The organism is Mycobacterium tuberculosis complex sp. N0072, assembly GCF_030323725.1.
In the GTDB taxonomy this organism is placed as follows: domain Bacteria; phylum Actinomycetota; class Actinomycetes; order Mycobacteriales; family Mycobacteriaceae; genus Mycobacterium; species Mycobacterium tuberculosis.
The window spans coordinates 862177-977165 of sequence record NZ_CP040689.1 but is presented as its reverse complement, the minus strand read 5'-3'; the positions used below and the strand labels follow the sequence as shown (position 1 = coordinate 977165).

Sequence of the window (114989 nt, the reverse complement as noted above, 5' to 3'; positions counted from 1 at the left end):
CGCCGTTGCAGCGACTGCGTGAGATCGTCGAGGGGCTGTCGCCCGACGAAAGGGCACTCGTCAGCCACGGCCTACAGATCGGGATCGTCGTCGACGAGCACCTGGCGGCTCCGGGTCAGGGCGATTTCGTGATCCGCGGGCTGCTCGGCGCCGACCCGTCGACCGGGTCGATCGAGATCGACGAGGTTGTCCAGGTCGGCGCCACCATGCAGTTCCAGGTCCGTGACGCGGCCGGGGCCGACAAGGACCTACGCCTGACCGTGGAGCGGGCCGCGGCGCGGCTGCCCGGACGCGCGGCTGGAGCGCTGTTGTTCACCTGCAACGGGCGGGGGCGGCGGATGTTCGGGGTCGCCGACCACGACGCGTCGACGATCGAGGAACTCCTAGGCGGAATTCCGCTTGCCGGCTTCTTCGCCGCCGGAGAGATCGGCCCGATCGCGGGCCGCAATGCCCTGCACGGATTCACCGCATCGATGGCGCTGTTTGTCGACGACATGGAATAGAACCTGCACCCAGACGCGATACGCGCCAGCGTGGTACCCGACGAGACTCGGGCGGTCCCCCGCGGACGTGACCGGCCACGCGGGCGCCCTAAAGTTTCGCTTCGCTCGATGGCGACACCGTCAAGAACCGCCGAGCCAGATTGGCCTCGGTGGATGGACCCGGTTCCCAGGACGCGATCCACGGTCCGGTGCCTTCGGACTGATCGAGTATCCCTTGCTCCAGCCAGGTGTAGCGGCCCTCCAGCACATCGTTTGCCAGCCGAACGTCGATGCTGTCGGTGTTGGACCACAACGCGTCGAACAGCGCCTCCACCCGCAACGTGGCCTGCTGGCAGAACGCCTCGGCCAGTTCGTATGCCTGCTCACCCTCGACCGGATCGGCCGTTCGCTGCGCCTCGGCGCGCACACACGCCGCGGAGATGGCGAATAGCTCGGCGCCGATATCCACGATGCGGCCGAGGAACCCTTGCTTTTTCTCCAGGCTGGCCTGCCAGCGCGCCATCCCGTAGAAGGTGTTGCGGGCCAATTTGCGTGACGAGCGTTCGACAAAACGCAGATGTGTCGCCAGGGCGCCGAACTCGCGGTACGTCGTGGGTAGTTGGCCTTCGCCGAAAACCAGCTTCGGCAACCACTTCGCGTAGAACCCGCTGGCGCCGGCCGCCGCCGCGGCCTTCTGCCGCAGATCGGCCTTAGGGTTCGCCAGATCACCCGCGGCAGTGAGGTGCGCGTCGACCGCTTCACGCGCGATGAGCAGCCGCATGATCTCACTGGACCCTTCGAAGATCCGGTTGATCCGCAGGTCCCGCACCATCTGCTCCACTGGTACCGCCCGCTCACCGCGCGCGGCGAGGGATTCGGCGGTCTCGTATCCGCGGCCACCGCGGATCTGTAGCAACTCATCGCCAACCAGGCAGGCCATCTCACTGGACCACAATTTAGCCAGCGCAGCCTCGATCCGGATGTCGTTGCGGCCTTCGTCGGCCATCTGACTGGACAGCTCGACCACCGCATCGAGCGCGTAATTGGTGGCGGCAATGAACGAGATCTTGCTGGCTACCGCTTCATGTTGGCCAACCGGCTTGCCCCATTGCACTCGCTCGACGGACCATTCCCGCGCTATCTTCAGCGCCTGTTTCGCAACTCCGGTTGCGATCGCCGGTAGGGACAGCCGTCCGGCGTTGAGTGTGGTCAGCGCGATCTTCAGACCGTCGCCTTCCCTGCCGATCAAGTTGTCTTTGGGCACCCTGACGCGATGAAGCCGGGTCACGCCGTTTTCGATGCCACGCAGTCCCATGAACTTGTTGCGCCGCTCCACGGTGATCCCGGGCGAATCAGCCTCGACGACAAAGGCGCTGATTCCCCCTCGGTGCCCTTCACTGCGCGGTACCCGCGCCATAACCACTAGCAGGTCCGCTACCACACCGTTGGTGGTCCACAACTTCACACCCTCAAGCTCGTAAGCCTGGCCGTCATCGATCGGCGTCGCCGTCGATGCCATGCGCGCCGGATCGGAGCCCACATCGGGTTCGGTTAGTAAAAAGGCCGATATCGCGCCGGCCGCACACCGCGGTAGGAACCGCCGCTTCTGTTCCGCAGTCCCGGCAAGCTTGAGCGGTTCAGGTACCCCGATCGACTGATGCGCCGACAACAACGCGCCAAGACTGGAATGAACCGTCGTGACCATCATCAGCACGCGGTTGTAGGCGACTTGCGACATGTTCAACCCGCCGTACTCGGACGGAATCTTCAAGCCGAAACAGCCCAGCTCGGCCAGGCCTTTCACGTACTCGTCGGGGATCTGGGCAGCACGCTCGATGACGCTGCCGTCCACGGTGTCGAGGAATTCCCGCAGTTTGACCAGAAACGCCTCGGTTCGGGCCTCCTCGGCGTCCGACGGCTTGGGAAATGGGTGTATGAGCCCTAAGGGAAAGCGGCCCAGAAAGAGTTCTTTGGCGAAGGACGGTTTATCCCAACCACTTTCGCGAGATTCCTCGGCAAGGGCCCGCGCTTGCTCCTCGGTGACCTGAGTTTGCTGTGCCATCGCCGCCTCCTCGCTGACGAATCACGAAGGTTGCCTACCACTACCTATCTGTCCGAATACTACGTGGCACCCACTGCGGACGGGCCGCTACCAAAGTCACGGTCACCGGTGCTCGCCGCCAACGACGGCTGCGACGCTGAGGCAGGGTCGGGGCCGCCGTTTTTCCATGTCAAGAAATAGAAACTGGAGACGCCGACCCGCGTTCGCGCTAACGTTAGTAACAGCCGATCGGTCAACGAAGACCCTGCGGGAGGACAGCGATGTCGTATGTATTGGCGACGCCGGAGATGGTGGCAGCGGCAGCAAACAATTTGGCGCAGATCGGCTCGACGTTGAGCGCGGCCAATGCCGCGGCGCTGGCCCCGACCACCGGAGTGCTGGCCGCGGGCGCCGACGAGGTGTCGGCAGCGGTGGCGTCGCTGTTTTCCGGGCACGCCCAGGCCTATCAGACACTCGGCACGCAGGCGGCCGCGTTTCATGAACGGTTTATCCAGGCCTTGAGCACGGCTGCGGGCGCATATGGTAGCGCCGAGGCCGCAAATGCCTCCCCGCTGCAGCAAGCGTTGAATGTGATCAACGCGCCCACGCAGACGCTGCTCGGGCGCCCCCTGATCGGCAACGGCACCAATGGTGCGCCGGGTACCGGGCAGGCCGGCGGGCCGGGTGGCTTGTTGTATGGCAACGGCGGCAATGGCGGGTCCGGCGGGGTCGGCCAAGCCGGCGGAGCCGGCGGCAGCGCCGGGTTGATCGGCATCGGCGGGACCGGGGGGGCCGGAGGGGCCGGCGCGGTCGGCGGCGTCGGCGGCAACGGGGGGTGGTTATACGGCAATGGCGGGGCCGGCGGGCTCGGGGGGACCGGGGTGGCCGGCGTCAATGGCGGTATGGGCGCAGCAGGAGGTGCCGGCGGCAACGCCTACCTGTTCGGTTCTGGCGGCGCGGGCGGGCAGGGCGGTATGGGGGCAGCCGGGGCAGACGGCGTCAACCCCACACCCACCGGCACCGCTGATGCCGGCAGTACCGGCACCGACCAGACGCTGGGCGGCAACGCCATAGGCGGTAACGGTGGCCCCGGCGATGCCGGCGACGCGATGACGTCCGGCGGCGCTGGCGGGTCTGGCGGGAACGCCGTCTCAACCGTCAACGGCGACGCCGTGGGCGGTGAGGGAGGCAAAGGGGGTGAGGGCGCCTATGGCGGCGCTGGCGGCGCCGGCGGCAGCGCCGCTTCCATCGGCAATGCAGCCATAGGAGGTAACGGCGGTGCCGGCGGGAACGCCCAGGCCCCCGGCGGTGTGGGGGGCGCCGGCGGCGAAGGCGGGGATGCCCAGGTGGGCACCAATTCTCCCAGCAACGCGGAAGCCGGTAACGGCGGCAGCGGCGGCAACGGCTTCGACAGCTTCGCTTCCGGCGGTACCGGCGGAGCGGGCGGAACCGGGGGCGCCGGTGGCCGCGGCGGGCTGCTGATCGGCGACGGCGGCGCCGGCGGCGCGGGCGGAGTCGGTGGTACCGGTGGTAGCGGTGCCCCCGGCGGCGGCGGCGGCGCCGGGGGCGACGGCGGTGCCGCCAACACCGACAGCGCCGGCAGTTCACGCAAGGCGTTCGGGGGCGATGGCGGTGTGGGCGGTGACGGCGCGAGCGCCCTCGGCACCGGTGGCGAAGGCGGTATCGGCGGCCAGGGCGGTAACGGGGGTGCTGGCGGGCTGCTCATCGGCAACGGCGGCGCCGGTGGTGTCGGCGGCACGGCCGGTGCCGGTGGTACTGGTGGTTCCGGTGGTGCTGGAGGTGCCGGAGGCGCCGGTGGTGGCGGCACCAACAGTGGTCCGGGCGCAGCGTTTGGCGGTAACGGCAACACCGGCGGCAACGGCGGCAACGGCGGCGCCCCCGGCGCCCTCGGCGGCAAGGGCGGGTCCGGCGGGCTGATTGGCCGCGCGGGCAGCGACGGTGGCGTTGGTGCCGGAGGAGCGGGCGGCGCGGGTGGCGCCGGCGGCACAGGCGGTGAGGGCGGCACGGGCGGCGACGGGAAAACCACCGACGGCAATCCCGGCATGGGCGGCAGCCCGGGCAGCGCCGGCCAACCCGGCCAACCCGGCTAACTGCTAGCCGGTCGTCGTCTCGTCAAACCGAGTGCGGCGGAATCGATCCGACCGTGACCCTGGAACGGCGCGGCGTTGCCAGCTCGGCGCAATTGGGCCAGCGCACCACCCGACCCCGTTAGGACTCGAACTCCCGCGCCACCGCCCGGACAACCTCGGCGACCCGGCGAGCAGTCTTGCGATCCGGGTAGCGCCCCTTACGCAGCTCCGGCTGCACGGTGCTTTCCAGCAACGTGATCATGTCCTCGACCATGCCGTGCAGCTCATCGGGGCTGTGCTTGTGCTCGGCCGCCGGCTCACGGCGCGGCCGGGAGAGGCTGGGCGGCGGTTCGATCAATCTGAGACTCAATGCCTGCGGTCCGCGCCGCCCGGAGGCGATGCCAAATTCCACCCGCTGCCCGGCTTTGAGTGCCTCGACACCCGTGGGCAACGCCGAGGAGCGGACGTAGACATCCTCGCCACCCTCCTGTGACAGGAAGCCGAACCCCTTGTCGGGGTCGTACCACTTCACCTTGCCGGTCGGCACTGGTCTCACCTGCTTGTCTGACGGATCGCTCGGATTGGCAACAGAAGACGCGTCCCGCCTGCGCGGGACGCGATGACGATCTGAAGATCCTACTCGGATCGTCGGCCGCCGAGCACCCCTGCTTACCCCTCACGCGGTAGGCTTGCGCTACCGCTGGAGGCGATATGCGACTAATCCTGAACGTTATCTGGTTGGTGTTCGGTGGCCTCTGGCTGGCCCTCGGGTACCTGCTGGCGTCGCTTGTCTGCTTCCTGCTCATCATCACCATTCCGTTTGGCTTCGCGGCGCTGCGCATCGCGTCGTACGCGTTGTGGCCGTTCGGCCGGACGATCGTCGAAAAGCCAACCGCCGGGACCGGGGCCTTGATCGGCAACGTCATCTGGGTGCTGCTGTTCGGGATCTGGCTGGCCCTCGGGCATTTGGTGAGTGCCGCGGCAATGGCAGTCACGATCATCGGCATTCCGCTAGCACTGGCCAACTTGAAACTGATCCCGGTGTCGCTGGTGCCGCTGGGCAAGGACATCGTCGGGGTCAACTCACAGGTGCCCACATGACACTGACCGCGCTGGGCATGCCGGCGCTGCGCAGCCGCACCAACGGCATTGCCGACCCGCGGGTCGTACCCACCACTGGCCCTTTGGTGGACACGTTCGGCCGGGTCGCCAACGATCTGCGGGTGTCGCTAACCGACCGCTGCAACCTGCGGTGCAGCTACTGCATGCCTGAGCGAGGGCTGAGGTGGCTGCCCGGCGAGCAACTGCTGCGGCCCGACGAACTGGCCAGGCTGATACACATCGCGGTAACTCGGCTCGGCGTCACCAGCGTGCGGTTCACCGGCGGCGAGCCGCTATTGGCCCACCACCTCGACGAGGTGGTCGCAGCGACAGCTAGGCTGCGGCCGCGCCCGGAGATCTCGCTGACCACCAACGGGGTGGGACTGGCGCGGCGGGCGGGCGCCCTGGCCGAAGCGGGCCTGGACCGGGTCAACGTCTCGCTGGATAGCATCGACCGCGCCCACTTCGCTGCTATCACCCGTCGGGACCGGCTTGCGCATGTGCTGGCCGGCTTGGCCGCCGCCAAGGCAGCCGGGTTGACACCCGTCAAGGTGAACGCCGTCCTCGACCCCACGACCGGCCGCGAGGATGTCGTCGACCTGCTGAGGTTCTGCCTAGAGCGCGGTTATCAATTGCGAGTCATCGAGCAGATGCCGCTGGACGCGGGGCATAGCTGGCGGCGGAACATCGCACTGAGCGCCGACGACGTGCTGGCGGCGCTGCGGCCCCACTTCCGGCTACGGCCCGACCCGGCACCGCGCGGTTCGGCCCCGGCCGAACTCTGGCTGGTCGACGCCGGACCGAACACGCCACGCGGACGGTTCGGTGTCATCGCCTCGGTGTCGCACGCCTTCTGTTCGACGTGCGACCGCACCCGGCTGACCGCCGATGGCCAGATCCGCAGCTGTCTGTTCTCCACCGAGGAGACCGACCTGCGCCGCCTACTGCGCGGCGGTGCTGACGACGACGCGATCGAGGCGGCATGGCGTGCCGCGATGTGGAGCAAACCCGCCGGCCACGGCATCAACGCCCCCGATTTCATTCAGCCCGACCGCCCGATGAGCGCGATCGGTGGCTAACCGGTGACGCAGGTGTCCGACGAATCCGCCGGAATTCAGGTGACTGTCCGCTACTTCGCGGCCGCCCGAGCGGCCGCTGGTGCCGGGTCGGAGAAAGTCACCCTGCGATCTGGCGCCACAGTCGCCGAGCTGATAGACGGCCTATCGGTCCGCGATGTTCGCCTCGCGACGGTGTTGAGTCGATGCTCCTACCTGCGCGACGGGATTGTCGTCCGAGATGACGCCGTCGCGTTATCCGCCGGCGACACGATTGACGTACTACCCCCTTTCGCCGGCGGCTAAGGCCATGTGACATTACCCACATAACGGAACGATAACGGGGCGGACACGCTCCGATTGCGAGGGCTTACTACCTGCGCAAATGCCTATATTTCTTGGCGTTCTTGCCGGCGATTGTGACGGAAACGCCGACTTTTCTTAAACGTGACGGAATCGCCTGAAACCGCTACCGTCTCGGGAGGCTCGTCAACCTAACCCAAAATGACGTGCCCTCCCTCGCCGATAGCACGCCGAACTCCATCCAGTGGGCGAGGGATTCCGACCGCGGATGGAGGCGGGGGACCCACCAGGTCCGCCGAGATCGGACCGGAGCCGCATACGGCTCCTTGGGGTGAAGCCAACGTCGTTCGCCGATGTACGACCGCGGCCGGGTGATCCTCTCCACGGCGAATCCAACCCGAACCCGACAGCTGACCTCGTAGGCGTGTACCGAGAGGAATTACCTAACGTATGAGTGGACGCCACCGTAAGCCCACCACATCCAACGTCAGCGTCGCCAAGATCGCCTTTACCGGCGCAGTACTCGGTGGCGGCGGCATCGCCATGGCCGCTCAGGCGACCGCGGCCACCGACGGGGAATGGGATCAGGTGGCCCGCTGCGAGTCGGGCGGCAACTGGTCGATCAACACCGGCAACGGTTACCTCGGTGGCTTGCAGTTCACTCAAAGCACCTGGGCCGCACATGGTGGCGGCGAGTTCGCCCCGTCGGCTCAGCTGGCCAGCCGGGAGCAGCAGATTGCCGTCGGTGAGCGGGTGCTGGCCACCCAGGGTCGCGGCGCCTGGCCGGTGTGCGGCCGCGGGTTATCGAACGCAACACCCCGCGAAGTGCTTCCCGCTTCGGCAGCGATGGACGCTCCGTTGGACGCGGCCGCGGTCAACGGCGAACCAGCACCGCTGGCCCCGCCGCCCGCCGACCCGGCGCCACCCGTGGAACTTGCCGCTAACGACCTGCCCGCACCGCTGGGTGAACCCCTCCCGGCAGCTCCCGCCGACCCGGCACCACCCGCCGACCTGGCACCACCCGCGCCCGCCGACGTCGCGCCACCCGTGGAACTTGCCGTAAACGACCTGCCCGCACCGCTGGGTGAACCCCTCCCGGCAGCTCCCGCCGACCCGGCACCACCCGCCGACCTGGCACCACCCGCGCCCGCCGACCTGGCGCCACCCGCGCCCGCCGACCTGGCGCCACCCGCGCCCGCCGACCTGGCACCACCCGTGGAACTTGCCGTAAACGACCTGCCCGCGCCGCTGGGTGAACCCCTCCCGGCAGCTCCCGCCGAACTGGCGCCACCCGCCGATCTGGCACCCGCGTCCGCCGACCTGGCGCCACCCGCGCCCGCCGACCTGGCGCCACCCGCGCCCGCCGAACTGGCGCCACCCGCGCCCGCCGACCTGGCACCACCCGCTGCGGTGAACGAGCAAACCGCGCCGGGCGATCAGCCCGCCACAGCTCCAGGCGGCCCGGTTGGCCTTGCCACCGATTTGGAACTCCCCGAGCCCGACCCCCAACCAGCTGACGCACCGCCGCCCGGCGACGTCACCGAGGCGCCCGCCGAAACGCCCCAAGTCTCGAACATCGCCTATACGAAGAAGCTGTGGCAGGCGATTCGGGCCCAGGACGTCTGCGGCAACGATGCGCTGGACTCGCTCGCACAGCCGTACGTCATCGGCTGACGGGCTGAGGCCGGACTTTAAACCGAACCCACCCATTCGTCGGTACCGTCCTCGAAGAACTGGTGCTTCCACACGGGAAGCCGCGCCTTGATGGTCTCCACCAGGTGCGCACAGGTGCCAAACGCCGCCCGCCGGTGATCGGCGGCAACCGCCGCCACCAGGGCGGCCTCCCCGACCTGCAAGACGCCGATCCGGTGGCTGGCCGCCACCGCACGCACGCCACTGGACTCTTCAGCTACCTCCGCCACCAAATCCGCAAGGACCTGTGCGGCCGACGGGTGCGCGGAGTACTCCAGCCGCAACACCCCCCGTCCACCGTCACGGTCGCGGATCATTCCGACGAACCCGACAATGGCGCCAGCCGACCGATGGCTCACCAGCTCCTCGTGCTCGGCCAGAAAGATCGGTTGATCTGTCAGCGCGGCGCGCAGGACCTGCGTCATCGCGGGTGATCTCCACCGGCGATCTGCTCGAGAGCATGGTCCAGCACATCGGCGAGCACCCCGAGGCCGTCACGTACACCTCCAGGCGATCCCGGCAGATTGATGATCAGGGTCCGCCCAGCCACGCCGCACACCCCGCGCGACAGCACCGATGTCGGCACCTTGGGCAGGCCGGAGCGGCGGATCGCGTCGGCCAGCCCGGGAATGACGTAGTCCAGCACGGCGACCGTGTGTTCGGGCGTGGTATCGGTGGGCGAGATACCGGTGCCGCCGGAAGTGATGATCACGTCGACTCCGGCGTTGACCGCGTCGTGTAGCGCCTCGCCGACTGGGTTCCCGTCGGCAACCACCTGCGGCTGGACGGACGAAAACCCATGCTGTTCAAGCCATCCAGCGATAATCGGCCCGCAATCATCGGTATACACACCGGCCGCCGCGCGGCTCGACACAACGACAATTCGAGCGGACCGGGTGCTCATCGCCTCGTCCAGGTCCCGCGACGACCGCCTTCTTTGTGGAGCACCCGGATGTCATCGATAAGCGCGCCCGGATCGACCGCCTTGATCATGTCGTAGAGCGTGAGGGCGGCCACGCTGACAGCGGTCAGCGCTTCCATCTCGACGCCCGTTCGGTCGGTACTGCGTACCGTCGCTGTGATCTCGATATCCAACTGGCCGACGGTGAAATCGACGTCGACTCCGGTAAGCGCGAGTTGATGGCACAGCGGGATCAGGTCGCTGGTGCGCTTGGCCGCCATAATGCCCGCCACCCGCGCGGTGGCCAGCGCATCCCCTTTGGGCAGCCCGCCAGTCGAGATCAGCGCCACCACCTGCGCCGAGGTACGTAAGATGCCCGCGGCAACGGCTGTTCGCTTCGTGGTTGCCTTCTCGGTGATATCGACCATGTGCGCTGCCCCCCGCTCATCCTGGTGCGACAGCTCGCCCGAGCGGTAGTCGGATGCCCCAGAAGCCCTGGCCATCCTGGCGGCTTACCGATTGATGACGGTCACCGGGTGGATGTAGGGCAGGTCGTCGGACGGTACCGGGAACGTCAATTCACCGAAGGGTGATAGCGCACCCGTGCGGTCGGTCACGAGTTCGCTCACCGCATGGTCGTCTGGATCGGTGGTCGGCCAACCATGGTCCACGTACCTGGTCTTGCGTGCCTTACCTTCAGCAATGTCAGCCACGAAACCATTCTGACAGGTCTTGCACCCGCCCACGCCACAAGGCTGGTCCGGCCTACGCTGATCAGCAATGACCGAACACACCCCGGATATCCCGCTGGGGTCCTGGCTGGCCGCCTTGCCCGATGAACGGCTGACCCAGCTGTTGGAGCTGCGGCCCGACCTTGCCCAGCCACCACCCGGCAGCATCGCCGCGCTGGCCGCCCGTGCCCAGGCCCGCCAGTCGGTCAAGGCGGCCACCGACGAGCTCGACTTCCTGCGGCTGGCGGTGTTCGACGCACTGCTGGTGCTGCAGGCAGATACCGCACCGGTGCCGATCGTCCGGCTGCTGGCAGTGATCGGCGACCGCGCCGCCCAAGCCGACGTGCTTGGCGCGCTGGCTGACCTTAAACAACGTGCCCTGGCCTGGGGCGAGACCGCAGTCCGGGTGGCGACAGACGCAGGTACGGCGTTGCCGTGGCATCCCGGCCAGGTCACCCTCGAGGGAAGTTCGCGTTCCGGGGATCAGCTCGCCGACCTGATCGCCGGCCTCGACCCCGCGCAGCGTGACGTTCTGGACAAATTGCTCCAAGGGTCACCCGTGGGGCGCACTCGCGACGCCGCACCCGGCGCGCCATCTGATCGACCCGTGCCGCGGTTGCTGGCGATGGGCTTGCTGCGACGAATCGATGCCGAAACGGTGATCTTGCCCCGCCACGTCGGGCAGGTGCTGCGCGGCGAACAACCCGGTCCGATGGAGTTGACCGCGCCGGACCCGGTAGTTTCCACCACCACACCCGACGACGCCGACGCTGCGGCGGCCGGAGCCGTCATCGACCTACTGCGTGAAGTCGACGTACTGCTCGAAAACCTCGGCGCCACACCGGTTGCCGAACTACGCAGCGGCGGACTGGGGGTTCGTGAATTCAAGCGGCTGGCCAAGGCAACGGGAATCGACGAGCCGCGGCTGGGCCTAATCCTCGAGATTGCGGCCGCGGCTGGACTGATCGCCAGCGGCATGCCCGATCCCGAACCGCCCCACAGTGACGGACCTTTTTGGGCGCCAACGGTGGCCGCCGATCGATTCGCCACGATGTCACCCGCCGAGCGTTGGCACTTGCTGGCCAGCGCCTGGCTTGACCTTCCGGGCCGGCCGGCGTTAATCGGTACCCGCGGACCCGACGCCAAACCCTATGGCGCCCTGTCGGATTCGCTGTTCTCCACGGCGGCCCCACTGGATCGCCGGCTATTGCTAGGCATGCTCGCCGAGCTGCCCGCCGGCGCCGGCGTCGATGCGTCCCGGGCGTCGGCGACACTGATCTGGCGCCGCCCACGTTGGGCCAGGCGATTGCAACCTGCGCCTATCGCGGATCTGCTGACAGAGGGCCATGCGCTGGGTCTGGTGGGGCGCGGGGCGATCAGCACGCCTGCTCGCGCACTGTTGGACGAGGCCTTAGAGCCAGCTACTGCCCCTGCCGCCGCGGTCGGCGTGATGGCTCGGGCGCTGCCCAAGCCCATCGATCACTTCCTGGTGCAGGCCGACCTGACCGTCGTGGTGCCAGGGCCGCTGCAGCGCGAACTGGCCGACGACCTGACCACCGTCGCCACCGTGGAATCGGCCGGCACGGCGATGGTGTACCGCGTCAGCGAGCAGTCGATCCGGCATGCCCTCGATGTCGGCAAGTCCCGCGACTGGTTGCAGGAATTCTTCGCAAATCGTTCTAAAACTCCTGTACCACAAGGGCTTACATATCTCATCGACGATGTCGCGCGCCGGCACGGCCAGCTTCGGATCGGCATGGCCGCATCGTTCGTGCGGTGCGAGGACCCAACGCTACTGGCCCAGGTCGTGGCGGCGCCCGAAGCCGACGGGCTGGCACTGCGGGCCCTGGCCCCAACGGTGGCGGTGTCCCCCGCTCCGATATCCGAAGTCCTCGTCACGTTGCGCGGCGCGGGCTTTGCCCCGGCCGCCGAAGATTCCACCGGAGCCGTTGTCGACGTGCGAACCCGCGGCGCCCGGGTGCCCACACCGCAACGGCGCCGGCCATACCGACCGCCGCCGAGACCCAATAGCGAGGCGTTGAAAGCCGTGGTTGCCGTGCTGCGTGAGGTGACCGCAGCGCCGTTCGCTAATGTCCGCGTCGACCCGGCGGTCACCATGTCGCTGTTGCAGCGCGCGGCCAAGGACCAGGCCACCTTGGTGATCAGCTACCTCGATGCCGCCGGCGTTGCCACTCAGCGGGTGGTCGCACCGATCACGCTACGGGGCGGCCAGCTGGTGGCGTTCGACTCGTCATCCGGGCGACTGCGTGACTTCGCCATCCACCGCATCACGTCGGTGGTGTCGGCCCACGACCGATAATGGAGCCCATGACCCCCGCGCCGGCGACGATGCAGAGCGCAGCGATGAGGAGGAGCGGCGCCATTGACTACCGCCGGCGACGATGCAGAGCGCAGCGATGAGGAGGAGCGGCGCCATTGACTACCGCCGGCGACGATGCAGAGCGCAGCGATGAGGAGGAGCGGCGCCATTGACTACTGCCGGCGACGATGCAGAGCGCAGCGATGAGGAGGAGCGGCGCCATTGACTGACGGACCATTGATAGTGCAGTCCGATAAGACGGTGCTGTTGGAAGTCGACCATGAACTGGCCGGCGCTGCACGCGCCGCCATCGCGCCGTTCGCCGAGCTGGAACGTGCACCCGAACATGTCCACACCTACCGCATCACACCGCTGGCACTGTGGAATGCTCGCGCCGCCGGCCATGATGCCGAGCAAGTCGTCGACGCGCTGGTCAGTTACTCCCGCTACGCGGTGCCGCAACCCTTGCTCGTCGACATCGTCGACACCATGGCCCGCTACGGACGACTGCAGTTGGTCAAGAACCCGGCCCATGGCCTGACGCTGGTGAGCCTGGACCGCGCGGTGCTTGAGGAAGTGCTGCGCAACAAGAAGATCGCGCCGATGCTTGGCGCCCGCATCGATGACGACACCGTCGTCGTCCACCCCAGCGAACGCGGCCGGGTCAAGCAGCTGCTGCTCAAGATCGGTTGGCCCGCAGAGGATCTCGCCGGCTACGTCGATGGTGAAGCGCACCCGATCAGCCTGCACCAGGAGGGCTGGCAGCTGCGCGATTACCAGCGGCTGGCCGCGGACTCGTTCTGGGCGGGCGGCTCCGGGGTGGTGGTGCTGCCATGTGGGGCCGGCAAGACGCTGGTCGGTGCGGCCGCAATGGCCAAAGCCGGCGCGACGACGTTGATCCTGGTCACCAATATCGTCGCGGCCCGGCAATGGAAACGAGAGCTGGTCGCGCGCACCTCGCTCACCGAGAATGAGATCGGCGAATTCTCGGGAGAACGCAAGGAAATCCGACCTGTCACCATCTCGACATACCAGATGATCACCCGCCGCACTAAGGGCGAGTACCGCCATCTGGAACTGTTCGACAGCCGCGACTGGGGGCTCATCATCTATGACGAGGTGCACCTGTTGCCGGCACCGGTCTTCCGGATGACCGCTGACCTGCAGTCCAAACGGCGGCTGGGGCTGACCGCCACGTTGATCCGTGAAGACGGACGCGAGGGCGACGTGTTTTCCCTTATCGGACCAAAGCGCTATGACGCGCCGTGGAAGGACATTGAGGCGCAGGGCTGGATCGCGCCAGCTGAGTGCGTGGAAGTCCGGGTCACGATGACCGACAGCGAGCGGATGATGTACGCCACCGCCGAACCCGAAGAACGCTACCGGATCTGCTCGACGGTGCACACCAAAATTGCTGTGGTCAAGTCGATTCTGGCGAAGCACCCGGATGAGCAGACCCTGGTCATCGGAGCGTACTTGGATCAGCTCGACGAGCTGGGCGCCGAGCTCGGCGCTCCGGTGATTCAGGGGTCGACAAGGACCAGCGAACGCGAGGCACTGTTCGACGCCTTCCGCCGCGGCGAGGTCGCTACGCTCGTGGTGTCCAAGGTGGCTAACTTCTCCATCGACTTGCCGGAAGCCGCCGTGGCGGTACAGGTTTCGGGAACATTCGGCTCACGCCAGGAAGAGGCGCAACGGCTCGGCCGGATATTGCGACCCAAGGCCGACGGGGGCGGTGCCATCTTCTACTCGGTGGTGGCCCGCGACAGCCTGGATGCCGAGTACGCCGCACACCGGCAGCGGTTTTTAGCTGAGCAGGGCTACGGTTACATCATCCGCGACGCCGACGACCTGCTGGGCCCGGCAATTTAGGTTGCGCGAGCAGACGTAAAAGCCCCCGACACGCCGAGCGTGCGGGGGCTTTTACGTCTGCTCGCGCTCAGCTTAGCAGCGACTCCGGCGGCAGGAAGCGGTCGCCGTAGGCGGCCGCCAGCTCGCGGGCCCGGGCCACGAAAGCCGCCTTACCGGTACCGGCCGGGCCGGAGTAGCCGACGATGAACTGGGCACTGCCACCTGTCCACGGCGGGAAGCCGATGCCCATGATCGAGCCGATGTTGGCGTCGGCCGTCGACGTCAGCACCCCCTCGTCGAGGCACTTCTGGGTTTCCAGCGCCTCGGCGAACAGCATGCGGTCGATCATGTCCTGCAGCGGCGGCTGCGACGAGCCCGACTTGAACGTCTCGCGCAAGCCGGGCCACAACCCGGATCGCTTGCCGTCGGCGTACTCGTAGAAGCCCGCGCCCTTCAGCCGGCCGGACCGGCCGAGCTCGATCATCTTCTCCACCACGGCCTCCGCCGGATGCGGCTGGTACGTGCCGCCGGCGTCCTCAACACCCTTACGGGTGGCGACGGCGATCTTGTGCATCAGCTCCAAGTTGAGCTCGTCGGACAGCTGCAGCGGCGGCGCCGGATACCCGGCCTGCGACCCCGCCTGCTCGATAGAAGCCGGCTCGACACCCTCACCGAGCATCGCCAGCGCCTCGTTGACGAACGTGCCGATGACCCGCGAGGTGAAAAAGCCGCGGCTGTCGTTGACCACGATCGGGGTCTTGCCGATGGCCAAGGTGTAGTCGAACACCCGGGCCAGGGCCTCGTCAGAAGTCTTCTCGCCCTTGATGATCTCCACCAGCGGCATCTTGTCGACCGGCGAGAAGAAGTGGATCCCGATAAAGTCTTCCTGCCGCTTGACGCCGGTCGCCAGACCGGTGATCGGCAGCGTCGAGGTGTTGGATCCCAGGATCGCGTTGGGCTCGACGATGTCTTCGATCTCGCCGAACACCTTGTGCTTGAGCTCCTGGTTTTCAAAAACCGCCTCGATCACGAAATCAACGCCCTTGAAATCGGCGGCGTCGGCGGTCGGGGTGATGCGCGCCAGCAGGGCGTCGCTGCGCTCCTGTGTGGTGCGGCCCCGCTCCAGCGCCTTGGCCTCCAGCTTTTCGGAGTAGCCCTTGCCTTTAGCGGCGGCCTCAAGGCTGACATCTTTGAGTACCACCTCATAGCCGGCCTTGGCAGAGACGTAGGCGATGCCGGCGCCCATCATGCCCGCACCCAGCACACCGATCCTCTTGATCGGGGTCTTGCCGATGCCTTCGGGCCGAGACCCGCCGGCATTGATGGCCTGCAGGTCGAAGAAGAACGCCTGCATCATGTTCTTGGCGACCTGGCCGGTGACCAACGACGCGAAGTAGCGGCTCTCGATGCGGCTGGCGGTGTCGAAGTCGACCTGTGCCCCCTCGACCGCGGCGGCCAGGATGGCCCGCGGCGCCGGCATCGGGGCACCCTTGAGCTGCTTGCGCAGGTTCGACGGGAACGACGGCAAAATCGCCGCCAGACCCGGCGACGACGGGGTGCCGCCGGGCATCTTGTAGCCCTTCTTGTCCCACGGCTGCACCCCGGCACCGTCGGGGTTGGCCTTGAGCTCCTCCTTTATCCAAGCCTTGGCGGCGGGCACCAGCTCCTCGACCGTTGCCACCAGCTCGTCGACCAGACCGATCTCCTTGGCCTTGGCCGGCTTGAACCGGGTACCTTGCGCCAGCACGCTCACGAACGCGTTCTGGATGCCGAACATCCGTACCGTGCGGGTCACCCCACCGCCACCCGGCAGCAGACCCAGCGTCACCTCCGGCAGACCGAGCTGGCTGCCCTTGACGTCGGCGGCGATCCGGTGATGACACGCCAGCGCGATCTCCAGGCCGCCGCCCAACGCCGCCCCGTTGATGGCCGCGACGACCGGCTTACCCAATGTCTCCAAGGTGCGCAGCTGCCGCTTGATGGTCTCGACGGTGTTGAATACATCGCCGGCGTCCTCGGGCCTGGCCTGGATCATCGTCTTGACGTCGCCGCCGGCGAAGAAGGTTTTCTTCGCGCTGGCGACTACCACTCCGGTGATCGAATCCTTTTCGGCGACAAGGCGATCGACGGCCTTGCCCATCGACTCGATGTAGGCCTCGTTCATCACGTTGGTTGACCCGGAGGGATCGTCCATGGTCAGCGTGACGATGCCGTCGGCATCCTTGTCCCACTGGATTGTGTTGTCTGGCATGCTGTTAAACCCTCTCGATGATCGTCGCGACACCCATGCCGCCCCCGATGCACAGCGTGATGAGTGCACGTCGGGCGTTGCGGCGCTCCAGTTCGTCGACCATGGTGCCCAGGATCATCGCGCCGGTGGCACCCAGCGGGTGGCCCATCGCGATGGCGCCACCGTTGACGTTGAGCTTCTCGTCGGGAATGTTGAGGTCCTTCTGGAACTTCAGCACCACCGACGCGAACGCCTCGTTGAGCTCGAACAGGTCGATGTCGTCGACGGTCAGCCCGGCGCGGTCGAGCACCTTGCGGGTGGCCGGGGTGGGGCCGGTGAGCATGATCACCGGGTCGGCGCCGCTGGTGGCGGTGGCGACGATGCGCGCCCGCGGAGTCAGGCCCTGCAACTTGCCGGCGGCCGCGGAACCGATCATCACCAGCGCGGCACCGTCGACGATCCCCGAGCTGTTGCCGCCGGTGTGTACGTGGTTGATCTTTTCCACCCAGTGGTACTTCTGCAGCGCCACGTCGTCGAAACCGCCCAGCGCGGCCAGGCCTTCGAAGGCCGGCTTCAGCTTGGCCAGACCCTCCTTGGTGGTGTCCGGCCGCATGTGTTCGTCATGATCGAGGATCAGCAGGCCGTTCTGGTCGCGCACCGGCACCACCGACTTGGCGAAGTAGCCGCCCGACCACGCCTCGGCGGCCTTTTGCTGGCTGCGTAGCGCGTAGGCGTCGACGTCTTCGCGGGAGAAGCCCTCGATGGTGGCGATCAGGTCGGCGCCGATGCCCTGCGGGACGAACATGACGTCGTAGTTGGTCGCCGGGTCCAGGCCCATAGCGCCGCCGTCGGAGCCCATCGGCACCCGGCTCATCGACTCCACGCCGCCGGCCAGCACCAGGTCATCCCAGCCCGAACGCACCTTCTGCGCGGCGGTGTTGACGGCCTCCAGGCCGGACGCGCAGAACCGGTTGAGCTGCACACCGCCGGAGGTGACCGGCATGCCCGATGCCAGCACTGCGGCGCGGGCGATGTCGCCGCCCTGGTCGCCCACCGGTGAGACGCAGCCCAAGATGACGTCGCTGATCAGGTTCTCGTCGAGGTCGGGATGGCGCTTGCGCAGCTCGTCGATCAGGCCGACGACCAGGCTCAATGGCTTGACTTCGTGCAACGATCCGTTCTTTTGTTTGCCGCGCGGGGTGCGGATGGCCTCGTAGATGAAGGCTTCTTCGGACATGTCGATTTCCTGTTCCACAAATTCCACAAAAGGGGGTTTGGATCCTTCTTCAAGACTAGGTCCCGTACCGGCACCCTAACAGGGCCCCCGGCCAACCTGTTGGTTGGGCAAGGTATCGCTGCGGCGCGCATCGTCGCCCGGATAGGCTCGACCGCCATGACGGTGTCGCGGCTGCGGCCGTATGCGACCACGGTGTTCGCCGAAATGTCCGCGCTGGCCACCCGTATCGGCGCGGTCAACCTGGGACAGGGCTTTCCCGACGAGGACGGCCCGCCGAAGATGCTGCAGGCCGCCCAAGACGCCATCGCCGGCGGCGTCAACCAGTACCCGCCCGGCCCTGGAAGCGCTCCGCTACGGCGGGCCATCGCCGCCCAGCGGCGGCGCCATTTCGGCGTCGACTACGACCCCGAGACCGAGGTGCTGGTCACGGTCGGAGCCACCGAGGCCATCGCCGCAGCGGTGCTCGGACTGGTCGAACCGGGCTCGGAGGTGTTGCTGATCGAGCCGTTCTACGACTCCTACTCGCCGGTGGTGGCGATGGCCGGCGCCCACCGCGTGACCGTACCGCTGGTGCCCGATGGCCGCGGCTTCGCCCTAGACGCCGACGCGCTGCGACGCGCGGTGACCCCGCGAACTCGGGCGCTGATCATTAACTCGCCGCACAATCCGACCGGTGCGGTGCTGAGCGCGACGGAACTCGCAGCCATCGCCGAGATCGCGGTGGCGGCGAACCTTGTGGTGATCACCGACGAGGTGTACGAGCACCTAGTGTTTGACCACGCCAGACACCTGCCGCTGGCGGGTTTCGACGGCATGGCCGAGCGCACGATCACCATTTCCAGTGCGGCCAAGATGTTCAACTGCACCGGCTGGAAAATCGGATGGGCTTGCGGCCCAGCCGAACTCATCGCCGGGGTGCGCGCCGCAAAACAGTACCTGAGCTATGTGGGCGGCGCACCGTTTCAGCCTGCGGTCGCCCTCGCGCTAGACACCGAAGACGCCTGGGTGGCGGCCCTTCGGAACTCGTTGCGGGCCCGGCGCGACCGGCTGGCAGCGGGCCTGACGGAGATCGGCTTCGCAGTGCACGACAGCTACGGCACGTACTTCCTATGCGCCGACCCGCGCCCGTTGGGTTATGACGACAGCACCGAATTCTGTGCGGCGCTACCGGAGAAAGTCGGGGTGGCCGCCATCCCGATGTCGGCGTTCTGCGACCCCGCCGCAGGACAGGCCTCACAACAAGCCGATGTGTGGAACCACCTGGTGCGCTTCACCTTCTGCAAACGAGACGACACCCTCGACGAGGCAATCAGGCGACTGAGCGTGCTCGCCGAGCGACCCGCTACCTAGCCCGACGTGAACCGTCGGCGCCCCACCACCTGCTTTCGCAGTCCTTCCGTCGCCGCATGGAGGATCTTCTTGCGGGCAATGTTGACCCAAAACGCCGGCAGGGGCGCCGAGGGTTCGACCGTGAGGGTGAATCGCACTCGGGTCTTGTCGTTATCCTCACGGCGCAGGTTGTACTCGCCGTGCTGGCCGTGTTGCTGCGCGGTCTTGGCGGCATCCCACACCACCCAGTCGGGTCCCCAGTGATACTCCAGTAACTCCGTGTCGACGATGCCCGCCACCTTGATGGTGACCTTCACGTGATGTGGTCGACCGTCGGAGTAAGTGTCGACGACTTCGACCCGTTTGTGCACTGAAGACCAAGACGGCACAGCGTCCATGTCGGCGAGCGCCTCCACGATCACTTCCGGAGGCGCTTCGATGACGACTTCGCGCGATGCTCGGATAGCCACTGCTACCAAATTAGCAATCACGATCCGCTACGCGGACCCGTCACATCGTCACGATTTCGCGTTTCCTTGATCGCCGGCACCCGCGATCAACTTCTGCAGCCCTTTCGCCGCGGCATCCAACACATGCTCACTTGCCCGCTTGACGATGAAGCCGGGGATCGGTCCCGCCGGCTCGACGGTGATGTCGAAGCGCACCCGGGCCCTATCGACACCCTCAGGTTTCACGGTGTACTCGATGTGCTGTCCATGTTGCTGGAAGGTCTGATCGGCATCCCAGCACACCCAGTCCGGGCCCCAGTGATATTCGAGGACCTCTTTGTCGACGAGCCCCAGAATCTTGACGGTTGCCCTCACATGGTGCGGCCGGCCATCCGGGTAGTAGTCGATCACTTCCACCTGTTTGTGCAGCGGTGACCACGAAGCCAGGACGCCGACATCTGCCAGCGCCTCCATCACCACTTCTGGAGGCGCGTCGATGACAAATTCCCGCGATGCTTTTACGGCCACTGACGTTCACGCTAGCAACGCCGCGCCGTTGGTGGGCGGTGTTCGGCAGCCACCGTGGTTACCAGTTGATTTCGTCGATCGGTGTGGCTGCGGCCGGCGGCGGCCTGACCGGCCCGGCCGGTGTCCGGGAAAATCGGGGAGCGGGCGCGGCCTGCTGGACACCATGGGCGGTAATCACCGTCGATCGTGCCTTCAAATGATCGTTGTTGGCGGCTTCGCTCCACGCCAGCACCGGCGTAACACATGCGTCAGTGCCGGCGAAAACCCGCGTCCACTCGTCGCGGGTTCGGCTGGCAAATCGCTCGGCGAAGATGTCATACATCTGCGGGTAGCCGGCCACATCGAGCTGAGTCGGCACGTCAGCGGCCGACAAGCCGAGCCCGCTCAGCAACGCCGCGAAGAACTGCGGCTCGATTGCCCCAACGGCCATGTACTTGCCGTCGGACGTTTCGTAGCAGCGGTAGAACGGGGCGCCGCCGTCGAGCAGGAAAGATTCGCGCTGGTCGCGCAGGCTGCCAATCCCCTTCATGGTCCACATCATCTGCGCCAACACGCTAACCCCGTCGACCATCGCAGCATCGACGACCTGACCCACACCCGAACGTTCCCGTTCGTAGAGGGCCACCACAATGCCCAGCAGCACCAGCATCGAGCCGCCGCCGAAGTCGGCAACCAGGTTTAGCGGCGGCATCGGAGGCCGGTCGGCGTAGCCAAACGCCGCCAGCGCACCGGTCTGCGACAGGTAGTTGATGTCGTGACCCGCCGTCGAGGCCAACGGGCCATCCTGTCCCCAACCGGTAATGCGGGCGAAGATCAGTCGCGGATTGACCGACGCACAGTCGTCGGGTCCGATGCCGAGGCGCTCGCAAGTGCCGGGCCGGAAACAGTCCAGCAGCACATCGGCCTTGGCGGCCAGCTCCAGCATCGCCTGCGGTTGCGTTTTGACGTCCAGGTCGACGATCCGCTTCCCACGGTGCAGCAGGTCGCGGTCTTCGGACGGCATCGTCAGGCCACCCGGGCGGCGCACCCGCACCACGTCAGCACCCAGGTCGGCGAGCACCATCCCGGCGTGCGGCCCCGGTCCGATACCACCGAGTTCGATGACCTTCACCCCGGCCAGGGGCCCCCCGGTCGTCACCGCGACTATTGACCCTTCTTCACTTTCAACACCTGGCTGCGCAACGCCTCGGTGGCCGTGTCGATCGTCCCTTTGATCGCACGTTTCAGCACGAAGCCGGGCAGTGGCACCTGCGGGTCGACGGTGATCTCAAACTGGACCAGGGTGTTGTCGCCCTTGGGTGTCAACTCGTACTTTCCATCCTGCGAGCGCTGCTGGGTGGAGCTGACCAGCGTCCACCGCACTGATCTGTCGGTCCAGCTATAGGCCACCACCTGCTCGTCGGTGATGCCGGCGGTCTTGACTTTCATCTTCACCTTGCTGGGCCGCCCGTCGTCTCCGGTCTCGAGTATTTCGACGCTCTGATGGGCTGGCGACCATTCGGTCATCGCTTCGAAGTCGGCAATGACATCCAGGATCTCCTCGGGACTTGCTTCGATAACTATGTCGCGCGACTCCTTGATGGCCATGGCCGCACGATAGCGAATCGGCGTCCAGTCGGGAATAGCCTCAATCCGGCGTACGGTCGTCTTCGTGACACCCCAGAAGAGCGATGCCTGCAGCGATCCCGTCTACACCGTCGGCGACTACCTACTCGACCGGCTCGCCGAACTCGGCGTCTCTGAGATCTTCGGCGTTCCCGGCGACTACAACCTGCAATTCCTCGACCACATCGTGGCCCACCCGACCATCCGGTGGGTGGGCAGCGCCAACGAACTGAATGCCGGGTATGCCGCCGACGGGTACGGGCGGCTGCGTGGGATGTCAGCGGTGGTAACGACATTCGGGGTCGGCGAGCTCTCGGTGACCAATGCGATCGCGGGCAGTTACGCCGAGCATGTGCCAGTGGTGCACATTGTTGGCGGCCCGACCAAAGACGCCCAGGGCACTCGCCGGGCATTGCATCATTCCCTCGGCGACGGCGACTTCGAGCACTTTCTCCGGATCAGCCGTGAAATCACCTGTGCCCAAGCCAATCTCATGCCGGCAACGGCCGGTAGAGAAATAGATCGGGTGCTGTCCGAGGTACGGGAGCAGAAGCGTCCAGGATATATATTGCTGTCCAGCGACGTAGCACGCTTCCCCACTGAACCGCCCGCTGCGCCGTTGCCCCGCTACCCCGGCGGCACCAGCCCGCGCGCGCTGTCGCTGTTCACCAAGGCCGCCATCGAACTCATTGCCGACCACCAGTTGACGGTGCTCGCCGATCTGTTGGTTCATCGCCTGCAGGCCGTCAAAGAACTCGAGGCGCTGTTGGCCGCCGACGTGGTGCCGCACGCCACGTTGATGTGGGGGAAGAGCCTGCTCGACGAGAGCTCGCCGAACTTCCTGGGAATCTACGCCGGCGCGGCCAGCGCCGAACGGGTGCGCGCCGCGATCGAAGGGGCGCCGGTGCTGGTGACCGCCGGAGTGGTGTTCACCGACATGGTCAGCGGCTTCTTCAGCCAGCGGATCGACCCGGCCCGGACCATCGACATCGGGCAATACCAGAGCAGCGTGGCCGACCAGGTGTTCGCACCACTGGAAATGAGTGCCGCGCTGCAGGCGCTGGCCACCATCCTGACCGGGCGCGGAATCAGTTCGCCGCCGGTGGTACCGCCGCCCGCCGAACCGCCGCCGGCGATGCCGGCGCGCGATGAGCCGCTCACCCAGCAGATGGTGTGGGACCGGGTTTGCTCAGCGCTCACACCCGGAAACGTGGTGCTCGCCGACCAGGGGACGTCGTTCTACGGCATGGCGGACCACCGGTTGCCGCAAGGAGTGACCTTTATCGGCCAACCCTTGTGGGGCTCAATCGGTTACACGCTGCCCGCGGCAGTCGGGGCCGCGGTTGCGCATCCGGACCGCCGTACGGTGCTGTTGATCGGCGACGGGGCCGCACAATTGACCGTGCAGGAACTCGGCACGTTCTCCCGCGAAGGGCTGTCCCCGGTCATCGTGGTGGTCAACAACGATGGTTACACGGTCGAACGGGCCATCCACGGCGAGACGGCCCCGTACAACGACATCGTGAGCTGGAATTGGACCGAGCTTCCCAGCGCGCTGGGTGTGACCAATCACCTCGCGTTCCGTGCCCAAACCTATGGCCAACTCGACGACGCCCTCACCGTCGCCGCGGCACGGCGGGACCGGATGGTGCTCGTCGAGGTGGTGTTGCCGCGGCTCGAGATCCCCCGCCTGCTTGGCCAACTCGTGGGATCCATGGCGCCGCAGTGAGGTCGCTGACCCGGGCCGGGCCGAGTGCCCAGCGATGCGCTCACTGCAGCGCCTCGATCCGCATCATGTCGAAGAACCGGCCGACGAACAGCGGTGGGTAGGCTCCCACTCCCGCCCCGCTCATCCATTCGGCGGCGGCGTCGGGATGCTCGATCCACTGCCGCGCGCCCGCCTCATCGGCAAACTCCTGCAGGATCAAAACCTCGTGCGCATCGTCGAAAGCCTGGAAAACCCAGGTCTTTCGAATCCCCGCGGCGGTAAACCTGGCTATCGCAGAACGGACCTCGGCGGTCAGGTTGGACACGTTGTTCACCGACGCGAACGCGGCCACCACAACGCCAGGAACCCATGGAGTGGACTGAGTCGTAGTAGGCGCCGCGACAAATCGGTCGACGATCTCGCCGGCGAAGACCGCCGGGATATCGTCGACGCCCATGGCGTCGAACCAGTCGAAGAAGACCCGTGAGCGGAGCAATTCCACGATCGGCTCACGACTGCGTACTCCGATCATTACCAGCACACGGCCAGAGTCGTGCGTTGACGCGTAGATCAGAACGTGGTGTGCGCCGATGTCGGCCAGAGCCGATTTGTTGCGCTGCAGCAGCGGCCACACTCTACCGGGATCAGGGACCCGATAGTCCGAAGCGATCACCAACGAATGAATGTCGCCGGTACTCACCGAAGCTGGTCTTTCACCATATTTGCCGGAGGCCGCCGAATTCGGGCTGCAAGGATCGCCGGTGTGCGGCCATCCGTCGTCATCGATTGCCTCCACAGTGGCACCTGGATCGTCGAGACAACCTTGCACGACACTGCACCTGCGGATCAACCATGAATCTGCGCCGCGACTAGCGCAGCTGTAACCGATTGTGAACACCGCGACGCAACATGCCGCTGTGGCGTCGCCAGAATCACGCTCGCCCGGCGCAGTCGACGCGGGTGACTGCCTGAAATAGGGTTGCGTGCTGTGGACGGGTTTCCCGGGCGCGGTGCGGTCATCACTGGCGGTGCCAGTGGCATCGGGTTGGCTACCGGCACCGAGTTCGCCCGCCGCGGAGCCAGAGTCGTGCTAGGGGACGTTGACAAGCCGGGACTTCGGCAGGCGGTGAACCACCTGCGTGCCGAGGGGTTCGATGTGCACGGCGTGATGTGCGACGTCCGGCATCGAGAAGAGGTCACTCACCTCGCGGACGAGGCTTTCCGCCTGCTCGGCCACGTCGATGTCGTATTCAGCAACGCCGGCATCGTTGTCGGCGGTCCGATCGTGGAGATGACGCACGACGACTGGCGTTGGGTGATCGACGTCGACCTGTGGGGCTCGATCCATACGGTCGAAGCGTTCCTGCCGAGGTTGCTTGAGCAGGGCACGGGCGGGCATGTGGTGTTCACCGCGTCCTTTGCCGGGCTGGTGCCCAATGCCGGACTCGGCGCATACGGCGTTGCCAAGTACGGGGTTGTCGGTCTGGCGGAGACGCTGGCCCGCGAGGTCACCGCCGACGGCATTGGGGTGTCGGTGCTCTGCCCGATGGTCGTCGAAACCAATCTGGTTGCCAACTCTGAACGAATCCGAGGCGCGGCTTGCGCGCAGTCCTCAACGACGGGATCGCCCGGTCCACTCCCCCTGCAGGACGACAACCTGGGCGTCGACGATATCGCCCAGCTAACAGCCGATGCGATTCTGGCCAACCGCCTCTACGTCCTTCCGCATGCGGCCTCGCGCGCTTCGATCCGCCGCAGGTTCGAGCGCATTGACCGCACCTTCGACGAACAGGCCGCCGAGGGGTGGCGGCATTAGCTTTGATTTTCCTTAAGGCTCGATGTCAGATGGTGCGTCATGTCGGCATGTCGTCGCGCATCCCATCTCTTGTCAGCATCGGGTATGAGGGAAGAACCGTCGATGAGTTGGTGCGCCAGTTGATTGACAACGAGGTACTGGTCGACGTTAGCGAGATCCTGATTGAATACCGCACGCCCGCACTGCGGCGTTGTGCACCGGTAGCGGGGCGACGCGACCCGCGGCACCAACGGATAGCCGGCCACCGGTAGGTCGGTCAACGGGCGGGTGATGGTGTCGCGGTAGCTGCCCTCGCGCCCGCAGTCCGGGCTGTGTGGATCGCGGGTCACCGGGGTGCAGCCCACCGACCGGTCATGTTCTGGGAACCCGAGGTGAATGTGTCCAACCGACGGAGCCCGGCCACCGCAACGATGCCCACCAGAATCAATCCGCCCCAAACAATTTCATCGGTATTTAAGCGGCGCGCGGCGCTCATGAGCGATCCGATCGCCAGATTTCCGACGAGGACTCCGACGCCCACGATGGTGCTGTAGAACCCGTAGTGGGTCGCCACCAGCCGGTCGCCCGACAGTGCGACCACGGCACGCATTTCGAAAGGAAACAACGCTGCCGAGGCAACCGCCAGCAGACTCGCCGACAGCACCAATGCCATGACCGCAACGGCGACGCCGAACCGCTGGCCGTTTGGGATGACTGCAACCGGGATGAACGAGGCCGCCAAAATCGTCGCGCCGACTACCAGGCTGCGCTCGGCCCCCCATCTGACGGCGAACCAGCGGGTGATGCGCAGCTGCCCGCCGACGGCGACCAGACCCGATACCGCGAACATCGCCGCAATCAAGAGATATTGGTTGCGTGGCATGAGGATCGACGCCTGCATGGGCAGAGCCAGATAGATCTGGAACGACAGCGCATAGCATCCGGTCATGGCGGCGGCTAACGTCAGAAACGGACGGTTGCGAACGACGACCCGCCAGTCCTGCAGGATCGATGTTTTTTCGCGCTCCGAGTCGGCCCGGTGTTGGGGCAGTGCGACCAGCTGCGCGACGGTGAGTAGGCCGAACACACCGGCGGCGGCCAGCACCGTGATCCGGAAATCCAGCGCCAGCAATACTAATCCAACCAGCGGGCCGAGCAGGATCCCCGACTGGTAGAAGACGTTGAACATCGCGAACGCTTCGATCTTGCGTTCCCCGGCTTCGGCCGCGAGATAGCCGCGCACCGCGGGATTGAACAGCGCGCCGGCAAAGCCCGTGGCAGCCGCGGCGATCAGCACACTGGGCAGCGACTGGGCGACCACCAGCAAGGCAAACCCGCCGGTGCGGATCAGACATCCGGCGATGATCAGTGGCTTGTAGCCGAACCGATCGGCCAGCGTGCCACCCACGAAGAACATGCCCTGCTGGGAGAAATTGCGCACGCCCATCACCAGACCCACCGCCCACGCGGCTAGCCCCAGTGGCCCGGCTAGGTAGTCGGCCAGGTACGGCATCAGCATGTAGAAGCCGATGTTGATGCCGAACTGGTTGATCATCAACACCCGGCTCGGGCGGTTGAACCCGCGGAATATAGCGCGCGCTCCCATTACGACACCACCTGGGTTGGATCGATCACCGTGGTGCTGCGTGTCCATCGGGTGACGACGGCGTCTAGCGGCGAGGCAATCTCGTCGGGCTCGGTGGGAGGTTGTCCGCCTAGCAGTTCGTGTTCGTTGCAGTACGCGTCGTTGTAGATGGTGTCGAAGTAGCGTTGTGGGCCGTCGGGAAAGACCGCGGCAATCGTGGTGTCCGCCGGCAAGTTGCGTGCTGCCCAGCCGGCTACCAGGGCGACCGCCCCGACGCTCCAGCCGCCGCTGGCGTAGTGGGTTGCGGCCAGGGAGCGGCACGCCCAGACGGCTTCGGGGGGAGCAACCCAGTGCACTTCGTCGAATGCACGGTAATCGACATTGCGCGGATAAATACTCGAGCCCAGCCCGCGCATCAGCCTGTTCGACGCGGGCTGCCCAAAGATCGTGGACCCGATGGTGTCCACGCCGATCAACCGCATGTCCGGGTTGAACTCCCGTAGCACTCGGGCGACACCTGCTGAATGTCCACCCGTCCCCACCGAGCACACCAGGACATCGATCCGGCCAAGCTGAGCGACCAGCTCCAGCGCCAACGACCGGTAGGCGCCGACGTTGTCGGGGTTGCCGTACTGGTTCGGATTCCACGCGCCGGGGTATTCGGCCATCAGCTGCGCAACCCGGTCCTTGCGCGCCTGTTGCCATCCGCCGACCGGGTGCGGCTGCGTCACCATATCGACGCCGGCGCCGTAGGCGGTCAGCATGCGCGCGATGATGGGTTCCAGCCCCGGGTCGGTGACCAGGGTGACCGGGTGCCGGTACACCTTACCAGCGAGGGCTAGGCCCAATCCCAGAGTGCCACTGGTTGATTCGACTATCGCGGCACCGGGCGCGATATCGCCCCGGGCGCGCGCGCATTCGACCATGTACAGCGCGGGGCGGTCTTTCATACCCCCGGGATTGAATCCTTCTAGCTTGGCCCAAAATCCACGGTCAGGGTCTGAGGTCCCCGACAGCTCAGGTATCCAAAGCACCGGGGTATTGCCAACCATGGTGCCCGGGTGGCGATTCCGGCCAGGAGTGACTTGATATCCCTCCGGGAGGAGGCGGTACCGGTCGCGGGTCTGCCGCGACCTCACCAAGGTGCGGTGCGCCCGGTTGGCCAGGAGTATCTGCGGGTTGGAGGTGATGCTTGTTGGGTTTACCGGATTTGCCAGCGGCAGGTTGTTGTTCATAGTGATCGTCGCTTCTGCATCGGGGCCGGAAGTCACACGCGGCACTGGATGGGGGTCAGCGGTCACCGGCGATGGCGAATGGCCACCACCGCCTGGCGCTGACCCCTCAGCGACGAGCCAGGCAGAACCGGGTCAACAGGTCTTGACCGGTGCGAACGGATCCCTGCGCCGCCGGCGGACCGCGCGCGGCCGGCGCGACGGGGTCGGTAAGCGCGGCTGTCATGCCGGGCGCAGCCGCCACGACGTCTGGTAGTAACACCGGAGTGGCGGAGCGCGGCAGCACCGCCGTCGCGAGCCGTTCCGGGCACGGTGGCATCGAGTTGTCCACCAGGTGCCCGTGGTCGGTGTTGATGACGAATTCGCTACCTACGGACGTCGTCAACGGGTGGTTTGGGTGAGCCACATGACGGTGGAGCTGGGGGAGCCAGCATGCAGCGGCGACGGCGGCTACCGTCACCCCCAGCGCGACCGCGACAATCGCCGATCGCATCCACACCACGTGCCCGCTTTCCACGTGGCCCACTATATACCCTATAGGGGTAGGGTGTAAGGGCGGATGATGGCGTGGTGATCATCAACCGTTGCGTACTGCCCGATGTCTGGGCAGGGTACGAAGAGCGAGACCAAATCCAGACGAGGAGCGATCGATGCCCGAGCTGGCCACGAGCGGTAACGCCTTCGACAAGAGGCGGTTCAGCCGGCGCGGCTTCCTCGGCGCCGGCATCGCCAGCGGCTTTGCGCTAGCCGCTTGCGCCTCGAAGCCCACGGCATCCGGCGCCGCCGGGATGACCGCTGCAATCGACGCGGCCGAGGCGGCCCGGCCGCACAGTGGGCGAACGGTTACCGCCACGCTGACCCCCCAGCCGGCGAGGATCGACCTGGGTGGGCCGATCGTCAGCACGCTGACCTACGGCAACACCATCCCCGGACCACTGATCCGGGCCACCGTCGGGGATGAGATTGTCGTCTCGGTGACCAACCGTCTGGGTGATCCGACGTCGGTGCATTGGCACGGCATCGCGCTGCGCAACGATATGGATGGCACCGAGCCCGCGACTGCGAACATCGGCCCCGGCGGTGACTTTACGTACCGGTTCTCCGTGCCGGATCCGGGCACCTACTGGGCCCATCCGCACGTCGGTCTTCAAGGCGACCACGGCCTATATCTGCCTGTCGTCGTCGACGATCCGACTGAGCCAGGCCACTACGACGCCGAATGGATCATCATCCTCGACGATTGGACGGACGGCATCGGGAAGTCCCCGCAACAGCTCTACGGCGAGCTGACCGACCCGAACAAACCCACCATGCAAAACACAACAGGTATGCCCGAAGGCGAAGGCGTTGACAGCAACCTGCTCGGCGGCGACGGAGGGGACATCGCCTACCCGTACTATCTGATCAACGGGCGAATCCCCGTGGCGGCCACGTCTTTTAAGGCCAAGCCTGGCCAGCGAATCCGGATCCGCATCATCAACAGCGCCGCCGACACCGCGTTCCGCATCGCGCTGGCCGGGCATTCGATGACGGTCACCCACACCGACGGTTACCCAGTGATTCCCACCGAAGTCGACGCTCTGCTGATCGGCATGGCCGAACGCTACGACGTCATGGTGACCGCCGCTGGCGGCGTCTTTCCCCTGGTCGCACTCGCGGAAGGCAAGAACGCGCTGGCGCGTGCGCTGCTGTCTACCGGCGCCGGCAGCCCACCCGACCCGCAGTTTCGGCCGGATGAACTCAACTGGCGAGTGGGTACCGTGGAAATGTTCACCGCCGCAACGACTGCCAACCTGGGCCGGCCCGAACCCACCCACGACCTCCCGGTCACCTTGGGCGGCACCATGGCCAAGTACGACTGGACAATCAACGGGGAACCCTACAGCACGACCAATCCACTGCACGTGCGGCTAGGCCAACGGCCAACCCTGATGTTCGATAACACCACCATGATGTATCACCCAATCCACCTACACGGCCATACCTTTCAGATGATCAAGGCCGACGGCAGCCCCGGCGCCCGCAAGGACACCGTGATAGTGCTGCCCAAGCAGAAGATGCGCGCCGTCCTGGTCGCCGACAATCCTGGCGTGTGGGTGATGCACTGCCACAACAACTATCACCAGGTCGCCGGAATGGCGACCCGCCTGGACTACATTCTGTGACAGGCGGCTTGTGGGCTGAACCGGGCCGCTGCCAGCGCCTCCCAGGACGTTGCCCGTGAGATGGCCCTGGACAGCCGGTTGCGGACTGGCCGGCGTGACCGGCCGGGCCCATGGCGGGCACCGGCGGAACCATCGATCCAGCAAGGCTTTCGACCTGCGCGGGGGTCACGTCGCTGCCACCGGCACATCGGTTGACCGGCAACAACGGCCATTCACCGTTTCAGTGGTAGTTCCACGCAGACATGGGTCCCCCTGGGGGTGGCCAGGAAAACCAAAACTCCGCCGGCGGCATCCACCCGAGCCCGATGCGAAGCCAGACCGATGTGTCCCTCACCCAGGCGGCGCGCCATAGTGTCACCGGTGACCCCCACGCCATCGTCGGCCACATCCAAAACGCATTTTTCGTCGGTGATTCCGAGCCTGACCGAGGCGGTGGTAGCTCCGGAATGCCGCACGACGTTGGACAGCAGTTCGCGAACCACACCGAAAACGATGGGGTCGATCCCACTACGTATTGGGTAATCAATATCGGTGGAGATCTTGATACCCGAACGCTGAGCGGTAGAGGCCGCCAACTGTTTTACCGCCGGCCCCAACCCAACTTGCTCAAGCACTGCCGGATGCAGCTCGAAGGTGGCCTGCCGCAGCCGCTCCGACGCGCTCTGCAGTCCGGCCAACGCGCGTCCGACGCGCTCGTCGCCGGGGGTTACGGCATCCAACTCGATGAGCTCCTGACGCGCGGCCAGCACGTCTTGCAGCGGTCCATCGTGAATGGCTTCCGCAATCCGCCGCTGCAGCACCTCCGAGGCCGTCATCGTCTGGGCAAGCAGTTCCTCCCGCAACGCACTCAGGCCGGCAACCGAACGGGTATGCCGCTCCTCGATGCGAACCACCATCAAGGCCGTGGCGCACAGGAACGCATAGAGCGCGAACCGAAATATTGTCTCGGGCCATCCAATCGCGCGCAGCATCACGGGGTCTCCCAGCACCGCGACTGCGAATCCGACTAGCGTACAGGCCAGCACCACCGCCGCCCGTCGCGTCGACACGTCAAGGCCCACCAGGACCGGCAGCAGGATCATGATCAGCAGCGGATAGATCCCGTCGGTGGACAGCAGCTGAAAGCCCGTCAATATCAAAACGTCGACGGCGGTGAAAGCAAATGGCTCCAACCGGCCCATACTGCGAAAGCGTCGCAAAGCGAAGAATCGCCGGGACGCCGAATACGCTAACAGCAGAGCCCACAATGCAGCGACCGCGTAGACGCCGATCAACACGATTTGCTGTGGCCATTCGGACCGGCTGGTTCCAACGACCATCGCGGCGACCATGAGCCCCACGACACCGATCCGCAATACCGAAGCAATTCGGTAGGAGCGCAACTGGTGCGCCCAACGAACCCGGTCCAGTTCCGCCGAGCTGGTCATTGCCACTAGGACACCGTACTCATGGCGACCGCCCAAACGTCCGAGGTTGCCGTAGCTGGGCACGTCGGAGTGCAAATCAATGTCCAGCGACTGCCAGCGGCTGGTTGCCGACGAGCAGCTAAACTCATCGCCATGGTCGGCGCGCCATGAGCAATCCGCAGCCGGAGAAAGTGCGCGTGGTGGTCGGCGACGACCACCCGTTATTTCGCGAGGGCGTTGTGCGAGCGCTTTCGTTGAGTGGCTCGGTGAACGTGGTCGGCGAGGCCGACGACGGCGCCGCGGCCCTGGAGTTGATCAAGGCCCATTTGCCCGACGTCGCATTGCTGGACTACCGCATGCCCGGCATGGACGGCGCGCAGGTTGCGGCGGCGGTGCGCAGCTACGAGTTGCCAACCCGGGTGCTGCTTATTTCCGCGCACGACGAGCCGGCGATCGTCTACCAGGCACTCCAACAGGGCGCCGCCGGATTCCTGCTCAAGGATTCGACTCGCACCGAGATCGTCAAGGCGGTGCTCGATTGCGCGAAGGGCCGCGACGTGGTGGCGCCCTCGCTGGTCGGGGGCCTCGCCGGGGAGATTCGCCAGCGCGCGGCACCCGTGGCCCCGGTGCTCAGCGCGCGCGAGCGCGAGGTGCTCAATCGCATTGCGTGCGGTCAAAGCATCCCCGCGATCGCAGCCGAGCTATATGTGGCGCCGTCGACGGTAAAGACCCACGTGCAACGGTTGTACGAGAAGCTCGGCGTCAGCGACCGAGCTGCCGCGGTCGCCGAGGCGATGCGGCAGAGGCTGCTCGACTAGCTGGGGCCGCGGCGCGACGGCATGTACCGACCGCGTTGTCCGCGGCCAACGTACATCTAGGCCTCAGAACCGGGTCTTTGGTTGTTGGTGCCAGCCGGATGTTGGTCGGCTGATTGGCCCACCGCCGTTGGGCCGCGCCCTGGCCTTGGCGAACGCCACGGCATCGGCCACCTGTTGGCATGCCGCCCGCTCCTGCTCGTCGAGCCGACCGCGGGTCGTGCCAGCAGCAATCAGCCGCCTTCTCGCGAAGATCAGCGGATCCAGAAACTGCTCGGATCCGGCCAGGTCGCGATAGCCGCCGCGGTCAGATCCAGAGAAATCGGTGGTGCGGTAGGTGATGGCTTGGACCAGCGTGGGGCCGCCACCAGCGCGAGCCCGAACCACCGCGTTGGCCACACAGTCACGGACCGCTTCGACGTCGTTGCCGTCCACCGATACCCCCGGCATTCCGTAGGCCACAGCCCGGCGATAAACCCGAGGCTCGTGCGTGTACCTGTCCAGGTGCACACTTAGGGCACCACGAATGTTTTCGACGAGAATCACCACCGGAAGTTGCCATACGGCCGCTAGGTCCGCGGCCTCGTTGAAGGCATCGGCATCAACATCACAGTCTTGGGTCACGCAGAGTGTGACCCGTCCGGTGTCGCGCAACCACAGGGCGTAGGCGTGTCCGATAGCCAACAGCGGCGATTGCTTGACCACGCGTATTGCAGCCGGTAGCCCGGCCCGAGGATCGGCAATGTGCGCATCCTCGTCAGCGCCTTCTAGATCGCCTGCGGTCGCACCCAGCATGTCGGCGATCACCGGGCCCAGCGGAGCGTCAGTACCAACGTGTTGGGCATGCGGACGATGGGTGGTGATGATGACATCGCCTTCGCCCAGCGCCGCCGCGGCACCGACACTTACTGCTTCCTGGCCGAAGCCACCCTGCAGCGGCCCGTTGATCAGGCCTTCGATGCGCAACTGCTCCAACGCCATATCGAGCAGTCGCAACACCCACATCCGGCGATACAGCTCCTCCAGCTGATCGACCACGAACGCAGCCAACCCTTCACTGGTACGAGTCACGCGACGGCTCCTTGCTGCTCAACGGACCGCAACTGGCAGCTGCCAGAACACGAGCCAGCGGCAAGCACAAAGCGGCCCCGAAGAAACCAACCGTCACCGTGGTGGCCGCCAGCACTAGGCGCCCACCATTAGCCAGGTTGAAAGCAGCCAGGATAGGCGCGGCCACCGACGACGCCGCGACGGCCATCGACCAGATCCCGTGGTAGCGCCCACCGTGCGCGGGAGGGGCGATCCGGTGCACGATGCCGGCGGCAACCACGAACCAGGCAATCTCGCCCGGCGAGCAGGCAGCCGCGGCCACACTGAAACCGACCGTGGTGCGGGCGAGCCCGGCAGCCGCCATACAAAGAGTCACCCACACTCCCGCGCCGGCCAGAATGTCTGGCCGTGGACCAAGTGCGAGCTGCTTGCTCAGCCACGGCGTCAACAGCGGGGTCACCGCGACAACCGCTAGGGCGTTGATCAACTGCACCCAGCCGTACGCCCCGACACCCAGTCCACTCGCGCTCATCAGCATCGGTACCGCCGCGAAGAAACCCATCAGCGTCGTGAGCGTTGCCAGACCCGAGACGGCCAACAGGACCAGGCGCTTGTCCGAGAGTGCCTGCCGATAGCCAACTTTCGACATGGCGGTGCAAGCTCGAAGGCCGGACTCGGTCCTACGGCACACATCGGCAGGTATACAGCGGCCTGCCAACCCCGCGAAGATCGCACACCCGATGCCATTGATCCAGTACAACACCGGGGTGTCCAACCAGCCCGCGACCACACCGCCGACCCCGCCGGTGATCGCAGCACCGATATTGAGCACCCAACCGTATCGCCAGCCGTCGAGTTGTGCCCGCCGCTGTGGGTCGGCAACCAACTCCGCGATCACCGCACCCAACACCGGACGCGGGGCATCGCAAACCAGGCCGGCGATCATGGCCCCAACCAGCAATCCCGGCACGGTGTGTAGCCCGGCCATCAGCACCAGCACGGCGGCGGCCACCAGCATGGTGGATACCAGCGTCACCCGCGCCCCGACACGGTCCACCAACCACCCACACAGCAGCTGCCCCACCGCCCAACCCAGGCCGTAGGCCGCCACGACCGCGCCGACCGCTCCCGCACCATGTCCTCGTCCAGCCACGTGGTAGGCCAGGAACGGATAGCCGAATCCGGCCGAGCGCACCAGCAAGTTGCCGCCCAGCAGCCAGATCACCGTCGAATAGCGATCCCCGGCCGCTCGAACTTGTCCGTCCCCCGAGCAGCGCTCCGGACCGGTGTAACGCAACCGGTCCTCGCGGGCGATGGCCGCCGCTGTGGTCACTAACTCAAGTTAGGATCGTTGACCTGTGCCGGCGTCCTCCGATCGGCCTGAAACGATGACGAAAGCCCCTTCCCCCGATCGGAGGACACCCGGGGGTGTGGTTGCTGCAGTAACCCCTCCAGCACATTACTTCTGCGGCTCGGGTTCTGCGCCCAGTGCCCATTCTGGGCTCCGATTGTGCTGCTTGCGTGCAACTTTCACCACATTGGTGCCCTCAGCACATCCCCGGGCTCCGCACCGTCAATCCGTCGTCATTGCACTGGGGGTCGGTCGGCGCAGGGCCCGCGCCAACGGCAGGCACAGCGCGGCACCGGCCGACCCCACGACCACCGCGGCCAAGAGATGAGCACCATGAATCGGGCCGTAGGAAGCCATGATTGGCACAACCACCGAAGCAACTACAGGGGTCATCGACCAGATTCCGTGGTAGCGACCGCGGTTGGCCGGCGCAGCGCTGTGGTGCACGATGCTGGCCGCAACCACGAACCGGGCGTCTCACCCGGTGTGCACACGGCCACAGCCACGGTGAAGCCGAGAGCGGTATGCACGGGCACACCCGACCGGCCGGCCAGCAGAAGCCGAGTCCGCCGGTAACTGCGCGACCGATACTGTCGATCCACCCAAACCGCCTCGGGCCGTCTGGTCTCGACCGCGCCATCGCTGACCGACATGCCCGGCGAGGCGACGCAAACTCGCACTCCCCCGAAGGGGCGAATGTGCGATTCTGCGTCTGTTGGTCAACCGAAATCGGAGGTCAAGTGGAGGGGACAATCGCGGTCCCGGGTGGACGCGTCTGGTTCCAGCGGATTGGTGGCGGTCCTGGTCGTCCGCTGCTTGTAGTGCACGGTGGGCCGGGCTTGCCGCACAACTACTTGGCCCCACTGCGACGGTTGTCTGATGAGCGGGAGGTCATCTTCTGGGACCAGCTCGGTTGCGGAAATTCCGCATGTCCGTCAGACGTAGACCTTTGGACGATGAACCGCTCAGTGGCCGAGATGGCAACCGTGGCGGAAGCCCTTGCCCTTACCCGCTTTCACATCTTCAGCCATTCGTGGGGTGGGATGCTGGCACAGCAGTACGTGCTCGACAAGGCGCCTGACGCCGTCAGTCTGACCATCGCGAACAGCACGGCTTCGATACCCGAATTTTCGGCCAGTCTGGTCAGCTTGAAGTCGTGCTTGGACGTGGCAACTCGCTCGGCAATTGACCGTCACGAGGCGGCCGGCACCACCCATTCCGCCGAATACCAGGCCGCGATCAGAACCTGGAACGAGACTTATCTGTGCCGCACCCGCCCCTGGCCCCGGGAACTCACGGAAGCATTCGCCAACATGGGAACCGAGATCTTCGAGACGATGTTTGGGCCCAGCGACTTTCGCATCGTTGGGAATGTTCGAGACTGGGACGTCGTCGACCGGTTGGCCGACATCGCGGTGCCGACCTTGCTGGTGGTGGGCCGTTTCGACGAATGTTCGCCTGAGCACATGCGAGAAATGCAGGGCCGGATTGCGGGCTCGCGATTGGAATTCTTCGAGTCCAGTTCCCACATGCCGTTCATCGAAGAGCCGGCGCGATTCGACCGGGTGATGCGTGAATTCCTTCGGCTGCACGATATTTGATCTCGCCGGGCCACGTCCTGCCCGTCGTCGGCAACCAACCGCGCGAGCCTCGCGCGTGTGCCTGAGTTTATGCCCGGCAAAGGATTTCACCGTGGGGTATCGCCAGCCAACCGTCCGGGGCCGCGGCCCACTCTCGCCACGCCGTGGAGATCTCCTCGAGTTGCGCGGCAGTGGCCAGACCCGAATCCACCAGCTGGTGAGCCAGATCGGATTGCAGAATCCGGTCGGCCCACACTAGGCCCCACCATTCGCGGGCCGAGGCCGTCGCGAAACACCAGACACTGGCCGTCGGCGTGACGTCGTCGAATCCTGCCGCACGGGCCCAGGACAGCAGCCGCCGGCCGGCATCCGGTTCGCCGCCGTTGGCTCGAGCCGCCCGTTCATAAAGGTCCAACCACCGGTCCAGCGCCGGAAGCTTCGGGAACCAGATGAACCCCGAATAGTCGGCATCGCGAGCTGCGACGATGCCGCCTGGTGTACACACCCGCCTCATCTCCTGTAGTGCCCGTACCGGATCGGCGACGTGCTGCAGCACCTGGTGTGCGTGGACGACATCGAACGCGTCGTCAGGGAAGTCGAGCTTATGCACGTCGGAAGTGGTGAACGAAATGTTTGACAGGCGGTGCAGCTGGGCCTCGGCGCGGGCCAGGCTTAAGGCGTCATCGGTTGGCTCGACGCCGGTCACGGATCCCGGCACGACCCGAGCGGCGAGGTCGACGGTGATCGTCCCGGGGCCGCAACCGACGTCGAGCACCGACAACCCCGGCACCAAGTAGGGCAGCAGGTAGCCGGCGGAGTTTTCCGCAGTGCGTCGCCGGTGACTGCGCAGCACCGACTCGTGATATCCGTGCGTATAAATCGCCCGACGTTTGTCGTTCACCGTGCGGTCCCATGGTCGAGGTGTTCGGCTCAAAGCCTACCGCCACTGCGCCCAAATAGTGGACATTTATTTCACTATATGAGACGTCAGTCAACTGGCACTTCGAGAATCGGGCGATCGACGCCGGCGCCGGGGCCGTCGAAATGCCACCACTCACCGGAGTACACCGTCAACCCCCCGGCCTGCATGGCGGCTCGCAGGTGGGCACGGTTGGCCTGGGCCTCAGCACTGACGCCCTGCGTTGCAAACGCTGTCGCCCGCGAAGAAAAGTCGTCGAAGTCGGTGCCCATGTCGGCCAGGCACAATTCGCCGGATCGCCGCACTGATGGGCACTGCCGCTGAGCGCTGGCAAACGTCACATCGACCGAACGCCCCGCCTCATGGCTATGCGCGTACTTGCCCGGCCGCGCCACCCAGGCCGGGTTGGGGACCACATCGAACATCCTGACCTGAACGTCGTGGGGCCGATAGCAGTCCCAGAAGACCAGCACCTGCCCGTGTGGGCGCAGCACCGCCGCGGCGGCCGCGAGACCCTCGGCCATGGACTCGTGCACCAGGCATCTTGCCCCGGGCGGGTACAGCTGTGTGCCGGTGAAATTGTTCGCCGTCGCGTAGCGCAGGTCGATGGCGGCATCGGGAACAACACCGCGAACATCGACCAACCCGGCTGCCCGCGCCGCCTCGCTGACTGGCGGCACAGGACCGGATGGCGTTGTGGTGTTTACCGGCCGGACGGGCCACGAGGTCGCACTCGGCGACTCGGACCAACGGCCGGCCGACACGCGGTCACATGCGCAAGCCCCGCAGATGACGACCAGCCCCACCATGAGCAGACGGAGCCGCCCGATCAGACGCACCCGATCATTGTCGCGGATTGTTGCGCCGCGGGCACATCGACGCGAGTTTGCCGACGCTGATCGCCCTGGCGTTCCCGAAATGAGCACACCCAACCATCGCCCGACCCAACACGGCTGGCACCGCGACTGCTTGGCCCGACGGCGCCTGGACTCGTCACTGCTGGTGCCCTGGCCGCGGCGGCACCGAGACCTCGTCGAGTGGGTCGCCGCTGCACGCTGATGCGACGGAAACGTCGACATGATCGGCATCAGCTACTTCGTTATGACCCAACTCGAGGCGGCGGTCGAGCGACGCTCAAGGCGATCTTCCCGTTGTGGCGACCGCCGACCTCTCGACGGCGCCAACCACCATGGCTTGTTGGGTTCGTCGTTCCTCGCGCCTGCTCGGCCTGACCTCCAAGCGCAGCGACAAGCTTTGGCGCAGTAGACCAGTCCGTCTGGCCCGGCGCGTGCTGACCACCCCTCGACTGCAGACGAGGTTTCAGACAGCCAACGAGGAGGCCGCGGCAACGATGCTGCGGCAACTCATCAGACTGCCGCACAACCTGCACCCTTGGGGTGAGTCATGGCAGGAGGCAGTGAGTGCGACTCGGATACCGCTACACCTTCCAAGTCGACCAGCTCCGACCTGATATGTTCAATAAATCATTATGTTCAATAAAACTGAACGTACGGATATACTGAACGCATGGATCAGATCGGGGCTGACCTCGCTGAGGCCGTCGAGCGTCACCTCACCGAATACGGAGTGCGGGTGCTCGGTGGCCTATCAGCATTGAACTCCGCGCATCCCGAATCACTAGACCTTGAGATCGACGCTCACCCCCTCACGATCACTGCCCTCTACCTTCCTCACCTGTCGGCAACGGCAGCACTGCAGGCCTGGGATACCGCCGGCGCTGGTTCGCCGCTGCTTGTGGTGGGCCCGCGTCTGCATCCGTCGAGCGCTGAAACGCTGCGGGCTCGCGGACTCTGGTACATCGACGGAGCTGGGAACGCTTATTTGCGGCACCAGGGTGGACTGCTCATCGACGTGCGCGGCCGACGGTCAGCTGTGTCCGCACAACCGGGCACCCTCGGTGACGGACTGCACAGCGATGGACCGCGTAACCCGTTTACCCCCAAGCGCGCGCAGGTTGTCTGCGTACTGCTTGACGCACCGCAACTGGTCGACGCGCCGCTGCGTGCGATCGCCGCGAGCGCCGGCGTCTCGGTCGGTATGGCCAAGGAGACGATGGATACGTTGCGCACTACCGGCTTCTTCGAACACCTCGGCTCCCGCCGCAGGCTGGTGCGCACCGATGAGCTGCTGGACCTGTGGGCGGCTGCCTATCCGGGGGTCTGGGCCGGGCCAACAAACTCCTGGTCGCCAGTGGTGATATCCACACGTGGTCCGCACCCGACGGACTCGCAGTGGCGGTCAGCGGGGAACAGGCCCTGCCCGACGAAATCCGCAATCCCGAATCACTGATGCTCTACGTCGACACCCCAGCGCCCGGGCTACCCGCCGACCTGCTTATACACAACCGCTGGCACCGCGACCCACACGGCAGCATCGTGATCCGAAAGCTATTCTGGCGCAACCTACCTGACGAGCAACCGGGGTTGGCTCCCACGGCCTTGATCTATGCCGACCTCCTTGCCTCGCGCGAGCCGCGCCAGGTCGAAGTCGCCCACCTCATGAGAAGGCAGGATGAGCGACTCGCCCGATTATGACCCGGTCCTCCTGGCCTGGGTGACACCGATCGTCACAGCACTTGCCGACGTCGTGCCGGCTGAACAGCTGATGCTCGTCGGGGCACAGTGCCGCGATCTACTGCACTGGCGCTTCTGCCGCGGGGTGCCGCCGCGGGCCACCAACGACACCGATATCGCAGGGACCCTGAACAATTGGGACCACTTCGAGGCAATTCGGGCCACCTTCCGCGCCCTGGGCAGCACCGGGCACCGATTCCTGATCGCCGACCGCGCCGTCGATGCCCTCCCGTTCGGCGAGGTGGAGTCGCCCACCGGCACAACCCGCCATCCCCCAGGCAACCAGCTCATGAACGTCCACGGATGCACCGACGCCTACCTGCGTGCCGATGTTCTGCCTCTCCCTGGCGGCCTGACAGTCCACCTTCCCCAACCGCCGAACTATGCGGTCCTCAAACTGCACGCATGGCTCGATCGGTCCGCGGACCACGACTACAAAGACGGCCCAGATCTGGCCTTGGTGGTGCACTGGTACGCCGGCGACCTCGACCGGCTTTACGCCAAACCAGACCAGTGGGCGCTACGCCGTCACGACTTCGACCTACGCACCGCCGCTGCCGCGCTGCTCGGCCACGACATGCGCGCCAGTGTCAGCGCACCGGAGGCCGCCGTGCTGGCGACGCGCGCCACACAGGCCGACCACGACCTGCTGGCCCAGCACTTCGCCGTGGGTCGACCGGGCTGGCCCACCACCACAGCTTCGCGGCGCCCGCTGGTCGAGGCGTTACTCGACCAGCTCACGCCGGGCTCCTAAATGCGAACCGCAATCACAAATGTACGTTCTCAAACGGCGCGTCATACAGAATTGGTTAGGCAGGGTGGTAGTCGGGATCAATGAAGGCCGCCACGAGTTGGATGCAGCAGCAAGTCTTAGCGACTGCGACTGTCGTACGGTGGCGGCTCGCCTGGTTAAGTAAGCCCGAGACTTGGCGCCGGCGAAAGCGGCGGCAGTCTCAGAAGATTCGACGTTCAGTGCAAAAACAACGTCGCTCGACAGTCTGGGATAACCAACGAAAGACATTCGGCGTCGTGATATCCCCGGCACGCCTGACGGCCTGGATAGCGGCCAGTGCGCTGATCCTTCTGACAGGCACCGAGTTGTTCGGGACAGCGCTCTCGTGGGTCAAGCTTTCCCCCATATGGCATGTCTTCTCCTTTGCGGTGGACACCAGACCCATCGCCACGCTGCTTGATTACGCCTCGCATCCAATAGATCCCCGTAGTTACAGCTCGGTTGCGGTGACAGCAGTCGGTGCCGAAGCGACGCTTCTCGCCTTCTTCTTCGCAACGGTGGGCGTCGTGGCGTCAACAGCCCTCAACACGCTGCGCTCGTCGCCGCCGCTGCTGCTTTCCAGTCCTCGGCTAACTACTGGATGCGATCGCTGATCGTCTGCAAGATGACGTTGGCGATCGGCTCTGCCGGTTCAATACCCAACACGCCAACGGATATGAATACCGACGATTTCAGGCGATACACATGACTCCAACCCGCAGCGCCGATCCTCACGGTGGAGGCGTCCGGCCTGTCGAGGATGAAATCGAAGTAGGGGTCATGCAAGCCAGCACATTCTGCCAGCGACGACTCGAGCCGATGGAACACACCGCGCGCCGTACTCGGGTCCGGGTACAGCGCTATCGCCTGGCTAACCGTCTCGACCATGACCGGCCCGCCCGGTCTGAGGTCGTCGGTAACGCCGTGGTAACCCGCGCTACGGAACTCTGACCAGTCGGTTCCGAAGGTGCGATCACTGCTGCCCACCACACGACAGGGGCCCGGAACGTTCGTGTCCGCCTCCGGCGGTTCACGCAAGTCGGTCTGAAAATGTGCGGCGAGCTCCTCGTAGTTGGCGATGCGCCGTACGTCTTCGATGCTGACGATCAACGAATCGACCCGCGATGTCGGGGGTGCGGTGCTCGGCTGGGTCGATGTGGCTTGAAACGAGCATGCCGTGGTCGCGATGGCCGCACAGCAGACGATGACGGCCGACTTGGCAGCAGTGGAGCAACACACGACTGATCGCCACACTGGCCAGCGCGCGCCACATGTCCGCTGACGGGTTGAGCTCTTTGGCCTCATTGTCGATAAGCCGGCTTCTGCGGACTGGCGTCCGCGATCGGTCATGCTGGGACTTCGGCGTTGGCCAAGCGGGAAACCGCTCCGCCGACGCCGTTGCCGCCATCGTACGGGCGACTGGCGTTTGCTGCGGCTAATTGACAAGAGTGACGGAAGTGCTAACGCACGCCGCCCTTGACCTTAGGCGGCGTCGCCGGTTGTCTCGTTGCGCGAGGCGCACGAACTTGTCGAATCTGTCGAACGTGCGGGGCCAACGCCCGCCCAAACGACCGCCGAGCCGTGCCGGATCTCCGGCGGCCATCGGATGTTGACGAGTGTCAACTTCGTCTCCCGGTAGGCGCTATATGCGCGTATCGTAACGATGGGCGACAGTCAGATCACACCGGCCAGCTGGGAGGTGTCGGATGTCTTTCGTGATTGCAGCGCCGGACTTGGTGGCGATGGCCACGGAGGATCTTGCAGGCATCGGCGCGTCCCTGACCGCTGCCAATGCGGCGGCCGCCGTCCCGACAAGCGGGCTGTTGGCCGCTGCTGGCGATGAGGTGTCGGCGGCCATCGCGGCGTTGTTTTCCAGCCACGGTCAGCAGTATCAGGCGATGAGCGCGCAGGCGGCGGCGTTTCATGCCCGGTTTGTGCAGGCACTGGCCGGGGCTATGGGCGCCTATGCGGCCGCCGAAGCGGCCAACGCGTCGCCGTTGCAGACCCTCGAGCAGGGCTTGCTAGGCGCCATCAATGCACCCGCCGCCGCGTTGTCGGGCCGACCTTTTATCGGCAACGGCACCAACGGCGCCCCGGGGACCGGGGAGGCCGGTGGGCCTGGAGGCTGGTTGTTGGGCAACGGCGGCAACGGCGGTTCGGGTGCTCCGGGGCAGACCGGGGGTGCCGGGGGTGCCGCCGGGCTGCTGGGCCATGGCGGGACCGGTGGGGCCGGAGGCACCGGCGCCTCGGGTGGCAAAGGCGGCACCGGCGGGTGGCTGTGGGGTAGCGGCGGAGCTGGCGGGGCCGGCGGGTCCGGCGGCGGGTCCGGTGGGGCGGGTGGCAACGCGCTGATGTTCGGCATTGGCGGCAACGGCGGAGCTGGCGGGGCCGCCAGCGGAGTCGGGAACGGCGGGGTCGGCGGCGCCGGTGGAGCCGGCGGCGCACTGGTAGCCATCGGTGGCGCCGGTGGCGCCGGCGGGGCCGCTACCACTGGAACCGGCGGTGCCGGCGGCGCCGGCAGCAACGCATTGGGGCTGTTCCTTGGCCTGGGCGGGTCCGGCGGTCAGGGCGGCGACTCGGCCATGGGAAGCGGCGGTGCCGGCGGTGCCGGTGGCTCTGGTGGCGCCGCCAGCCCCTTCGGGATCGACATCGGCATCGGCGGTGCCGGCGGGCACGGCGGCGCAGGTACTAACGGCGGTGCCGGCGGCGCCGGCGGTGCCGGCGGTTCCTCGGGCACCGTTTTCGCGCTCGACTTGAGCTGGGGCGGTGCTGGCGGCAATGGTGGCGCAGCTACCACTGGGACCGGCGGGGCCGGCGGCACTGGCGGCTTCGCTGTTGCCCCCGACTTCATCGGGTTCGGCGCGGCCTACGGCGGGGCCGGCGGGCTTGGTGGGGCTGCGACCGGTGCCGGCGGCACCGGCGGGACCGGTGGCGTTGGTGCCGGCGGCTTCGCGGCTCTGGGCGTGGGCGTCGGCGGCGCCGGCGGGGCTGGCGGGGCCGCCACCGAGACCGGCGGCATCGGCGGCGCCGGCGGATTGGGCGTCGGGCTGCTGGGCGGCGCCGGCGGCGCCGGCGGTCCCGGCGGCGCCGCTTCGGCTGGTAGCGGCGGCCATGGCGGGACCGGCGGCGATGCCCTCGGATTGATCGGCGCCGGCATCGGCGGCGTCGGGGGGGTTGGCGGAGCCGCCACCGACACCGGCGGCAACGGCGGCGCCGGAGGCAGCGGGACCGGGCTGCTGGGCGGCGTGGGCGGCGCCGGTGGGCACGGCGGCGGGGCTTCGGTTGGTACCGGCGGCAGCGGCGGTGCCGGCGGTGACGGCTTCGGATTCGTCGGCGCAGGTGGCAACGGCGGCAACGCCGGCACCGGAGTCGGGGTTAACGGCGCCAACGGCGGCAGCGCTACCGGCGCACTCGCGGCCGTCGGCGGGGCCGGCGCGGCCGGCGGGGACGCCACCAGCGGAACCGGCGGGTTCGGCGGTGCTGGCGGCAGCGCCCGCGGCCTGATCTTTGCCCTGGGCGGCGCTGGAGCCGCCGGCGGCGACGCTTCCACGGGAGTCGGCGGACCCGGCGGTCCGGGTGGCACGGGCACCGCCAGCAGCCCCTTCGGGATCGCCATCGCCATCGGCGGTGCGGGCGCGCAGGGCGGCGCCGGCACTAGCGGCGCCACCGGCGGAGCCGGCGGTGACGGCGTCTTCGAGGACATTGCTGTCCTCGGCCTAGGCTTTGGCGGCGCCGCCGGGGCTGGTGGTGCCGCCACCGGGGACGGCGCCACCGGCGGAGCCGGCGGCTTCGGCGGCGCCGGCGCTGGCATCGCAAACTTCCTAGGGTTCTCCGTGCTGCACGGCGGCGCCGGCGGAGCTGGCGGCACCGCCACCGGGACCGGCGGCAACGGGGGGGCCGGTGGCGGTGGCGGGTTGAGCTCACCCGTGATCCTGGGCATCGGCATCGGCGGCGCCGGCGGCGACGGTGGTGGCGCCCTGGGGGTGCTGGGCGGCATGGGCGGCGACGGCGGCGACGGCGGCGAGGCCGTAGCGGTTGGGATCGCCGTGGGCGGTGCCGGCGGTGCCGGCGGCGCCGCCCCCACCGGTAACGGTGGCGCTGGCGGCAACGGCGGCGACGCCCTCGGACTAGTCGGCGTGGGTGGGAACGGCGGCAACGCCGGCACCGGCTTCGGGGCTAACACCGGCGGCAACGGCGGCGACACGACGATAGTTGTCAACGGCATGCTCGCCCCGTCTACCCTCGGCTACGGTGGCAACGGCGGCAACGGCGTCAACGGCGGAGCCGGCGGTACCGGTGGCAAGGCCGGGGTGTTTGGCGCGCCGGGACAGAACGGCTTGCCATAACCGGATGAGCGCAACCAGCAATGCCGACTCAGGTCGGTGCGGTCATCGCGTCCATGCGGGTAAACCAGGTGGCCAGGCCGTAGTGGCCGGCTTCTGGATGAGTAGTTGCTAAACTCCGTGCCGAGCGTGCGCTGGTGGCGGCGACACGCCAGGTGATGCCGCCGTGGTTGCACGTTCGGCGTGTCGACTTGTGACGGTCGTCGATCACGTGGTCCAACCGGGCCGGCTAGGGCAGCAGCCCGGGCAGCCCCTCCGCGCCGATCAGCGAACCACCGGCGCCGCCGGCACCGGGGCTGCCCGCGGACGTGCCGGTCCCCCCGTTGCCGCCGTTGCCGCCGTTACCGAGCCCGAAGGCGGCTCCACCGGGCCCGCCGTCCCCGCCGCCGTTCCCGCCGGCCCCGCCGGCCCCGCCGTTACCGCCGTTGCCGATCAGCCCGGCCTTGCCGCCGGCCCCGCCAGCGCCGCCGAGGTCGGTTCGGCCGGAGCCGCCGGCCCCGCCAGCGCCGCCGGAGCCGAACAGCAGGCCGGCGTCGCCGCCGGCCGCCCCAGGCCCACCCGTAGTGAGGCCGAATCCGCCGGCACCTCCGACCCCGCCGGAGCCGACCAGCAGGCCGGCGTCGCCGCCGGGCCCGCCGGCCCCGCCGGTGTCAAAACCCTGCCCGCCGCCACCGCCGGCACCGCCGGCGAGACCGGGGGCGAGCAAGCCCGCGTTGCCGCCGGCCCCACCGTCGCCAGCAACGCTACCGCCGCCGCCGGATCCGCCGGCCCCGCCGGCCCCGAACAGCCCACCGACCCCACCGGCCCCGCCGGCCCCCCCGACGTTGTTGCCCGATCCGCCGGCCCCGCCGGCCCCGCCACCGGCGAACAGGCCACCGGCCCCGCCGGCCCCGCCCTCCCCGCCGCGGAATCCGCCGAATCCGCCGGCCCCGCCGATCCCGCCACCGGCGAACAGGCCACCGGCCCCGCCGGCCCCGCCCTCCCCGCCAGCCCCGCCGCTGACGCCGGACCCGCCGGCCCCGCCGGCCCCGCCGCCGTTGAACAGCCCACCGGCCCCTCCGGGCCCACCGGCCCCGCCCGCGGCGAACCCGCCAATCCCGCTGGACCCGCCGGCTCCACCGGCCCCACCGGCCCCAAACAGCAAGGCTCCACCGCCGGCCCCACCGGACCCGCCGGTGGCGCCGGTTCCCGTGACGGCCCCGCCCGCGCCGCCGGCCCCGCCGGCGCCGAACAAGATCCCGCCGGCCCCGCCATCTCCGCCCGCCCCGCCGCTGACGCCGGACCCGCCGGTCCCTCCGCCGCCGAACAACCACCCGCCGTGCCCGCCGGGGGCCCCGCTGCCCGGGGCGCCGTTGGCGCCGTTGCCGATCAGCGGGCGCCCGGTCACGGCCTGGATGGGCGCGTTGACTGCGGCCAACGCCTGCTGCTGCGCGGTGTGCAGCGGGTTGGTGCTGGCCGGGGCGTTGGCGCCGTCCAAACCCAACAACAGCCCACCGATGCCGCCGACGCCGGTGCCGCCCGGGGCATCGCCCATTCCGCCACTGCCGCCGTTGCCGCCGTTGCCGATCAGCCCGGCCCCGCCGCCGGCGCCGCCGGCACCGCCGTTCCCGGCCCCCCCGGTGGCAACCGACGTGCCGCCGCTGCCACCGTTGCCGCCGTTGCCGATCAGCCCGGCCCCGCCGCCGGCCCCGCCGGCACCGCCGGTAGAGCCGTTGGCGAAGCCCCCAGCGCCGCCGGACCCACCGGCCCCACCGGAGCCGAACAGCAGGCCGGCCTTGCCACCCGCCCCACCGGCCCCGCCGGAGTTACCGGTGTCACCGAAGGTGCCGGCAGCCCCACCGGACCCACCGGCCCCACCGGAGCCGAACAGCAGGCCGGCCTTGCCACCCGCCCCGCCGGCCCCGCCGGTTCCGGTGGTAGCGGCCCCGCCGGCCCCGCCAGCGCCGCCGTCGCCAAGGGCGAGCAGGCCGGCGCTGCCACCGGCCCCACCGTGCCCGCCGGTGTGGTTGCCTTGCCCGCCGAGCCCGCCAGCGCCACCGGCTCCGAACAGCCCGCCGGCCCCACCAGTCCCACCAGCCCCACCGGTACCGCCGGACCCGCCGGCCCCGCCAGCGCCGCCGCTAGCGAACAGCCCTCCGGCCCCACCCGTCCCACCAACCCCACCGGTACCGCCGGACCCGGCTCCCCCGCCAGTACCGCCGACCCCGCCGCTGGCGAACAACCCACCAGCCCCACCGGTGCCGCCGGCCCCACCGGTGCCCGTCGATGCGAACCCGCCGAACCCGCCGCTGCCGCCGCTGGCGAACAGCCCGCCGGCCCCACCGGCGCCACCGGCCCCACCAGCTGCGCCGGAACCGCCGGAACCCCCGGCCCCGCCGGCCCCACCGGCACCGAACAGCAGGGCAGCCCCGCCTGCCCCACCGGCCCCTCCGATGACACCCGCGACCGCGGAGTCTCCACCGGCCCCGCCGGCACCTCCGACACCGATCAACCCCGCGGGCCCGCCGGCCCCACCGATGGCGCCGGGCGCCCCGGACCCGCCGGCCCCGCCGTTGCCGATCAACCACCCGCCGGGCCCCCCCGGGGCCCCGGTGCCCGGCTGGCCGTTGGCGCCGTTGCCGATCAGCGGGCGCCCGGTGGCGGCCTGGATGGGCGCGTTGAACACGTCGATCAGGCTCTGCAACGGCGATGCGGCGGCAATCTCGGCGACCGCATAGGACCCCGCACCCGCGGCCAGGGCCTGCACAAACTCGTGATGAAACGCTGCCGCCCGCGCGCTGAGCGCCTGAAAATCCCGCCCGTGGGCGGAAAACAGCGCAGCGATCGCCGCCGACACCTCATCCGCGGCCGCGGCCTGCACCGCGCTGGTCTGGGCCGCCGCGACCGCGCTAGCCAAACTGAGCGCCGAGCCGATGCGGGCCACCTCTGTTGCCGCTGTGGCCAGCGTAGCGGGCAACACGCTCACATAAGACACGCGACATCTCCTCCCACAGCGACATGACCTCGATGCCAACCGATCCTGCGATCGACCGATCGCAGGGAGGAATCAGCAGGAAGCAGTGTAATCCCGTCGGGCCGCCAACATCCGGGAATACGAGGGTTGCCCTAGCCGGCGGCCCTTCGCCACGCCAAGGCCTTCGAGGCTTGCGCGCGTCTGGTTTTCCGGCGCATCGCCCATGGATGGTCCGGTGACTCGATCGGCGTGCGAACCGCGACAAGTCTTCTGGGCCTTCTGGCCTGGGACAACACCAGCGCTCACGTCGCATTTCTCTACAGTCCAAGACCACACTTTTGACCCATTCACTGCATGCGTTCACCACCGAGCCGGCGGTGGTTGACGAGCGGAATTTGATGTCGGCCAATGGGTTTGGCGCCTGTGATGCTGGAAATGGCTGAACAATCAGGTCTTTCACGAGCGATCGAGGAGCAGATGGACCCGCCGTTCGACCCGGGTGGAATCCGCAGCGATCAACCCGGCCGGCAATCTCGATCATCGCCGCGATGGCCTACCGGGGCGGGACGGCATCGGTGATCCGGGCGTGTGCTCACGACCATCGCAGCCCGGGACCAATCACCCAGACCCAGGGAGGTCGGCTACGTAGCAGTGCCGCCACAGTGCCTATCCAGGTAGACCATGGTGGCCAGGGGCGGGATCGAACCGCCGACCTTCCGCTTTTCAGGCGGACGCTCATACCGACTGAGCTACCTGGCCGGAAGGCAGCATGTGCCTCACCGTCCTGGCGACCCTGACGGGACTCGAACCCGCGACCTCCGCCGTGACAGGGCGGCGCGCTAACCAACTGCGCCACAGGGCCTTGCTGTGTTGTGTGCTCCGCGATACCGCGTCGCAGGTACCCCCTACGGGATTCGAACCCGCGTTACCGCCTTGAAAGGGCGGCGTCCTAGGCCGTCTAGACGAAGGGGGCAGAACCGAATCTCTCCGGGGCACTCGCAACGTGGTGACCGTTGGGAGCCACGCCAGCTTAGGTCACCCCCAGCCTATTCCTCAAACGAGCGGCCGACGCCAACGCAGTATCCTGAGTCTTCGCGCCCCTATAGCTCAGTTGGTAGAGCTACGGACTTTTAATCCGCAGGTCCCAGGTTCGAGTCCTGGTGGGGGCACAAACAGGGGCACGAAGCCGTGCGCATCGCCGATTCCCTCCCGATGCACGGTCCGGCGATCTGAGCAAAGCAACCTGGCTATGCTTGCTGTCTATGCTCCCCGAGACAAATCAGGATGAGGTCCAGCCCAACGCACCCGTTGCCCTGGTGACGGTGGAAATCCGTCACCCGACAACGGATTCGCTCACCGAATCAGCGAACCGGGAGCTCAAACACCTGCTTATCAATGATCTACCGATCGAACGCCAGGCGCAGGACGTCAGCTGGGGGATGACGGCGCCCGGTGGAGCCCCCACCCCGGTCGCGGATCGTTTCGTTCGTTATGTCAATCGCGATAACACCACCGCCGCTTCACTGAAGAACCAGGCGATAGTCGTGGAGACCACCGCCTACCGCAGCTTTGAGGCCTTTACCGACGTTGTGATGCGGGTCGTGGATGCTCGCGCGCAGGTCTCGTCAATCGTTGGGTTGGAGCGTATCGGTCTTCGCTTTGTTCTGGAGATCCGCGTCCCCGCGGGTGTCGACGGCCGGATCACGTGGAGCAACTGGATCGACGAGCAGCTGCTCGGGCCGCAGCGTTTCACTCCCGGCGGCCTGGTCCTGACCGAGTGGCAGGGTGCCGCAGTCTACCGTGAGCTACAACCAGGCAAATCGCTCATCGTGCGCTACGGCCCGGGTATGGGCCAAGCGCTTGATCCCAATTACCATCTGCGCCGAATAACACCCGCCCAAACCGGACCATTCTTCCTGCTGGACATCGATAGCTTTTGGACTCCCAGTGGCGGCTCCATTCCCGAGTACAACAGGGACGCCTTAGTGTCGACATTCCAGGACCTGTACGGTCCGGCCCAGGTCGTGTTTCAGGAGATGATCACCAGTCGCCTGAAAGATGAGCTGCTTCGCCAGTAAGCGGTCAGATCGCTTGCTTTAGCGCATGAGCGTCGCGCTGCTGTAGGTGAGGTCGGCAAACGCCGTCGCGAGCTCGTCGTCGGGATAGGCAAAGCCGTTTGCCTCGTACAACTGCGTGACCGTAAGCGCCGAGGTCTGCCAGCCATCGCGGGTTAAATAGTCGAGAACGTGACCACGCTGACCGTGGTACACCAGCTCGTTGAGGTCGATGTCGAATCCGAGCTCGCTCATCCGATTGTGATAGTTGCGCCATCGCTCATCGGCAAAAATCGCGGTATCCGGCACGAATTCGAACGCCAGCCGACTACCGGGAGCACTCAACGCGGTGATGTTGTCGAACAGCGCATCCTGAGCTTCGACCGGCAGGTATACCAGCAACCCTTCAGCACTCCAGGCCGCTGGCACCTTCGGATCAAAACCCGCCGTCTGAAGTGCGGTGGCCCAGTCGTCGCGCAAGTCGACCGCGACAGTCCGGCGTTCGGTGGCCGGCTCGGCGCCCAGATCGCTCAGCGTGGCGGTCTTGAACTCGATCACCTCCGGCATGTCCACTTCGTAGACGATGCTGCCCACCGGCCAGGCAAGGCGGTAAGCCCGGGCGTCCAGCCCGGACGCCAGGATGACGAACTGGCCGATGCCACTGTGGGTGGCATCAAGGAAGAACTGATCGAAGAACCTGGTGCGGCAGGCCATCCCCGTGGCCATTCGCTGCGGATCGAACTCGGAATCCCCCTCGACGGGGATCTGCCAATCCACCAGCCGCGTGTAGACGTCCATACCAACGGCACGCACCAACGGCGCCGCATATGGATCATCGATCAGCGCATATCGCGGGTCGGCAGCCAGCGCGCGCTGGGCGGCGACCATGGTAGCCGTCGCCCCGACACTCGTCGCGAGATCCCAGCGATCACGATCGGCGCGTACCATCGTTGCCCCCTCAAGCAAAACGGATATGCGATAAATGTAGATAGTCTAGCTACTACCGTGGTCTCCACTGCGAACTACCGTTGCAAGTGAGTGATCTTTAGTGGTCACGCGACTAGCACCCCGTCTCGGGGTTGTTCGCCAGCCGGGTGGCCGGTTCCCTTCCGCGCTTCACGGCCACCCGCCGGGCCAGGCCCGGTCTTACGGTCGGCTCCACGCTTGACGGCGGCCCCAACTGGGCCGACGACGCTAGGTGGTTCCTCGTAGCGTGCGAGGTTGATCGCGGCGTTGTCGTCACGTTGGTGCGTGATCGAACAGCCGTCGCATTGCCATTTTTCGTCCCAGCCGATGTCTTGCACATGCCGGCAGGCATGGCAGGTTTTCGACGATGGGCCCAAACCAATGATCCGACCGCCCACGCCGAGAGCCTTGCCATCCGTGCCGCGTGCACCAAGCTGGGCACTGAGCACCTGGTCGGTACCACTCTCAACGTGCTGGCCCATCCGTGTCCGATGTGCTATGGATCGCTGTACTACTGCTCACCCGATGAGGTTGTCTTCCTGACGTCGCGTGACGCCTATGAACCGCATTACGTCGATGACCGCAGGTACTTCGAGCCCGCCACCTTCTACGACGAGTTCGCCAAGGAATGGCAGGACCGGCGCCTGCCGATGCGCCAAGAGCACCGGCCCGATATCAGGGCTGGCGCGGTGGATGTCTACCGGTTCCGGCAGGAACCCAACGGCGGTGAGCGCAGCGCGATCGCCGCTCCGACGGGCTGAGCGGGCGCCGACCCGCGACCTTGACAGCCCACCACGCCCGCGTTCTATTGTTTGCGTATGTACGCAGATAGTGGACCTGACCCGTTGCCTGACGATCAGGTCTGCTTGGTGGTCGAGGTGTTCCGAATGCTCGCCGACGCGACCCGCGTGCAGGTGCTGTGGTCGCTGGCAGACCGCGAAATGTCGGTCAATGAACTCGCCGAGCAGGTGGGCAAGCCCGCGCCGTCGGTCTCCCAGCACCTGGCAAAGCTACGAATGGCGCGGCTGGTGCGCACCCGCCGCGACGGAACCACGATCTTTTACCGTCTGGAGAACGAGCACGTGCGCCAGCTCGTCATCGACGCCGTTTTCAACGCCGAGCACGCCGGTCCCGGGATTCCCCGCCACCACCGTGCTGCCGGCGGACTGCAGTCGGTCGCTAAGGCATCGGCTACCAAGGATGTCGGGTAAGCCAATTAACGGTGAGCACAACCACGCCCCGGTTGCGCCGCAGGTCCGGGGTCAGACCTTAGGGCAGTAGTGCGTCGGGTTGTCACGCTCGTCGGGCGGCGGCAGGTTGCGCGCGGGCGTCTGTACTAGCGGCGCATCGGCGGGGATGCGGCCGGTGGCACGGTCCCAGCCGGCGCGAGCCCGCGGGTGCTTGCGAAACCGGAATGGCACCAAGGCAAAGACGAGCCGGACGATGTCGCCAAAGCGGCGGTGCAACCATTCGTCGCGGCGCAACCACCGGTAGCCCATCAGCTCGCGCACGGGCGGATCGTAGAGTCCGACGGTCAGCCAGACGAAGAACCGGGCCAGCAACTTGCGCGGCGCGGCCCACAGCCAATCCGGAACTCGTTGGGCGAATGGCGGTTTGGGTAGTTCGGTCAGGTCGAGCACGGCACGCGCCGCGAAGTTGTTCTCCAGCACGTTGCGGCACATGTGGTCCCAGTAGTCCTGAAACTCCTCCCAGGTCGCCGGCACCGGCCGCATGCTCATGCCGTACATGCGGTACCACTGGACGTGCTCGTCAAATAGCTGGCGCCGCTGCGCCTCGGTCAGGCCACCGCAGAACCGCTCGGCCACATGCAACGTGCCGACAAAGAAGGTGGCGTGCGCCCAGTAGAAGACGTCGGGATTCAACGCGTGGTAGCGACGGCCCGCACCGTCGACACCCTTGATGGTGATGTGGTAGTCACGCACCTGCACACCGGTGACTGGGGCTCGATCGCCGTCGAAGACAACTCCGCCGATCGGGTACAACGACCGCAGCAGCCGTGGCCAGCGTTCCCGGAAGAACGTCGAATGATCTTCGACCGCCGCGCCCAGCTGCGGATGCATATTCTGCATGGATCCCGCCCACGGTCCCTGCAGCATCCCGCGCCAGTCACCGAAGTATCGCCACGTCAGCGAATCCGGCCCCAGCGGCAGCGGCGGCGATTCGTAACCCAGCGGTGACACGGGGCAACCGCCGGCCAGTCCGCGGAACCCTATAGGCCTGCCAAGCTGGCCCGCAACCGGCGAGGAATCCTGCACGGTGCTGGTCAGCGGACAGGTAGCAGACGTATCTTGGGTCACTGGTGGTTTTGCCTGCTGAATCTTCATTGGCCACACGAATTCTGACTACGCACGTTGTCACTATGGAGTTTAGGAGAGCTGTGCAGACCGGTCAAAACCGGGGCCGCTGGTCCGGTGTCCCCTTGGAAAGTCGGCACGCCCTACGTCGAGACAACCTCGTCGCCGCCGGCGTGCAGTTGCTCGGCGGCGCAGGCGGACCCGCACTCACCGTCCGCGCAGTGTGCCGCCACGCCGGCCTGACAGAACGCTACTTTTACGAAAGCTTCGCCGACCGTGAACATTTCGTTCGCGCGGTCTACGACGACGTCTGCACACGAGCGATGGCAACCCTCACGTCCGCGCAAACCCCGCGCGAGGCCGTAGAGCAATTCGTCGAGCTGATGGTCGACGATCCGGTGCGCGGGCGCGTGCTGTTGCTGGCGCCGGCGGTAGAACCGGCCCTGACCCGGTCGGGCGCGGAGTGGATGCCCAACTTCATCGAGTTGCTGCAACGCAAGTTGTCCCGCATCGTTGATCCAGTTCTGCAGAAACTGGTCGCCACCAGCTTGATCGGCGCTCTTACCGGTCTGTTCACCGCATATCTGAACGGACGGCTGGGAGCCACCCGCAAGCAATTCATCGACTACTGCGTCAACATGTTGCTCAGCACCGCCGCCACCTACGCACCGCACCGCGAGCGGGGAGAATCCGAACACTCCATCCCAGCCGGGCCGCACAACTGAGGACGACTGGGGTTCACCCCACGCGGCCACCGGGGCCCGCCGATGCCAGCATCCTGCCCGCTGCTGGCAGCTCAACATGCCGCGCGAAGCCCAAACTTGATGCTACCGAGAGACACAGATATATTGACTGCAACCATTAGACACAGATAACTGGAGGCGCCATGTCAGCCAAGCTGACCGACCTGCAGCTGCTGCACGAACTTGAACCGGTCGTCGAGAAGTACCTGAACCGGCACCTGAGCATGCACAAGCCCTGGAACCCGCACGACTACATCCCGTGGTCGGACGGGAAGAACTACTACGCGCTCGGCGGGCAGGATTGGGACCCCGACCAGAGCAAGCTTTCTGATGTCGCCCAGGTGGCGATGGTGCAGAACCTGGTCACCGAGGACAACCTGCCGTCGTATCACCGCGAGATCGCGATGAACATGGGCATGGACGGCGCGTGGGGGCAGTGGGTCAACCGTTGGACCGCCGAGGAGAATCGGCACGGCATCGCGCTGCGCGACTACCTGGTGGTGACCCGATCGGTCGACCCTGTCGAGTTGGAGAAACTTCGCCTCGAGGTAGTCAACCGGGGCTTCAGCCCAGGCCAAAACCACCAGGGCCACTATTTCGCGGAGAGCCTCACCGACTCCGTCCTCTATGTCAGTTTCCAGGAACTGGCAACCCGGATTTCGCACCGCAATACCGGCAAGGCATGTAACGACCCCGTCGCCGACCAGCTCATGGCCAAGATCTCGGCAGACGAGAATCTGCACATGATCTTCTACCGCGACGTCAGCGAGGCCGCGTTCGACCTCGTGCCCAACCAGGCCATGAAGTCGCTGCACCTGATTTTGAGCCACTTCCAGATGCCCGGCTTCCAAGTACCCGAGTTCCGGCGCAAAGCCGTGGTCATCGCCGTCGGGGGTGTCTACGACCCGCGCATCCACCTCGACGAAGTCGTCATGCCGGTACTGAAGAAATGGCGTATCTTCGAGCGCGAGGACTTCACCGGCGAGGGGGCTAAGCTGCGCGACGAGCTGGCCCTGGTGATCAAGGACCTCGAGCTGGCCTGCGACAAGTTCGAGGTGTCCAAGCAACGCCAACTCGACCGGGAAGCCCGTACGGGCAAGAAGGTCAGCGCACACGAGCTGCATAAAACCGCTGGCAAACTGGCGATGAGCCGTCGTTAGCCCGGCGACGATGCAGAGCGCGCAGCGCGATGAGCAGGAGGCGGGCAATCCAACCCAGCCCGGCGTTGCGCATCGGCCCGATCGAGCTCGCCAGCCCGGTTGTGCTGGCTCCGATGGCCGGTGTGACGAACGTCGCATTCCGGGCGCTGTGTCGTCAGCTGGAACAGTCGAAGGTCGGCACGGTCAGCGGACTGTATGTCTGCGAGATGGTGACCGCACGTGCGCTCATCGAGCGGCACCCGGTCACCATGCACATGACAACGTTCTCCGCGGACGAATCACCACGCTCGCTGCAGCTGTACACCGTCGATCCGGACACCACGTATGCGGCCGCTCGGATGATCGCTGGCGAAGGGTTAGCCGATCACATCGACATGAATTTCGGCTGCCCAGTGCCCAAAGTCACCAAGCGCGGCGGCGGGGCGGCGCTACCGTTCAAACGGCGGCTATTCGGTCAGATCGTGGCCGCGGCTGTGCGCGCCACCGAAGGCACCGATATACCGGTGACGGTCAAGTTTCGCATTGGCATCGATGACGCCCACCACACACATCTGGATGCCGGCCGCATCGCTGAGGCCGAAGGAGCCGCTGCGGTCGCGCTGCACGCCCGTACCGCGGCACAACGCTATTCCGGCACCGCCGACTGGGAACAGATCGCCCGGCTCAAGCAGCATGTCCGGACGATTCCGGTGCTCGGCAACGGCGACATCTACGATGCCGGCGACGCACTGGCCATGATGTCCACCACCGGCTGTGACGGCGTGGTCATCGGCCGTGGCTGCCTGGGCCGTCCCTGGCTATTTGCCGAGTTGTCCGCGGCTTTCACCGGCAGCCCGGCCCCCACCCCACCCACGCTCGGCGAAGTCGCCGACATCATCCGCCGTCACGGCACCTTGCTGGCCGCACACTTCGGCGAGGACAAGGGCATGCGCGATATCCGCAAGCACATCGCCTGGTATCTCCATGGCTTCCCGGCGGGCTCCGCGCTCCGGCGGGCGTTAGCAATGGTCAAGACGTTCGACGAGCTCGACTGCCTGCTGGACCGGTTGGACGGCACGGTACCGTTCCCGGACTCCGCGACTGGCGCCCGGGGCCGGCAGGGTTCCCCCGCCCGGGTGGCCCTTCCCGACGGCTGGCTAACCGACCCCGACGACTGCCGAGTGCCGGAAGGGGCGGACGCCATGGGGTCGGGTGGCTGAATCGAGACCCTGTCGAAATCGCGTCTGGACCGATAAATCAGTACGATGTGGGCCTTGCTGCATTGTGCGGCGCCGACTCGTGGCGGTGCTGCGCGAAGGTGCGCGTAGGACACGCAGCCAACACCGCGGGCGTCCGCCACCTAGACTCTCGGAGGCCGGTAGGACATGAGTGACGGCGAGAGCGCCGCGCCGTGGGCACGGCTCTCCGAGTCAGCATTCCCCGATGGTGTTGACCGATGGATCACGGTACCGCCCGCCACATGGGTGGCAGCCCAGGGTCCGCGGGACACCCAGAATGTCGGCTGTCATGCCACCGGCGCCGTTAGTGTGGCCGATCTGATCGCCAGGCTCGGCCCCGCTTTTCCTGACCTCCCCACGCACCGCCATGTCGCCCCCGAACCCGAGCCATCCGGCCGCGGCCCGAAGGTCCCCGACGACGCCGACGACCAGCAGGACACCGAGGCTATCGCCATCCCGGCCCACTCGCTCGAGTTCCTCTCGGAGCTTCCCGACCTCCGGGCAGCCAACTATCCGCGCGCCGACCACGCCCGCCGTGAACCCGAGCTACCCGGCAAGCAGCTAACCGGATCGGCTCGAGTGCGGCCATTGCGGATCCGCCGAACGTCGCCCGCGCCCGCCAAGCCAGCGCCGAACTCCGGCCGGCGCCCGATGGTGCTGGCCGCGCGCTCGCTGGCGGCTCTGTTTGCCGCTCTGGCGTTGGCGCTGACCGGCGGGGCATGGCAGTGGAGCGCGTCGAAGAACAGCCGGCTGAACATGGTAAGCGCGCTCGACCCGCATTCGGGCGACATCGTCAACCCCAGCGGGCAGCATGGCGACGAGAACTTCTTGCTCGTCGGTATGGACTCTCGTGCCGGGGCGAACGCCAATATCGGCGCCGGCGACGCCGAGGACGCCGGCGGCGCACGTTCGGACACCGTCATGCTGGTCAACATTCCGGCCAGCCGCGAGCGGGTCGTCGCGGTGTCGTTCCCCCGCGACCTGGCGATCACTCCAATCCAATGCGAGGCGTGGAACCCCGAGACCGGTAAGTACGGACCCATCTACGACGAGAAGACGGGAACGATGGGTCCCAGACTGGTGTACACGGAGACCAAGCTGAACTCGGCATTCTCCTTCGGCGGGCCTAAGTGTCTAGTGAAGGTCATTCAGAAACTGTCGGGCTTGAGCATCAACCGGTTCATCGCGATTGACTTCGTCGGTTTCGCGCGGATGGTCGAGGCCCTCGGCGGCGTCGAGGTATGCAGCACCACCCCGTTGCGGGACTACGAACTGGGCACGGTGCTGGAGCACGCCGGACGCCAGGTCATTGACGGGCCGACCGCGCTGAACTATGTGCGCGCTCGCCAGGTCACCACCGAGAGCAATGGCGACTACGGGCGCATCAAACGCCAGCAGTTGTTTTTGTCGTCGCTGCTGCGTTCGATGATCTCGACGGACACCTTGTTCAACCTCAGCAGGCTCAACAACGTCGTCAACATGTTCATCGGTAACAGCTACGTGGACAACGTCAAGACCAAAGACCTGGTCGAACTCGGTCGATCGTTGCAGCATATGGCGGCCGGGCACGTCACGTTCGTGACCGTTCCGACCGGTATAACCGACCAGAACGGCGACGAGCCCCCGCGTACCTCCGACATGAAGGCGCTTTTCACCGCCATCATCGACGACGATCCGCTGCCCCTGGAAAACGATCACAACGCCCAGCGTCTGGGCAACACGCCGTCGACCCCGCCGACCACCACCAAGAAGGCGCCGCAGGCGGGTCTGACCAACGAGATTCAGCACCAGCAGGTTACGACGACCTCGCCAAAAGAGGTCACAGTGCAGGTCTCTAACTCGACCGGCCAGGCCGGTTTGGCCACCACCGCCACCGATCAGCTCAAGCGGAACGGCTTCAACGTGATGGCTCCGGACGACTACCCGAGTTCGCTGCTGGCCACCACAGTGTTTTTTTCGCCCGGCAACGAACAGGCTGCCGCCACCGTGGCCGCCGTGTTCGGCCAGTCAAAGATCGAGCGGGTGACCGGGATCGGCCAACTGGTCCAGGTGGTGCTGGGCCAAGACTTCAGCGCGGTGCGCGCTCCCCTGCCGAGTGGCTCCACCGTCAGCGTGCAGATAAGCCGCAACTCCTCCAGCCCACCGACCAAGCTGCCCGAGGACCTGACGGTCACCAACGCCGCCGACACCACCTGCGAGTAGCCGCATTGACACGACGCTTACGGCATTTTCCAAGGTCGGGAACGTAGGCTTTAGCACATGCGGACCGCCTACCATGAGCAACTCTCGGAATTATCCGAGCGTCTCGGGGAAATGTGCGGGCTAGCAGGCATCGCCATGGAGCGGGCCACCCAAGCCTTGCTGCAGGCCGATCTCGTGCTGGCCGAGCAAGTGATCTCCGACCACGAAAAGATCGCGACGCTAAGCGCCCGGGCCGAGGAGAGTGCATTCGTTCTTCTGGCGTTGCAGGCACCGGTCGCCGGTGACCTCAGAGCCATTGTGAGCGCCATCCAGATGGTGGCTGACATCGACCGGATGGGGGCGTTGGCGCTGCATGTCGCCAAGATCGCCCGCCGTCGGCATCCACAGCACGCGCTGCCCGAAGAGGTCAACGGTTATTTTGCCGAAATGGGAAGAGTTGCAGTCGAATTGGGCAACAGTGCCCAAGAGGTCGTGTTGTCGCACGACCCGGAAAAGGCCGCCCAGATCCGCGAAGAAGACGACGCGATGGACGACCTGCACCGGCATTTGTTCACCGTGCTGATGGACCGCGAATGGAAGCACGGAGTGGCGGCCGCCGTCGACGTGACGTTGCTGAGCCGATTCTACGAGCGCTTTGCCGACCACGCCGTGGAAGTGGCACGACGCGTGATCTTCCAGGCGACCGGCGCCTTTCCCTAGGCCGAGCAAACATCCACCCGCGGTGACGCCAGCCTGGCCATCGAGGGCATCGGGCCTAGCCGAAGCGCCCGGAGATGTAGTCCTCGGTGGCCTTCTGGTTCGGGTTGGAGAAGATTTTCTCGGTGCTGGCGATCTCTACCAGCCGCCCCGGCTTTCCCACCGCTTCCAGGTTGAAGAATGCCGTCTGATCACTCACCCGGGCAGCCTGCTGCATGTTATGGGTGACGATGACGATGGTGTACTGCTGCTTGAGCTCGCTGATCAGGTCTTCGATGGCCATGGTCGAGATTGGGTCCAGCGAGGAGCAGGGCTCGTCCATCAGCAACACGTCGGGTTGCACGGCGATTGCCCGTGCGATGCACAACCGCTGCTGCTGCCCCCCAGACAATCCGCCGCCGGGTTTATCCAGTCGATCCTTGACCTCGTCCCACAGGTTTGCGCCGCGCAGCGAGGATTCGGCCGTATCGTCGAGCACCTTGCGATTGCGCACACCCTGCAGCTTCAGGCCGGCAACCACATTGTTGCGAATCGACATGGCGGGGAATGGATTCGGCCGCTGAAACACCATCCCGATTGCCCGGCGGACACCGACCGGGTCGATACCGGGGGCGTAGATATCTTGATCATCGAGCAGTACGGCACCCTCGACTCGAGCTCCGGGGATGACCTCATGCATCCGGTTCAAGGTGCGCAGCACCGTCGTCTTGCCGCAGCCCGAGGGACCGATGAACGCCGTGACGCTGCGGGGCAGAATCGCCAGCGACACATCAGCGACCGCATGAAATGACCCGTAGTAGATGTTGACGTCCGTGAGGTCCAACCGCTTGGCCACTTAAGCTCCTGCTTACGACTTCTTGGGGGGGAACATCTTCGGTCAGTTATCCGTGCCAGCCAGCGCGTAGGCGGTATCGACGCTGTAGGTGGTGAAGCCCAGGCTCTGGTAGGTTCGCACGGCCGCCACATTGTCCGACTCCACGTAGAGCAGCACGGCGGGTTCGACCGCAGGGTCGAGGGTCTTCCGACCGCCCAGCCGACGGGCCAGCGAGACGATACCGATCGACGTCAACATCTGGCCGAGACCGCGGCGCTGCGCCGCCGGATCGACGCCCAGCACGTACACCTCGCCCAATCCCGGGTGATCGGGATGCACTTTGGTCCAATGGAAACCCAGCAACCGGCCAGGCCGTTCACGTGGCGAATCACCGAAGGCCAAGATCAGGCCGTCTGGATCGAACCACGCCTCGCCACGCCGCTCGGCAAGCTGGACCGCGGTCCACCCACCCTGTTCCGGGTGTCCGGCGAACGCGGCGTTGTTGACCCGGAGTAGCTCAGCGTCGTCGGACGTGCCCGCGTAGGTGCGGATCACCACCCCGTCGGGGATCGTCGGTTCGGGGATATCACGCAGCGGGCGTCGCATCTGGATCAGTTCGCGGACGCCGACCAGACCCAGCGCGGACGCGGTCGCCCGAGCGGGATCCAGCGTGCCGTGCGCCCAGAACTGGTTGCGGCCGGCGGTCTTGGCCAATGCCGCGCGGGCCATGGCGGTGCCGATACCGCGCCGTCGAGACTGCGGATGCACCACCAACTCCGCCATCGCACCACCCGCGCCCCGGGGTGGGCTGAGGTTGAGGTAGCCGATGATCGGGCCGCCCGGTCGCGAACCGGCCACCAGCAGATGCTCGGTGCGTTGCTGGCCCAGTTCCCGCAGCACCTGTTCACCCACGGGTGCTACCCCATCGACTGCTGTTGTCGCCGTGACCAGTGCACGCACGCTGCGCTGCTCGTCGGCGGTCAGAGCGGAGCGCCAGTCAAGCGCCGTCACTGACTGCGCAACGGGTCGACCAGTGGTTCTTGCATACCATCCCGGCCGGGATCGGCGTCTTCGTCGTCGGGGTCCGCGGCCGGCGGTCGGCCGCGCGCCGGCCGAACAGCTTTGTATCCGACGTTGCGCACCGTGCCGATCAGCGCTTCATGCTCGGGGCCGAGTTTGGCCCGCAACCGCCGCACGTGCACATCAACAGTCCGGGTGCCCCCGAAGAAGTCATACCCCCATACTTCGTGCAGCAGCTGCGCCCGAGTGAACACCCGGCCGGCATGCTGCGCCAGGTATTTCAGCAGCTCGAACTCTTTGTAGGTGAGATCCAGCGGGCGGCCACGCAGCCGGGCGGTGTAGGTGCCTTCGTCGATCACCAGCTCGCCCAGGCTCACCTTGCCCAGACTCTCCTGGTCAGCCAGATCTCCGCGCCGGCCAACCACCAGCCGCAGTCTGGCGTCGATCTCAGCGGGCCCGGTGCTGGGCAGCAGGATCTCGTCCAGCCCCCAGTCAGCGCTGACCGCCACCAGCCCGCCTTCGCTCACCACCGCCAGTACCGGGATCGACCGGCCGGTCGAGCTCAACAGGCGGCACAGGCCTCGCCCGGACGACAGGTCGTTGCGCGCGTCGACGAGCACAGCGTCTGCGTTTCCCGCCTCCAGCAACGAAGACGCCTCGGCCGGCGCCGTCCGCACGGTGTGGGGCAGCAGCGACAGCGCCGGCAGGACCGGATCCGGATACAGCTCCGAGGTCAGCAGTAATAACTCCAACAAGCCCCTCCAGCGTCGTGGGAAAGGCGTCTCCCAGTTCATCGCGCCATGTGACGGTAGCGGCAGCTCATCTAACGATAACGTGCCGCCTGACGAGGCGCTCCGGGACGGGCTCGAGCGCTGGGCGACAATATGCCGATGCGCAAGGTGCTGGTCGGGGTGACCGGGGCGGCGATCGTCGTGGCCGTTCTCATCGTGGGCGCCGTCGGCGCCGATTTCGGGGCCAGCATCTATGCCGAGTACCGGCTGTCGACCACTGTGCGCAAAGCGGCAAACCTGAGGTCAGACCCGTTCGTCGCCATCCTGCGGTTCCCATTCATCCCGCAGGCGATGCGGGAACACTACGCGGAGCTAGAAATCAAGGCATTTGCCGTGGAGCACGCCGGAAGTGGCACGGCCACTCTGGAGGCCACTATGCATTCGATCGACTTGTCCTACGCGTCCTGGCTGATCAGGCCCGATGCCAAGCTCCCGGTCGGCGAGCTGGAGAGTCGCATCATCATCGACTCCATGCACCTGGGCCGCTACCTGGGCATTAGCGACCTTATGGTCGCCGCGCCCCGTCAGGAGAGCAACGACGCCACCGGCGGCACTACCGAGTCCGGGATATCTGGCAGCCGCGGGCTGGTGTTCAGCGGCACGCCCATATCGGCCAACTTCGCTCACCGGGTCAGCGTCTTGGTGGACCTGTCCGTTGCCTCGGACGACCGCGCGACCTTGGTTATCACCCCCACCGCCGTCGTGACCGGACCCGACACCGCGGACCAACCGGTTCCGGATGACAAGCGGGATGCGGTGCTGCACGCCTTCGCCAGCAAGCTGCCCAACCAGAAGCTGCCGTTCGGGGTGGTGCCAAACACCGTGGGGGCGCGCGGATCGGACGTCATCATCGAAGGCATTACCCGGGGAGTAACGATCTCGCTCGACGAGTTCAAACAGTCATGACGACCATGATCGTCTCTTCCGTTGCTACAGGTGCGCTGGCGACCATTGCCCGGTGGTTGCTGACCCGGCGGTCAGTGATCCTGCGGGAGGTTGGTCCGGAAACGACACCGGCGGCTCCGGCGCGCACCGCGGAACTGGGCCTGTCCGGGGCCGGGCCGACCGTCGTGCATTTCAGGGCCCCAGGGTGTGCGCCCTGCGACCGGGTACGCCGAGGGGTCGGCGACGTCTGCGCCGATCTGGGAGATGTTGCTCACATCGAGGTCGACCTGGACTCCAACCCGCAGGCAGCGCGGCGATTTTCGGTGCTTTCGCTGCCCACCACGTTGATCTTCGATGTCGACGGGCGACAGCGCTACCGGACCTCCGGGGTCCCCAAGGCCGCCGACCTGCGCTCTGCCCTGAAACCACTGTTGGCTTGAGCACTATGCGATTGGGTAAGCTGTCCGACGTGTCAGCCCGCATCGAGCCCATGCTCACCAAGCGTCGCGCAGTTGATCTGTGCCGCCTAGCGGGTTGTTGCTGTTGCTGTAGCTGCTGAGTAGCCGCGCACGTCCGCGCAGCACTTAGAGCAGCCTAGGAGCCCCACCGTAGCGTGTCGCCCGCCGTTTCTGTGCAACAGACGTCCCAAGGAGCAGTCAAGCAGTAACACTCCCCGTCCCGCCTAACCAGTTGACCACGCTGGTCACCGAACTATGCGAAAGGATTCCCGCCATGGCACGCTGCGATGTCCTGGTCTCCGCCGACTGGGCTGAGAGCAATCTGCACGCGCCGAAGGTCGTTTTCGTCGAAGTGGACGAGGACACCAGTGCATATGACCGTGACCATATTGCCGGCGCGATCAAGTTGGACTGGCGCACCGACCTGCAGGATCCGGTCAAACGTGACTTCGTCGACGCCCAGCAATTCTCCAAGCTGCTGTCCGAGCGTGGCATCGCCAACGAGGACACGGTGATCCTGTACGGCGGCAACAACAATTGGTTCGCCGCCTACGCGTACTGGTATTTCAAGCTCTACGGCCATGAGAAGGTCAAGTTGCTCGACGGCGGCCGCAAGAAGTGGGAGCTCGACGGACGCCCGCTGTCCAGCGACCCGGTCAGCCGGCCGGTGACCTCCTACACCGCCTCCCCGCCGGATAACACGATTCGGGCATTCCGCGACGAGGTCCTGGCGGCCATCAACGTCAAGAACCTCATCGACGTGCGCTCTCCCGACGAGTTCTCCGGCAAGATCCTGGCCCCCGCGCACCTGCCGCAGGAACAAAGCCAGCGGCCCGGACACATTCCTGGTGCCATCAACGTGCCGTGGAGCAGGGCCGCCAACGAGGACGGCACCTTCAAGTCCGATGAGGAGTTGGCCAAGCTTTACGCCGACGCCGGCCTAGACAACAGCAAGGAAACGATTGCCTACTGCCGAATCGGGGAACGGTCCTCGCACACCTGGTTCGTGTTGCGGGAATTACTCGGACACCAAAACGTCAAGAACTACGACGGCAGTTGGACAGAATACGGCTCCCTGGTGGGCGCCCCGATCGAGTTGGGAAGCTGATATGTGCTCTGGACCCAAGCAAGGACTGACATTGCCGGCCAGCGTCGACCTGGAAAAAGAAACGGTGATCACCGGCCGCGTAGTGGACGGTGACGGCCAGGCCGTGGGCGGCGCGTTCGTGCGGCTGCTGGACTCCTCCGACGAGTTCACCGCGGAGGTCGTCGCGTCGGCCACCGGCGATTTCCGGTTCTTCGCCGCGCCCGGATCCTGGACGCTGCGCGCGCTGTCGGCGGCCGGCAACGGCGACGCGGTGGTGCAGCCCTCGGGCGCGGGCATCCACGAGGTAGACGTCAAGATCACCTGACCGGCCCCAATCAGGCCCAGACGAGCCAGGGCCACGGAAGCGGCCGCGGCCGCATACACTCGTCCCCGTGGTGCTGTTCTTCGAGATCATGCTGGTCTTGGCGACCGTGGTTATCTCCTGGTTCGCGCTGTACACGCTGTACCGGCTCGTTACCGACGAGTCGTGAGTTCCGGCGCGGGCTCGGATGCGACCGGGGCCGGCGGCGTCCATGCTGCGGGCTCCGGCGACCGTGCGGTCGCCGCTGCCGTCGAGCGGGCCAAGGCGACCGCCGCGCGCAATATCCCTGCCTTCGACGATTTGCCGGTTCCCGCAGATACCGCAAACCTGCGCGAAGGTGCCGACCTGAACAATGCACTGCTGGCGCTGCTGCCACTGGTCGGCGTGTGGCGCGGCGAAGGCGAGGGCCGCGGACCCGACGGCGACTACCGGTTCGGCCAGCAGATCGTTGTGTCACACGACGGCGGCGACTATCTGAATTGGGAATCCCGGTCCTGGCGGCTCACCGCCACGGGCGACTACCAGGAACCAGGCTTACGAGAAGCGGGATTCTGGCGGTTCGTCGCCGACCCGTACGATCCGAGCGAGTCTCAGGCGATCGAGTTGCTATTGGCGCATTCGGCCGGTTATGTCGAACTGTTCTACGGGCGGCCGCGCACCCAGTCCTCGTGGGAGTTGGTGACCGATGCGCTGGCCCGCAGTCGGTCTGGCGTTCTGGTCGGCGGCGCCAAACGACTCTACGGCATCGTCGAAGGTGGCGACCTGGCCTACGTCGAGGAACGCGTCGATGCCGACGGCGGGCTGGTACCACATCTGTCGGCGCGGTTGTCCCGGTTCGTCGGATAACGGCGAGCGGTATGGCCGGCGCTGACCACAACAGAGGTTGCCGTATCACCGGTCGCTGACAATAGCGGCGTCCACCAATTCGGCAAACACCTCAGCGATCGGGGTGCGGGGTAATCGCCGCCCGTCCAGGGTGTGTACGCGGGCGGCCAGAGTCATGCTCGATACCAACCAAATACCTTGGGAATCGAAGAGATCGGCGACGCGTAGGGCACGGTAGTCGCAGTCGTAGCCTTTCGCGCGGGCCACTTCGAAGAGCGCTTGTTGCGTGGTTCCCCGCAGGATTGGATACCACGGAGGCGGCGTCAGCAAGCAGGGGTTCCCGCCCCCTTGGTCACCGTCGGTGGCGATCACCACCGTCGAGCGAGGGCCTTCCAGGACGTAGCCGTCCGTGCTGACGAAGATGACGTCGCCGGCGCCCTGCCGGGCGGCATGACGCAGGACGGCCATGTTCACCGCATAGGACAGTGTTTTGGCGCTGGCCATCAGCCACGGCATGGCGTCGCCACCGTCAGCCGGCAAACCGCGGTCCAGCGTGATCGCCGACACACCATCGCGGCGGGCCCCGATAACTCGCGCCGGGACCGGACTGACCATGACATAGGCCGTCGGCGCCGAGCCGCCCTCCCGACCGCGACTGTAGATCAAGCGCAGCGCGCCCTCGTCAGCGGTGCTAGCCACCCACCGCTGCGTTGCCACCTCGACCGCGCGGCGCCACCTGGGGAGATCCGGTTCGGGAAGGTCCATCAACCTGGCTGATTGGGTCAGCCGCTGCAGGTGCGCTTCAACCAGACAGGCTCGGCCGTCGCGCACCAGCAGTGTCTCGAAAACGCCATCCCCCCGCACAGCGGCAAGATCATCGGCGTGCAGCAGCGGCATACCCGGCTGCAGGATCTCACCGTCAAGCGTGACCACCACGCCCGTCTGCCTCAACATGTCCCTGCAGCCTAGCTGCACGCTGGTCAACGAGGCCGAGCGCGGCTTTTCGTAGAGTTGTTGTGTGGCCGCAGTCCCTGCCCCAGACCCCGGACCCGACGCGGGTGCGATCTGGCATTACGGCGACCCGCTGGGCGAGCAACGCGCGGGGCAAGCCGATGCCGTGCTGGTGGATCGCTCGCACCGCGCCGTGCTCACCCTCGACGGTGGCGATCGGCAAACCTGGCTGCACAGCATCTCCACACAACACGTCAGCGACCTGCCTGAGGGCGCCAGCACCCAAAATCTCAGCCTGGACGGACAAGGCCGAGTTGAGGATCACTGGATACAGACCGAGCTGGGTGGCACGACCTATCTCGATACCGAGCCGTGGCGGGGTGAACCGCTGCTGGCCTATTTGCGCAAGATGGTTTTTTGGTCGATGGTCACTCCTCGTGCCGCTGATATGGCGGTGTTGTCGCTATTGGGGCCGCGGCTGGCTGAGGAACGAGTGCTCGACGCGCTGGGTCTAGATGTCTTGCCCGCTGAGTGGCTGGCCGTGCCGCTTGCCGGCGGCGGGATTGTCCGCCGGATGCCCGACGGCCTAGCGGGCCAAATCGAACTGGACGTGGTGGTGAAGCGCGGCGATCGTGCCGACTGGCAGCGTCGCCTGACTCAGGCGGGTGTGCGCCCGGCCGGCATCTGGGCCTATGAAGCCCATCGAGTGGCTCACCGGGTGCCGGCTAGGCGCCCGCGGCTGGGCGTTGACACCGATGAACGCACCATCCCTCACGAAGTGGGTTGGATCGGTGGCCCCGGCGCCGGAGCCGTCCACCTGAACAAGGGCTGTTACCGAGGGCAAGAGACCGTCGCACGGGTGCACAACCTGGGTAGACCACCCCGGATGCTGGTGTTGTTGCATCTGGACGAGTCAGTGCAGCGGCCGTCGACGGGCGATGCGGTGCTGGCCGGCGGTCGCACGGTGGGACGACTGGGAACGGTGGTCGAGCACGTAGAGCTAGGGCCGGTGGCACTGGCCCTGCTCAAACGGGGTCTGCCGGGCGACACCGCCCTGGTAACCGGTCCGGAAGCCGAGGTTGCCGCGGTGATCGACGTCGACTCGCTGCCGCCCGCCGACGATGTGGGCGCCGGACGGCGGGCCGTCGAGCGGCTGCGCGGCGGTATTCGGTGATTACCCGTGCCCTCCGTAACGGCGGGCAGGCCGCCCCGCGCCCGACCGGGCGGCACGGTAAACTGTCGGCAGGACAATAAACGACACCAGAGATCGGAGCCGCCTACTCGTTAGGCCGCTCCGTTATTTCGCGAGGGGGTTCCCCCATGGGCCGCGGCCGGGCTAAGGCAAAGCAGACCAAGGTTGCTCGAGAATTGAAATACAGCTCCCCGCAGACCGACTTCCAGCGGCTTCAGCGTGAGCTGTCAGGTACCGGTACCGACCGACTGGACGGCGACGGCCCGTCGGACGACGACTCGTGGAACGATGAGGACGACTGGCGGCGCTAGCACCACGGAGCTGCCCCCCGCACGGTGCCGATTCGGTTCCCATCGGCGTGGCGTTGACCTCATTAGACCCGGTTAGGTCTGGTTCTTAGAATCTCGGGTGCTGCCCAACCAGTTTTGCCCGCGGGCCTTGTTTTCCGCCTTTGCAGACGGTTCCCAATACCCAGCAGTCCAGGTGCCGCGCGGTCAGGACGGCCAGGGCGCGCGTCGTGTCTTCGGGGGCAACGACGGCGATCATGCCGACACCCATGTTGAACGTCTTCTCCATCTCTGTGCGCCTGACCCGGCCGCGCTGGGCAATCATGGTGAATACCGGCGCGGGTGTCCAGGTGCCGCGGTCGACCTCGGCGATGAGGCCATGCGGGATGACCCGTTGCAGGTTGCCGGCGAGCCCGCCGCCGGTGACGTGGCAAAACGTCCGGACACGGGTTTCGGCGGCCAAGGCCAAACAGTCTTTGGCGTAGATGCGAGTCGGCTCCAATAACTCTTCGCCCAAGGTGCGACCGAACTCCTCCACATGACCGGCCAGATTCATCCGGTCGATCTCCAGCAACACCTTGCGGACCAGCGAGTACCCATTGGAATGCAGACCCGACGAGCCCATCGCGATGATGACGTCGCCGGGTTTGACCCGGTCGGGACCCAGCACATTGTCCGCCTCGACGACGCCGACGCCGGTGGCAGAGATATCGTAGTGATCGGGCTCGATCAGGCCCGGATGTTCTGCGGTCTCGCCGCCAAGCAGCGCACAGCCGGCACGCATGCACCCATCGGCGATACCGGCGACGATCGCGCTGAGTCGCTCCGGCACGATCCGACCGACGGCGATGTAATCCAACAGGAACAGCGGCTCGGCGCCGCAAACCACCAAGTCATCGACCACCATCGCCACCAGGTCCAGGCCCACCGTGTCGTGCTTATCCATCGCCTGAGCGATCGCGAGTTTGGTGCCGACGCCGTCGCTGGAGGCCGCCAGCACCGGTTCGCGGTAGTCGCCGCGGAGAGTGAACAGTCCGGCGAATCCCCCCAGCCCGCCGCGCACTTCGGGTCTGGTGGCCTTCGAAGCGAGCGGCTTGAACAGGTCGATGGCGCGGTCACCGGCTTCGATGTCGACCCCGGCCGACGCGTAGGTGATACCCCGACTACCCGGGTCTTTTCCGGGGCCTTTTGCGAGATCCGTCATCGCGATAAAGGCTACCGCGCGTGCGTTTTGTCAGCGCCCAACGGGGACTTCGTCGTCGGCGGCGAGTTCGCCCAGCGCGGCTCCGCGGGCCGCATTGGCGAGCATGTGCTCGATGACATTTTTGCCTAGCGCGGTCTCGCGGGGCAGCTCTATTGGATACTTGCCGTCGAAGCAGGCGGTGCACAGCCGCGACGTGGGCTGCTCGGACGCCGCGACCATGCCCCGCAGCGAGATGTATCCCAGCGTGTCGGCCCCGATGGCATGCCGTACCGCCTCCAGCATCTCGTCCTCGTTTTCCACGGCGTTGGCGATCAACTCGGCCGGCGAGGGGAAGTCGATACCGTAGAAGCACGGCCACTTCACCGGTGGCGAGGCGATGCGCACATGCAATTCGACCGCACCGGCCTCGCGCAGCATGCGTACCAGCGCACGCTGGGTGTTGCCCCGCACGATCGAGTCGTCGACGACGATGAGCCGCTTGCCGCGGATCACCTCTTTGAGCGGGTTGAGCTTCAGCCGGATGCCGAGCTGACGGATGGTCTGTGACGGCTGGATGAAGGTGCGCCCGACATAGGCGTTCTTCATCAGACCCTGCCCATATGGAACGCCGGACTCCTGCGCGTAGCCGACCGCGGCGGGTGTGCCGGATTCCGGCACACCAATCACCAAGTCGGCCTCGACCGGGCATTCCCGAGCCAGTCGGCGACCGATCTCCACCCGCGCGGCGTGTACCGACCGGCCGGCGATCGTACTGTCCGGCCGCGCCAGGTAGACGTATTCGAATACGCAGCCCTTGGGCGTGGGGTTGGCAAAGCGGGTGGACCGCACCCCGTCGGCGTCGATAGCCAGCAATTCGCCCGGTTCGATATCACGGACGAACGAGGCGCCGACGATGTCGAGTGCGGCCGTTTCGGAGGCCACCACCCAGCCACGGTCCAAACGCCCGAGCGATAGCGGGCGCACCCCGTACGGGTCGCGGCACGCATAAAGCGTGTTTTCGTCCATGAACGTCAGACAGAACGCTCCCCGCACTGTGGGCAGCAGGTCCAGCGCCGCCTGTTCGAGGGTGGAATCGGCAGCACCGTGGGCCAGCAGCGCCCCCAGAATGTCGGAGTCCGTCGTCGCCGGGGCTGGGCAGCGGGTGGCGATCAACCCCGCGTCGCGGGCGCGGGCGGCAAGGGCAGCGGCATTGACCAGATTTCCGTTGTGGCCCAACGCAACACCGGTGCCAGCGGCGGTGTTGCGGAACACGGGCTGGGCGTTCTCCCACGTCGTGTCCCCGGTGGTGGAGTAACGACAGTGCCCGATGGCGACATGGCCCTGCATGGCCGCCAACGTCTGCTCGTCGAACACCTGGCTGACCAGGCCGAGGTCTTTGAAGACCAGCACCTGGGAGCCGTCGGCGACGGCGATCCCGGCGGCTTCCTGGCCGCGATGCTGCAACGCGTACAGGCCGTAGTAGGTGAGTTTGGCGACGTCTTCACCCGGGGCCCAGACCCCGAAGACACCGCACTCTTCCCGGGGCGAGTTCAGGTCTTGCTCGGGTTGCTGGCCGGTCACGGTTTGGCGGCTCCCTGCGGCGCGGTCGGTGACGTAATCCGAGTCTACGGCCACGACGTCTGCACCGCCGAATTCGGCTTACGTGTCGGGCACCCCGGCGCCACCCTCACACACCATAGCCGCAGCTCAGCACGCCGGAATCAGCCGAGATCCACCAGTGGCAACCAGGCCTCGATCTCACCGGCCCGCGAGCCGGAGAGCTGCAGCGCGCCACTGCCCCGGGCCTGCGCCACCCCCGACAGCCCGGTAGCCACCAGGAGCCAGGTCCGTGGGTCGGTCTGCACGACGTTGGGGGGTGTGCCGCGAGTGTGCCGGGGCCCAGAAATGCACTGCACCGCAGCAAACGGTGGGATCCGGACTTCGACGCTGGCGCCAGGGGCCAGCGCAGCGAGCGTGCGCGCCGTAAGCCGAACCGCCGCCGCCAACACGTCGGTGTCGGGTGCTGGCAACGTTTCGTCGCGCAACCAGTCCGCGAGGGCCAACACGACCTGCCGAGTCTTCGCCGGATCGACTCGATCACGAGCGCTCATACCTTAGGGTCTCAAGAATCGGTGGATCCATCCAGATGGCGGCCAAGCGCCGCTGCTGAGACTGGGATCGGGTTGTATGCGAGCCCAGTTCCGAACTGAACTTGACATGGCGCGGCCGCAACAACCAGGTTTCCGGCCGATGTTCTTAGATCGCTAGATCTGGTGTCTTGCAAGAGTTATCGCCTTGACCGCACAATTCTGTATGGACCCCGCGCCAGCGCGGTCAACCTGCGCCGACCCGCGATCTGTGAGATTCTTTCGGTGACCTAATCATTTCTCCCTGAGTTCCCAAGGCGGTGACCCGATGCCCAAAATCTCTTCGCGCGACGGCGGTCGGCCCGCTCAGCGCACCGTGAATCCCATCATCGTTACCCGGCGCGGCAAGATCGCCCGCCTGGAATCCGGCCTGACCCCCCAGGAGGCCCAGATCGAAGATCTGGTCTTTCTGCGAAAGGTGTTAAACAGGGCTGATATTCCCTATCTACTGATCCGAAACCACAAGAACCGGCCGGTGCTTGCCATCAACATCGAACTACGTGCCGGCCTCGAGCGCGCTCTTGCGGCCGCATGTGCAACCGAACCGATGTACGCCAAAACTATTGATGAGCCTGGCCTTTCTCCTGTTTTGGTCGCCACCGACGGGCTGTCGCAGCTGGTTGACCCGCGTGTCGTGCGGTTGTATCGACGCCGGATCGCGCCGGGCGGATTTCGCTACGGCCCGGCGTTCGGTGTGGAACTGCAATTCTGGGTATACGAGGAGACGGTGATCCGCTGCCCTGTCGAAAACTCGCTTAGCCGCAAAGTGCTGCCCCGAAACGAAATAACGCCGACAAATGTCAAACTCTACGGGTACAAATGGCCGACCCTTGACGGGATGTTTGCCCCGCACGCCAGCGACGTCGTGTTCGACATAGACATGGTGTTCTCCTGGGTGGACGGTAGTGACCCCGAGTTCCGGGCGCGCCGCATGGCTCAAATGTCGCAGTACGTGGTGGGCGAGGGCGACGACGCCGAAGCGCGGATCCGCCAAATCGACGAGTTGAAATACGCGCTGCGGTCGGTGAACATGTTTGCTCCGTGGATACGTCGCATCTTCATCGCGACGGATTCAACCCCGCCGCCATGGTTGGCCGAACATCCTAAAATCACCATCGTTCGCGCCGAGGACCACTTTTCCGACCGTTCCGCGTTGCCGACCTATAACTCGCATGCGGTGGAGAGCCAGCTGCACCACATCCCGGGGCTCAGCGAGCACTTCTTGTACTCCAACGACGACATGTTCTTCGGCCGGCCGCTCAAGGCCAGTATGTTCTTCTCTCCCGGTGGAGTCACCAGGTTCATCGAAGCCAAGACCCGGATCGGGCTCGGCGCCAACAACCCAGCGCGTAGTGGCTTTGAAAACGCGGCCCGGGTGAACCGGCAGCTGCTCTTCGACCGGTTCGGGCAGGTGATTACCCGTCATCTCGAGCACACCGCGGTACCGTTGCGCAAGAGTGTGCTGATCGAGATGGAGCGGGAATTCCCGGAGGAATTCGCCCGCACCGCGGCCAGCCCGTTCCGCTCCGACACCGACATCTCGGTGACCAACTCGTTCTACCACTATTACGCGCTGATGACCGGACGCGCCGTCCCGCAGGAAAAGGCTAAAGTCCTCTATGTCGACACCACCAGCTATGCGGGTCTTCGGCTACTTCCTAAGTTGCGGAAGCACCGCGGATACGATTTCTTCTGCCTCAACGACGGTAGCTTTCCTGAAGTCCCCGCAGCGCAGCGCGCAGAACGAGTCGTCAGTTTCCTGGAGCGCTATTTCCCGATACCGGCTCCCTGGGAGAAGATCGCCGCGGACGTCAGTCGACGGGACTTCGCGGTGCCGAGGACGTCAGCACCATCGGAGGGTGCTTGAATAGCGAATCGCGACGCGACGGTTCGATGAAAATGCCGCTCTCGGCGATTTTGCGTCGCGCCTGCCCGGGTGAGACAAAGGTGCCGACCGTTTCTCCGCCGCCCAGCGGAATCACCGAATGCACGACGGTGTCCGGATAGACGTGCACCAGGTTGCAACCTTGGGCGCCGTCTCTGCCACGCGTTCCTCCAGCAGCGACGGTCAGGTCCTGGGTGTAGCAAGTCGCCGAGGCAACCGACACTGGGATCCCGACGAAGGTGGCATTCGTCGAGTAGTGCAGGTGCCCGGCCAAAATGGCGCGAACGTCAGTGCCCCGCAGCACTCGCCCAAGCGCAGCCTGGTTGCGCAGCTCCACCGTGACGGCCATATCCAAAACACTCGGAATCGGCGGATGATGCAACGCCAAAATGGTGCCGTCCGGCGCTGGCGTGGCCAACTCTTCAGCAAGCCAACCCAATTGGGACGCGCGGATTTCGCCGTGATGATGTCCGGGTACCGAGGTATCCAACACGATGATGCGCAGACCGTCGATCATGCACACCCGGTCTAGCGGCGCCATCGATGGCGCTTCGTCCAGCAAGAATTTGCGTAGTTCGGCCCGGTCGTCGTGGTTACCCATCACCCAGACGAGCTCGGCGCCCAACTGCGCCGCGAACGGCTCGACCAGGCCTCGGAGCTTGCGGTATGCCGCCGGTTCGCCCTTATCGGCCAAATCGCCGGTGAAGACGATCGCATCGGGACGAAGGCCGGATTGGTTCAACTGTTCGAGCAGTTCGCCCAGCCGGTCGTCGGCGTCCACCGCCCCGTAGAGCCGACGATCCCCCCCGATGAGATGAGTGTCGCTGATATGTAAGAGAACGTAATCCGGCCGCGGATGCTCCGCGGCCCTAAGTCTATGCACCTGAGGTGCCAACCCTCTCCATTGATTGGTTAGACAGTGACCAATCAGTATAGCGGCGCCGCCGACCAGGTCCGCGCTGTTGTGAGCCGTTCCACGATCACCAGGGGCCCGACCCCGCGATCACAGTCGAGTCGAGATACCAGAACGCCGCTGGACCAGCACCGCGGCGACCGCACCGGCCTCGTTGATGGCCAAGTGCGTCAGCAGCGGTGCTGCCAGACTGCCGGACCGGTCGGCCAGCCAACCGAACATCCAGCCGGCGATACCGGTGGCCAACACCGTGAGCACCAGCGGCTCGCCCGTCGCGCGCGCGTCGGCGATGTGAGACAAACCAAAGGCGCCGGCCTGCAGTATCCGTCCACCCGACCGACCGAAGGCCCGGGCACCGATAGTGGCCAGCGCCCCGCGAAACGCGGCCTCCTCGGCCCACACCGTGCCGCCAGGTATGTGCCATACCAGCCAGACCGGCACCGACGCCGGCAACTCACGAGCCGACATCGACAACCGCACCATCGGCACCGGCGTCGTTGCCGCGATCGCGGTCGCCGCCGCCGCCCCCGCGGCCCAGCCCAGCCGCAGCCCGGCCCACAGCCGCGGCGGCCAAAGGCCCATCGTCGCACGAGTAACCAGCACCAACACGCTCCCCAGCCCCGCCTGCAACGGAATCCGCCACGGCGCCGGCAGCCGCGGGCTGACCAGACTCCAGCCGACCAGGCCGGCGGCCAAAGACAGGGCGCGAAGCCGACTCATCCGAAGTATCGCGGCAACACCGCCTCGGATGTCGCACGCAGTTCGGCCAACGACACCGCGAACAAGCCCTGCACCTCAACCGCGTCCGAACCTTGATCGACGACGCCGATGCGGACCGCGGGAAGTCCCCGCGCCTCACACATCCCGCGAAACCGGCTCTCCTCGGTGCGTGGCACCGCGACCAGCACCCGACCCGCCGACTCGGAGAACAGCAGCACAAACGGGTCAGCCCCTTCGGGAAGCAATATGCGGCAACCGGTTTCACCCGCTAACGCCGATTCCACGATGGCTTGGGCCAGCCCACCCTCGGACAGATCGTGCGCCGCGGACACTAGCCCGTCCCGCGACGCCGAGCTCAGCACCGCGGCCAGCAGCTTCTCCCGCGCCAGATCGACTACCGGCGGCAATCCACCCAGGTGGTCTGCGGTCACCTGCGCCCACACGGAACCGTCGAACTCGTCGCGGGTGTCGCCCAACAGCATCAACGTTTCCCCGGGCTCGGCGCCCAGGCCGGTAGGGATGCGCCGACGCACATCGTCGATGACGCCGAGCACCCCGACCACCGGCGTGGGCAGGATTGCCGCCGAACCGGTTTGGTTGTAGAAACTCACGTTGCCACCGGTCACCGGAATCCCGAGGTCCGCACAGCCATCGGCCAGACCGCGGACCGCCTGCGTGAACTGCCACATCACGCCGGGGTCCTCGGGGGAACCGAAGTTCAGGCAGTTGGTCACCGCGACCGGGGTGGCGCCGGTGACGGCGACGTTGCGGTACGCCTCGGCCAACGCGAGTTGCGCGCCAGCGTAGGGATCCAGCAGCGTGTAGCGTCCCGACGCGTCGGTCGATACCGCGATGCCCCGGCCGGTCGACTCGTCGATGCGCAGCATGCCGCCGTCGGCGTGCTCGGCGAGCACCGTGTTGCCGCGCACATAGCGGTCGTACTGCTCGGTGATGAACGCGCGGCTGCACAGGTGCGGGCTGCCAAGTAACGCAAGCAAAGTCGCGCGCAGCTCGTCGCCGGTGACCGGCCGTGACAGCTTGGCCGAGCGGTCGGCGTTCAGCGCGTCCTGCGTATCGGGGCGGGCGACCGGGCGCTGATATACCGGACCTTCGTGAGCTACGGTGCGCGGCGGCACGTCGACCACCGTCTCGCCGTGCCAGGTGATCTGCAGCCGGTCGCCGTCGGTGACCTCGCCGATCACCGTCGCCAGCACCTCCCACTTGCGGCACACCGCCAGGAATGCGTCGACGTTCTTCGGGGAGACCACCGCGCACATCCGCTCCTGCGATTCGCTGCAGAGCACCTCGGCGGGCGTCATCTCCTTGGCCCGCAGCGGGACGCTGTCCAGCTGGATCGTCATTCCGCCATCACCGGCGGATGCTAACTCCGATGTGGCACAAGATAATCCGGCTCCGCCCAGGTCTTGGATGCCGATCACCAGGCCGCCCGCGTAGAGCTCGAGACAGCATTCGATGAGCACCTTCTCCATGAACGGGTCGCCGACCTGCACCGAGGGCAGCTTCTTGCGGGATCCCTCGGCATCGAAGGTGTCCGACGCCAGCACCGACACCCCGCCGATACCGTCGAGCCCGGTGCGCGCGCCAAACAGGATGATCTTGTTGCCGGCGCCGGAGGCGAACGCCAAATGCAGGTCCTCCTGCCGTAATACGCCGACACACAACGCGTTCACTAAGGGGTTGCCGGCGTAGCACGGGTCGAAGACGGTCTCTCCGCCAATGTTGGGCAGGCCCAGGGAGTTGCCGTATCCGCCGATGCCGCGGACCACGCCGTCGAGCACGCGGCGGGTATCGGGGGCGTCGGCGGCGCCGAACCGAAGCTGGTCCATCACGGCGACCGGTCGGGCGCCCATGGCCATGATGTCGCGGACGATGCCGCCCACCCCGGTGGCCGCGCCCTGGTAGGGCTCGACGTAGGACGGGTGGTTGTGTGACTCCACCTTGAAGGTGACCGCCCAGCCGTCGCCGATGTCGACGACGCCGGCGTTCTCGCCGATGCCGGCCAGCATGGCCGCGCGCATCTCGTCGGAGGTGGTCTCACCGAAGTAGCGCAGGTGCACCTTGGAGGACTTGTACGAACAGTGTTCGCTCCACATCACCGAGTACATGGCCAGCTCGGTGTCGGTGGGCCGGCGGCCCAGGATCTGGCGAATCCGCCGGTACTCGTCGTCTTTGAGGCCCAGCTCACCATACGGTTGTGGTTGGTCGGGTGTGGTCGCGGCGTGTTCGACGGTGTCCAGCACCGACGTTTTGCGCGGGGTCCGGGCGAGCGGAGACATCACGGAGGCAGTCTAGCTAGGCCCCATCGCGCTGCGGCCGCGTTGACACGGACAAGCCGACGGATAGGTATGCCCGCGGCAAGAACCCCGGTGGCATCAGCCGTCGGGCTGACATCGGGGCGGGCGCTCAGGATGGTGGTGCGCAAAATGGAACCATGTCTCGTCACTGGCCGTTGTTCGACCTGCGCATCACCACGCCGCGGCTCCAGTTGCAACTGCCCACCGAGGAGTTGTGCGACCAGCTGATCGACACCATCCTGGAGGGAGTCCACGACCCCGACCGAATGCCGTTTTCGGTTCCGTGGACGCGAGCATCGCGCGAGGACCTGCCGTTCAACACGCTGTCGCACCTATGGCAGCAACTGGCCGGGTTCAAGCGGGATGACTGGTCGCTGCCGCTGGCCGTCCTCGTCGACGGTAGGGCCGTAGGCGTACAGGCCCTGAGCTCCAAGGATTTCCCAATCACCCGTCAGGTGGATTCTGGATCATGGCTCGGGTTGCGTTACCAAGGTCACGGCTACGGCACCGAGATGCGGGCGGCTGTACTGTATTTCGCGTTTGCCGAGCTGGAGGCGCAGGTCGCGACGTCGAGGTCGTTCGTGGATAACCCGGCCTCGATCGCGGTATCCCGCCGTAACGGATACCGCGACAACGGCCTAGATCACGTGGCACGCGAAGGGGCTATGGCAGAGGCGCTGTTACTCCGGCTGACCCGCGACGATTGGCAGCGCCATCGCACTGTTGAGGTTCGGGTGGACGGGTTCGACCGCTGCCGGCCGCTTTTCGGCCCCTTGGAACCGCCTCGTTATTGACCCGCCACGCAAAAAGCGTTGCCTTCGGGGTCAGCCAGCACCACCCAGCGAAAGCTCTCGCCGACCTGATGCCGCCCGACCTCGCTGGCTCCGGCGGCGACCAGGCGCAACACCTCGGCATCCAGGTCCTTGGTCGTGAAGTCGAGGTGCACGCGGTTTTTCCCAGGGGCGGGATCGGGCACCTTCTGGAATCCCAACCGCGGTCCATCGGTCCGGGCGACCACGACGAATTCGCCGGGCAGCAGTTCACGCGTCGTGCCATCGAACTGCTCGGCCCACCAGCCGGCAAGCTTCGCAGGGTCGCTGCAGTCGAAAGTGACCATCTCTACCTTGAGTGCCATACCGCCCGACCCTATGCCTCGGATAGCTCGGCGGAAAGAAACGCTTGCAGTGCCGCCGAATAGGCGGCTACGTCGTGAGCGCCCATCAACTCTCGCGCGGAGTGCATCGCCAGCTGGGCGGCGCCGACGTCGACCGTGGGGATTCCGGTGCGCGCCGCGGCCAACGGCCCGATCGTCGACCCGCACGGCAGATCGGCGCGATGTTCGTAACGCTGCATAGGCACTCCCGCGCGCTGGCAGGCCAGTGCGAACGCCGCCGCGGTGCGTCCGTCGGTGGCGTAGCGCAGATTTGGGTGCACCTTGAGCACCGGACCCGCGTTGACTTCGATCGGGTGGCTCGGCTCGTGACGGTCCGGGTAGTTGGGGTGCGTCGCATGCGCCATGTCGGCCGAGGCGAGCATCGAGGTGGTCAGTCGGCGCAGGAAGTCCTCCCGGGTGCCGCCCGCCGCGAGCACGATGCGTTCGAGCACGCTGGATAGCAGATCGGACTGTGCGCCGTGGCCCGAGGCCGATCCCACCTCCTCGTGGTCGAAAATCGCCAGCACGGGCACGAATCCGCTCGACGCCGAGTCCACGTCCACGGCCAGCAGTGCCTCCATCCCGGCATAGCAACTGGCCTGGTTGTCCAGCCGCGGCGCGCTGAGCAGGCTGGCAGTGCCGTTGACCGAAGCGCCGATCAGCGCCGACGGGGTCAAGTCATGGGTCATCAGGTCCGCGGCCAGCACGTCGGCCGCCGCCACCCCGGCGCGCTGAGCGACGTACCCCACAAAGGACTCCACCCGCTCTCCCACGCCCCATACAGCGTTGATGTGTCGTTGCGGATCGAGCGTGAGCGACTTGCGGTCCTCGGCCAGGTGAATCGCCAGCTGCGGCACCCGCAGGATCGGGTCGTCGATCCGGACCAGCCGGTGGCTGACCCCGGTACCGTCACGCACCGATAGCCGCCCGCTGATGCCCAGATCGCGATCCAGCCAGGAGTGCAGCCAAACTCCCCCATACGGTTGCAGCGCCACCACGTGCCAGCCGGCGACGAGCCTGTCCGGATGCTGCTTGACCCGCAGATTGGGGCTGTCGGTGTGCGCGCCGACGATCCGGAATGGGACCTGCGTGTGCCCGCTCTGCTCGGCGTTCCACGCCACCAGCGAGCCAGCCCGGACGGTGAAGTACCGGCCCGGTTTGTCCGGCCAGCGATCCGCTTCGCGCAGCTCGCGGTATCCGGCGCCGAGCAGCCGTCCCGCCACCGTCGCGCAGACGTGAAACGGCGACGGGGACGCGTCGATGAATTCGCACAGGCCGTGTGCCGTGGCCGCCATGTAGCCATGTCTAGCATCACCGGTATTGCAGGGACGTTAGGGTCGTGGCTGTGCCTGCTGTCTCTCCGCAGCCGATTCTGGCGCCGTTGACTCCGGCCGCGATCTTCCTGGTCGCCACCATCGGCGCCGACGGCGAGGCGACGGTGCACGACGCACTGTCGAAGATCTCCGGCCTGGTGCGTGCGATCGGCTTCCGTGACCCGACCAAACACTTGTCCGTGGTCGTCTCGATCGGGTCCGACGCCTGGGACCGCTTGTTCGCCGGACCTCGACCCACCGAGCTGCATCCGTTCGTCGAGCTGACCGGACCACGGCATACCGCCCCGGCAACTCCCGGCGATCTGTTGTTCCACATCCGGGCCGAGACCATGGACGTGTGCTTCGAGTTGGCTGGCCGCATTCTCAAGTCGATGGGCGATGCGGTGACCGTTGTCGACGAAGTGCACGGCTTCCGGTTTTTCGACAACCGTGATCTGCTGGGCTTTGTCGATGGCACCGAAAACCCAAGTGGCCCAATCGCCATCAAGGCCACCACGATCGGTGACGAGGATCGAAATTTCGCCGGCTCGTGTTATGTGCACGTGCAGAAGTATGTGCACGATATGGCCTCGTGGGAATCCCTCTCGGTCACCGAGCAGGAGCGTGTGATCGGCCGGACCAAGCTCGACGACATCGAACTCGACGACAACGCGAAGCCAGCCAATTCACACGTAGCGCTCAACGTCATCACCGACGACGACGGCACCGAGCGCAAGATCGTGCGACACAACATGCCGTTCGGCGAAGTCGGCAAGGGCGAGTACGGCACTTACTTCATCGGATATTCGCGCACGCCAACGGTGACCGAGCAGATGCTGCGCAACATGTTTCTCGGCGATCCGGCAGGCAACACCGATCGAGTGCTTGACTTTTCCACCGCGGTGACCGGCGGACTGTTCTTCTCACCCACCATCGACTTTCTCGACCATCCACCGCCCCTACCGCAGGCGGCGACGCCAACTCTGGCAGCCGGGTCGCTATCGATCGGCAGCTTGAAAGGAAGCCCCCGATGAACAATCTCTACCGCGATTTGGCACCGGTCACCGAAGCCGCTTGGGCGGAAATCGAATTGGAGGCGGCGCGGACGTTCAAGCGACACATCGCCGGGCGCCGGGTGGTCGATGTCAGTGATCCCGGGGGGCCCGTCACCGCGGCGGTCAGCACCGGCCGGCTGATCGATGTTAAGGCACCAACCAACGGCGTGATCGCCCACCTGCGGGCCAGCAAACCCCTTGTCCGGCTACGGGTTCCGTTTACCCTGTCGCGCAACGAGATCGACGACGTGGAACGTGGCTCTAAGGACTCCGATTGGGAACCGGTAAAGGAGGCGGCCAAGAAGCTGGCCTTCGTCGAGGACCGCACAATATTCGAAGGCTACAGCGCCGCATCAATCGAAGGGATCCGCAGCGCGAGTTCGAACCCGGCGCTGACGTTGCCCGAGGATCCCCGTGAAATCCCTGATGTCATCTCCCAGGCATTGTCCGAACTGCGGTTGGCCGGTGTGGACGGACCGTATTCGGTGTTGCTCTCTGCTGACGTCTACACCAAGGTTAGCGAGACTTCCGATCACGGCTATCCCATCCGTGAGCATCTGAACCGGCTGGTGGACGGGGACATCATTTGGGCCCCGGCCATCGACGGCGCGTTCGTGCTGACCACTCGAGGCGGCGACTTCGACCTACAGCTGGGCACCGACGTTGCAATCGGGTACGCCAGCCACGACACGGACACCGTGCGCCTCTACCTGCAGGAGACGCTGACGTTCCTTTGCTACACCGCCGAGGCGTCGGTCGCGCTCAGCCACTAAGGCACGAGCGCGAGCAATAGCTCCTATGGCAAGCGGCCGCGGGTTGGGTGTGTTCGGAGCTGGGCTGATGGACGGTGCGCAGGGCCTGGAAGACGGTGCGGGCTAGGCGGCGTTTGAGGCAGCGTAGTGCTGCGCGTTTGGTTTTCCCGGCGTCTTGCAGCCTTTGGTAGTAGGCCTGGCCCCGGCTGTCGGTCATCCGGATTTGGGTCAGTGCGATGCGGTGTAGGGCGGCGTTGAGCTGGCGGTTGCCCGAGCGGCTGAGCCGCATCTGGCCGGCGGTGTTGCCCGACCACACCGGGATGGGAGCCACTGCGGCATGGCAGGCGAAGGCGGCTTCGCTTTTGAACCGGGTCGCTCCGGCGGCTTCGCCGACGATTTTGGCTGCAGTCAGCTCCGCGCAGCCAGGGATTTCCAGCAGTGCGGGGGCGACCTGGTGGACTCGGGCGCTGATGCGCTGGGCCAGGGTGTTGATCTCGCCGGTGAGCCGGATGATGTCGGTCAGCTCGGCGCGCGCGAGTTCGGCGACCAATCCTGGCTGGGTGTCCAGCCAGGTCCGCAGGGCCTGCTGGTGCTTGGCGGCATCGAGCGAGCGTGCTGCCGGTGCCCGCTCGGGATCGAGTTCATGGACGAGCCAGCGCAACCGGTTGATCGCCGACGTGCGTTGGGCCACAAGGACATCTCGACGGTCAGTCAACAACTTCAACTCCCGCGACGTCTCGTCGTGGGTGGCCAGGGGTAGGTCGGTTTCACGCAGCACCGCCCGCGCCACCGCCAGCGCATCGATCGGATCCGACTTGCCCCGACTGCGCGCCGACTTGCGGGTCTGGGCCATCAGCTTGGTGGGTACCCGCACCACCTGCTGGCCGGCCGCCAGTAGGTCACGCTCCAGACGCGCCGACATGTTGCGGCAGTCCTCGATGCCCCAGATCAGCTCGAGGCCGAACTGTTCACGGGCCCACATGATGGCTGTGGCGTGCCCGGCCGTGGTGGCCTTGACGGTCTTCTCACCGAGTTGGCGACCCACTTCGTCGGTGGCCACAAAGGTGTGGCTGTACTTGTGCGCATCGGTTCCAACAACAACCATGGTGGTTGCCTCCTTCACTTGAGGGAGTGTTGAGGTTGGGCCGGTCGGCGGACACATCTCAGTCGGGGCGAAAGCCACGCTCCTATCAAGTCACGCCGGCCGGTCCTTCTCACCTAGTGCCGGCAATACTGCTCAACGCCAACCCCAAGAGGACGGCAGACGCAAAGTGAGCCAGACACCAGGTGATCCGGAACAAACCACCGCGACACGGCGTCTGTCACACCGACACACCCACCTCGCGGCACACACAACACCGACACTGAGACATAAAGGTCCCTTTTCGCACGGCGTGTCGAGAGCTTTTGCGTCTGGTGGGCGATAGGCCGGCACGGCTCACCGGCGCTAGGCGCGCGTAGCGTCGCTGGCAGAGTCCGACGAAAGGATCTTTGATTATGACCGCGGCCCAACAGGACCAGGCGCCAATGGCAACACCCGGCTGCCGTGAGGGTGAAACGTATGACGTCGTCGTGCTCGGCGCGGGACCCGTTGGACAGAACGTCGCCGATCGTGCCCGCGCGGGGGGCCTGCGTGTCGCGGTGGTGGAGCGCGAACTCGTCGGGGGTGAATGCTCCTATTGGGCCTGTGTGCCCAGCAAAGCCTTGCTGCGTCCGGTCATCGCGATCTCTGACGCCCGACGGGTCGACGGCGCGCGCGAAGCAGTCGACGGCTCGATCAACACAGCCGGCGTCTTTGGCCGCCGCAACCGCTATGTGGCCCACTGGGACGACACCGGCCAGGCCGACTGGGTGAGTGGAATCGGCGCGACGCTGATACGCGGTGACGGGCGATTGGACGGTCCGCGCCGCGTCGTCGTCACCAAGTCGAGCGGCGAAAGCGTGGCGCTGACCGCCCGGCATGCCGTTGTCATCTGCACCGGAAGCCGGCCAGCACTCCCCGACCTTCCTGGCATCACCGAAGCCCGGCCATGGACCAATCGCCAAGCCACCGACAACAGTACGGTCCCCGACCGGCTTGCGATCGTCGGCGCCGGCGGCGTCGGTGTGGAGATGGCGACCGCCTGGCAGGGACTGGGCGCCTCGGTGACCCTGCTGGCTCGGGGATCTGGCCTGCTGCCCCGAATGGAACCGTTTGTGGGGGAACTCATCGGTCGCGGACTGGCCGACGCCGGCGTTGACGTGCGCGTGGGAGTATCGGTACGCGCGCTGGGCCGCCCCAACCCAACTGGCCCAGTGGTCCTCGAGCTGGACGACGGTACCGAGCTGCGGGTCGACGAGGTACTCTTCGCCACCGGCCGAGCACCGCGAACCGACGACATCGGCTTGGAGACAATAGGACTGACGCCGGGCAGCTGGCTGGACGTCGATGACACCTGCCGAGTGCGGGCTGTTGACGACGGCTGGCTCTATGCCGCCGGCGACGTCAACCATCGCGCGTTGCTGACCCACCAAGGCAAATACCAGGCGCGGATCGCCGGCACCGCGATCGGCGCCCGTGCCGCCGGACGACCGCTAGACACCACGTCGTGGGGCATGCACGCGACCACCGCCGACCATCACGCGGTGCCGCAGGCATTCTTTACCGACCCCGAAGCCGCAGCGGTCGGCCTGACAGCTGATCAGGCCGCACAGGCTGGTCACCGGATCAAAGCGATCGATGTCGAAATCGGCGATGTCGTTATGGGAGCCAAGCTCTTTGCCGACGGATACACCGGCAGGGCGCGCATGGTGGTCGACGTCGATCGGGGCCATCTGCTGGGCGTGACCATGGTTGGCCCGGGCGCCGCCGAGCTGTTGCATTCGGCCACCGTCGCCGTCGCCGGCCAGGTGCCAATCGATCGGTTGTGGCACGCCGTTCCGTGCTTCCCGACCATCAGCGAACTGTGGCTGAGACTTCTTGAATCCTACCGAGATTCGTTTTACCTGCTGGTATAGCCAACCCGCCGCCGCGCCGCTGAACCCACGGGGGGACTGCGGTGGTCTGCGGCGGTTCCCGAGCGCTCGGCCGGTGCCGGGCGTGGATCAAGCTGCCTGGGTGCTACCCGCTCTAAGCAGAAGCCTCGTCGAGCGGCGCGAGCACAGTCACCGCGACGGGCCGGGTCAGCAATTCACCGACCTGTGCCCGGTAGTTCAGATAGTGCGGCGAACCGCGGTGCTCGTCGAGCGCGATGCGGCTGCGGTACCGTTCGAAAAGCACCAGCTCGCCGCCGTCGGCGCTCTCGTAGAGGTCGTAGCTACGGCATCCGTCCTCGGCCCGTGTCGGGGTAATCATTGCGTCCAAGAGAGCGCGCAGGGCCGACCTAGCGTCAGGCCGTGGCATGAACCGGGCGATGACCGCGACGGGTGACGTCATGGCTGACCTTCTTCCGCTGCTACCGCGCACGCACGCTTGACGTGGTGAGTATAAGACGTTTTAATACGTCTTATGACATCTGTCAAGCTGGACCTGGACGCTGCCGATCTGCGGATATCGCGTGGCAGCGTGCCGGCGAGTACCCAGCTTGCCGAGGCGCTAAAGGCCCAGATCATCCAGCAGCGGCTGCCGCGCGGCGGGCGCTTGCCCAGCGAACGAGAATTGATCGACCGTTCCGGTTTGAGCCGCGTGACCGTGCGCGCGGCGGTCGGCATGCTGCAACGTCAGGGATGGCTAGTGCGCCGGCAAGGCTTGGGTACCTTCGTCGCCGATCCGGTGGAACAGGAGCTCAGTTGCGGCGTGCGCACCATCACAGAGGTGTTGTTGAGCTGTGGTGTTACCCCGCAGGTCGACGTGCTGTCACACCAGACCGGACCGGCGCCGCAACGGATTTCCGAGACGCTGGGTTTGGTTGAGGTCCTCTGTATTCGCCGGCGCATCCGCACTGGCGATCAACCCTTGGCCCTGGTCACGGCCTATCTTCCGCCCGGCGTGGGCCCAGCCGTCGAGCCGTTGCTATCGGGCAGCGCGGACACCGAAACCACATATGCGATGTGGGAGCGGCGACTGGGTGTACGCATTGCACAGGCTACCCACGAAATCCATGCCGCCGGGGCCTCCCCCGACGTAGCCGACGCGTTGGGTCTGGCGGTGGGTTCGCCGGTACTGGTCGTCGACCGCACCAGCTACACCAATGACGGCAAGCCCCTTGAAGTGGTCGTGTTCCACCATCGCCCCGAGCGGTACCAGTTCTCCGTCACGTTACCCCGAACGTTGCCCGGATCAGGTGCCGGAATTATCGAGAAACGAGATTTCGCATGAACGCCAAAGACGACCCGCACTTCGGACTCATGTTGGCTGCGACGGTTAATGGCCTGGCGGTCGGCAGTTACCGCGAAATGGTTGTCGTCTCGCAGACGGCGGAAGAATACGGATTCGATTCAGTGTGGTTATGCGACCACTTCCTGAAGATAAGCCCCGGCGAGTATGCGAAGGTCGCCGGCATCGCCGCCGACACCGGCTCCGCGACCGGCACCGAAACCGGCGGGGCGGGCCAGTGCGCCCCTTCGAGGTCGCTGCCCCTGCTCGAGTGCTGGACCGCACTTGCGGCATTGTCCCGCGACACCACGAAGCTGCGGTTGGGCACCAGCGTGCTGTGCAATTCCTACCGTCATCCTTCCGTGCTGGCCAAGATGGCTGCGACGCTGGACGTCATTTCCCAGGGACGTCTCGATCTGGGATTGGGCGCCGGCTGGTTTCGGCGCGAGTCGCAAGCCTACGGCATCCCGTTCCCGCCGGTTGGCGACCGAGTCTCCGCGCTTGCCGAGTCGCTGCAGGTCATCAAGGCCGTGTGGACCGAGCCAAACCCCACCTACGCCGGCCGGTTTTACACCTTGGACGGCGCCACCTGCGATCCGCCGCCGGTGCAACGGCCACATCCTCCGTTGTGGATCGGCGGGGAAGGCGACCGGGTCCAGCGCATCGCCGCTAAGCATGCCCAGGGCCTGAACGTGCGCTGGTGGTCGCCGCAGCAAGTCACCCAACGCCGCGGATTTCTCACCCAGGCGTCGGAGGCGGCCGGGCGTGACCCCGACACGCTGCGACTGTCGGTCACGCTGCTGCTGGCACCCACCCAGTCCGGCGAGGAAGAAGTCCGGATCCGCGAAGAATTCGCGTCCATCCCCGAGCCGGGGCTCATCGTCGGGACACCCGACAGGTGTGTCGAGCGCATTCGTGAATACCAGGACCGCGGTGTCGGCCATTTTCTCTTCACGATTCCACACGTCGTGAAGTCCGATTATCTGCACATCATCGGCAGTGACATCATTCCGCGGGTCAAAACTGAGGTCACGATTCCATGACGCTAGCCAACAATGGAACCGGCATGGACCACTTTCTGACGCCCACGGAGTACCTCGACGCGGGCCATCCGCTCGTTCGTACGACGGCAGCAACCCTCATCCGGGACGCGGTGTCGGATACCGAGCGGGTCAGGCGGATCTACTACTACGTGCGCGACGTGCCATACGACGTCCTCGCGTCCTTTCGCTACCTCGCGCAGGGACATCACCGCGCCAGCGACGTGATCGGCCACGGGGTCGCCTTCTGCATGGGCAAGGCAAGTTCCTTCGTCGCCCTGTGCCGAGCCGCCGGTGTCCCGGCCCGTATCGCGTTCCAGACGATCGACGCCCCCGATAAGGAGTTTCTGTCCCCGCAGGTACGTGCCCTATGGGGAGGCCGAACTGGCCGGCCCTTCCCGTGGCACTCGCTGGGTGAGGCATATCTTGGTCGGCGATGGGTCAAGCTGGACGCCACCATCGACGCACCCACCGCCGCCCGCCTCGGCAAGCCCTACCGGCAAGAATTCGACGGAGCTACCCCGATCCCGACGGTGGAAGGAACCATCCTGCGGGAAAACGGCAGCTACGCCGACTATCCCAGCGCGGTCGCGCAATGGTACGAACGAATCGCTCAGTCGGTCCTGAAGGCGTTGCAGTCCACCGAAGTACACGCCTTGGTAGCCGCTGACGAGGAACTGTGGACCGGCCCCCCGGTTGAATTGGCCGACGCAACCCACCGACTGTGAATCTCACGACGCCTCCGCCGCGTGTCGCGTCGTGCCATTCACAGTGGCCGGGCTGCCCCGCGTCGCTCAGGGAATTCTCATCTTGTTCTTCGCAACCGGGTTCCCAGCTCAAAGGATTCACCAAGGCGCCGGCCGCATCATGAGTTCATGACTGAGTCGATAGGCGAGCCGCTGAGCACCAACCTGATCGAGCGCTACCTGCGCGCCCGCGGCCGGCGATACTTCCGTGGCCACCACGACGCCGAGTTCTTCTTCGTCGCCAACGCCCACCTGCGGCTGCACGTCCACCTAGAAATCTCTCCCGCCTACCGCGACGTGTTCACGATCAGGGTCAGTCCCGCATACTTCTTCCCCGCCACCGACCACACCCGGTTGGCGGAGATCGTCAACGCGTGGAACCTGCAGAACCACGAGGTCACCGCGATCGTGCACGGGTCCTCTGATCCGCACCGCATCGGCGTGGCCGCAGAGCGGTCCTTGATCAGGGACCGCATCCGGTTCGACGATTTCGCCACCTTCGTCGACAACGCCGTCTCGGCCGCGACGGAGCTCTTCGGTCAGCTGACGGCAGCCGGATTACCTCCAACCGCGACGCCGCCGTTGCTGCGAGACGCCGGGTGAGCGTGAGCGGGTGACCTCAGCCCGTCAGAACGGCATCCAGCGCTGAATAGAACAGACCCAGTCCGTCGTCGGACGGCCCGGTCAACGCTTCAATCGCATGTTCGGGGTGCGGCATCAGGCCGACGACACGGCCGTTGGCTGAGCAGATGCCGGCGATGTCGCGCAGCGAGCCGTTGACGTTGTCATGGTAGCGGAACACCACCCGGCCTTCGCCTTCTAGTTCGTCAAGCACCTTCTCCGGCGCCACGTAACGGCCCTCGCCGGACTTCAGCGGAACCAACAGGTCGGCGTCAGGCTCGAAACGCGATGTCCACGCCGTCGACGTCGACGCTACCCGCAGCCACACATCCCGGCAGATGAAGTGCAATCCCACGTTGCGGGTCAGGGCACCAGGTAGTAGCCCGGCCTCACACAGCACCTGAAAGCCGTTGCAAATCCCCAACACCGGCATGCCGCGGTCCGCGGCAGCTACCACTTCGTCCATCACCGGAGCGAATCTGGCGATCGCTCCGGCCCGGAGGTAGTCACCGTAGGAAAATCCGCCGGGCACCACTACGGCGTCGACACCCTTAAGGTCGGCGTCGGCATGCCACAGGCTGACCACCTCGGCGCCCACCTGCCGCGCCGCGCGCGCGGCGTCGACGTCGTCGAGCGTGCCGGGAAACGTGACGACACCGATGCGCGCCGTCACTGCGGGTCCCGGCTGATCGTCCAGTCCTCGATCACGGTGTTGGCCAACAGTGATTCTGCGATCTCGGCAAGCGTGGTGTCATCAACCGTATCGTCGACCTCCAGCTCAAACCTCTTGCCCTGACGCACATCTGATATTCCGAGATGCCCAAGCCGCCCCAGCGCACCGACAATCGCCTGGCCCTGCGGGTCAAGAATCTCCGCCTTGGGCATCACATGCACGACCACCCTGGCCACCGGCGCTCCTCCTCAGATCTGCCCGCCGCGCCCGGCGACAGCGGCCGCCAGGAGCCGGGCAATGATTCCCGCGCCAACTCTACCGGCGGCAGGTGCCCCGCCTGGTCACGGGCACGAGCCGATGTAGGCTTCGCATAACGGCGCGGTCAGGGCGTCCAGAACCGCGGAGTCCGCAACCGTAGGCCACGGAACTTGTGGCGGCCCGGACGACCACAAGGTGAGTTCGCTGATCGTGCTGCTTGATACGTGCGCGACCAGGTAGGTGTGCATGATGACCGGCCCGCTGATCACCGCGGCCATCCGGGTCGGTTCGTCGTCGGTGACCGACGGCGACTGCAGCGGTGCGCCCAGCTGGCAGGCGCGTAACGCGGCGACGGCGGTGCCAAACACCGACGCCGCGATCTGGCCACCGCGGGCGGTGTCCCCGCGCCAGTGCAGCACCTGAGCCTGCAACTGCCACTGGCCGTCGGGGTGGACCACCGTGACCCGGCCCGCGACCGCCCAATCGCGGCTGTCGTGCGGGAACGCCGGCGTGGCGCACACCTGCTCGAACCCGAAACGTGGTGTCGCCCTGGTCACCGCCACTGCCGCGCCGGCCATTGCCGGCCAACGGTATTGCGAGTTCAACGGCACGGCGTGGGTGCTGATCCACGCGGTAGCAGGAATCTGGTCGCATATCGGCGGGCAGGTTTCCGGCTCAGCCTGGGCGCTAGGCGCGGCCATGAGCGTCGCCAACAAGCGACCGGCGACCAGCATCGTCGCCAGGATCAACCGCATCGGAAACGCCCCCATAAGGGCACAATCGTAAACATGCAACTCACGCATTTCGGCCATTCCTGCCTCCTCGCTGAGTTCGGTCAAACCCGCCTGCTCTTCGATCCCGGTACTTTCTCGCACGGCTTCGAGGGAATCACCGGTTTGTCCGCGATCTTGATCACCCACCAGCACCCCGATCACATAGACGTCACGCGGCTGCCGACCCTGCTCGAGGACAACCCGGCTGCCGAGCTGTACGCCGATCCGCAGACGGCGGCGCAGCTGGGCGAGCCATGGCGGGCGGTGCACGTTGGCGACGAGCTGCCGTTAGCGGAGCTGACCGTCCGTGCGGTCGGCGGTTGCCACGCGGTGATCCACCCGGAAATCCCTGTGATAGAGAACATTTCGTATCTGGTGGGCGACAGTAAACATCGGGCAAGACTGATGCATCCCGGTGACGCGTTGTTCGTTCCCGGCGAGCAGGTGGACGTACTGGCCACTCCCGCCGCGGCCCCATGGATGAAGATCTCCGAGGCGGTCGACTACCTGCGGGCCGTAGCTCCGGCACGAGCGGTACCCATCCACCAAGCCATCGTCGCTCCGGACGCCAGGGGTATCTACTACGGCCGGCTCACCGAGATGACCACCACCGACTTTCAGGTGTTGCCCGAGGAAAGCGCGGTCACCTTCTAGCGCGAGCAATAGCTCCTATGTCAAGCGGCCACAACTAGCGGATATCCTCGGCGGCCCCGCGGCCGGCAGCGCGGCCGGAAAATATGCATCCACCCAGGAAGGTGCCCTCCAAGGCCCGGTAGCCATGGACACCGCCCCCGCCGAACCCGGCGACCTCGCCGGCTGCATACAACCCGGCCAGTGGCGTACCGTCGGCCTTGAGCACCCGAGCATCTAAGTCAGTTTCGATGCCACCCAACGTCTTTCGAGTCAGGATGTGCAGCTTGACCGCGATCAGCGGCCCGGCCTTCGGATCGGTCAACCGATGTGGCGCCACCACCCGGCCAAATCGGTCGCCTCGGTAGCGGCGAGCGGCACGAATCGCGGTGATCTGTCCATCCTTGCTGTACTTATTGACCACCTCACGATCGCGCGCAGTGACCGCGGCTGCCACCGTCTCGTAGTCCAGCGGCACCACATCGGGCAACTCGTTCATCGCGGCCACCAACTCGCGCAACGAGTTCGCGTGGACGAAGTCCACACCACGATCGATGAATGCCTGCACCGGTCCGGGCGGGCCGGCGTGAGCCCGAGAGCGCAACAGCTGGCCCAGGCGCCGACCGGTCAAGTCAGGGTTCTGCTCCTGACCGGACAGCGCGAATTCCTTCTCGATTATCTTGGCATTCAACACGAACCAGGTGTAGTCATGTCCAGACTTGGTGATGTACTCCAATGTGCCGAGGGTGTCGAACCCGGGAAACAACGGTACCGGCAACCGCTTGCCCGCGGCATCCAGCCATAGCGACGACGGCCCCGGAATAATCCGGATACCGTGCCGCGGCCAGATCGGGTCGTAGTTGGTAATGCCTTCGGTGTAATGCCACATCCGGTCCGGATTGATCACCGCAGCCCCGGCCTTTTGAGCGATGCCGATCATCCTGCCATCAACGTGCGCGGGCACCCCGCTCAACAGTTGCTTGGGAATGCGGCCCATCCGTCTCGGCCAGTTTTTGCGCACCAGCTCATGATTGCCACCGATACCACCACTGGCGACGATCACCGCTGACGCGCGAAACTCGAATTTCCCCACAGACTTTCGCGACGAAGGCGCGCCGCGCGGCTCATCCGAGGGCTCCAGCACGGTACCCCGAACGCCTGTCACCGCGTTACCCTCGACGATCAGTTTGTCGACCTGGTGGCGGTGCGCAAAGCGCACCGTGGGGCGATCACGCAGCTGACGCACGAATATGTCGACCAGAGCCGGCCCAGTACCCCAGGTGATGTGGAAACGGGGCACCGAGTTGCCGTGCCCCTGCGCGTCGTAACCACCACGCTCGGCCCAGCCCACCAGCGGAAAGATCTTCAGCCCGCGGGCCCGCAGCCAGCTGCGCTTCTCCCCCGCCGCGAAATCGACGTAAGCATGCGCCCATTGTTCGGGCCAGTAGTCCTCGGGCCGGTCGAACGCCGCCGTCCCCAGCCAATCCTGCAGAGCAAGCTCATGGCTATCACGGATGCCCAAGCGGCGCTGCTCGGGACTGTTGACCAAGAACAAACCGCCGAACGACCAGAAGGCCTGCCCGCCCACGTTGGCCCGATTCTCCTGGTCGAGGATCAGCACCCGTAGGCCGCGGTCGGCCAACTCACAAGCGGCTACCAGGCCCGCTAATCCGGCTCCCACGACAATGGCATCAGCGGTGAGCCCCTCGGCATCTGAACCGGCTACAGCATCGCTCATGTCGGTACAGGTTAACGCCACCGATCAGGCGCTCGGTCAGGCCGCGTCGAGTACCGCCGCATCGGCTCGCCACCGGTACACCATCGGTGTGCACCCCTGCAGCATCGCCAGGTCGACGGCATCGAGCATCGCCTGCAGCGGACCGGACTTGCGCAAATGACGGGCGGCCACCGCAATCCGGACGACGCCCCCACGCCGGGCGATCCGCTCGGCCGACATCACCACCATCCGGCACCACCAGGGCTCCGCCAGGAAACCCTCGCCGATGCCCAGCACGCGGGCACGCACGGTGGTGAGCCGAACCAGATCCGTGATTCCATGGAGATCCGCAAGCAGCCGAAATCCATTGGCCGGCAACGCTGTACGGACACCTGGTGATACCAGCCAGCCCGGTGCCGCAAACAGTCGGGTTCGCAGCCCAAGGTGTTCGAGCACCCGGTCGGCGGCCATCAGCCGCAGGTTGGCCTCGTGTGCGCGCAGCATTGCGAATTCGCCGCGCCGCCTCTTGGTGGCCGCTTCGTCGTAGCCATGCAGTACCAGAGCGTCGCCGGCGGCCCGGCGACCGGTCAGCCAGTCGACGGTGCGTGGGTCGCGGTCGAGCCGGTAGTCATCGCGCATACGCGGAGCCACCAGCAACGATACCGGCACCGAGCGGGCGTCCATTTCCGCGCAGAACGCGTCGACATCGGCCAGGGTGCTCTCACCTATCCCCGAGACCGACACGAGCAGTTTTCCAGACACGCTTGCAGTCTGCCGATTCCAGGTTTCCGGACGGTGAAGGACACGCGGACAGCAGGCGTATATCTGGACCCTGACCAGCGCAGAACGAGCGCACGTCGGCTCGGCGCCAGGGCCATGACCCGACGCCGGAACCAAGCACCGCCCGACATCCTCGCGCGGTACCCGTGACCGGTATCGATATGCTCGGCAACGCCATGGTTGAAGCGTGTCCCGCGGAAGGCGATGCCCCGGTGCCCATCACCCCCGCGGGGCGGCCCCGCTCTGGCCAACGCAGCTATCCCGATAGGCTCGATGTGGGGTTGCTTCGGACCGCCGGAGTGTGTGTCCTGGCCTCGGTGATGGCACATGTGGACGTCACCGTGGTCAGCGTCGCGCAACGCACCTTCGTTGCCGATTTCGGGTCCACCCAGGCCGTCGTGGCCTGGACCATGACCGGCTACATGCTCGCGTTGGCCACTGTGATCCCGACAGCCGGTTGGGCGGCCGACCGGTTCGGCACCAGGCGGCTTTTCATGGGTTCGGTATTGGCGTTCACCCTCGGCTCACTGCTGTGCGCAGTAGCACCAAACATCTTGCTGCTCATCATATTTCGTGTTGTCCAGGGTTTCGGTGGGGGCATGCTGACGCCGGTGTCCTTTGCCATCTTGGCCCGTGAGGCGGGCCCGAAGCGGCTGGGGCGCGTGATGGCGGTGGTGGGCATTCCGATGCTGCTCGGCCCGGTCGGTGGGCCGATCCTGGGTGGTTGGCTCATCGGGGCCTACGGCTGGCGTTGGATTTTCTTGGTCAACCTGCCGGTCGGGCTGTCCGCGCTCGTCTTGGCGGCGATCGTGTTCCCAAGAGATCGCCCGGCAGCGTCGGAAAACTTCGACTACATGGGCCTCTTGTTGCTGTCGCCGGGCCTGGCGACCTTCCTGTTCGGGGTGTCATCTAGCCCCGCCCGTGGAACGATGGCCGATCGGCACGTGTTGATACCGGCGATCACCGGCCTGGCGTTGATCGCGGCATTCGTCGCACATTCGTGGTACCGCACAGAACATCCGCTCATAGACATGCGCTTGTTCCAGAACCGAGCGGTCGCGCAGGCCAACATGACGATGACGGTGCTCTCCCTCGGGCTGTTTGGCTCCTTCTTGCTGCTCCCGAGCTACCTCCAGCAAGTGTTGCACCAATCACCGATGCAATCGGGGGTGCATATCATCCCACAGGGCCTCGGTGCCATGCTGGCGATGCCGATCGCCGGAGCGATGATGGACCGACGGGGACCGGCCAAGATCGTGCTGGTTGGGATCATGCTGATCGCTGCGGGGTTGGGCACCTTCGCCTTTGGTGTCGCGCGGCAAGCGGACTACTTACCCATTCTGCCGACCGGGCTGGCAATCATGGGCATGGGCATGGGCTGCTCCATGATGCCACTGTCCGGGGCGGCAGTGCAGACCCTGGCCCCACATCAGATCGCTCGCGGTTCGACGCTGATCAGCGTCAACCAGCAGGTGGGCGGTTCGATAGGGACCGCACTGATGTCGGTGCTGCTCACCTACCAGTTCAATCACAGCGAAATCATCGCTACTGCAAAGAAAGTCGCACTGACCCCAGAGAGTGGCGCCGGGCGGGGGGCGGCGGTTGACCCTTCCTCGCTACCGCGCCAAACCAACTTCGCGGCCCAACTGCTGCATGACCTTTCGCACGCCTACGCGGTGGTATTCGTGATAGCGACCGCGCTAGTGGTCTCGACGCTGATCCCCGCGGCATTCCTGCCGAAACAGCAGGCTAGTCATCGAAGAGCACCGTTGCTATCCGCATGACGTCTGCTTCACGTCAGCGTTGACCGCATCGTCGAGCCACAGCGTCGAAAAGCCGTGCACCAGCGACCAGGTCGCCAGCTCGGCACCCGCCGGATTCGCCCGGGCGTTGGGATCGCGCAGCGCCGCCACCCCGCGCGCCAGCTCGGCGGCAGCGGCGGTCTCGGCGTCGACCAGTTCGGAATCGGAGCCGTCGAGCAGCCGAGCTCACTTCACGCCGCCCCTGCGCGGCCACCTCATCGCCATCGTTTCACCCGGGCTGCTTGCGCCCGGCCTGCTGGTCACCATCACCGGTGCGCTGGAGGCTCCTGGTCGCCGTGGGCCTGTTGCTGCCCGACACCCGCATGGCAGCGGCGGTATGCTCGCTGGCGCTGATGCTGGCCATGTTCGGAGCCAATGTCTACGCATCCCGAATGGCCGATCCCACCGGCTATGCTGGCGCAGCGCCATCGAGGTCGTTTCCCTGGCCGCCGCCGTAACGGTCGCTGTCGGCAGTAGCTAGCAACCACCCGTATTGAAACGCGGTCTCCTTCCAGCGCTCGTAGCGGCCACTGATCCCACCATGACCGGCGTGCATCTGGGTCTTCAACAGCACGGAATTGCCGTCGGTCTTGGCGTGCCGCAACGCGGCCACCCACTTGGCCGGCTCCACGTAATAGACCCTGGTGTCGTTCAGCGACGTCATTGCCAGGATGGCCGGGTACTTTTGGGCCGTGACGTTCTCGTACGGCGAATACGATTTCACATAGGCATAGACATCGCTGTCGTTCAACGGATTTCCCCATTCGTCCCACTCGGTGACGGTCAGCGGCAACGATGGATCCAAGATGGTGGTCAGCGGGTCCACGAACGGCACCTGCGCAAGGATTCCGGCGAAGAGATCCGGTGCCATGTTGGCCACCGCGCCCATCAGCAGACCGCCCGCGCTACCCCCCAATGCCACCAGCTGCTGCTGGGAAGTAAGTCCCGTGTCCACCAGATGTCTTGCCACCGCGATGAAGTCGGTGAACGTGTTCTTCTTGTCCAGTAGCTTGCCGTTTTCATACCACAGCCTGCCCATCTCACCGCCGCCGCGAACGTGGGCGACGACGAACACCATCCCGCGATCCAGCAGCGACAACCGAGCGATGGAAAACCGCGGATCCTCACAGATCTCGTAGGCGCCGTAGCCATAGATCAACGCAGGTGCCGGGAATTCGATATCGGCTCGGTGCACTATCGAGACCGGGATCCGGGTGCCGTCGTCTCCGTACGCCCAGTCACGCCGCTCCACATAGTCTTCGCGGCGGTAGCCGCCCAGTACGGGCTGTTCTTTCAGCAAGGTACGCTCGCCAGTGACCAGGTCGATGTCGTAGATCCGCACCGGGGTGACGAAAGATCCGGCACCGACCCGCAGTTTGGGCGAATCCCAGTTGGGGTTGGGCCCCAGTCCGGCCGACATCAGCTCGGAGTCGAACGAGATCTCTTCGGGCTCACCATAGTTTCCGTCAGGCCCGATCGGCCACAGTTGAACCCGCGGCAGCGCCTCGCGCCGATAGCTGACTACCAGATGGCCGGCCAAGGCATCCACCGCGTCGAGTCGGACGTCGTCGCGGTGGGCGATGAGGGTGCGTTGCCGCGCAGGATCCTCGACCGGGGCCTCTACCAGTGTGAAGTTCACCGCGCCGTCGTTGTGCAGGATCAGAAACCGGTCCTGGCCAGCTATGACCGCATGCTCCACCGAGTACTCGACGCCGTCGCGGCGCGGCAGCACCACGCTGAACTGCGCTGTCGGATCTGCCGCGTGCGCGTAACGGACCTCCGAAGTGATGGACGACCCCGCCGCAATCAGCAGATAGGCGTTGCTGCGAGTACGCCCCACCGCGAGCCAGAACCGATCATCGGCTTCGTGGTAAACCCGCTCCGACGATTCGCCGGACCCTAGTCGGTATCGCCACACTGTGTCCGGACGCCAGGCCGCGTCCACGGTGGTGTAGTAGACAGTGCGGTTGTCAGCTGCCCAGGTGACTCCCGCTCCGATCCCGGCGATCTCGTCCGGGTACTGTTCTCCGGTGCGTAAATCCTTGAACCGCAAGGTATATCGTTCGTCACCTACGACATCAACGGAATACGCTAAGAGGTTATCGTCCAGGCTGACGCTGGCCGCGCCCAGTGCGAAGAAGTCGTGGCCGTCAGCTTCCACGTTCTCGTCGAGCAGAAGCTGTTCACCGGGTATTTCGGTGCGCTCGTCGAACTCTGGTGGGTTCCAGTCGTCGGGATCGGTTACCGGGCAACGACAGTGTACGCCATACTGCTTTCCCTCAAAGGTCCGCGCGTAGTACCACCAGTTGCCACGTCGCGTCGGCACCGATAAGTCGGTTTCCTTGGTACGCGCTTTGATTTCGTGGAAGATCTTTTGCCGCAATGGCTCAAGGTGCGCGGTGGTCCGTTCGGTGTAGTCGTTTTCAGCTTCGAGGTAGGCGATTACTTCAGGGCTGTCCTTGTCGCGCAACCATTCATATGGGTCGACAAAGACGTCGCCGTGGTGCTCCCGGCGGGTCTGCACCCGCTTGGCCACGGGCGGTGAGGGTAGTGCGGTTCGGTGCATCATGCGCCAGGGCCGATCCAGTCGTCGAATTTTAGTTCGGAAATCCGTTCGTATGCATTAATATAACGGGCACGCGTGGCCTCGACGATATGCTCGGGGAGCGGAGGCGGCGGCCGATCGCTGCCTCTATCCCAGCCGGACTCGGAGCCGGTGAGCCAGCTGCGGACAAACTGTTTGTCGAAGCTGGTCTGGACCACGCCGGCCCGGTAGTCGTCGGCAGGCCAGTACCGCGACGAGTCCGGTGTGAAGATTTCGTCGGCCAGCAGCAGGTTGCCGTGGCGGTCGATGCCAAATTCAAACTTGGTGTCGGCGATAATGATTCCGCGGGTGAGAGCGTGATCGGCGGCCTGCACATACGTCTGCAGAGTACGATCACGCAGCTGGTTGGCACGCAACGCGCCTACCATCTCCACCACCCGGTCAAACGAGATGTTCTCGTCGTGGTCCCCCAACGCGGCTTTAGTCGCCGGGGTGAACAGCGGTGTGGCGAACCGACTGGCCTCGACCAGGCCCGGCGGCAGCGCGATACCGCATACCTTCCCGGTTGCCTGGTAATCCAGTAACCCCGAACCGGTCAGGTAGCCACGGGCCACACATTCCACCGGCAGCATCTCCAGCCGACGCACCACCAGCGCGCGGCCCAGCACCTCGTCGGGGATACGCGGGTCGTCCGGCGGCCCGGCCAGATGGTTAGGGGCATCGACGAGCCCGAAGAAGAATGCGCTCATGGCGGTCAGGACGCGGCCCTTGTCCGGGATGGTGCTGTCCAGGACGTAGTCGTACGCCGAGATCCGGTCGCTGGCAACCAGCAGCAGGTGCTCGTCATCGACACGGTAGATCTCGCGGACCTTACCGCTGGCCACATGCTGGTAGTCGGACAATGCGGGGCGCATCGCGCCAGCCTATCCGCCGCACGACGGCGCCCTGTGCTGGTATCTCTGGTATGAGATCGCGCTTCTTGCCGTATGCCACCACGCCCGGCCGACTGCTGGCCCAACTGATCAGCGATATCACTGTCGCGGTGTGGACGACGCTATGGATGCTCGTCGGCCTCGCCGTGCACGACGCCATCTCGATAATCGGCGAGGCCGGCCGCCAAATCGAAATCGGCTCGCACGGGATTGCCGGCAACCTGGCGGCCGCGGGCCAGGACGCCCAGCGTATCCCGGTGGTGGGCGACGCGCTCAGCAACCCCATCACCGCCGCAAGCCAGGCCGCCCTTGACATCGCCGGCGCCGGCCACAACCTGGACACCACGGCCGGCTGGCTTGCGGTAGTGCTCGCGCTGGCGGTCGCCGCGACGCCGATTCTTGCCGTGGCCATGCCCTGGCTGTTCCTGCGGCTGCGGTTCTGCCGGCGCAAGTGGACCGTTACCACCCTGGCGGCGACCCCAGCCGGTCGCCAGCTGCTGGCGCTGCGCGCATTGGCGAACCGGCCGCCGGGCAAACTGGCCGCCGTCAGCACCGATCCGGTCGGCGCCTGGCGACGAGAGGATCCCGCCACCATGCGTGCGCTGGCCGCGCTCGAGTTGCGGGCCGCCGGAATCCCGCTGCGCGGGGACTAGCCTCCGCGCAATTCAACGACTAGGTGCCGGATGCCGGTATGCCGGTTGCTACGTGTCCATTCCGCGGGTTCCACCACCCGCACTGAGCCAAAGCGGGACAAGAGTTCCTCGAACAGCACCCGCAGTTCCAGCCGAGCCAGATTGGCGCCCAGGCAATAGTGCACCCCCTGACCGAAACCCAGGTGCGGATTGGGTTTTCGGGTGATATCGAACTCGTCCGCGCGGTCGAACACGCTGGGATCACGGTTGGCCGAGCCCTCCCACACCACAACCTTCTGACCCGCCTCGATCGGCTGGCCGCCCAGGCTGACCGCACGGGACGCCGTGCGCCGCTTCGATGGTGACGGCGACGTCCACCTCACGATCTCTTCGATCGCAGTCGGCAACAACTCAAAATCGCTTCGCAGCGTTTGCAGTTGGTCAGGGTTCTCGGCCAGCGCCAGCAGCCCGCCGGCAATGGAGTTACGGGTGGTTTCCGCGCCGGCGCTGAACAGTAGATGGAAGAACAGGTACAGTTCGGCGTCGGACAGCGCCGGCGCGTCCGGATCGTCGATGGTAGCGTTGGCGACGACGGACAGCATGTCGTCGGCAGGTTCGGCGCGTTTACCGGCGATCAGCTCCAATGCGTAGGTGTATAACCGCGATCCGGCATCCTCGACGTTCAGCCTCGGCATCGTCGCCCTGCGGGAGCCGCGGAAATCGAATCCCGGCTCAACCGCCTCGAACAACCAATGTCGATCCGTCTCCGGCACACCCAGCAGAATGCAGATCATCTGCATGGGCAATTCGGCAGCGATCTCGACCACGAAGTCGAAAGGCGCTCCGGGTTCTACGCCATCGAGCAATCCACGCGCCCGGCGGCGCAGATCGTCTTCGACCCGCCGGATCATCCGTGGTGTCAAGCCCGAGCTGACCAACCGCCGGATACGGGTGTGCCGGGGATCATCCATCATGTTGAGCACCTGGCCGGCGACCGGCAGATCCTGCAGCACCGTGCCCCCAAACCGACGTTGGCCCCCGGTGACCGACGAATAGGTCACCGGATCACGTAACACCTCAAGGGTTTCGGCGTAGGTAGCCACCGACCAGAAGCCCTCCCCGTCCGGGGTGTGCTCGGTCGGCCGATGCCAATACACCGGCGCTTCACGACGGTGGATGGCGAAGAGGTGATGGGGGAAGCCGTCGGCGAAGTTGTCCAGATCGGTCAGATCGATGCCCGAAAGCCCGGCGGCGGTAGTCATGACACTAAAGAATTGCACCCGGCGTGTATTTAGCCGCGTCCGGGTAACGGCTCACCAGCGCGTCCACCATCGCGACCACATCATCGACCTGGTCACCCGCGGCACCGGCAAATGCCTTCTTGTCGGCCAGCGCGGCCTCCAAAGCGTCTCGTCCCAGCGGCAGCCGCGGATCGGCGGCCAACCGGTCCAGCAGGTCGGGCTCCGCGCCGTGTTCTCGCATGGCCAGCGCCGTCGCCACCGCGTGCTCGGAGATCAACCGGTGCGCGGACTCGCGACCCATCCCCGCGCGCACGGCCGCCATTAGCACCTTAGTGGTGGCCAGGAACGGCAGATAACGATCCAACTCGCGGCCGATCACCGCCGGGTAGGCGCCGAACTCGTCCAGCACCGTCAAAAACGTCTCGATCTGCCCGTCGACGGCAAAGAAGCTGTCCGGCAACGCAACCCGGCGCACCACGGAGCAAAACACATCACCCTCGTTCCACTGTGCACCGGCTAACTCGGCCACCATGGATGCATAGCCGCGTAGCACAACCTGCAGCCCGTTGACCCGTTCGCAGCTGCGGGTGTTCATCTTGTGCGGCATCGCCGACGAACCGACCTGACCCGGCGCGAAACCCTCGGTGGCGAGCTCGTGGCCGGCCATCAATCGAATCGTGTGTGCCAGTGATGACGGCCCCGCGCCGAGCTGCACCAGAGCCGAAACCACGTCGTGGTCCAATGAACGCGGATACACCTGCCCCACGCTGTTGAAAACAGTTGCAAAGCCCAAGAAGTCGGCGACGCGCCGCTCGAGATCGGCCAGCGCCGCACGGTCACCGCCCAGCAGATCGAGCATGTCCTGACCGGTGCCCATCGGGCCCTTGATGCCACGCAGGGGGTAGCGGTCGATCAACTCCCTCAACCGCCTCAACGCGATCATCATCTCTTGGGCCGCCGAGGCGAACCGCTTGCCCAAGGTGGTGGCCTGAGCGGCCACGTTGTGGCTGCGCCCGGCCATGATCAGGTCACGGTAGCTCACCGCCCGCTCGGCCAGCCGCGCCACCGCCGCCACCCCATGGGCGAAAATCACTTCCAGCGACCGCCGAATCTGCAGTTGCTCCACGTTCTCGGTCAGGTCGCGGCTGGTCATCCCCTTGTGCACGTGCTCATGACCGGCCAATGCGTTGAATTCCTCGATGCGGGCCTTGACATCGTGGCGCAGCACCCGCTCCCGGGCTGAGATCGAGGCCAAGTCCACATCGTCGACCACACGTTCGTAGTCGGCGAGCACCGAATCGGCAACCGCTACCCCCAGCTCTGCCTGTGCCCGCAATACGGCCAGCCATAACCGCCGCTCCGAGACCACCTTGGCCTCCGGCGACCAGATCGCGACCATCTCGGCGCTGGCGTATCGGGTGGCCAGCACGTTGGGAATGCTCACTTGGCCCTCACAAAGACACAGCTTACGGTCGCGGGCCTAGTAGTCGCAGTTGTCACACGAGTCCCGGCGCCAGGGAGCACCCGATGTGCCCGACTCATCGCGACAACTCGGCAACGCCCGGTCCCGGTGCCGCCCGGGCGATGTCGCTATGAGACGGGCACAACGCGCATCCCTCTGACAGAGGCGCAAGTGACGGATGTGACACCACAGCACATACGCCGCGGCCCCGCCATACCCTGGGCAGATGTACTTCGTCGGCGTGGACCTCGCCTGGGCCGGCCGCAATCCGACCGGTGTCGCGGCTGTCGACGCGGACGGGTGTCTGGTGGGGGTCGGTGCTGCTCGCGACGATGCCTCCGTGCTGGCGGCGCTGCGGCCCTACGTTGTGGGCGATTGCCTGGTCGCCTTCGACGCGCCGCTGGTGGTGGCCAACCGCACCGGCCAGCGGCCGGCGGAGGCCGCACTGAATCGAGACTTCCGACAATTCGAGGCCGGCGCGTATCCGGCCAACACCGAAAAGCCCGAGTTTGCCGACGTTCCACGCGCCGCCCGGCTGGCCCGCCAACTGGCGCTGGATATGGATCCTCTTTCGTCCGCCACGCGGCGGGCCATCGAGGTCTATCCGCACCCGGCTACGGTGGCGCTGTTTCGGCTACCCCGCGCGCTGAAGTACAAGGCCAAGCCGGGACGCAGCGTTGACCTGCTCAAATCGGAGCTATTGCGACTGATGGACGGCGTCGAGGGGCTCGCCCAGGCCGGGGTTCGGATGCAGGTAGCCGGTCAGCCGGATTGGGTCTCGTTGCGCCGGCAGGTGACGGTCGCGCAGCGAAAAAGCGACCTGCGGGCCGCCGAGGATCCGATCGACGCCGTCGTATGCGCCTACGTGGCGTTGTACGCCCAACGCCGGCCCGCCGATGTCACGATCTATGGGGACTTCACCACCGGGTACATTGTCACGCCGTCGCTGCCCACCGACTTCAGAACGGCACCGGACGCTGGTCGACGGGCGCGAGCACGTCGATGAGGTCGACCACCGTCGCCAGCGCAGCGGCACGCGGGTCCCGCCCTTCGACCAGCGCCGAGACCACCGATCCGTCGACCGCACAGATCAACGTACACACCAGTTCGATCTGTGCGGAGCGGCCGGAGCGCTCGATGGCCTCGGCCACGGCCTCAGCGCGCTGACGCAGGCTGCGGCGCATGCTTTCGCGCAGGTCAGGCAGGCGGGTACAGGCGATATGGCGCTCGTATCGTGAGATCAGCTGCTCGGCAAGCCCCGGACTGGACATTTCCCCCACCAGCAGGTCAACCAGCACAACGGCGGTGGTCTCGGGCCCCCGACGTCGCCGGGACAGCGCACTGACCCGGGCTCGCAGCTGAGCCACCTCGATCATTCCGATGTGTTCGACCGCGCGAGCGATCAAATCGTCGAGCGACGAGAAGTAGTAGGTGGTAGACGCCAACGGCAAACCGGCCCGCCGCGCCACCGCCCGGTGGCGTACCGCCTCGAACCCGCCCTCGCCGAGCAGCTCCGCGGCGGCGCTGACCAACGCATACCGCCGACGTTCTCCTTTTGGAGTGACCGCTGCTGTCACGCCCATCCATGCTGCCAGTCAAAGTGGTACTGCATTGCCAATTCGGCCAAACGTCCATGGCATGATGGCCCGCATGCCAGAGTTGAGCCGCCGCGCCGTGCTCGGTCTCGGCGCCGGCACGGTCCTTGGCGCTACCTCAGCATATGCGATCGACATGCTGTTGCAGCCCCGAACTTCACATGCCGCACCGGCGGCGGCGATTGGCACAAACGTTCCATTGGCGCCGACACCAGCACTCGATCCGGCCCCCCCGGCTCAGGCGGCGCCGACGATGTCCACCGGCTCGTTCGTGTCGGCAGCGCGCGCCGGGAAGATGACCAACTGGGCCATCGCCCGCCCACCCGGCCAGACCCAGGCGTTGCGGCCCGTGATCGCACTGCACGGCTTGGGCGGTAGCGCATCGGCCGTGATGGACGGCGGCGTCGAGCAGGGCCTGGCCCAGGCCGTCAACGCCGGGTTGCCACCGTTCGCGGTGGTCTCCGTGGACGGAGGCAGCAGCTACTGGCACCAGCGGGCTTCTGGCGAGGACGCGGGGGCAATGGTGCTCAACGAGCTCATTCCGCTATTGGACACCCAGCGGCTGGACACCTCCCGGGTAGCGTTTCTGGGCTGGTCGATGGGCGGCTACGGCGCTTTGCTGCTCGGCAGCCGCCTTGGACCGGCACGCACCGCAGCGATCTGCGCGGTCAGCCCGGCACTGTGGCTATCCGCCGGTTCCGTCGCACCCGGCTCCTTCGACGGACCCGACGACTGGTCGGCGAACTCGGTTTTCGGACTCCCCGCATTGGGGTCCATCCCGATCCGGGTCGATTGCGGCAACAGCGATCCGTTTTATGCCGCAACCAAGCAGTTCGTGGCGCAGCTGCCCCACCCGCCGGCGGGCGGCTTCTCCCCTGGCGGGCACAACGGTGGGTTCTGGAGCGCACAGCTACCCGCCGAGCTGACCTGGTTCGCGCCGCTGCTCACAGGTTAAGCGGCGTGAGCACGCCGTTTGGTTGGACCTTCCCCTACGCTTGGCCGCGCATGCCCATCCTGGCGACAAACGTCGTGTGCACGTCACAACCGCTGGCCGCGCAAGCGGGTCTTCGGATGCTGGCCGACGGCGGCAACGCGGTCGACGCCGCCGTCGCCACAGCCATCACCCTCACCGTGGTGGAACCGGTGTCCAATGGCATCGGCTCGGACGCCTTCAGCATCGTCTGGGACGGGCAAAAACTGCACGGCCTGAACGCGTCCGGCCGCTCACCCTCGGCGTGGACGCCAGAGTACTTCGGCGGCAACGCCGTTCCCGTGCTCGGCTGGAACTCCGTGACGGTGCCCGGTGCGGTGTCGGCCTGGGTGGAACTGCACGCCAGGTTCGGCAGGCTACCATTCGAAACACTCTTCGAGCCCGCCATCTCGTACGGCCGCAACGGCTTTCTGGTCTCACCGACCGTCGCGGCACAATGGGCGGCACAGGTGCCGTTGTTCGCATCCCAGCCCGGATTCGCCGATGCGTTCATGCCCGGCGGACGAGCGCCGAAACCCGGTGAGCTGTTTACCTTTCCTGACCACGCGGCGACGCTAGAGAAGATCGCGGCGACCAACGGTGAGGAGTTCTACCGGGGAGAGCTGGCCGCCAAACTCGAGGCGCACTCGGCGGCAAACGGCGGGGTGATGCGTGCCGACGACCTCGCCGCCCATCGCGTGGACTGGGTCGACACGATCACGGGAACCTACCGCGGGTACACCATCCACCAGATACCGCCCAACGGCCAGGGCATCGTGGCCTTGATCGCCCTCGGAATCCTCGAGCATTTCGATATGTCATCGTGGTCAGTGGATTCCGCTGAAAGTGTGCACGTGCAGATCGAAGCACTGAAGCTTGCCTTCGCCGACGCGCAAGCGTGTGTCGCCGACATCGACTACATGCCGGTGCACCCGAAGCGCCTGCTCGACAAGGAGTATCTGCGGCAGCGCGCCACGCTGATCGATCCAAAGAGGGCAATGCCGGCGGCCACCGGCATCCCGCGAGGCGGCACCGTCTATCTGGCCGCCGCCGATGCTGCGGGAATGATGGTGTCCATGATTCAGTCGAACTACCTTGGGTTCGGCTCCGGTGTGGTGGTGCCCGGCACCGGCATTTCGCTGCACAATCGCGGCTCGGATTTCACTGTGGTGCCGAGACATCCGAACCGGGTTGGGCCACGGAAGCGCCCCTATCACACGATCATCCCAGGTTTTGTGACCCGCGACGGTGCGCCGGTGATGAGCTTCGGGGTGATGGGCGGCATGATGCAACCCCAGGGTCACGTGCAGGTGCTGGTGCGCATCGCCGACTACGGCCAGAACCCCCAGGCGGCCTGTGACGGCCCTCGGTTCCGCTGGGTGAACGGTATGCGGGTCAGTTTCGAAAACGGCTTCCCGGATTCAACTCTCGATGAACTGCGGCAGCGTGGGCATGACTTGGTCGCAGTAGCGGACTACAGCCAGTTCGGGAGTTGTCAGGCAATCTGGCGGCTCGACGATGGGTACCTCGCGGCCAGCGATCCCCGCCGTGATGGCCAAGCCGCAGCCTGCTAGACGCTGATCTTCCCCTCGGCCGCCCGTAAACCGATATCGCTGCGGAAATGACCTCCTGGCAACCGAATTGAACTGAGGATTTCATACGCATGTGCGCGTGCTGCGGACAAGTCGGCACCGGTGCCCACCACCGACAGCACCCGGCCACCGGACGAAACGATCGCGCCATCGTCGCGCCGCGTGGTTCCGGCGTGCAGCACCCCCTCGGCTTCGGAGCCGACAACGACGTCGCCGACCCGGGGGCGCCCGGGATAGTTTTCGGCCGCCAGTACCACTGTTACGGCCACACCGTCACGCCACCGCAACTCGCCGAAATCGGCCAGCTTCCCGGTAGCGGCGGCATGAAGCAGTTGGCCGAGCGGAGACTCCAGCAAGGCCAGCACGGCTTGGGTCTCCGGATCGCCGAATCGGCAGTTGAACTCGACCACCGCCGGCCCGCGGGCGGTAATCGCGAGACCAACATACAGCAATCCGCAAAACGAGCTTCCACGCCGGACTAGTTCGGCCGCAACGGGTTCGACGATCCGGCTGACCACCTCCCGATAGATGTTGTCGGGCAACCACGGCAGCGGCGCGTAGGCGCCCATACCGCCGGTGTTAAGTCCGGTGTCGTCCTCACCGACTCGCTTGAAGTCCTGTGCCGGCAGCAGCGGCACCACGACGGTGCGGTCGACGACACAGAACAGCGATACCTCCGGGCCGTCCAGGTAGGACTCCAGCAACACCGGGTGCCCGGCCTCGAGCAGGGCAGCTCCGTGTGCGCGCGCGACATCGCGGTCCGCTGTCACCACCACACCCTTGCCGGCGGCTAGCCGGTCGTCTTTGACCACCCAGGCCGGGTCACCGGCAGGCGGCCCGAACCGGTCCAGGGCCGCGTCCAAGTGCGCTGGGCTGTCTACGATTTCGCTGTTCGCGGTGCGCACACCGGCCGCCGCCATGACGTCCTTGGCGAATGCTTTGGAGCCTTCGATGCGAGCCGCGTCCTTACCGGGCCCGAAACACACGATGCCGGCCGCGCGCACGGCGTCGGCCACCCCGAGCACTAACGGTACCTCGGGGCCAATCACCACCATGTCAGCGCCGACTTCGCGAGCCAGGGCGACCACCGCCTCGGCGGAGGTGATGTCGACGTCGTGCTGCTCGGCGATCCGAGCGGTGCCTGCATTGCCGGGAGCAACGATTAGCCCCGAAACCTGCGGGTCTTTGCCGAGCGCCAGCAATAGCGCATGTTCGCGGGCACCCGAACCGATTACCAGGACGCGCACGACACGTCAGACTAGCTCGATTTACCAGATTCCTTAGCAAGAACTTCGGCGACGTTGGCTTTCGTGTCGGGCAGCGAGCCGTTCTCGGCCGCCTGCTTACGCTTGGCCGCTACCCGCTCGATCGCACTGTTCAGCCGCGAGCCCAGCGGGAAGCCGACATAGTGGGTAATGAACACAGCGAGTTCACGCAGCTCGTCTATGGTGAGTTCGTCGTTATGCAGGACGGCGTTGACTTGGACCTCGAGCAGATCCGACTGGCCTTGAGCGGTCAGCACCGCGATCACGGCCATCCGCCGGTCCCGCATGGACAGGCCGGGACGGGTCCAGATCCTGCCGAATAGGTGATCGACGGTCAGGGCAAAAAACTCACCTGGCATGTCGGGCATGTCCCAGGCGTAAACCTCGTTCATTTTGTCCAGGCCGGTGCGGCGCAGCTCGTCCATCATGTCTCCTTTGCTGGCTCGGTGTCCGGGTGCGGTACCCCGAGGCCGGCGGCCAGCCGTTGCAGCGCCAGCTGGGCCAGCGGCAGGTCGACCGATACCACCTCGCCCAGGGCCAACGCCAGACTCAGGTCTTTCTCACCCAGGCCGCGGGTGTGCTCCAACAACGGCCGCAGCGGGTCAGCCGGCTCCATCGGCGCAGTGGTGTTGCGGAACATGATCGCTCCCGCGCCGCCGGTGAATGAGTCGCTGTGCCGCACCACCTTCCCGAGCGCCACGAGGTCTAAGCCACAGGCTTCGGCCAGCCGCTGCGCCTCGGCGGCGGCGGCATAAGAGACGAAAGTCAACATGTTGCGCGCCAGTTTCATCCGGGTGCCAGCGCCCGGTTCCCCGGCATGAATCAACAGCGAAGCCCACCTCGAAAATGGCTCTTTAATCCGCTGGAACGCCTCGTCGTCAGCGCCGACCATCACGGCCAACTCACCCTTGGCGGCCGCCGCCGCGCCGCCGCTGACCGGTGCATCCACGATGTGGATCCCCTGCGGCTTGAGCTTTTCGGCCAGATCGACTGCTGTCGTGTCGGCGATGGTGGAGTGAATCGCGACAATAGTGCCGGGCTTGGCGTGCGTCGCCAGTCCGTTGTCGGCGGTGATCACCGAACTCACCTGCGCGTCGTCGAACACGGTGATGCTGATGATGTCGGCTTCGGCGACGTCGGAGACGCTTGCCGCTGCGGTGGCGCCGCCCTCGACGAACGGTGCCATGGCCTCGACCCGCACATCGAAAACGGTCAGTCCGCCAGGCCAATCGAGCAGACGCTTAGCCATCGGCGCGCCTTGATTACCCAAGCCGATATATCCCAGGCGTGGTGTCTCCGGGTGAGCGGTCATGAGCGCCGCTCTCCCCCGCCAGCGGATGGGGGTACCTCCCACTTGTGGGGGCGTGCCCCCACCTCATCGCCCCGCTCTGCATCGGCGCCGGCGCCGGTCATGACCGGATGATCTGTCCGCCATCGACATTGAAGATCTGCCCGGTGATCCACGATGCCGAATCCGACAGCAGGAACAGGCACATGCCCACCAGATCCTCCGGTGTACCCATCCGCGACAGCGGGATGGTCTGCACCATGTTCTTGACCAGCTCTGCGGGGGTGACGGTGCGGGTAGCTTCGGTGTCGATCGGTCCGGGTGCGATCGCATTGATCCTTATCTTCATTCCGCCCAGCTCGCGGGCCAGCTGCTGCGTCAGCCCGTTGACACCGACCTTGGCCAGGCCGTAGAAGTTGGAATACAGCCAGGCCGCGGTCGAGGACTGGTTGACAATCGCGCCGCCGCCCCGTTTGGCCATGTGCTTGTACACCGCGCGGGTACACACCAGCACGCCGTCGTGGTTGACGCTCATGAATTTCTTGTAGTAGTCCAACGGCACGGTCAACAACAGATCGAGCTTCATGCCACCGTAGATCGCCGCATTGTTCACCAGATAGTCGATGCCGCCGAAAGCACCGACGGCGCGGTCGACCATGGCTTTAGCGGAATCCTCGTCGGACACGTCAACGGGCACATGAATCGCAGTACCGCCGTCGGCGACAATCTGCTTGGCTACCGCCGCGGCACCGTCGGCGTTGATGTCAGCGACGACCACCGAGGCACCTTCGCGGGCCAACGCCTGAGCGTAGGCCTGCCCGATACCCTGGGCAGCCCCGGTGACGATAGCCACCTTGCTGTCGAACATGGCTTCCTTTCTGCGCTGTCAACCCGCTAGCTAATTTGCAGCGGTAGCAATGAGTTTGGCTTCTAAGTACTCCTCGAAGCCGAGGAGACCCATCTCGCGTCCGATACCGGATTGCTTGTAGCCGCCGAACGGCGCGTCGGCGCAGTACCAGACACCCCCATTGACGTTGACGGTGCCTACCCGCAGCCGCGAGGCAATCCTCGCGGCGCGCTGCGGGTCGGCGCCATACACGGTGCCCGACAAGCCGTATGGCGAGTCGTTGGCGATGCGCACCGCATCATCGTCACCGTCGTGGGCAATCACCGTGAGCACCGGTCCGAAGATCTCCTCTCGGGCGACTCTGGCGTCATTGGTCAACCCTGCGATGACCGTGGGCTCGATGTAGAAACCGACCTCTCTATCCGCCGGCCGCGCGCCACCGCATGCGAACCTTCCGCCTTCGGCGACCGCCAGGTCGAGGTAGCCCTGCACACGATCCCGTTGTCGGGCCGAAATCAACGGCCCGCAAACGGTTCCGGGGTCGTTGGGATCGCCGGGCCTGATCGACGACATGGTGGCTGCCGCGATGGCAACCGCCTCTTCATAACGGGCCCGTGGCACCACCAGCCGGGTCGTGATTGCGCACCCCTGCCCGGCGTGCATGCAAGCCGAGAACGCCGATACCGCGCTGGCAGCGGCTAGGTCAGCGTCGTCGAGCACGACGAACGCCGACTTGCCACCCAGTTCCAGAAAAACCTTTTTGATGGTGGCCGCGGCATCGGCCATTACGGCACGGCCGGTCGCAGTAGAACCGGTGAACGAAATCATGTCCACCCGAGGGTCTTTGGCCAACAGCGCCCCCAAAGCGTGACTGCTGGAGGTGACGATGTTGACAACGCCCGGTGGGAAGTCGGTGTGCTCGACGATGATTTCCCCGAGCGCTGCTGCGCACCACGGTGTGTCAGGCGCCGGCTTTAAAACGACGGTGTTACCCGCGGCTAGCGCCGGACCTAGCTTGGCGAGATTGATCTGGTGCGGGAAGTTCCACGGGGTGATGGCGCCGACGACACCGACGGCCTCCCGTGCGAGGGTGCGCCGGGTGGCGATGCCCAACGGCGATGCCTCGCCGAGGTCCTGCTTCCACGGGTAGGACTCGGCCGTGTCCGCCGCAAACGATAGATCCCCGACCGGGCCTTCCAGCTGGGCGCTGGCGGTGAGCATCCGCGGCGCGCCCACCTCGGAGATCGTCAGTTCGCGTAGTTCTTCGACGTGCTGTTGCATTGCGTCGCGCAGTTGCCGAACACACCGCACCCGAAGTTCGGTATTGCGGGACCAGTCGGTCGAGTCGAACGCCCGCCGCGCGGCCTCGATGGCGCGGCCCATGTCCTCGGCATCGGCGTCGGCGGCGACTCCCAGCACTTCCTCGGTGGCCGGATTGACCGTCGGGAAGGTGCCCGCACGGCCGTCCGATAGTTTGCCGTCGATGAGCAGCGCACTAATTCCGTCGCCCCACAGGGCCATCTACCGCTCCCAACTTCTCCGACTCTCATCATCGATTGGACACTTGTCCGATATTGCCTCATCGAGACCGTATCCGCAAGGCCGCTACACCGTCCTGACCGATGCACCAGGGGCCACGTCGCGTCGCGGACAGTCCCATGTTAGCTGCATGTTTAGCAGACTGGCTTGCCTCCTGCCGCGACCATCCGATAGCTTGGACATGTGTCCAGCGATGTACTGGTTACCACCCCGGCCCAGCGCCAAACCGAACCCCACGCCGAAGCGGTGTCACGCAACCGCCGCCAGCAGGCAACCTTCCGCAAGGTGCTAGCTGCCGCCATGGCGACCCTGCGGGAGAAGTCATACGCCGACCTGACGGTGCGCCTGGTGGCGGCCCGCGCCAAGGTAGCCCCGGCGACGGCCTACACATACTTCTCGTCGAAGAACCATCTGATCGCCGAGGTCTACCTCGACCTGGTCCGCCAGGTCCCCTGCGTCACCGACGTCAACGTCCCGATGCCTATCCGGGTGACGAGCTCGTTGCGACACCTGGCGCTGGTGGTTGCCGACGAACCCGAAATCGGCGCGGCGTGCACGGCGGCGCTGCTCGACGGCGGCGCCGACCCCGCGGTGCGTGCGGTGCGCGACCGAATCGGCGCCGAGATCCACCGCCGCATCACATCGGCGATCGGACCTGGCGCCGATCCCGGTACCGTGTTCGCACTCGAGATGGCGTTCTTCGGAGCGCTCGTACAGGCCGGCAGCGGCACCTTCACCTACCACGAGATCGCCGATCGACTCGGGTACGTGGTGGGCCTGATCTTGGCCGGAGCTAACGAGCCGAGCACTGGTGGCAGCGAATGACCGTCCGCGTCGGTGACCCCGAACTGGTCCTGGACCCCTACGACTACGACTTTCACGAAGACCCGTACCCGTATTATCGTCGGCTGCGGGACGAGGCCCCGCTGTACCGTAACGAGGAACGCAATTTCTGGGCGGTGTCGCGGCACCACGACGTGCTGCAAGGCTTCCGGGACAGCACGGCGTTGTCGAATGCCTATGGGGTATCCCTGGATCCGTCCTCACGCACTTCTGAGGCGTACCGGGTAATGTCGATGCTGGCCATGGACGACCCCGCACATCTGCGGATGCGTACCTTGGTGTCCAAGGGCTTCACCCCACGGCGGATCCGTGAACTCGAGCCGCAGGTGCTCGAACTTGCCCGCATTCACCTGGATTCGGCCCTGCAAACCGAAAGTTTCGATTTCGTAGCAGAATTCGCTGGCAAGCTGCCGATGGATGTGATTTCAGAGCTGATAGGCGTGCCCGACACCGACCGGGCCCGCATCCGCGCGCTGGCCGATGCGGTGCTGCACCGCGAGGACGGCGTGGCCGATGTGCCCCCGCCGGCGATGGCGGCGTCGATCGAGCTGATGAGATATTACGCTGACCTGATCGCGGAATTCCGGCGGCGGCCCGCGAACAATCTGACGTCGGCACTGCTGGCAGCCGAGCTCGACGGCGACCGGCTTTCCGACCAGGAAATCATGGCGTTCCTGTTTCTCATGGTGATCGCCGGCAACGAGACCACCACCAAGCTACTGGCCAATGCCGTCTACTGGGCCGCCCACCACCCTGGCCAGCTGGCCCGCGTATTCGCCGACCACTCCCGGATTCCGATGTGGGTGGAGGAAACCCTGCGCTACGACACGTCCAGCCAGATTCTGGCCCGCACCGTCGCGCACGATCTCACGTTGTACGACACCACGATCCCCGAGGGTGAGGTGTTGCTGCTGCTACCGGGATCGGCCAACCGTGACGACCGGGTGTTCGACGACCCGGACGACTATCGCATCGGCCGCGAAATCGGCTGCAAACTAGTCAGTTTCGGCAGCGGTGCCCACTTCTGTCTGGGGGCTCACCTGGCCCGGATGGAAGCCCGGGTGGCCCTGGGCGCGCTGCTGCGTCGGATCCGCAACTACGAAGTCGACGACGACAACGTCGTGCGCGTCCATTCCAGCAACGTGCGCGGATTTGCCCATCTGCCGATCAGCGTGCAGGCCAGGTAATGCCACGCTTCGAACCTCACCCCGCCCGGCGGACCACCGTCGTCGCCGGCGCATCGTCGGGCATCGGCGCGGCCACCGCAACCGAACTCGCCGGCCGCGGGTTTCCGGTCGCCTTGGGGGCCCGCCGCATGGACAAGTTGGCCGAGCTGGTCGACAAAATCCGCGCCGACGGTGGCGAGGCGGTAGCCTTCCCCCTCGACGTGACCGATCCCGAGTCGGTGAAATCGTTTGTGGCGCAAACGGTCGAGGCACTCGGCGAGGTCGAACTGCTGGTGTCCAGTGCAGGCGACATGCTCCCGGGACAGCTGCACGAGGTCAGCACCGAGGCCTTTGCAGAGCAGGTTCAGATACACCTGGTCGGTGCCAACCGGCTGGCCACGGCCGTGCTACCGGCCATGGTGGCACGCCGGCGAGGTGACCTCATCTTCGTCGGATCCGATGTGGGCCTGCGCCAACGCCCGCATATGGGTGCCTACGGCGCCGCCAAGGCCGGTCTGGCCGCTATGGTCACCAACCTGCAGATGGAGTTGGAAGGCACCGGTGTTCGCGCATCGATCGTGCATCCGGGACCCACGCTGACCGGTATGGGCTGGCAGCTGTCGGCCGAACAAGTCGGCCCAATGCTGGCGGACTGGGCAAAGTGGGGGCAGGCCCGGCACAACTACTTCTTGCGACCCAGCGACCTGGCACGCGCTATCGCGTTCGTCGCAGAAACGCCGCGCGGGTGTGTCGTGGTGAACATGGAGATTCAACCGGAGGCCCCGCTGAGGGATGCGCCCGCGCACCGTCAGAAGCTAGTACTGGGCGAAGAGGGGATGCCGGGCTAATGAGCGCTGTTGCACTACCCCGGGTTTCGGGTGGCCACGACGAACACGGCCACCTCGAGGAGTTCCGCACCGATCCGATCGGGCTGATGCAACGGGTCCGCGACGAATGCGGAGACGTCGGTACCTTCCAGCTGGCCGGGAAGCAGGTCGTGCTGCTGTCCGGCTCGCACGCCAACGAATTCTTCTTCCGGGCGGGCGACGACGACCTGGACCAGGCCAAGGCATACCCGTTCATGACGCCGATCTTCGGCGAGGGCGTGGTGTTCGACGCCAGCCCGGAACGGCGTAAAGAGATGCTGCACAATGCCGCGCTACGCGGCGAGCAGATGAAGGGCCACGCCGCCACCATCGAAGATCAAGTCCGACGGATGATCGCCGACTGGGGTGAGGCCGGCGAGATCGATCTGCTGGACTTCTTCGCCGAGCTGACCATCTACACCTCCTCGGCCTGCCTGATCGGCAAGAAGTTCCGCGACCAGCTCGACGGGCGATTCGCCAAGCTCTATCACGAGTTGGAGCGCGGCACCGACCCACTAGCCTACGTCGACCCGTATCTGCCGATCGAGAGCTTCCGTCGCCGCGACGAAGCCCGCAATGGTCTGGTGGCACTGGTTGCGGACATCATGAACGGCCGGATCGCCAACCCACCCACCGACAAGAGCGACCGTGACATGCTCGACGTGCTCATCGCCGTCAAGGCTGAGACCGGCACTCCCCGGTTCTCGGCCGACGAGATCACCGGCATGTTCATCTCGATGATGTTCGCCGGCCATCACACCAGCTCGGGTACGGCTTCGTGGACGCTGATCGAGTTGATGCGCCATCGCGACGCCTACGCGGCCGTGATCGACGAACTCGACGAGCTGTACGGCGACGGCCGATCGGTGAGTTTCCATGCGCTGCGCCAGATTCCGCAGCTGGAAAACGTGCTGAAAGAGACGCTGCGCCTGCACCCTCCGCTGATCATCCTCATGCGAGTGGCCAAGGGCGAGTTCGAGGTGCAAGGCCACCGGATTCATGAGGGCGATCTGGTGGCGGCCTCCCCGGCGATCTCCAACCGGATCCCCGAAGACTTCCCCGATCCCCACGACTTCGTGCCAGCACGATACGAGCAGCCGCGCCAGGAAGATCTGCTCAACCGCTGGACGTGGATTCCGTTCGGCGCCGGCCGGCATCGTTGCGTGGGGGCGGCGTTCGCCATCATGCAGATCAAAGCGATCTTCTCGGTGTTGTTGCGCGAGTATGAGTTTGAGATG

The 114989-nt window shown here is 66.1% G+C and carries 110 protein-coding genes, 4 tRNA genes, 4 pseudogenes and 1 riboswitch (2 of these 119 only partly in view); of the genes and pseudogenes, 56 read left to right on the top strand and 62 right to left on the bottom strand.

What is annotated here, in order from left to right:
• Nucleotides 1–503: the 3' portion of an FIST signal transduction protein gene (locus FF952_RS04635; RefSeq protein WP_003404586.1), read on the top strand. It extends 658 nt beyond the left edge of the window; 503 of the gene's 1161 nt are visible here — the last part of the coding sequence; its start codon lies beyond the left edge, outside the window; the stop codon is at nt 501–503.
• A gap of 88 nt (nt 504–591) precedes the next feature.
• Here the strand turns inward: FF952_RS04635 and FF952_RS04630 are convergent, their stop codons facing one another.
• Entirely contained in the window at nt 592–2544 is a 1953-nt protein-coding gene (locus tag FF952_RS04630) for an acyl-CoA dehydrogenase family protein (protein WP_003898626.1), read from the bottom strand.
• Nucleotides 2545–2804: 260 nt separating this feature from the next.
• On the opposite strand from FF952_RS04630, the gene FF952_RS04625 reads away from it, so the two are divergent.
• Complete coding sequence (locus FF952_RS04625; protein WP_009938284.1) at nt 2805–4634, top strand: PE family protein; 1830 nt, start codon at nt 2805–2807, stop codon at nt 4632–4634.
• A 118-nt stretch (nt 4635–4752) separates the two neighbouring features.
• On the opposite strand, the gene FF952_RS04620 is transcribed toward FF952_RS04625, so the two are convergent.
• Nucleotides 4753–5160 (bottom strand): cold-shock protein, encoded by a 408-nt coding sequence (locus tag FF952_RS04620; RefSeq protein WP_003404570.1) that lies wholly within the window; start codon nt 5158–5160, stop codon nt 4753–4755.
• A gap of 164 nt (nt 5161–5324) precedes the next feature.
• Here FF952_RS04620 and FF952_RS04615 point away from each other — a divergent pair, with 164 nt between their 5' ends.
• The 4 genes from FF952_RS04615 (at nt 5325) to rpfA (ending at nt 8746) form a co-directional block, all read left to right on the top strand.
• Nucleotides 5325–5714, top strand: a complete 390-nt coding sequence (locus tag FF952_RS04615) for a YccF domain-containing protein (RefSeq protein WP_003404566.1) — start codon at nt 5325–5327, stop codon at nt 5712–5714.
• A complete protein-coding gene (moaA, locus tag FF952_RS04610) occupies nt 5711–6793 on the top strand; it encodes a GTP 3',8-cyclase MoaA (protein ID WP_003404564.1) in 1083 nt (360 codons plus the stop codon). Before FF952_RS04615 ends, moaA begins: the two co-directional genes overlap by 4 nt.
• A gap of 3 nt (nt 6794–6796) precedes the next feature.
• Entirely contained in the window at nt 6797–7075 is a 279-nt protein-coding gene (gene moaD2, locus FF952_RS04605) for a molybdopterin synthase subunit MoaD2 (RefSeq protein ID WP_003404559.1), read from the top strand.
• 215 nt (nt 7076–7290) lie between these two features.
• Nucleotides 7291–7513: riboswitch (cyclic di-AMP (ydaO/yuaA leader) on the top strand.
• Between the two features lie 9 nt (nt 7514–7522).
• Nucleotides 7523–8746: a resuscitation-promoting factor RpfA gene (gene rpfA, locus FF952_RS04600; RefSeq protein WP_003900223.1), complete on the top strand. Its 1224-nt coding sequence runs from the start codon at nt 7523–7525 to the stop codon at nt 8744–8746.
• Nucleotides 8747–8763: 17 nt separating this feature from the next.
• Here rpfA and moaE2 read toward each other — a convergent pair whose 3' ends face one another.
• The 4 genes from moaE2 to FF952_RS04580 are packed head-to-tail and all read right to left on the bottom strand — an operon-like array spanning nt 8764 to nt 10378.
• A complete protein-coding gene (gene moaE2, locus FF952_RS04595) occupies nt 8764–9189 on the bottom strand; it encodes a molybdopterin synthase subunit MoaE2 (protein WP_003404552.1) in 426 nt (141 codons plus the stop codon).
• Nucleotides 9186–9668: a MogA/MoaB family molybdenum cofactor biosynthesis protein gene (locus FF952_RS04590; RefSeq protein ID WP_003404549.1), complete on the bottom strand. Its 483-nt coding sequence runs from the start codon at nt 9666–9668 to the stop codon at nt 9186–9188. The genes moaE2 and FF952_RS04590 overlap by 4 nt, the downstream gene beginning before the upstream one ends.
• Nucleotides 9665–10168: a cyclic pyranopterin monophosphate synthase MoaC gene (gene moaC, locus FF952_RS04585; RefSeq protein WP_003404544.1), complete on the bottom strand. Its 504-nt coding sequence runs from the start codon at nt 10166–10168 to the stop codon at nt 9665–9667. The genes FF952_RS04590 and moaC overlap by 4 nt, the downstream gene beginning before the upstream one ends.
• A 9-nt stretch (nt 10169–10177) precedes the next feature.
• Entirely contained in the window at nt 10178–10378 is a 201-nt protein-coding gene (locus FF952_RS04580; protein WP_003911329.1) for a hypothetical protein, read from the bottom strand.
• A gap of 67 nt (nt 10379–10445) precedes the next feature.
• Here FF952_RS04580 and FF952_RS04575 point away from each other — a divergent pair, with 67 nt between their 5' ends.
• The 3 genes and pseudogenes from FF952_RS04575 (at nt 10446) to FF952_RS04570 (ending at nt 14588) form a co-directional block, all read left to right on the top strand.
• Nucleotides 10446–12716, top strand: a complete 2271-nt coding sequence (locus FF952_RS04575) for a helicase-associated domain-containing protein (protein ID WP_003404512.1) — start codon at nt 10446–10448, stop codon at nt 12714–12716.
• Nucleotides 12717–12724: 8 nt separating this feature from the next.
• Nucleotides 12725–12819, top strand: a pseudogene (locus tag FF952_RS20905) (sirohydrochlorin chelatase); the annotation flags it as partial.
• Nucleotides 12820–12938: 119 nt separating this feature from the next.
• Nucleotides 12939–14588 (top strand): DNA repair helicase XPB, encoded by a 1650-nt coding sequence (locus FF952_RS04570; protein ID WP_003913615.1) that lies wholly within the window; start codon nt 12939–12941, stop codon nt 14586–14588.
• Between the two features lie 67 nt (nt 14589–14655).
• On the opposite strand, the gene fadB is transcribed toward FF952_RS04570, so the two are convergent.
• Nucleotides 14656–16818, bottom strand: a complete 2163-nt coding sequence (gene fadB / locus FF952_RS04565) for a fatty oxidation protein FadB (protein WP_003404426.1) — start codon at nt 16816–16818, stop codon at nt 14656–14658.
• A 4-nt stretch (nt 16819–16822) separates the two neighbouring features.
• The gene (locus FF952_RS04560; protein ID WP_003404423.1) at nt 16823–18034 is read right to left on the bottom strand and encodes an acetyl-CoA C-acetyltransferase; all 1212 of its coding nucleotides are present in this window, start codon (nt 18032–18034) and stop codon (nt 16823–16825) included.
• Nucleotides 18035–18190: 156 nt separating this feature from the next.
• Between FF952_RS04560 and FF952_RS04555 the strand changes: the two genes are divergently transcribed.
• Nucleotides 18191–19384: a pyridoxal phosphate-dependent aminotransferase gene (locus FF952_RS04555; RefSeq protein ID WP_003404420.1), complete on the top strand. Its 1194-nt coding sequence runs from the start codon at nt 18191–18193 to the stop codon at nt 19382–19384.
• Here FF952_RS04555 and FF952_RS04550 read toward each other — a convergent pair.
• Genes FF952_RS04550 through FF952_RS04535 form a run of 4 tightly spaced genes read right to left on the bottom strand, consistent with a single transcriptional unit; the run spans nt 19381 to nt 21927 of the window.
• The gene (locus FF952_RS04550; protein WP_003911328.1) at nt 19381–19833 is read right to left on the bottom strand and encodes an SRPBCC family protein; all 453 of its coding nucleotides are present in this window, start codon (nt 19831–19833) and stop codon (nt 19381–19383) included. The genes FF952_RS04555 and FF952_RS04550 overlap by 4 nt on opposite strands.
• A gap of 48 nt (nt 19834–19881) precedes the next feature.
• The gene (locus FF952_RS04545; RefSeq protein ID WP_017351365.1) at nt 19882–20340 is read right to left on the bottom strand and encodes an SRPBCC family protein; all 459 of its coding nucleotides are present in this window, start codon (nt 20338–20340) and stop codon (nt 19882–19884) included.
• A 58-nt stretch (nt 20341–20398) separates the two neighbouring features.
• Nucleotides 20399–21478, bottom strand: a complete 1080-nt coding sequence (far, locus tag FF952_RS04540) for a fatty-acid-CoA racemase (RefSeq protein ID WP_003404414.1) — start codon at nt 21476–21478, stop codon at nt 20399–20401.
• Nucleotides 21479–21483: 5 nt separating this feature from the next.
• Nucleotides 21484–21927, bottom strand: coding sequence for an SRPBCC family protein (locus FF952_RS04535; RefSeq protein ID WP_003404412.1), 444 nt, complete (start codon nt 21925–21927; stop codon nt 21484–21486).
• A 64-nt stretch (nt 21928–21991) separates the two neighbouring features.
• On the opposite strand from FF952_RS04535, the gene pdc reads away from it, so the two are divergent.
• Nucleotides 21992–23674, top strand: a complete 1683-nt coding sequence (gene pdc, locus FF952_RS04530; protein WP_003900222.1) for an alpha-keto-acid decarboxylase — start codon at nt 21992–21994, stop codon at nt 23672–23674.
• 40 nt (nt 23675–23714) lie between these two features.
• Here the strand turns inward: pdc and FF952_RS04525 are convergent, their stop codons facing one another.
• The gene (locus FF952_RS04525; RefSeq protein WP_031653753.1) at nt 23715–24353 is read right to left on the bottom strand and encodes a hypothetical protein; all 639 of its coding nucleotides are present in this window, start codon (nt 24351–24353) and stop codon (nt 23715–23717) included.
• Between the two features lie 288 nt (nt 24354–24641).
• Between FF952_RS04525 and FF952_RS04520 the strand changes: the two genes are divergently transcribed.
• Nucleotides 24642–25469 (top strand): SDR family NAD(P)-dependent oxidoreductase, encoded by an 828-nt coding sequence (locus FF952_RS04520; RefSeq protein ID WP_003404407.1) that lies wholly within the window; start codon nt 24642–24644, stop codon nt 25467–25469.
• On the opposite strand, the gene FF952_RS04515 is transcribed toward FF952_RS04520, so the two are convergent.
• The 4 genes from FF952_RS04515 to lpqS form a co-directional block, all read right to left on the bottom strand.
• Nucleotides 25466–25798: a transposase gene (locus tag FF952_RS04515; RefSeq protein WP_003404404.1), complete on the bottom strand. Its 333-nt coding sequence runs from the start codon at nt 25796–25798 to the stop codon at nt 25466–25468. The genes FF952_RS04520 and FF952_RS04515 overlap by 4 nt on opposite strands.
• A complete protein-coding gene (locus FF952_RS04510) occupies nt 25795–27054 on the bottom strand; it encodes an MDR family MFS transporter (RefSeq protein ID WP_003404402.1) in 1260 nt (419 codons plus the stop codon). Before FF952_RS04510 ends, FF952_RS04515 begins: the two co-directional genes overlap by 4 nt.
• Complete coding sequence (cysK2, locus tag FF952_RS04505) at nt 27054–28172, bottom strand: S-sulfocysteine synthase CysK2 (protein WP_003404395.1); 1119 nt, start codon at nt 28170–28172, stop codon at nt 27054–27056. The genes FF952_RS04510 and cysK2 overlap by 1 nt, the downstream gene beginning before the upstream one ends.
• Before the next feature lie 202 nt (nt 28173–28374).
• Nucleotides 28375–28767 (bottom strand): putative copper homeostasis (lipo)protein LpqS, encoded by a 393-nt coding sequence (lpqS, locus tag FF952_RS04500; protein WP_003901025.1) that lies wholly within the window; start codon nt 28765–28767, stop codon nt 28375–28377.
• Nucleotides 28768–28915: 148 nt separating this feature from the next.
• Here lpqS and mmcO point away from each other — a divergent pair, with 148 nt between their 5' ends.
• Nucleotides 28916–30430, top strand: a complete 1515-nt coding sequence (gene mmcO / locus FF952_RS04495) for a multicopper oxidase MmcO (protein WP_003404392.1) — start codon at nt 28916–28918, stop codon at nt 30428–30430.
• 212 nt (nt 30431–30642) lie between these two features.
• Here mmcO and FF952_RS04490 read toward each other — a convergent pair whose 3' ends face one another.
• Nucleotides 30643–31863, bottom strand: a complete 1221-nt coding sequence (locus tag FF952_RS04490; RefSeq protein WP_015287938.1) for a sensor histidine kinase — start codon at nt 31861–31863, stop codon at nt 30643–30645.
• A 140-nt stretch (nt 31864–32003) separates the two neighbouring features.
• Here FF952_RS04490 and narL point away from each other — a divergent pair, with 140 nt between their 5' ends.
• A complete protein-coding gene (gene narL / locus FF952_RS04485) occupies nt 32004–32654 on the top strand; it encodes a two-component system response regulator NarL (RefSeq protein ID WP_003404388.1) in 651 nt (216 codons plus the stop codon).
• Nucleotides 32655–32717: 63 nt separating this feature from the next.
• Here the strand turns inward: narL and FF952_RS04480 are convergent, their stop codons facing one another.
• Entirely contained in the window at nt 32718–33722 is a 1005-nt protein-coding gene (locus FF952_RS04480; RefSeq protein WP_003404384.1) for a thiamine pyrophosphate-dependent dehydrogenase E1 component subunit alpha, read from the bottom strand.
• Nucleotides 33706–34998, bottom strand: coding sequence for an MFS transporter (locus tag FF952_RS04475; RefSeq protein ID WP_003404382.1), 1293 nt, complete (start codon nt 34996–34998; stop codon nt 33706–33708). Before FF952_RS04475 ends, FF952_RS04480 begins: the two co-directional genes overlap by 17 nt.
• A gap of 794 nt (nt 34999–35792) precedes the next feature.
• Between FF952_RS04475 and FF952_RS04470 the strand changes: the two genes are divergently transcribed.
• Nucleotides 35793–36653 (top strand): proline-specific peptidase family protein, encoded by an 861-nt coding sequence (locus tag FF952_RS04470; RefSeq protein WP_003404376.1) that lies wholly within the window; start codon nt 35793–35795, stop codon nt 36651–36653.
• A gap of 67 nt (nt 36654–36720) precedes the next feature.
• Here FF952_RS04470 and FF952_RS04465 read toward each other — a convergent pair whose 3' ends face one another.
• Both FF952_RS04465 and FF952_RS04460 read right to left on the bottom strand, forming a co-directional pair.
• Nucleotides 36721–37533: a class I SAM-dependent methyltransferase gene (locus FF952_RS04465; protein ID WP_003404373.1), complete on the bottom strand. Its 813-nt coding sequence runs from the start codon at nt 37531–37533 to the stop codon at nt 36721–36723.
• Between the two features lie 86 nt (nt 37534–37619).
• Nucleotides 37620–38390, bottom strand: coding sequence for a M15 family metallopeptidase (locus FF952_RS04460; protein ID WP_003898609.1), 771 nt, complete (start codon nt 38388–38390; stop codon nt 37620–37622).
• A gap of 688 nt (nt 38391–39078) precedes the next feature.
• Between FF952_RS04460 and FF952_RS04455 the strand changes: the two are divergent.
• The 3 genes and pseudogenes from FF952_RS04455 (at nt 39079) to FF952_RS04445 (ending at nt 41531) form a co-directional block, all read left to right on the top strand.
• Nucleotides 39079–40106: pseudogene (locus FF952_RS04455) on the top strand (type IV toxin-antitoxin system AbiEi family antitoxin).
• The gene (locus FF952_RS04450) at nt 40084–40899 is read left to right on the top strand and encodes a hypothetical protein (RefSeq protein WP_003404365.1); all 816 of its coding nucleotides are present in this window, start codon (nt 40084–40086) and stop codon (nt 40897–40899) included. Before FF952_RS04455 ends, FF952_RS04450 begins: the two are co-directional and overlap by 23 nt.
• Nucleotides 40900–41174: 275 nt before the next feature.
• Nucleotides 41175–41531 carry a hypothetical protein gene (locus FF952_RS04445; RefSeq protein WP_003911324.1) on the top strand — a complete coding sequence of 119 codons (357 nt, stop codon included), beginning with the start codon at nt 41175–41177 and terminating at the stop codon, nt 41529–41531.
• On the opposite strand, the gene FF952_RS04440 is transcribed toward FF952_RS04445, so the two are convergent.
• Nucleotides 41512–42156 carry a sensor domain-containing protein gene (locus tag FF952_RS04440; RefSeq protein ID WP_003404362.1) on the bottom strand — a complete coding sequence of 215 codons (645 nt, stop codon included), beginning with the start codon at nt 42154–42156 and terminating at the stop codon, nt 41512–41514. The genes FF952_RS04445 and FF952_RS04440 overlap by 20 nt on opposite strands.
• A 467-nt stretch (nt 42157–42623) precedes the next feature.
• Between FF952_RS04440 and FF952_RS04435 the strand changes: the two genes are divergently transcribed.
• A complete protein-coding gene (locus FF952_RS04435; RefSeq protein ID WP_244736139.1) occupies nt 42624–45263 on the top strand; it encodes a PE family protein in 2640 nt (879 codons plus the stop codon).
• 28 nt (nt 45264–45291) lie between these two features.
• Here FF952_RS04435 and FF952_RS20695 read toward each other — a convergent pair whose 3' ends face one another.
• The 5 genes from FF952_RS20695 to FF952_RS04415 all read right to left on the bottom strand — a co-directional run bounded on the left by FF952_RS20695 (nt 45292) and on the right by FF952_RS04415 (nt 49186).
• The gene (locus FF952_RS20695; protein ID WP_003404355.1) at nt 45292–45471 is read right to left on the bottom strand and encodes a hypothetical protein; all 180 of its coding nucleotides are present in this window, start codon (nt 45469–45471) and stop codon (nt 45292–45294) included.
• An 18-nt stretch (nt 45472–45489) separates the two neighbouring features.
• Complete coding sequence (locus FF952_RS04430) at nt 45490–48234, bottom strand: PE family protein PE_PGRS12, long form (RefSeq protein ID WP_031653745.1); 2745 nt, start codon at nt 48232–48234, stop codon at nt 45490–45492.
• A 661-nt stretch (nt 48235–48895) separates the two neighbouring features.
• A tRNA-Phe gene (locus FF952_RS04425) sits at nt 48896–48972 on the bottom strand.
• Nucleotides 48973–48998: 26 nt separating this feature from the next.
• Nucleotides 48999–49075: transfer RNA gene (locus FF952_RS04420), tRNA-Asp, on the bottom strand.
• Nucleotides 49076–49112: 37 nt separating this feature from the next.
• Nucleotides 49113–49186, bottom strand: a tRNA-Glu gene (locus tag FF952_RS04415).
• A 123-nt stretch (nt 49187–49309) separates the two neighbouring features.
• Between FF952_RS04415 and FF952_RS04410 the strand changes: the two genes are divergently transcribed.
• Nucleotides 49310–49382: transfer RNA gene (locus FF952_RS04410), tRNA-Lys, on the top strand.
• Between the two features lie 93 nt (nt 49383–49475).
• Nucleotides 49476–50291: a TIGR04255 family protein gene (locus tag FF952_RS04405; RefSeq protein WP_003404352.1), complete on the top strand. Its 816-nt coding sequence runs from the start codon at nt 49476–49478 to the stop codon at nt 50289–50291.
• 18 nt (nt 50292–50309) lie between these two features.
• Here the strand turns inward: FF952_RS04405 and FF952_RS04400 are convergent, their stop codons facing one another.
• Complete coding sequence (locus tag FF952_RS04400) at nt 50310–51215, bottom strand: SAM-dependent methyltransferase (RefSeq protein WP_003404349.1); 906 nt, start codon at nt 51213–51215, stop codon at nt 50310–50312.
• A 104-nt stretch (nt 51216–51319) separates the two neighbouring features.
• Nucleotides 51320–51620, bottom strand: a pseudogene (locus FF952_RS04395) (zinc ribbon domain-containing protein); the annotation flags it as partial.
• Nucleotides 51621–51646: 26 nt separating this feature from the next.
• On the opposite strand from FF952_RS04395, the gene FF952_RS04390 reads away from it, so the two are divergent.
• Nucleotides 51647–51994 (top strand): tRNA-specific adenosine deaminase, encoded by a 348-nt coding sequence (locus FF952_RS04390; RefSeq protein WP_078377808.1) that lies wholly within the window; start codon nt 51647–51649, stop codon nt 51992–51994.
• A 57-nt stretch (nt 51995–52051) separates the two neighbouring features.
• Nucleotides 52052–52444, top strand: coding sequence for a Ni(II)/Co(II)-sensing metalloregulatory transcriptional repressor KmtR (gene kmtR, locus FF952_RS04385; RefSeq protein ID WP_003404335.1), 393 nt, complete (start codon nt 52052–52054; stop codon nt 52442–52444).
• Between the two features lie 51 nt (nt 52445–52495).
• Here the strand turns inward: kmtR and FF952_RS04380 are convergent, their stop codons facing one another.
• Entirely contained in the window at nt 52496–53551 is a 1056-nt protein-coding gene (locus FF952_RS04380; RefSeq protein ID WP_003898602.1) for an oxygenase MpaB family protein, read from the bottom strand.
• A gap of 80 nt (nt 53552–53631) precedes the next feature.
• On the opposite strand from FF952_RS04380, the gene FF952_RS04375 reads away from it, so the two are divergent.
• The 5 genes from FF952_RS04375 (at nt 53632) to phoU (ending at nt 59569) form a co-directional block, all read left to right on the top strand.
• Nucleotides 53632–54273: a TetR/AcrR family transcriptional regulator gene (locus FF952_RS04375; RefSeq protein ID WP_003404326.1), complete on the top strand. Its 642-nt coding sequence runs from the start codon at nt 53632–53634 to the stop codon at nt 54271–54273.
• Nucleotides 54274–54434: 161 nt separating this feature from the next.
• Nucleotides 54435–55451: an acyl-ACP desaturase DesA1 gene (gene desA1 / locus FF952_RS04370; RefSeq protein ID WP_003404321.1), complete on the top strand. Its 1017-nt coding sequence runs from the start codon at nt 54435–54437 to the stop codon at nt 55449–55451.
• 29 nt (nt 55452–55480) lie between these two features.
• Complete coding sequence (dusB, locus tag FF952_RS04365) at nt 55481–56650, top strand: tRNA dihydrouridine synthase DusB (protein ID WP_003898601.1); 1170 nt, start codon at nt 55481–55483, stop codon at nt 56648–56650.
• A gap of 165 nt (nt 56651–56815) precedes the next feature.
• Nucleotides 56816–58870, top strand: coding sequence for an LCP family protein (locus tag FF952_RS04360; RefSeq protein ID WP_003404316.1), 2055 nt, complete (start codon nt 56816–56818; stop codon nt 58868–58870).
• Nucleotides 58871–58927: 57 nt separating this feature from the next.
• On the top strand, nt 58928–59569 hold the full coding sequence (gene phoU, locus FF952_RS04355) for a phosphate signaling complex protein PhoU (RefSeq protein WP_003404314.1): 642 nt from the start codon (nt 58928–58930) through the stop codon (nt 59567–59569).
• A gap of 55 nt (nt 59570–59624) precedes the next feature.
• Here phoU and pstB read toward each other — a convergent pair whose 3' ends face one another.
• Genes pstB through FF952_RS04340 form a run of 3 tightly spaced genes read right to left on the bottom strand, consistent with a single transcriptional unit; the run spans nt 59625 to nt 62155 of the window.
• Nucleotides 59625–60401, bottom strand: coding sequence for a phosphate ABC transporter ATP-binding protein PstB (gene pstB, locus FF952_RS04350; RefSeq protein WP_003404312.1), 777 nt, complete (start codon nt 60399–60401; stop codon nt 59625–59627).
• Between the two features lie 42 nt (nt 60402–60443).
• Complete coding sequence (mshD, locus tag FF952_RS04345; RefSeq protein WP_003404307.1) at nt 60444–61391, bottom strand: mycothiol synthase; 948 nt, start codon at nt 61389–61391, stop codon at nt 60444–60446.
• Complete coding sequence (locus tag FF952_RS04340) at nt 61388–62155, bottom strand: winged helix-turn-helix transcriptional regulator (RefSeq protein WP_003903189.1); 768 nt, start codon at nt 62153–62155, stop codon at nt 61388–61390. Before FF952_RS04340 ends, mshD begins: the two co-directional genes overlap by 4 nt.
• A gap of 129 nt (nt 62156–62284) precedes the next feature.
• Here FF952_RS04340 and lmeA point away from each other — a divergent pair, with 129 nt between their 5' ends.
• The 6 genes from lmeA (at nt 62285) to FF952_RS04315 (ending at nt 65789) form a co-directional block, all read left to right on the top strand.
• Nucleotides 62285–63097: a mannan chain length control protein LmeA gene (lmeA, locus tag FF952_RS04335; RefSeq protein ID WP_003404298.1), complete on the top strand. Its 813-nt coding sequence runs from the start codon at nt 62285–62287 to the stop codon at nt 63095–63097.
• A complete protein-coding gene (locus FF952_RS04330) occupies nt 63094–63516 on the top strand; it encodes a thioredoxin family protein (protein WP_003903188.1) in 423 nt (140 codons plus the stop codon). The genes lmeA and FF952_RS04330 overlap by 4 nt, the downstream gene beginning before the upstream one ends.
• 5 nt (nt 63517–63521) lie before the next feature.
• Nucleotides 63522–63635, top strand: coding sequence for an Ms5788A family Cys-rich leader peptide (locus FF952_RS20690; protein ID WP_349814712.1), 114 nt, complete (start codon nt 63522–63524; stop codon nt 63633–63635).
• 173 nt (nt 63636–63808) lie between these two features.
• Complete coding sequence (locus FF952_RS04325) at nt 63809–64642, top strand: sulfurtransferase (RefSeq protein WP_003404293.1); 834 nt, start codon at nt 63809–63811, stop codon at nt 64640–64642.
• Between the two features lies 1 nt (nt 64643).
• On the top strand, nt 64644–64946 hold the full coding sequence (locus tag FF952_RS04320) for a DUF1416 domain-containing protein (RefSeq protein WP_003404278.1): 303 nt from the start codon (nt 64644–64646) through the stop codon (nt 64944–64946).
• A 162-nt stretch (nt 64947–65108) separates the two neighbouring features.
• Nucleotides 65109–65789, top strand: coding sequence for a nitrobindin family protein (locus FF952_RS04315; protein WP_003898596.1), 681 nt, complete (start codon nt 65109–65111; stop codon nt 65787–65789).
• 45 nt (nt 65790–65834) lie between these two features.
• On the opposite strand, the gene FF952_RS04310 is transcribed toward FF952_RS04315, so the two are convergent.
• Nucleotides 65835–66704, bottom strand: coding sequence for an aminodeoxychorismate lyase (locus tag FF952_RS04310; protein WP_003404139.1), 870 nt, complete (start codon nt 66702–66704; stop codon nt 65835–65837).
• A gap of 82 nt (nt 66705–66786) precedes the next feature.
• Here FF952_RS04310 and ygfZ point away from each other — a divergent pair, with 82 nt between their 5' ends.
• Nucleotides 66787–67893 carry a CAF17-like 4Fe-4S cluster assembly/insertion protein YgfZ gene (gene ygfZ, locus FF952_RS04305; RefSeq protein ID WP_003404137.1) on the top strand — a complete coding sequence of 369 codons (1107 nt, stop codon included), beginning with the start codon at nt 66787–66789 and terminating at the stop codon, nt 67891–67893.
• A 146-nt stretch (nt 67894–68039) separates the two neighbouring features.
• On the top strand, nt 68040–68222 hold the full coding sequence (locus tag FF952_RS04300) for a DUF3073 domain-containing protein (RefSeq protein WP_003404135.1): 183 nt from the start codon (nt 68040–68042) through the stop codon (nt 68220–68222).
• Between the two features lie 85 nt (nt 68223–68307).
• Here FF952_RS04300 and purM read toward each other — a convergent pair whose 3' ends face one another.
• From purM to FF952_RS04285, 3 genes are all read right to left on the bottom strand, one after another.
• Entirely contained in the window at nt 68308–69402 is a 1095-nt protein-coding gene (purM, locus tag FF952_RS04295; RefSeq protein WP_003404132.1) for a phosphoribosylformylglycinamidine cyclo-ligase, read from the bottom strand.
• Nucleotides 69403–69432: 30 nt separating this feature from the next.
• Nucleotides 69433–70962, bottom strand: a complete 1530-nt coding sequence (purF, locus tag FF952_RS04290; RefSeq protein ID WP_003911290.1) for an amidophosphoribosyltransferase — start codon at nt 70960–70962, stop codon at nt 69433–69435.
• A gap of 140 nt (nt 70963–71102) precedes the next feature.
• A complete protein-coding gene (locus FF952_RS04285) occupies nt 71103–71492 on the bottom strand; it encodes a sterol carrier family protein (protein ID WP_003404127.1) in 390 nt (129 codons plus the stop codon).
• Between the two features lie 304 nt (nt 71493–71796).
• On the opposite strand from FF952_RS04285, the gene FF952_RS04280 reads away from it, so the two are divergent.
• Nucleotides 71797–73395 carry a stealth family protein gene (locus FF952_RS04280; protein WP_003898594.1) on the top strand — a complete coding sequence of 533 codons (1599 nt, stop codon included), beginning with the start codon at nt 71797–71799 and terminating at the stop codon, nt 73393–73395.
• Here the strand turns inward: FF952_RS04280 and cpdA are convergent.
• From cpdA to purL, 3 genes are all read right to left on the bottom strand, one after another.
• Nucleotides 73340–74296 carry a 3',5'-cyclic adenosine monophosphate phosphodiesterase CpdA gene (gene cpdA, locus FF952_RS04275; RefSeq protein WP_003904480.1) on the bottom strand — a complete coding sequence of 319 codons (957 nt, stop codon included), beginning with the start codon at nt 74294–74296 and terminating at the stop codon, nt 73340–73342. The genes FF952_RS04280 and cpdA overlap by 56 nt on opposite strands.
• A gap of 120 nt (nt 74297–74416) precedes the next feature.
• Nucleotides 74417–75046, bottom strand: a complete 630-nt coding sequence (locus FF952_RS04270; protein WP_003404117.1) for an Rv0804 family intramembrane glutamic endopeptidase — start codon at nt 75044–75046, stop codon at nt 74417–74419.
• Nucleotides 75043–77307 carry a phosphoribosylformylglycinamidine synthase subunit PurL gene (gene purL, locus FF952_RS04265; protein WP_003904479.1) on the bottom strand — a complete coding sequence of 755 codons (2265 nt, stop codon included), beginning with the start codon at nt 77305–77307 and terminating at the stop codon, nt 75043–75045. Before purL ends, FF952_RS04270 begins: the two co-directional genes overlap by 4 nt.
• A 191-nt stretch (nt 77308–77498) precedes the next feature.
• On the opposite strand from purL, the gene FF952_RS04260 reads away from it, so the two are divergent.
• The gene (locus FF952_RS04260; protein WP_003903182.1) at nt 77499–78155 is read left to right on the top strand and encodes an acetyl-/succinyl-CoA transferase; all 657 of its coding nucleotides are present in this window, start codon (nt 77499–77501) and stop codon (nt 78153–78155) included.
• Here the strand turns inward: FF952_RS04260 and FF952_RS04255 are convergent.
• On the bottom strand, nt 78149–78496 hold the full coding sequence (locus tag FF952_RS04255; RefSeq protein WP_003898592.1) for a VOC family protein: 348 nt from the start codon (nt 78494–78496) through the stop codon (nt 78149–78151). The two genes, FF952_RS04260 and FF952_RS04255, sit on opposite strands and share 7 nt — an antisense overlap.
• A gap of 11 nt (nt 78497–78507) precedes the next feature.
• Nucleotides 78508–79809 (bottom strand): M18 family aminopeptidase, encoded by a 1302-nt coding sequence (locus FF952_RS04250; protein WP_003404103.1) that lies wholly within the window; start codon nt 79807–79809, stop codon nt 78508–78510.
• A gap of 44 nt (nt 79810–79853) precedes the next feature.
• On the opposite strand from FF952_RS04250, the gene FF952_RS04245 reads away from it, so the two are divergent.
• Nucleotides 79854–80861, top strand: a complete 1008-nt coding sequence (locus FF952_RS04245; protein WP_003404098.1) for a Dyp-type peroxidase — start codon at nt 79854–79856, stop codon at nt 80859–80861.
• Nucleotides 80858–81655: a family 1 encapsulin nanocompartment shell protein gene (locus FF952_RS04240; RefSeq protein WP_003404092.1), complete on the top strand. Its 798-nt coding sequence runs from the start codon at nt 80858–80860 to the stop codon at nt 81653–81655. The genes FF952_RS04245 and FF952_RS04240 overlap by 4 nt, the downstream gene beginning before the upstream one ends.
• Before the next feature lie 10 nt (nt 81656–81665).
• On the opposite strand, the pseudogene FF952_RS04235 reads toward FF952_RS04240, so the two are convergent.
• A pseudogene (locus FF952_RS04235) lies at nt 81666–82739 on the bottom strand (IS110-like element IS1547 family transposase); the annotation flags it as partial.
• 392 nt (nt 82740–83131) lie between these two features.
• On the opposite strand from FF952_RS04235, the gene FF952_RS04230 reads away from it, so the two are divergent.
• A complete protein-coding gene (locus FF952_RS04230) occupies nt 83132–84631 on the top strand; it encodes a dihydrolipoyl dehydrogenase family protein (RefSeq protein WP_003404013.1) in 1500 nt (499 codons plus the stop codon).
• 112 nt (nt 84632–84743) lie between these two features.
• Here the strand turns inward: FF952_RS04230 and FF952_RS04225 are convergent, their stop codons facing one another.
• Nucleotides 84744–85049, bottom strand: coding sequence for a putative quinol monooxygenase (locus FF952_RS04225; RefSeq protein ID WP_003404010.1), 306 nt, complete (start codon nt 85047–85049; stop codon nt 84744–84746).
• A gap of 72 nt (nt 85050–85121) precedes the next feature.
• Here FF952_RS04225 and FF952_RS04220 point away from each other — a divergent pair, with 72 nt between their 5' ends.
• From FF952_RS04220 to FF952_RS04205, 4 genes are all read left to right on the top strand, one after another.
• Complete coding sequence (locus FF952_RS04220; RefSeq protein WP_003404007.1) at nt 85122–85931, top strand: Rv0792c family HTH-type transcriptional regulator; 810 nt, start codon at nt 85122–85124, stop codon at nt 85929–85931.
• Nucleotides 85928–86971: a TIGR03619 family F420-dependent LLM class oxidoreductase gene (locus FF952_RS04215; protein ID WP_003903180.1), complete on the top strand. Its 1044-nt coding sequence runs from the start codon at nt 85928–85930 to the stop codon at nt 86969–86971. The genes FF952_RS04220 and FF952_RS04215 overlap by 4 nt, the downstream gene beginning before the upstream one ends.
• Nucleotides 86968–87696: a transglutaminase-like domain-containing protein gene (locus FF952_RS04210; protein ID WP_003404002.1), complete on the top strand. Its 729-nt coding sequence runs from the start codon at nt 86968–86970 to the stop codon at nt 87694–87696. The genes FF952_RS04215 and FF952_RS04210 overlap by 4 nt, the downstream gene beginning before the upstream one ends.
• A 147-nt stretch (nt 87697–87843) precedes the next feature.
• A complete protein-coding gene (locus FF952_RS04205) occupies nt 87844–88317 on the top strand; it encodes a hypothetical protein (RefSeq protein ID WP_014584683.1) in 474 nt (157 codons plus the stop codon).
• A gap of 16 nt (nt 88318–88333) precedes the next feature.
• On the opposite strand, the gene purQ is transcribed toward FF952_RS04205, so the two are convergent.
• From purQ to FF952_RS04190, 3 genes are all read right to left on the bottom strand, one after another.
• On the bottom strand, nt 88334–89008 hold the full coding sequence (gene purQ / locus FF952_RS04200; RefSeq protein ID WP_003403995.1) for a phosphoribosylformylglycinamidine synthase subunit PurQ: 675 nt from the start codon (nt 89006–89008) through the stop codon (nt 88334–88336).
• Entirely contained in the window at nt 89005–89244 is a 240-nt protein-coding gene (gene purS / locus FF952_RS04195; RefSeq protein WP_003403993.1) for a phosphoribosylformylglycinamidine synthase subunit PurS, read from the bottom strand. Before purS ends, purQ begins: the two co-directional genes overlap by 4 nt.
• A gap of 105 nt (nt 89245–89349) precedes the next feature.
• Nucleotides 89350–90141, bottom strand: coding sequence for a hypothetical protein (locus FF952_RS04190; RefSeq protein WP_021036368.1), 792 nt, complete (start codon nt 90139–90141; stop codon nt 89350–89352).
• Here FF952_RS04190 and FF952_RS04185 point away from each other — a divergent pair.
• Nucleotides 90055–90693 (top strand): MBL fold metallo-hydrolase, encoded by a 639-nt coding sequence (locus tag FF952_RS04185; RefSeq protein WP_003403989.1) that lies wholly within the window; start codon nt 90055–90057, stop codon nt 90691–90693. The two genes, FF952_RS04190 and FF952_RS04185, sit on opposite strands and share 87 nt — an antisense overlap.
• A gap of 34 nt (nt 90694–90727) precedes the next feature.
• On the opposite strand, the gene FF952_RS04180 is transcribed toward FF952_RS04185, so the two are convergent.
• Nucleotides 90728–92428 carry an FAD-binding dehydrogenase gene (locus FF952_RS04180; RefSeq protein WP_003898590.1) on the bottom strand — a complete coding sequence of 567 codons (1701 nt, stop codon included), beginning with the start codon at nt 92426–92428 and terminating at the stop codon, nt 90728–90730.
• A 15-nt stretch (nt 92429–92443) separates the two neighbouring features.
• Complete coding sequence (locus tag FF952_RS04175; protein ID WP_003403980.1) at nt 92444–93148, bottom strand: DUF2334 domain-containing protein; 705 nt, start codon at nt 93146–93148, stop codon at nt 92444–92446.
• A gap of 179 nt (nt 93149–93327) precedes the next feature.
• Here FF952_RS04175 and FF952_RS04170 point away from each other — a divergent pair, with 179 nt between their 5' ends.
• Nucleotides 93328–94950, top strand: coding sequence for an MFS transporter (locus tag FF952_RS04170; protein ID WP_003403977.1), 1623 nt, complete (start codon nt 93328–93330; stop codon nt 94948–94950).
• On the opposite strand, the gene FF952_RS04165 is transcribed toward FF952_RS04170, so the two are convergent.
• Both FF952_RS04165 and FF952_RS04160 read right to left on the bottom strand, forming a co-directional pair.
• Nucleotides 94939–95079: a WHG domain-containing protein gene (locus tag FF952_RS04165; RefSeq protein ID WP_003403974.1), complete on the bottom strand. Its 141-nt coding sequence runs from the start codon at nt 95077–95079 to the stop codon at nt 94939–94941. The two genes, FF952_RS04170 and FF952_RS04165, sit on opposite strands and share 12 nt — an antisense overlap.
• Nucleotides 95080–95197: 118 nt before the next feature.
• Nucleotides 95198–95332 carry a hypothetical protein gene (locus FF952_RS04160; RefSeq protein WP_003403972.1) on the bottom strand — a complete coding sequence of 45 codons (135 nt, stop codon included), beginning with the start codon at nt 95330–95332 and terminating at the stop codon, nt 95198–95200.
• On the opposite strand from FF952_RS04160, the gene FF952_RS20900 reads away from it, so the two are divergent.
• Complete coding sequence (locus FF952_RS20900; RefSeq protein WP_487666742.1) at nt 95292–95426, top strand: hypothetical protein; 135 nt, start codon at nt 95292–95294, stop codon at nt 95424–95426. The genes FF952_RS04160 and FF952_RS20900 overlap by 41 nt on opposite strands.
• Here the strand turns inward: FF952_RS20900 and FF952_RS04155 are convergent.
• Both FF952_RS04155 and FF952_RS04150 read right to left on the bottom strand, forming a co-directional pair.
• Nucleotides 95378–97537 carry a S9 family peptidase gene (locus FF952_RS04155; protein WP_003898586.1) on the bottom strand — a complete coding sequence of 720 codons (2160 nt, stop codon included), beginning with the start codon at nt 97535–97537 and terminating at the stop codon, nt 95378–95380. The genes FF952_RS20900 and FF952_RS04155 overlap by 49 nt on opposite strands.
• Nucleotides 97534–98427: a phosphoribosylaminoimidazolesuccinocarboxamide synthase gene (locus tag FF952_RS04150; RefSeq protein WP_003403962.1), complete on the bottom strand. Its 894-nt coding sequence runs from the start codon at nt 98425–98427 to the stop codon at nt 97534–97536. The genes FF952_RS04155 and FF952_RS04150 overlap by 4 nt, the downstream gene beginning before the upstream one ends.
• A 50-nt stretch (nt 98428–98477) precedes the next feature.
• On the opposite strand from FF952_RS04150, the gene FF952_RS04145 reads away from it, so the two are divergent.
• Nucleotides 98478–99098: a hypothetical protein gene (locus FF952_RS04145; protein ID WP_003403957.1), complete on the top strand. Its 621-nt coding sequence runs from the start codon at nt 98478–98480 to the stop codon at nt 99096–99098.
• Here FF952_RS04145 and FF952_RS04140 read toward each other — a convergent pair.
• Both FF952_RS04140 and purB read right to left on the bottom strand, forming a co-directional pair.
• Nucleotides 99095–100339, bottom strand: a complete 1245-nt coding sequence (locus FF952_RS04140) for a cytochrome P450 (protein ID WP_003898584.1) — start codon at nt 100337–100339, stop codon at nt 99095–99097. The genes FF952_RS04145 and FF952_RS04140 overlap by 4 nt on opposite strands.
• Nucleotides 100340–100343: 4 nt before the next feature.
• Entirely contained in the window at nt 100344–101762 is a 1419-nt protein-coding gene (gene purB / locus FF952_RS04135; protein WP_003403952.1) for an adenylosuccinate lyase, read from the bottom strand.
• 244 nt (nt 101763–102006) lie between these two features.
• Between purB and FF952_RS04130 the strand changes: the two genes are divergently transcribed.
• Nucleotides 102007–102786 carry a DUF429 domain-containing protein gene (locus FF952_RS04130; protein ID WP_003403949.1) on the top strand — a complete coding sequence of 260 codons (780 nt, stop codon included), beginning with the start codon at nt 102007–102009 and terminating at the stop codon, nt 102784–102786.
• Here the strand turns inward: FF952_RS04130 and FF952_RS04125 are convergent.
• Nucleotides 102740–103363, bottom strand: coding sequence for a TetR/AcrR family transcriptional regulator (locus FF952_RS04125; protein ID WP_003403945.1), 624 nt, complete (start codon nt 103361–103363; stop codon nt 102740–102742). The two genes, FF952_RS04130 and FF952_RS04125, sit on opposite strands and share 47 nt — an antisense overlap.
• A gap of 55 nt (nt 103364–103418) precedes the next feature.
• Between FF952_RS04125 and FF952_RS04120 the strand changes: the two genes are divergently transcribed.
• Together FF952_RS04120 and ggtA are read left to right on the top strand one after the other, a co-directional pair.
• Entirely contained in the window at nt 103419–104330 is a 912-nt protein-coding gene (locus FF952_RS04120) for an iron-stress inducible esterase (protein ID WP_003403938.1), read from the top strand.
• 5 nt (nt 104331–104335) lie between these two features.
• On the top strand, nt 104336–105919 hold the full coding sequence (ggtA, locus tag FF952_RS04115; protein WP_003911281.1) for a gamma-glutamyltranspeptidase GgtA: 1584 nt from the start codon (nt 104336–104338) through the stop codon (nt 105917–105919).
• On the opposite strand, the gene purD is transcribed toward ggtA, so the two are convergent.
• From purD to FF952_RS04090, 5 genes are all read right to left on the bottom strand, one after another.
• A complete protein-coding gene (purD, locus tag FF952_RS04110) occupies nt 105916–107184 on the bottom strand; it encodes a phosphoribosylamine--glycine ligase (protein WP_003898580.1) in 1269 nt (422 codons plus the stop codon). The genes ggtA and purD overlap by 4 nt on opposite strands.
• 11 nt (nt 107185–107195) lie before the next feature.
• Entirely contained in the window at nt 107196–107630 is a 435-nt protein-coding gene (locus tag FF952_RS04105; RefSeq protein ID WP_003403928.1) for a carboxymuconolactone decarboxylase family protein, read from the bottom strand.
• On the bottom strand, nt 107627–108514 hold the full coding sequence (locus FF952_RS04100; RefSeq protein WP_003403924.1) for an NAD(P)-dependent oxidoreductase: 888 nt from the start codon (nt 108512–108514) through the stop codon (nt 107627–107629). Before FF952_RS04100 ends, FF952_RS04105 begins: the two co-directional genes overlap by 4 nt.
• 97 nt (nt 108515–108611) lie before the next feature.
• A complete protein-coding gene (locus FF952_RS04095) occupies nt 108612–109358 on the bottom strand; it encodes an SDR family oxidoreductase (protein ID WP_003898579.1) in 747 nt (248 codons plus the stop codon).
• 30 nt (nt 109359–109388) lie between these two features.
• Nucleotides 109389–110858, bottom strand: a complete 1470-nt coding sequence (locus FF952_RS04090) for an aldehyde dehydrogenase (protein WP_003403919.1) — start codon at nt 110856–110858, stop codon at nt 109389–109391.
• Between the two features lie 201 nt (nt 110859–111059).
• Here FF952_RS04090 and FF952_RS04085 point away from each other — a divergent pair, with 201 nt between their 5' ends.
• The 4 genes in view from FF952_RS04085 to cyp51 are tightly spaced (each overlapping or abutting the next) and all read left to right on the top strand, a layout consistent with a single transcriptional unit that may run on beyond the window.
• The gene (locus FF952_RS04085; protein WP_003403915.1) at nt 111060–111701 is read left to right on the top strand and encodes a TetR/AcrR family transcriptional regulator; all 642 of its coding nucleotides are present in this window, start codon (nt 111060–111062) and stop codon (nt 111699–111701) included.
• Entirely contained in the window at nt 111698–112906 is a 1209-nt protein-coding gene (locus tag FF952_RS04080) for a cytochrome P450 (RefSeq protein WP_003403911.1), read from the top strand. The genes FF952_RS04085 and FF952_RS04080 overlap by 4 nt, the downstream gene beginning before the upstream one ends.
• Complete coding sequence (locus FF952_RS04075; protein ID WP_003898578.1) at nt 112906–113733, top strand: SDR family oxidoreductase; 828 nt, start codon at nt 112906–112908, stop codon at nt 113731–113733. The genes FF952_RS04080 and FF952_RS04075 overlap by 1 nt, the downstream gene beginning before the upstream one ends.
• A protein-coding gene (gene cyp51, locus FF952_RS04070; RefSeq protein ID WP_003898577.1) for a lanosterol 14-alpha demethylase crosses the window boundary here: on the top strand, nt 113733–114989 show its 5' portion. The gene runs 99 nt beyond the window's last position; only the first 1257 of its 1356 coding nucleotides appear in the window; the start codon lies at nt 113733–113735; the stop codon falls past the right edge of the window. Before FF952_RS04075 ends, cyp51 begins: the two co-directional genes overlap by 1 nt.

Coding starts and splice junctions, on each gene's coding strand:
- FF952_RS04225 (WP_003404010.1), bottom strand. CDS start 85,049: ATGACGTCACCCGTCGCGGTCATCGCCCGGTTCATGCCACGGCCTGAC.
- moaC (WP_003404544.1), bottom strand. CDS start 10,168: ATGGCCAGGGCTTCTGGGGCATCCGACTACCGCTCGGGCGAGCTGTCG.
- dusB (WP_003898601.1), top strand. CDS start 55,481: ATGAGCAGGAGGCGGGCAATCCAACCCAGCCCGGCGTTGCGCATCGGC.
- FF952_RS04170 (WP_003403977.1), top strand. CDS start 93,328: ATGCTCGGCAACGCCATGGTTGAAGCGTGTCCCGCGGAAGGCGATGCC.
- FF952_RS04090 (WP_003403919.1), bottom strand. CDS start 110,858: ATGGCCCTGTGGGGCGACGGAATTAGTGCGCTGCTCATCGACGGCAAA.
- FF952_RS04510 (WP_003404402.1), bottom strand. CDS start 27,054: ATGGGAGCGCGCGCTATATTCCGCGGGTTCAACCGCCCGAGCCGGGTG.
- FF952_RS04270 (WP_003404117.1), bottom strand. CDS start 75,046: ATGAGTCGGCTTCGCGCCCTGTCTTTGGCCGCCGGCCTGGTCGGCTGG.
- FF952_RS04120 (WP_003403938.1), top strand. CDS start 103,419: ATGATGGCCCGCATGCCAGAGTTGAGCCGCCGCGCCGTGCTCGGTCTC.
- FF952_RS04405 (WP_003404352.1), top strand. CDS start 49,476: ATGCTCCCCGAGACAAATCAGGATGAGGTCCAGCCCAACGCACCCGTT.
- FF952_RS04130 (WP_003403949.1), top strand. CDS start 102,007: ATGTACTTCGTCGGCGTGGACCTCGCCTGGGCCGGCCGCAATCCGACC.
- FF952_RS04100 (WP_003403924.1), bottom strand. CDS start 108,514: ATGACCGCTCACCCGGAGACACCACGCCTGGGATATATCGGCTTGGGT.
- FF952_RS04220 (WP_003404007.1), top strand. CDS start 85,122: ATGACATCTGTCAAGCTGGACCTGGACGCTGCCGATCTGCGGATATCG.
- kmtR (WP_003404335.1), top strand. CDS start 52,052: ATGTACGCAGATAGTGGACCTGACCCGTTGCCTGACGATCAGGTCTGC.
- FF952_RS04250 (WP_003404103.1), bottom strand. CDS start 79,809: ATGGCGGCCACGGCACACGGCCTGTGCGAATTCATCGACGCGTCCCCG.
- FF952_RS04435 (WP_244736139.1), top strand. CDS start 42,624: ATGTCTTTCGTGATTGCAGCGCCGGACTTGGTGGCGATGGCCACGGAG.
- FF952_RS04140 (WP_003898584.1), bottom strand. CDS start 100,339: ATGACTACCGCCGCCGGGCTTTCGGGCATCGATCTGACCGATCTGGAC.
- FF952_RS04150 (WP_003403962.1), bottom strand. CDS start 98,427: ATGCGCCCCGCATTGTCCGACTACCAGCATGTGGCCAGCGGTAAGGTC.
- fadB (WP_003404426.1), bottom strand. CDS start 16,818: ATGCCAGACAACACAATCCAGTGGGACAAGGATGCCGACGGCATCGTC.
- moaA (WP_003404564.1), top strand. CDS start 5,711: ATGACACTGACCGCGCTGGGCATGCCGGCGCTGCGCAGCCGCACCAAC.
- FF952_RS04535 (WP_003404412.1), bottom strand. CDS start 21,927: ATGGCCATCAAGGAGTCGCGCGACATAGTTATCGAAGCAAGTCCCGAG.
- FF952_RS04300 (WP_003404135.1), top strand. CDS start 68,040: ATGGGCCGCGGCCGGGCTAAGGCAAAGCAGACCAAGGTTGCTCGAGAA.
- FF952_RS04255 (WP_003898592.1), bottom strand. CDS start 78,496: ATGGCACTCAAGGTAGAGATGGTCACTTTCGACTGCAGCGACCCTGCG.
- FF952_RS04145 (WP_003403957.1), top strand. CDS start 98,478: ATGAGATCGCGCTTCTTGCCGTATGCCACCACGCCCGGCCGACTGCTG.
- FF952_RS04215 (WP_003903180.1), top strand. CDS start 85,928: ATGAACGCCAAAGACGACCCGCACTTCGGACTCATGTTGGCTGCGACG.
- moaE2 (WP_003404552.1), bottom strand. CDS start 9,189: ATGACGCAGGTCCTGCGCGCCGCGCTGACAGATCAACCGATCTTTCTG.
- FF952_RS04075 (WP_003898578.1), top strand. CDS start 112,906: ATGCCACGCTTCGAACCTCACCCCGCCCGGCGGACCACCGTCGTCGCC.
- FF952_RS04285 (WP_003404127.1), bottom strand. CDS start 71,492: ATGAGCGCTCGTGATCGAGTCGATCCGGCGAAGACTCGGCAGGTCGTG.
- mmcO (WP_003404392.1), top strand. CDS start 28,916: ATGCCCGAGCTGGCCACGAGCGGTAACGCCTTCGACAAGAGGCGGTTC.
- FF952_RS04320 (WP_003404278.1), top strand. CDS start 64,644: ATGTGCTCTGGACCCAAGCAAGGACTGACATTGCCGGCCAGCGTCGAC.
- FF952_RS04105 (WP_003403928.1), bottom strand. CDS start 107,630: ATGATGGACGAGCTGCGCCGCACCGGCCTGGACAAAATGAACGAGGTT.
- FF952_RS04125 (WP_003403945.1), bottom strand. CDS start 103,363: ATGGGCGTGACAGCAGCGGTCACTCCAAAAGGAGAACGTCGGCGGTAT.
- FF952_RS04360 (WP_003404316.1), top strand. CDS start 56,816: ATGAGTGACGGCGAGAGCGCCGCGCCGTGGGCACGGCTCTCCGAGTCA.
- FF952_RS04330 (WP_003903188.1), top strand. CDS start 63,094: ATGACGACCATGATCGTCTCTTCCGTTGCTACAGGTGCGCTGGCGACC.
- FF952_RS04095 (WP_003898579.1), bottom strand. CDS start 109,358: ATGTTCGACAGCAAGGTGGCTATCGTCACCGGGGCTGCCCAGGGTATC.
- FF952_RS04230 (WP_003404013.1), top strand. CDS start 83,132: ATGACCGCGGCCCAACAGGACCAGGCGCCAATGGCAACACCCGGCTGC.
- FF952_RS04630 (WP_003898626.1), bottom strand. CDS start 2,544: ATGGCACAGCAAACTCAGGTCACCGAGGAGCAAGCGCGGGCCCTTGCC.
- rpfA (WP_003900223.1), top strand. CDS start 7,523: ATGAGTGGACGCCACCGTAAGCCCACCACATCCAACGTCAGCGTCGCC.
- FF952_RS04575 (WP_003404512.1), top strand. CDS start 10,446: ATGACCGAACACACCCCGGATATCCCGCTGGGGTCCTGGCTGGCCGCC.
- FF952_RS04155 (WP_003898586.1), bottom strand. CDS start 97,537: ATGATGCACCGAACCGCACTACCCTCACCGCCCGTGGCCAAGCGGGTG.
- FF952_RS20690 (WP_349814712.1), top strand. CDS start 63,522: ATGCGATTGGGTAAGCTGTCCGACGTGTCAGCCCGCATCGAGCCCATG.
- FF952_RS04450 (WP_003404365.1), top strand. CDS start 40,084: ATGAGCGACTCGCCCGATTATGACCCGGTCCTCCTGGCCTGGGTGACA.
- FF952_RS20900 (WP_487666742.1), top strand. CDS start 95,292: ATGGCAGCGGCGGTATGCTCGCTGGCGCTGATGCTGGCCATGTTCGGA.
- FF952_RS04625 (WP_009938284.1), top strand. CDS start 2,805: ATGTCGTATGTATTGGCGACGCCGGAGATGGTGGCAGCGGCAGCAAAC.
- FF952_RS04160 (WP_003403972.1), bottom strand. CDS start 95,332: ATGGCCAGCATCAGCGCCAGCGAGCATACCGCCGCTGCCATGCGGGTG.
- phoU (WP_003404314.1), top strand. CDS start 58,928: ATGCGGACCGCCTACCATGAGCAACTCTCGGAATTATCCGAGCGTCTC.
- FF952_RS04210 (WP_003404002.1), top strand. CDS start 86,968: ATGACGCTAGCCAACAATGGAACCGGCATGGACCACTTTCTGACGCCC.
- FF952_RS04205 (WP_014584683.1), top strand. CDS start 87,844: ATGACTGAGTCGATAGGCGAGCCGCTGAGCACCAACCTGATCGAGCGC.
- FF952_RS04080 (WP_003403911.1), top strand. CDS start 111,698: ATGACCGTCCGCGTCGGTGACCCCGAACTGGTCCTGGACCCCTACGAC.
- FF952_RS04240 (WP_003404092.1), top strand. CDS start 80,858: ATGAACAATCTCTACCGCGATTTGGCACCGGTCACCGAAGCCGCTTGG.
- FF952_RS04260 (WP_003903182.1), top strand. CDS start 77,499: ATGTCTCGTCACTGGCCGTTGTTCGACCTGCGCATCACCACGCCGCGG.
- purM (WP_003404132.1), bottom strand. CDS start 69,402: ATGACGGATCTCGCAAAAGGCCCCGGAAAAGACCCGGGTAGTCGGGGT.
- FF952_RS04185 (WP_003403989.1), top strand. CDS start 90,055: ATGCAACTCACGCATTTCGGCCATTCCTGCCTCCTCGCTGAGTTCGGT.
- FF952_RS04280 (WP_003898594.1), top strand. CDS start 71,797: ATGCCCAAAATCTCTTCGCGCGACGGCGGTCGGCCCGCTCAGCGCACC.
- FF952_RS04615 (WP_003404566.1), top strand. CDS start 5,325: ATGCGACTAATCCTGAACGTTATCTGGTTGGTGTTCGGTGGCCTCTGG.
- FF952_RS04590 (WP_003404549.1), bottom strand. CDS start 9,668: ATGAGCACCCGGTCCGCTCGAATTGTCGTTGTGTCGAGCCGCGCGGCG.
- FF952_RS04560 (WP_003404423.1), bottom strand. CDS start 18,034: ATGTCCGAAGAAGCCTTCATCTACGAGGCCATCCGCACCCCGCGCGGC.
- narL (WP_003404388.1), top strand. CDS start 32,004: ATGAGCAATCCGCAGCCGGAGAAAGTGCGCGTGGTGGTCGGCGACGAC.
- FF952_RS04555 (WP_003404420.1), top strand. CDS start 18,191: ATGACGGTGTCGCGGCTGCGGCCGTATGCGACCACGGTGTTCGCCGAA.
- FF952_RS04400 (WP_003404349.1), bottom strand. CDS start 51,215: ATGGTACGCGCCGATCGTGATCGCTGGGATCTCGCGACGAGTGTCGGG.
- desA1 (WP_003404321.1), top strand. CDS start 54,435: ATGTCAGCCAAGCTGACCGACCTGCAGCTGCTGCACGAACTTGAACCG.
- lmeA (WP_003404298.1), top strand. CDS start 62,285: ATGCCGATGCGCAAGGTGCTGGTCGGGGTGACCGGGGCGGCGATCGTC.
- FF952_RS04325 (WP_003404293.1), top strand. CDS start 63,809: ATGGCACGCTGCGATGTCCTGGTCTCCGCCGACTGGGCTGAGAGCAAT.